Raw genomic sequence first — 94,809 nt, forward strand, 5'->3', positions numbered from 1 at the left:
ACGGCGTCGCGCTTGAACTCATCGGTGTAGACATTCTTAGGCATTGGGTCTTCCTTCGTTTGAGCACCACCTTATCGAGGTGATGCGGTCGAAGTGTCAACCAAACCTTCAGCAGACCCAAACGCGACATAGAACAATGGGCCGGTACTCACCGAAAGGTGAGTACCGACCCATTTCTTTTTCCGTGGATACGCCCCATAGCCTCCTGCCCACCTGTGCACAGCAAAAGCCCTCCCGCTCCGCTGCTTTTCCTGCACACACGTGGACAACAGGAACCAACCGACCACCCGCACACAACCCAAAACCTGCGGTACCTGAGTTACCAACCGTCATGCGATCTTGGGCCATGCACGGCCTCAAATTACGGACTACTCACTTCGCAACAAAAAAGGATCTACTCGCCATTTTCATGGTCTCTATCATTGCCCGAAGTTTTAGGCTCTAACCCAGATGAAGGTTTTCAATAAGTTGCGGGAAGGGTCTTTCTCGATGTAGCAATATTTCGAGAGACCAGTACCCCATTGATTTTTTCCTGGTCAATCTCTGGTGCCAGCTGGCCGCGCCGAAACTGCATGAAACGCCGCATTCCACCCGCCATGCTCGACTAACCACTGTGCTGAGTGTTGCGTCCTCGAGGGATCACTCGCCGCGGTCGCATGGTGGCCTTTAGAGAGTTCGAACTAATCCACCGTCGACACGTAACGCCACACCGGTAATATATGAGGCGGAATCACTGCAGAGAAAAGTCGCCGTGGCACCAAACTCTTCCAGTTTGCCATATCTACCTGTGGGAATAGCCTGCTCGGAAAGTCGCTTCGTCTCGGCCACGGTAGTACCTTGGCGTTCAGCTTGGCTTGCATCAAGCTGCGCCACTCGATCAGTGGCGATGCGTCCTGGTAACACCAGATTTACGGTGACACCGTCGCTGGCAACCTCGTTGGAGAGCGTTTTGAGGTAGCCTGCGAGGGCTGCCCGCCCGAGGTTTGAGGATGCCAGATTTGGTAATGGCGAGACTATTCCGCTCGATCCGATGGCTATGATGCGACCCCACCCGTGGGCGCGCATCGTGGGAAGCACACGCGAGACCAGATCATGCCCAGGGGCTACGAGGCGGCTATAGGAATCGGTGACATCTTCTGCGGTGAGAGCCGTGGCGGCGGTTGCCCGTGGCCCGGGCCCGTTTAATACCAGAATATCGATGGTACCGAAGTGCGCTGTTGCCGCCTTCAATGCTGCGGCTCGTGAATCGGCGTCGGTCACGTCAAGTTCAATGCCTATTGCTGACGGGAAAGTCGCGGCAACTTGTTTAGCTATGTCCCCTTCGCGGCCTGTGACAATGACGTTCACGCCCTCAGCTGCCAAAGCCGTGGCGATTGCTTTGCCAAGGCCGGCCGTTGAAGCTGCAATGAACGCGGTTTTTCCTTGAATGTTTAGATCCATCAGTGGACCTCCGTAGCGTCAACTTCGGTCAGATGATCAGCCGCGATCACGTCGAGCTCCTTCGGAAAATGTTTTGCGGGCGTACGGACCCTGGCCGAGGTGAACAGGCCACGACGGAAAAACAATTCTTTGCGAATCGCGAGAGCAATTCCAGGCTGTTGCTCGAAGTTGATAAGTGGCAGATACGGTAAGAGCTCAACACGGGCTGTTTCCGGGTCTGCAGAGAGCCACGCATTTACACAGCGAACGAGAGCCTCCGGATACGAGAACCCGGTCATCGCCCCCGCAGACCCTGCAGCGAGTTCGTCGAGTAAACCTTGGCCACCAAGCCCACCAAACACCGATAATTCAACCTGAGCTGTAATACGTGCAATCGCCACGGACGTAGGCGGAGCTTCCGCCTTAACCGCCGAAATGAACGGGCATGACCGGAGAACTGCAATCAGGTCCTCGGTGGTGATGGAGACACCACTTGATTTGGGGTAGTCCTGTAGGACAATGGCCGCTCCGGTCACCTGGTGAATGCGCTGCAGGTGCTCAATCACGGCAACGGGGCTGCCCGAGTTCACCTGCACCATGACAGCTTGTAATCGATCTCCAAGCGACGCTTGCGCGTTCTCAACCTCCATGATTGCCGGCGCTGTCGCGAGAGACGTAATGCCGGCCACGATCGACAAACGGCTGTGTTCGGCTACAACCTTGAGCACGTGTCTCTTCTCGGTTGTCGTGAGCGCATCGGCCTCACCAAAAACGCCGAGAACTGTTAACCCCGCGGCTCCTACCGATTCATAGAACTCCACGAGGCGCGCAAGGCTTGCCTCATCGATATCACCACAATCAGTAAATGGTGTCGCGACAACCCCCCACACGCCCCGGGACAGTGCTTTGATTCGCGTGTCTGGCATCAGATCACTTCCCCGACCAGACTGGCTTCCGCTTCTGCTGGAACGCAGCGACACCTTCGATGGCATCCTCACTATCGAGAGCGGTCATGAGTGCGGGCAAACGCATCGCTCTTGCCTCATGAGCACTGAGGTGTGAAGTGCGCGTGACCATCTGTTTAACAGCTCTCACCGAGGTGGGAGCGCACGCAAGAATCTGCTCAACCCAGCGCTCGACCGCGGCATCAAGCTCTTCCTCCGCTACCACCTCGTTGACAAGACCCATTCGGTGAAGCTCTTCTGCTTTGGCCTTGCGGCCAGTGACGAGAAGACTCATAGCCTGCGTGTACGGGATACGACGCACAATCTGAGTGATACCGCCGTCCAAGGCCAGCCGGCCGACACGCGGTTCGGATAATCCGAACTGGGCGCGGTCGGAGGCCACAACGATATCTGCACCGAGCACGATCTCCATGCCACCACCGAGTGCGTAGCCGTTGACTTTGGCAATCACTGGAACATCGAGTGTTTGGCGCAAACTGAGCCCCCCGAACCCGTTGGGATCGAGCTCCGCCCAATATTCCAGTCCTGTTTTGTCGACGGCATCTGCCGACATATCTGCACCTACACAGAACGCTTTCCTGCCGCCGCCGGTGATTACAACAAGTCGTACTTGATCGTTGTTCTCGATCGAGGTCCAGATCTCGTTAAGGCGATCGTGGGTCACTCGGTCCACAGCGTTAAGGAGGTTGGGTCTGTTGATCATGACAGTTGCGACACCACGAGCATCGACATCGAAATTGACTTCATCGATCATTGAATCTTCGCTCATTTCAGCACCCCCAGGTCATGTAGTCGGCTAATCGCCTCTTCATCGAAACCATTTTCTTTGAGGATCTCATCATTGTGTTCCCCGAGGCGGGGGGCAACGCGGCGCACCGTGGCGGGTGTGTTCGAGAGTCGTATAGGCGCATTGAGCATGCGGAACGCACCAGCAGTCGGATGCTTGGCCTCAATGATCATCTGGTTGACAGCGGTTTGCTCGTCTTCGAGCGTTTCCGCGAGTGTGCGAACAGGAGCACTGAGGACACCTTGTTGTTCCAGGCGCGTGGTCCAATGCTCGGTGGTGTTCGTCGCTAATCGCTCAGCGAAGATGCTCTGTAGTGCTGCCCGATTTTCTACCTGCTTTTCTTGCGTTGCGAACTCTGGACGTAGTGTGAGATCTTCATCGAGTCCGAGTGCACTCGAAATGCGTTTGAGGGGATCTGTAGCCAACCCGCCGACAAAACACACTGCTGAGTCAGTTGTGGAAAAAACGCCGGTCAACGGCATTCGTCCCCAGTTCACCTCGAACCCACGGTTGAGCTGCATGGAGGCTTCCTGCATTTGCATATGCAGCATAGAGTCGTACATCGTGACTTCAACCTTCTGCCCCTCCCCGGTTTCATCCCGCGAGCGAAGTGCGAGCAGGATGCCTTGAAAAAGGTGCATGCCAGTCGTGTAGTCACAAAGAGTGGTCGGGTAAACGGTCAGTGGGTCATCGTCGGAGCTGCGGCGCCACATCACACCGGAATAGGCTTGGTTGATCACGTCTTGTCCACCGAGTGTGGAGTATGGACCGCTTGTGCCAAAACCTGTACCAGAAGCCCAAATGAGACGCGGGTTCAGAGCTTTCATTTCTTCATATCCGAACCCCATGCGCTCCATGACCCCGGCACGAAAATTGCTGACGACCACATCGGCACCCGAGATGATACTACGTAGGACCTCGCGGCCTTCCTCGGATTTCGTATCAATCGACATGCCTCGCTTGTTGCGATTGATGGAAAGGAAAATCGGGTTATCTTGACCGTCTCTATCGGGAAGCGAATTGCGTGAGGTGTCTCCACTGACGGGACGCTCCACTTTGATAACGTCAGCCCCAAAGTCACCTAGTAGCTGCGTACAGCTTGGACCCATGAACACCTGCGTGAAGTCGACAACAGTGACACCGTCGAGTGGCAGCGTTTGGGGCACTGCTGCCGCGTTGTCTGCTGTATCCAGTACTGTCTCCGAGGTCATGATTTCACCGCTTCTTCATCACGGGTGCTTGCATTTCCTGACGGGATGTCTCCCGGATCGGCGTTGTGCTGTCGCATGCGCTGCTGAATGTCGACCGCGGAAACATCACGTACGAGCAGCTTCTGTTCCAGAGCGAGGGTGGCAGCTGATGCCACGGCCTGGCCCATGGCCATGCACGGCGGAATCTCACGCGACGCTTTCTGCGCTTCGGAGGTTGCCGAGTAGTGACGTCCGGCGACGAGCAACTGATCAACGCGCTTCGGCAGGAGAGAGCGGTAGGGGTAGTAGTAGTCACGACCACGAGCAACCGTGTCGTGGAAATGGCGGCGGTCCATCACATCGTCCTTGGTCATGACGTACTCGCCCTGCAGAAGACGGGTCTGTCGTACGCCCATTTGCGGTGCGGTATCTACGACAAAGCAGTGCTCGAACCCGGGCAGGTTTTCCTTGACATACTGAACGGCCTCGGTGATGCGATCGCGAGCAGCAAAATCTGCGCGTGTGAGAGAGGCTGGATCGGTACCGTCATAACCTGTCATGTGGGGGGCATTGCACCACACAATGCCTGGGAGCGGCGTCTTGAGCCACCACAATTCCCAAGCACCACCAAGGATGCGCTTAACCTTGCGGTTGATCGCACGTGCAGCCTTCGGGTCGCTCTGCTCGAACTCCTCAGCGCGATCGGTGTCCACGCCGCCGAGGCGGAAGACAAGCGTTGAGATGTAGCTGTCTTGAATGAATTCGGCTCCAGCCCTCGATGCGACATCGATGTCGCCGGTTGTATCAATAACGATGTCGGCAAGATGTGCCTGCGGGCCTTGCTTCGTTTCGGCTATCACTCCCTTCATAACACCACCATCGACGATAGGACGTGAGAACCAGGAATGCAGCAGCAGGTTTACCCCGGACTCACGAACTAGATCGTTCGAAACTGTCTTCCAGCCGTCTGGATCGAAAGCCGCAGCGTAGCAAACAGGCTTGGGGTTTCCTTGGGAATGGAAGTCGAAAGTCCCGTATCTGCCCCACTTGTCGAACAGTTCCTGCGAAGTTTTACGGTCCTCCGCTGGTGGCACAATCGCGAGTCCGAGCTTTTGCAGTCGTTCAATGTACTCGGAGACGATGCCGGTGACCGTGATTTCTTGGCCATTGATCATGTCGTCGAGTACAAGCACCATTCCACCGGAGGCGAGACCACCGAGTGAGGAATAGCGTTCAAGCAAGGTGACGGAGGCCCCGGAACGAGCGGCGGTAACTGCTGCCGCGACCCCAGCGGGGCCCCCTCCAACAACTAATACGTCTGATCGAGAGGCGATTGGTGCTCGCTGGTCATCACTGGTGATGCGAAGATCAAGGGTTGTCATGGTGTTCTCACTTTCCGAGGTGGATGCCGTTGAGGCGGCTTGCTATTAGGTAAAAGATGACGCTGAGTGCGGAAAGCACCGCGACGTATATAGGGAAGGCCCAGTCGAGGCCGATGGAATGGAACCAAACGAGCAGGAACGAGGCGGTCCCGCCAAAGATGGCGACGCCGAGACCGTAGCCGAGCGAAGTTCCCGTACCGCGGTAGCTCTTGGGCATCAGTGACGCCGATACAACGTTGTAGAGAGTCATGTTGAGCACGAGGATGACAGAGCCGCCAAGTAGTACCAGAGCGAAGCCTCCAATGCCTGGCTGAACGTAGAGCAGCATTAAGAAGACGGAAGGAATCGCGAGGAGGCGAGCGACGATGAACCACTTCGAGATCGCACGTCCATCAACGAGGCGTCCGACAACAAGGCTTCCCACCACAAGGATGAGGCCAAGAATGGTTGTCAACGCGAACACTGCTGTCGGATCCTCTTTCATGGTGGATCGAGCGGTATTGGGAAGACCGACGTTCCATGCGTAGTTGTAGGCCTGGACTGCGCCGACCACAAATACGATGGCAAGTACGCTGACCCAGCTCTTACGTACGCCCTTCCAAACACTGCCGGTCGTTGCTTCGGCGAGTTCTTCTTCTTTCATGCTCTCAGGCAGTGTCCGACGCAGGTAAAGAATGACAAGTCCGAAGGAAGCGCCGACGATGAACGGGATACGCCACCCCCAGTCGCTCATTGCTCCGTCGCCGAGGCTGGCAGAGACGATGAAGCTGACAAGTGGTGCCAGCAAGATGCCTACGTTGACGAAGAACGACATGATGCCGGCGACGAAACCTTCGCGGCCCTCCGGTACAAGTTCAACGGCGTGTGCCACCGAAAGTGGAGCCTCGACGCCGGTCGAAATACCCTGCACCACCCGGCAGAGTAAGAGAATGATAGGTGCCCATACACCGATCGCGGCGTAAGTGGGCGTTATAGCGATGACGAGTGTGCTGAGTGCCATCATCGTGATCGACAGCATCATGATCTTCCGGCGGCCGATCCTGTCTGCAAAGGTTCCAAGGACTACTCCGCCCAAAGGGCGGAAGAGGAAGCCGACAGCAAAGATGGCCAGGGTGTCCAGGGTAGCGGTTACGGGATCTTGACTTGGAAAGAAATGAGGTCCTATGTACGAGGAAAGGAGTCCAAAAATCATCCAGTCGTACCATTCAAGGGTGTTACCTAGACCGAGGCCGAGAATGCCGCGCCGTACAACCGGCGAGAGCTTTTCGTGCTTGCGGTTCTTTTTGATGACGCCAGTGTCTATCATGATGTTCCTTCAATCACGCATCATTGTTGCTCGTACAGAGGGCAGACTTCATAAACACCCGTCCCATTGAAGGATGGTGCTGGAGTCGATGGGTAGAGTGCGGTTGATGCCGCAGGGTGTGGATTTACCAGGTTGGAGGGGAGACAACCCAGAGTGCTACGCAGGGTTCGTCGTAACCATTTTTATACCAGTGCGGTATTGACGAGTCGTAAGTGATGGAATCGCCTGCTTCAAGGACGTACTTTTTATCTCCGAGATAGACATCCTTCTTGCCGGAGAGAATGATCCCAAATTCTTCTCCACCATGGGTGAATGGTCCGTCAATAGAAGCACTCCCAGGTGGTGTGACGATCCAGAGGGCTTCGATGCTACCGTTCAAGTCCGGAGTCAGTAGCTCGTAGATGGCATCACCGCTTGCCTCGCGCACGGCTCCCCTAAGGTCACGACGATCGGCCTTGCGGACGACTGGTTCTCGAGATTCTGCATGGGTCGGGAAGAGTTTTCCAACTGGGATCTCCAGTCCGTGTGCGAGTTGAGCCAACGTGGTAAACGACGGGTTGGCCAAGCCCCGTTCAATCTGACTCACAATCGCAGGGCTGAGGCCTGTCGCCTCTGATAGCTCTGCAAGGGTGAGCTTCTTTTCCTTTCGCATAGCTCGCACCATGCTGCCGACGTCAGCAAGAATTCCATCCACCGCTATTTTTGGCGATGTATCGGTGGTTGGTATAGCCATGAATAGAACTCCTTGGATCGTTTGAATTTACTATATTGACGATTTTTTACTATGTCAACAGTTTTTCATGAACTAGCTCACACCCCTCGGTGGGTAACTGCTTGGTTATCTCGGAGTGCGGCGGTGCCACGGAACATTAGGTGCTCAGTGTTCGATCAGCGGTAAATCTGGTGCCGGCTTGTGGTTGAATCGGTGAAGATCATCAATATACTAACTAGATAGCTCAAGGGTTTACATCAGGGGTTACGACCCGCGCACTGTAGATCCCGGTGATGTAAAAAGAGATTCTCCTGCGATTCCCGCTTGTGGAAAAGTCCTATTAACTGGGTGGAAGTTATATAGACTTTGTGCTCACAGCTACGAATCCAGCATCGAATATGCAAAGGAGATGCAGCAGCTCGAGCGTGATTGTGCCCGCCCAGACCTTGGGGATGCCCCAGCGTCATAAAGGTCTTCACTAGATAGCTGGACTGTGTATCCGTGTGTTTCCGGTGACTGGACCTCTAAGGATCAGCCACGTACTCGACCTTCTGAAGAATCTTGAAGCGCCTGGATCATGCACATTGGCGCTCCACCAACTTAATTCGATTTACGAGGAGCAAAAAATGTCTCGACCGTTGGATGGCGTCACCGTCATTGACTTCACGCAGGTAATGCTCGGTCCGTCTTGTACCCAGACACTCGGGGATTTCGGTGCGGACGTTACTAAAATTGAGCGCCCGGGCGGTGGAGATCTTTCCCGAAAGGGAGTGTTGGCGCATACAGGACAAGACAACCCCGTATTTCTTAGCCTCAATCGCAATAAGCGCAGTATTGCGATTGATCTTTCAACGGAGGCTGGTCGCGCGCTGATATTCGACATGTTGCATGACGCCGATGTGGTGGTCAGCAATTTTCGTCCCGGCGTTATGGAGCGACTCGGATTCGACTATGACACGGTGTCTGCTCTCAATCCGAGAATCATTTGGGCGGCAGGTTCTGGCTTTGGTCCTACGGGTCCTTACTCGCACAAAGGAGGCCAGGATATTCTCGGTCAAGCTTACTCGGGTGTGATGAAACGGTTGGCAGACCCCGAGGATTCGATTTCGATCTATGCGACGCCGCTGGCTGACTACACCGCCGGGCAGCACTTGGTTCAGGGTATCCTGCTGGCTTTGCTTCACCGCCATAAGACAGGTAAGGGGCAGAAAATCGAGGTGAGCCTCTACAACTCGATGCTCGCGATGCAAATGCAAGAAGCGACGACGAGGCTCATGTATGACCAGGAGCTGAACTGGGCCCTGATGCCGCTAAGCGGATGCTTCCCAACGGCGGACTCCGAAATTGTTATTGTCGGGGCTTTCAAGCCGAACCCGCTTCGCGACATTTGTGCAGCACTCCAGCTCTGCGACCTATCCCTCGAAGAACGATTTGCCACCCCCGAAAATCTTAAACAGAATCGTCGTGAAATCAGACAGATTATCGCTGATCGTCTCCGCGAAGGCAGCACCCAAAAATGGCTCAATGAACTTGAGAGAAACGATGTGCTGTGTGGTCCGGTACGAAGCCTCGCCGAAGCACTGGCCGATCCCCAAACTACTCATAACAACATGATTCTTGAGTTTGATGGAAGCAACGGACAAATAATTAAGACGATTGCGCCTGCGATCGCCATGTCAAAAGTTGCGCCCCAAATCCGCCATGCCCCTCCGAAACTTGGTGAACATAGCCGGGTGCTGTTGGCCGAACTCGGGTACGACCAGGTTCGAATTGACGAACTGATTTCCAGCGGAGCCGTGCAGTAGTGAACATCCCAATGAATCATGCATCGCACATCGATCAAGTCAACGAGGAATCACTCGAGCACTATTGAAGTTAAATTCGCGTGAACATCGGCTGAGCAAGAGCCAGGAAAGAGCGCGAAAATCAGCTTCATCCAGATGCCTCTCATTCTCATATCTTCCGCTAGGTCACGTGGTTGTTCCCTTCTCCTGCTGGTCGGAACCGGTCCTCATGGCACAACGGTTACGCACGTACCACTTCAGACGGGGCAATCTCCTCTACTGCGCGGGAATCAGGGAGTGTCTTGGTCCGTCACCACTAAGGCCAAGAGCGTATAGCGGAACAAGAAAAGCATTTCCGAGCCACAAGCTGCAGGAAAATACCTGTTAGATCCAATCCGGCGAACATCCGGACTCCGACCCTTACCTTATTCGGTAATTGAGTTACGCGTACGTAGATAACCATTCGAATTGTAAGGAGCTTCAGTGTTGAACTCAGATCTAAGCAGAGAAAAAAATCTCCTTAAACGTGGCAATAATTGGCGCGGAGCCCGGGGACATCTATGCCGAAGATCTGTTGGTACATGCAGAGTGTGACTTTGCGGTGTGCGTTGATATCTTCGACCAGTATCCCGCACCATACGGCTTGGTGCGATACGGAGTGGCTCCAGATCACCCACGTATTAGGGGAGTTGTTGTTGCGCTCGCTAAAGTGCTGTACCGCCGCGGGATCCGGTTCTTCGGCAACGTGAAATATGGCCTGGACTTGTCATTGGCCGGCTTGCGCCAACGCTATGACGCCGTAATTTCCGCCACGGGTGCCATCAAAGAAGCCAACTTACATATTCCTGGCGTCAATCTCAAAGGCCCCTACGGAGCCGTAGATTTCTTCTCCTGGCATGACGGTCATCCCGATGTGCCGCGTGAGTGGCCCTTGGATGCGAAGAAAGTAGCAGTCCTTGGTAATGGCAACGTCACTCTCAATGTGGCACGTACTTCTCTCCAAAATTGCCGAAGACTTACTTACCACCGAAATCCCAGAGAATGTCTACCAGGAACAGTCAGCCCCGTCAGGCACAAATGCGCACGTCTTCGGCAGTCGAGGCCCTGCTCAGGTGAAGTTCGACCCTCTTGAGCTTCGAGAACTGTCACATTCTCAGGTGACGTCATCTTGTATCTAGAAGACTTCGAGTATGACGAAGGCTCCGATCACGCCATAAATACCAGCCCGCAGATCAAGACATTGACCGGCACTCTGACCAACTGGCTCGTTGAGGAACAGAATACTGACGCACCTCGCCGTCTGCATATGCATTTCTTGCATGATCCCGTAGAGATCGTGGGTGGAACCAATGAAGAAGACAACAACAAGGTAGTTGGTATCAAATTCGAACGTAATGAACTCGATGGAACCGGAAACGTCCGCGGTACCGGCGATATCATCGAATATCCTGTCCAGGCCGTCGGATACACAGGTACAGAACTCCCAGATGTTGGATTCGACCTAAAGCGCGGCGTGATTCCCAACGAGCGCGGCCGGGTTCTCAATACTGAGGGAAACCCCATCTAAGATCTCGACACCACCGGCTGGATAAAGCGTGGTCCGGTCGGATTGATCGGACATACCAAAGGTGATGAAAAGAAACCGTAGAACTTCTTCTCGAGGATTGCCTGGAACTCGTGCAGGCCAGAAGTGCTGAGACCTCTGCGGTCATAGACCTTTTTGGAAGATCGGGGCGTGGAATACACCACCTGGAAAGGATGGCAAGGACTGGACGAGCATGAGCGAAAGCTCGGAATCAACTACGGTAACGGTGTCGGTCGTCTCTCCTCCATCCAACGACTCCGAGTAAAAGTGATATCTCGTCAAGAAATGGTGAGCATCTCCCGCAACTTCACCCGGTAGCCGACATCAAGCGCGCACGCTTGCCCATTGCTGTTCCGATAACGCTCCAAGGGGTCATTCAGTACTCAGGAACGGCTCGGAGAGTGAGCCCTATATTTGACAAACGGCACCAGCGGATCGAACTCGGGCATCTGAACAGATCAGCCTCGAAGGTGTAGTGATACATGGAAAATATTCCTAGGTCTGTAAATGAAAGCAGCTGGGCTCACCCTGGCCTGGGTTCGGCCTTGTAAAGAGCAGCTAGGAACGTACCGAACCATGGCGAGGCAGTAACTCACGGAAATTACACTATGAAAATCCTTGTTTAAGTAAAAATCTTCATTATCGTAGAGGGTATGGCTCATCCTATGCACAACCGCTTAGACATCTTGCAAGCCATCACTGATCGTAGGGAATCACGTCTTTCGCATAGTCCCATTACAAATAATCTCTACTCGATTGCTTCATGTATGAGAGAACAATGGGGGCAGTTCTTCAGCTTGAGTACTACAACCTACAGAGGAGTTCAAGGATGACATACGTTATTGCCCAGCCCTGCGTAGATGTCAAGGATAAAGCGTGCATCGAGGCATGCCCTGTTGACTGCATATATGAAGGCGAAAGAACCCTTTATATCCACCCTGAGGAGTGCGTTGACTGTGGCGCCTGCGATCCGGTTTGTCCGGTGGAAGCTATTTACTTCTTAGATGATGTGCCCGATGAATGGAGTAACTATATACGAGCTAACGAAGAATTCTTCGAAGAAATCGGATCGCCCGGTGGTGCTGAACCCTTTGGCAATACCGGACGAGACCACCCATTTGTCGCTAGCCTCGAGCTCAGTACCTCCAAGAGCTCGTAGTAGATACGCACCGTTACATCGGCACACTTCGGGGTCTTGAGTTAGATCACCAACCAGATATTTGATGTTGACGATTGCTAGCAGATCCCACCCTCGACAAACCACCCACATCACCTACATAACAATGACTCCAGAGGAGAACCATGACTATCATCGCCAGTTCAATCATCGCCGGTGAACACCGCACGGGTACCGCCGGGCAGGTGCAAGGCATTAATCCCGTTACCGGAAAAGCCCTAGAACCTGTCTTTACTTTCGTTGACAAAGATACCGTGGACCAAGCTGCCGAGGCAGCGTGGTCTGCCTTTGACGTCTACCGCGCAACGACGCCTGAAGTGCGAGCGGTGTTCCTGGAGACCATTGCGCGGAACCTCGAACTGGATGGTGAACGGATTGTCGACAGGGCAGTGCAAGAATCAGGCCTTCCTCTCGGTCGCTTGACTGGCGAATTGGGCCGTACCGCCAGCCAGTTGCGACTCTTTGCCGGTGAGCTGCGGATTGGTGCTCACCAAGAAGTGCGGATCAACTCAGCCCAGCCGGACCGGGCTCCTGCGCCTGCCCCGGATCTGCGTCAGCGGCAGATCCCTCTAGGTCCTGTGGTGGTGTTCGGCGCCAGCAACTTCCCGCTCGCATTCTCTACGGCCGGCGGAGACACCGCTTCGGCACTGGCTGCAGGCTGCCCTGTTGTTGTCAAAGCACACAACGCTCACCCTGGAACCGCGGCACTTGTCGGCCAGGCTGTGAACGCAGCTGTCAAGGAAGCCGGGCTGCCGGCTGGAGTGTTCTCGCAGATATTTGGTGCTGGTTCCGCCGTGGGACAGCAATTGGTGTCCCATCCGCGCATCAAAGCCGTGGGTTTCACCGGGTCGCAGGGGGGCGGTCTAGCACTCATGCGTACTGCTGCGTCGCGGCCGGAGCCGATTCCGGTCTACGCTGAAATGTCCAGCATTAACCCGGTGGTCATTTTTCCTAGTTCATTGAACGGTAAAGCGAAGGATCTGGCGTCTGCGTTCGTGGGATCACTGACCATGGGTTCCGGACAGTTCTGCACCAATCCTGGGATGATCTTCGTTCCTGCCGACGACCAAGGCTTTGCTGCTGCAGCAGGCGAGGCGCTGCGCGAGCTCAGCGGCCAGACCATGCTAACTTCTGGAATCTGCGACTCCTACCGTGAAGGGGTAAGCCGACTGGCGAACATCGAGGGCGTCTCCGCGGTATCACAAGGACAGGAGGTCTCAGGACAGAACGCACCAGCACCGGTCCTCTTTCAAACCAATAGCGAGATTCTCCGAAATACACCGGAACTGCAGGAAGAAATATTCGGATCAGCTGCACTGTTGGTCCGGTACAAAGATGAGTCTGATCTGGTCTCCACGCTGGAAAGCCTCCACGGCCAGCTCACTGCCACCGTGCACGCAACCGATGCGGATTCTGAATCGGTCAAAAAAGTCCTGCCGGTCCTAGAACGCAAGGTCGGACGAATCCTCTTTAACGGCTGGCCCACCGGTGTCGAAGTCAATGACTCAATGGTGCATGGCGGGCCTTTCCCGGCAACATCTGATTCCCGAACTACTTCGGTGGGATCACTGGCGATCTATCGCTTCCAGCGACCTGTGAGCTACCAAAACATCCCATCGAACCTGTTGCCGGAAGCGCTACAGGACGAAAATCCGTGGAGCTTGCCCCGTCGTATTGACGGTGTGCTGAACAGCTAAGATCCCTCTCCATGAGTGATATCTCCTTGCGCGGGCTACGCCACGCAAGGAGATATCTTGACTGGCAGGAGATCTCGATTCGCGTGAGCGTTCGAACCCATCACGAACCTCATGCGTTGAAGCAGAATGCGGCGGCCCCCAGATTGCCCGATTTTGAGTGCCAGTGCATTCAGCTCCGGACCGGCTGACACTTCTGCTCACGATACTGCGGACATATCAGCCCTGATAGTGCCATCACTACACTTATGGGAAGCTCCGCTCTGACATCTATCCTCATGCCCATCCGACTGCACCATGTACTGGCGGCTCAGCGAAAGCTTCCATGCCTACGTAGAATCGCCCCGTGAGCGGGCTACCCGGCCATTCACTACTATCAAAAGTTGAAGCGAGACGCCCCGTGGAACCTCTGCATGCCCACAGTGAACCAGCGGTTCATGTCAACTGCATCGACGCGTGCTACCTTGATTCGCAAATCATTGGAGGACGGATCAAAGTAACAATTGCCGCAGGCGTGCGCTCCGTCATTCCTCCAGCAACCGAGTGAACCGAGCTCACCGCTACTGCACAACACTTCATAGAACCAACTGCCCAGTTACGGAAGGATTCCTACTGTGAGTTTGTCTTACTTTGATGCCTCTGAAGTCCGTTCTTCGCTCCCCTTTGATCGCGCCATCAGCGCCATCGAAGAAGCACTGCGATCCGACATTGATCCTGAGGAAGACGGACCTCGGCTTTTTGCCCCCGCGCCAAAGGGCGAATTTCTGATGATGCCAACTGCTGGACCAAAATATTCGGGGTTCAAAGTTGTGACCATTGCTCCGCTGAACCCAGCGAACGGCGAGAAGAAAATCCAAGGTGTGTACCTGCTTTTCGACTCATCCAACCTCACTCCAATCGCCGCAATGGACGGTGCTGAACTCACATCTATCCGCACCCCAGCCACTACCTTGGCTGCAGTGAAGAACATTGCAGAATCTCCGTCTGTCACACCCTTCACCGATACTCCGAACGTCTTAGTGTTTGGAGCGGGGGTCCAAGGACTCAACCATATTCGCGCTGCGCACGCTGTATTTCCACGCGCAAAATTTTCAATTGTAGGGCGACGTGTGGAACGGGTTCATACGCTGACTAACCAATTGAGAACCGAAGGTATTATCGCGAGAGTCGGACAAGTCGGAGATGTGCCGAACGCAGATGTCATCTTATGCGTGACATCCTCCACGACCCCACTCTTTGACGGGTCGTTACCAGCAAATCACGCAATTATTGCTTCAGTAGGTCAGCACGGGCTTGACGCGAGGGAAATTGATGAAACGCTCGTCAGGCGAGCAGACATTGTCGTTGAAGGACGGGGGTCTTCATGGCGAGAGAGCGGGAACCTAATTCCAGCACGCAGCGTTGAAGAATGGAAAGAAATCCATCCGGCCAACCTCAAGGACCTCATCAACGGTCAATTCAAGCGCAGTCACGGCAAACCAACCCTCTATACCGGTGTGGGCATGGCATGGGAGGACTTGGTTTCTGCTGCAGTGGTATACGAAGATCACAGGGGCTAGCTACATTAACCACGGACGTTAGTGACACGCGGCGTGGCTAGGTGACAAAAAGAAGACCTCCGAGTGAAGTGGAAATTATCAAGATAACCATGACTTAACCGGAGGTCTTCGTCTCCCTTTCAGCACTGGAAGACGATTGGAGCTGAGGAAGGTTTCTGCTGAATCTTCGTCGCTTATGGGTCTCAGCTGTTGTGTCTAATATCCATCAAGAAAATTCAAGACTTGTACTCCCAGAATCTGTCATCGTTTCATTAAACGATCGTTAGGTAAGAAGCCCCACGGGTCGCCGTGGAGTTCTTTCATAATCGCGGAATCTCGGGCCTAATGTTTCCGAAGAAACGCATCTCAACCAACCAACCCAAAGGAAAGGTCTTCGAGCAGGATTGTTGAGAATTTGATAAACATTGATTGCGAGCGTTCTCGCAACCCATAGGTTGCAAGACGTCTCAACGAGCCCCGATCCCCCGGCAATAAATCCGCGGAAACTCAATGGCCCAAAATTCTCGCAACTATGTGTCGCAACCAATGCCGTAGAATCATGTCGACACCATTAGTTGCGAGACACTTTCGAAGGACCAATGCCCAAACTGATCGGCTACGCCCGCGTATCAACCAAAGCCCAGGACGCCGACCGGCAAATCCAAGACCTCCTCGCCGCCGGCATCCGACGCGACGACCTTTACATCGACCACGGCCAATCCGGCGCACTGGCCAAACGCCCAGCGCTCGATAAAGCTCTCAACGCGTTGCATCCAGATGACACCCTCGTGATCACCACCCTGGACCGGCTCGGGCGCTCCACCCAGAAAATGCTCGACCTCGCGCAAGAACTTCGTGAGCGCCATGTCGGGTTACGGGTGCTGAACCTCGGAGGCGGCGACGTGGACACCAAAACACCCATGGGCGCCATGGTTTTCACCGTCATGGCTGCCCTTGCGCAGATGGAGCTCGAGATCAAACGCGAACGCATCAACGACTCCGTCACCAAACGCCGCACCACCGGCGGCGACCTCGGTGGCCGGCGGCCGACCTTCACCGAATCCCAGATCCGCACCGCAGCAAAACTCATCCAGGCCGGTGAACCCGCCACCCAGGTTGCCCAAGATCTTGGAATGTCGAGGGCGACTCTCTACCGACGGATAAAGGAACTTAGCACTTAATCGGGCAACCTGCGAATGCACCAACGGTCGGTTCCTCGAGTCCTAAGCAGGGCTGGTTGCTTCATACGGCCCTGGCACCAGCCATGATGTCGGGTATTCAACTTATGATGAGGTCAACACTGGGAGAACCTCGCGAAAGAAGAACAGTCCATGCAGGTATGGGGTATACATAACGACACGCTTACCACTGAACTCATCGATGAAAAATTTGTCAGCCTGGCGTGGGACAGCATGGGCGACCTCTCGCAAATTCCCGGTGGTCGCGAAGAGCTCAAAACGGAACTCGCCCGGCAAACTCCCGAGGATTCCCACAAAGCCATCCCTATTTGGGCCGGGATCCTTTTGAGGTTCCGTGATGAGATTCGCATCGGCGATGTCATTGTCGCTCCCTACAAGCCAGACAGCACGATCAATATTGGCATCATCCGCGGAAACTATGAATACGTCCCCGGAGCGCAGACGCACCGGCACCGACGCCGCGTCGAGTGGAAGAAGATCGGTTTGTCCCGCACGGTCTTCACCCAGCCCGCCCTCTATGAGATCGGGTCAGCGATTACCCTGTTCAAGGTCAGTAAGCACTCTCACGAGTTCCTCGCAGCGCTCAACACCCGCACCGAAGATGTTGAGAAAGTAACTGCGGTTGTTGAACGAGCTGCAGCCACCAACGTACCCGAAGACGATGCTCCCGATGAGCCCCGTGCTTCACGCATCGAACGCCACACGCGAGACTTCGTGCTCGAAGTGCTTCAAGAACGTATTGGACACCGCCAGTTCGAAGAATTCTCCGCCGACCTCCTGCGGGCCCTGGGATACCAAGCGCGCGTCACCGCGTACTCCCAAGACGGCGGCGTCGATGTCATCGCCCACAAAGATCCCTTGGGCGTCGAACCACCGCTGATCAAGGTCCAGTGCAAGCACAAAACCGCCACCATCGGCGCCCCTGAAGTGCAACAACTCATCGGTGTCCAAGGCGCTGGCGAACTCGTCGTGTTCATGACACTCGGAGCTTACAGCCGCGACGCCCTCGCGCTCGAACGCCAACGGCCCGGTCTCCGTCTAGTCACTGGTGCGAAAAATGTCAAGCTGCGTGGAGTCACTAAGCAGTCTGCAATAGATCCCCTGCCTTTGCAGAAGGTAGGTTGATCCCGACAATTCCTGCAGGTGACGGCGTTACCGGACGGGCACGAAACCGTGCCGGGTGCTTCCGGTAGTACTCCTGCAACGCTTGTTCCCGCCCGACCCAAGCCTGTTCCCACGACCCGTCATGGACCTGGGCCGGGGAGAACAACGCAATCCCCGAATGCTTATGCTGCCGGTTGTACCACGGCACATACTCCTCCAGGTAGGCCTGCGCATCCGCGAGCGTGGCGAAGACCTTCGGGTACCCCGGACGATACTTCATGGTGCGGAACCCCGACTCGCTGAATGGGTTGTCATTCGACACATAGGGCCTGTTACGGCTCAACTCAACACCTTCTGCTTCCAACGCGTTTTTCACCGCGTTGGACTTCATCGCCGGCCCCGAATCAGCATGCACCACCTTCGGCACGCCGTAGGCCTGGAAAGATTGCTGAAACATGTCCACGGCCAGATGGTCTGCTTCCCGTTCCTCCACCCGATACCCGACGATCTGCCGGGAGAAAATATCCATGATCGAATAGGCCTTGAACACCCGGTTCCTATACGGCGAATACAAGTCGGTAATATCCCACGTGCTATGCCGATATCGGCATAGGTCGTGTTATGCCGAGGTTGTGGTTATGCCGATATCGTCGTCAGTGGCCCGGGTTACGGCGGTGACCGGGGCCTGCCTATCTGCATAATCAAAGCGCCTCGAGGAACGCGATGACGGTGTCCGTGGGTTGGTAGCGGTCCTGGGCGGCAGCCTTGGGCGGTGCGACCTTCGCGATGGCGTTCTCTTTGAGGGTCATGTCCGCATGGATGTAGATATTCGTCGTGGAAATTTGCTCGTGGCCTAGCCAGAGTGCAATGACCGTGGTGTCGACGCCGGATTGGAGCAGCCTCATCGCTGCCGTGTGCCGCATTGTGTGGGCGGTGACCCGCTTGCCGTTCAACGACGGGCATGAGGCCGCAGCGGTGGCTACCGTGACGCGCAGACGCTGTTCGATCGCGTCCCGGCTGAGCCGGCGACCGGTCGTGGTCGCGAACAGTGCGGCGTCTGCGGTGGCGTTGCGTTCCTGGATCCAGTGACCCATGATTGCCACCACGGCCGGGAGCAGTGGTGTCCGGCGTTCTTTGCGTCCCTTGCCTAGGCAATGGACGTGTGGTCCGGCTCCGGTATGGATGTCTGCGATGTTCAACCCGATCAGCTCGCTGACGCGCAGCCCCGTCTGGATCGCGAGGCTGAAGAGCGCATAGTCGCGTCGGCCGGTCCTGGTGTCTTGGTTGCAGGCAGCCAGCAATGCATCGGCTTCATCCTGGTCGAGCCAGGAGACGATGTTACGTTGGATTCTTGCCGTGGGGATTGCCAGGACCCGTTGGATCACCGCCGCGTGTTCGGGGTGGCGCAGTGCGGCGTAGGTGAACAACGAATGGATGGCCGCCAGGCGGGTGTTGCGGGTCCGGATGCTGTTTCCCCGCACCGTCTCCAAATAGGTGAGGAACCCGGTGATGGCGCCCGCGTCCAGGTCGCTGATTGTCAGTGCCGAGGGCGCTTTACCCGCCTGCTCCTGCACGTGGCCAAGCAGCAGCTTAAAGGTGTCCCGGTAGGAAGCGATCGTGTTCGGGCTGGCTTGGCGCTGGGTCATCAGCCGATCGGTAAAGAAAGACTGCAGCAACGGGGCGAAACTGGTCATGGCTTGTCCTGCCCTTCCGCGGTGGTGGCCCCGGCAGCCAGCCGGGCCGAGGCGTGGGCCAATAGTTCGGGGACCGCGCTGAGATACCAATAGGTGTTGGCCGGGTCGCTGTGCCCCAAATACGTTGAGAGGGCGGGCATCATAGCCGCGACGTCGGCTCCCTCGCGGTACCAACCCAGCAAGGTGTTCACCGCGAACGTATGTCTCAGGTCATGCATCCGGGGATGCAATCGGTGGGTCTGTATCCCGGCAGCGCCAGCTGCCTGGCGAAACGCCTTCAGGACGTTGTGATAGGGAAGCCGGTCGCCGTCACTGTTGATGAAAAACGGTGCACTGCCGGCGTACTTCTGCTGCTCATGCCCATCGCGCCACGACGAGTACCGCCCTAAAACCGCGGTGGTGCTCTCATGCAGTGGCGCCAGTCGCTGGTGGCGGGACTTGCCGCTGCTGACCACCAGTATTCCGGTATCAAGGTCAACATCGTCGCGGTTCAGGCCCAACGCCTCACCGACCCTGAGCCCGGTGGCAGCGAGCAGCCCAAACAACGTGGGATAGGTGCGTGCCCGGGTCCCGTGGCCCAGATGCCCTGCAGCCTCAATCAGTGCGGCGGTTTCGGCGCTGGTATAGATGTGCGGAGCCGAACGGTGCACCGGGTGGGCGAAAATCCCCTGGGGCAGGATCTCGTGGGAGGGATCCACCGCGTGCATATAAGTGGCAAATCCCCGCACGGCCATCAGCCGCCTGGCCGCGCGGGCCACGGGGTTACCCGGTCCGTCGAAAGGTGCTTGCGCCCAAGAGACCGCATTGGCGGTCGTGATCCTCAGGCTGCCGGCAGCAGCCAGGTAGGTCGTGTACTGACCCAACAGGTGTTCATCCCATGCAAGGAAGGCACCGAGTTGGCGACGTAGCCGCAAATAGTCGGCCACGTGCTCTTCCCACTGGTTCACGACAGGCTCCTCTCGGCGGGCCACGGCTGAGCCAAGGTGCGCAGCCTGGTAACATCAACGCGAGCATAATTCGCGGTGGTGACCGGGTCATCATGACGCAGCACCTGCCCGATCGCGGCCAAAGGCACCTCGGCACCGACCATGGCCTCACCCAGGGAATGGCGCAGCCGGTGCGCTCCGAAAGGCTGCAGACCAGCACGCTTGCAGGCCCGGTACTGCCGGGCGGGCATTGAGCAGATAATCCGCCATTGCCGCCCCGACCTCCTCAGACAGCGGTAGCCGTTCGTCTTTGGACCCCTTGCCGCGGACCATAAATTCACCATGATGCCAGTCGATATCCTCCAAGCGCAGCCCCGCGACTTCACCGGCGCGTAATCCCAGCCGTGCAAGCAGGATGATCATCGCGTAATCACGTTTCCCCACCAAAGTGTTCCGATCGCAGGCATCCAGCAGGGCCTGGATCTGGCCCGGGCCCACGCCCACCGGCAGCAGCGAGGGCTGTGGCAACCGAACCACCAGAGTCGCGCCGGTCAGGTCGCGATCCAGTTCTCCGACCAGGAAACAGAACCGCAGAAACGAACGCAACACATAGCCGAACTTCTTCACCGAAACGGGCTTCCTGCCCTCGCCCTCGTCCAGCAACGCTCGTACGACATCGGCCGCGCCCAGTTCGCGCAGGCCTCCCGACGGAGTGTAGTCGTTGAGGAATCGGCGTGCCCGGGACACCTGCGCCTGGACGGAAATCTCCTTCAGTCGCCGCTCAACACGCAAGTATTCCTCGAAGCGAACCAGCTCGGGCGGATCCTGGACCTGCCGCGGCAAAGCTACCTCCACGGCGATCGCCCCCGAGGCAGCCAGCCACTTCAGCAGCGGTCTCAGGGCCCTGTGGCTGAAGAGCACGGCATGTGATGCCCTCCGATCACGCAGAAAGAGCTCGATGACTTCCACCGTCAGGTCTTCCACCAGCAGGCCCTTTGACTGGAGCCAGCGGCTCAGGTGTCTCATGAGGCTAAGCTGGCCCCGCGCCGAGAAGGGGGTGAATCCCAGCCGGACCAGCTCAGCCTCGAATCCCTCGATGTACGCTTCCAGCGGGGTAGCAGCATGCTCCCGGCCAGACGTTCCAACAAGCTCCATGTCGTCGTTTCCTTGTCTCCTGGATTGATGGGAAACAAGTCGAACACACGCCGATGATTATGCCGATAGGCAGGCCCCGGTCACCGCCGTAACCCGGGCCACTGACGACGATATCGGCATAACCACAACCTCGGCATAACACGACCTATGCCGATATCGGCATAGGTCGTGGGACATCACGAAACTCGCTGGGCCGGCCAAGGGGACCTACTTTGATGCGTACGTGATGATCGATATCTATTCGCGCTACATCGTCGGTTGCCAGGTCCATGCCCGTGAATCCGGGGAATTGGCGCGTGAGTTCATCGCGCAGGTATTCGCCACCGACCAGATCCCCAAGGTGGTGCATGCTGACCGTGGCACGTCGATGACCTCGAAGCCGGTGGCGGCGTTGCTGGCAGATTTGGATGTGCTCAAATCGCATTCGCGGCCGAAGGTCAGCAACGACAATCCCTACTCAGAGGCCTGGTTTAAGACCTTGAAGTATCTTCCGGTGTTCCCCGAGCGTTTCGGTTCGCTGGCTGATGCCAGGGATTTCATGGACCGGTTCGTTCAGGCGTACAACGGTCATCACCGGCATTCGGGGATCGGGTTCCATACGCCTGCGGACGTGCATTTCGGGATGACCGGGCATGTTGAGGACCAGCGGCTGGTGGCGTTGCAGAAGGCATGGGACGCGCATCCCGAACGGTTCGGTCAGCGTCGCATGCCGAAGAAATTACAGATGCCTGAGGCCGCGTGGATCAACGAACCGGTGAAGCAGGAGGAAGGTGAAGAGATGCTCGCTGCTTAGCACCCTTTGGTCTCACTTGACTTGAAAATTTCCGAGCGATTACCCGCTACTACCAAACAGTGACCCGCGCACTTTTCACTGCGGTGTTGGACTGAGAGACTGCGCTAACTGGTCCGGTGGCGATGAGCTGCTGGATGAATCTGGGTGCGATGGACGGAAAAGCCACTTGTCCGAAGACCGGATGGATACCCGTCTTGGCGCGTTGCAAGTCGGTACCCTGCCGGGAATCCCCACCGACGGAGATCAGGGTGGCTTTTTCAGCGGGTGTGCCGTCCAGCGCTGAGTCTGATCAGATCCATGGTCTCAGTTACTGCGCAGCCCGGGCATGGATGGCTGGGGTCGTGAAGTCTGCACCGAACGGAATCGGTTGTAATTGTTGGTAGCGCGGTTTAACTAGAAGACGCTCCCGACCATTGGACAGTGTTTAACGAATTCATAACCGCGGTTCGGAAGCGTCTTCTGGTTCGTGAATAAGGTGGTTCAGGAGATTTCTTCAACCTACCGAGGCTAACCGCCGATCATGATGTCCATGCCGGGACCGGTTCCGGTCCCGGTAAAGAAGAAGATACTCAGCGTCGCGACCCACAAGACCCAGAAGACCAGGCTGAAGGGGATCATCCTGGCCAGGATGGTGCCCAGTCCTGCATCCGGTTCGTACTTGCGCAGGAATCCGAGGATAACCACCAAATACGGGTTCAGCGGCGTCAGGACCTGGGTCGCCGAATCCCCGACCCGGAAGGCAGCCTGCACGAAGCCCGGCTCGTAGCCAATGAGTGCGAACATCGGAATGAACACCGCTGCGATCAGGGTCCACAGGGAGGACCCCGAGGAAATCAGCAGGTTTAGGATCGACACCACCACAATGAAGGCCAGGATCGCGCCGTAGCCGGTGAAGTTCACGTTCTGCAACCATTCAGCACCGCCGACGGCGATCAACGAGGCAAGGCCGCTCCAAGTGAACAGGGCAAGGAACTGGGCCAGGATGAACGCGACCACGATGAAGGACACGGTATCCTTCAGCGCCTGTCCCATCATGTCCACCACGGATTGCACGGAGGTGATCTGGCGCAGCCGGGCGCCGTAGACGATGGAGGGCACCAGCAGGATGACGAAGACCAGGAAGATCACCGAGCTGAGCAACGGCGACTTGGGAAGGAACCCGCCCTCTTCGTTGCGGAACGGCGCGCCCTCCGGCAGGATCAAGGCCAGCAGCAGCGCTGCCACGACGAGCAGCGACAGACCGGCGAAGCGCAGCGCCGAAGCTTCAGCGGGGCTCACCCGGGTTTGGGTGGCAGTATCCGTGCCGGCTTCATGGACGGAGACCGCCCCAGTGCCAACGCCCTGCCGGTTCAGCCGGGGCTCCAGGACCTTGCCGATGAGCAGGCCGCCGGCGACAGTCAACACCACCGAAAGGACCAGGTTCAGCAGCAGATTGGACACCGGGGTCACCGTCAGCACCTGGTCCGCGACCGGTGCCGCGGCGGCATTGGAAATGCCGGCCAGCAACGCGTCGGTGGAGGTGACGAACGGAGTGCAGCTGAAAGCCGCGATCCCCACCGCGTAGGAACCCAGAAGTCCGGCCACCGGATTGCGCCCGGCCGCCTTGAAAACCATGGCGGCAATCGGGGGTATCACCAGAATCGATGCATCGGACATGATGTGCGCGCAGAGGGCCACGAACGCCATGACATAAGGCAGCGCCCACGCCGGGGCACGACCCAGCGAAACCTTGACCAGAGCCATCAGCAGCCCGGTCCGTTCGGCAACACCCACCGCCAGCAGCAGGGTGATCACCACCCCCAGCGGAGGGAAGGAAATGAAGTTACTGACCGCGGTGGTGAACAGCCACGCCACTCCCTCGCCGGTGAACAGTCCCTTGACCTGCTGGACTTCCTCGGTACCCGGGATCCCCGTCTGCACGTTGAACCAGGCGACGACAGTCGATAGCACCCCGACGATCAGGAACAGATACAGGAACAGCGCGAAGGGTTCGGGCAGCTTATTGCCCACCCGTTCGATGCCATCAATCAGGCGCCCACCCGCGCCGCGCTTGGCTGGGACTCCCATCCCGGTGCCTGCATCCTTGAGTTTCAGCTTGGAGTTCACGAGGCCACCCCCGCAAGGACCTTCGTACGCAGGTCCTTCACACACCGGCCCTTGGCCACGACAACCTCGATGGTCTGCGGGAATTCCAAGAGCTTGATGTCGATCAGCGGATTGATCGCGGTGAGCACCAGGTCGGCATCCTTGCCGACCTCCACGGTGCCCAGCCTGTCCGAGCATCCGAGCAGTTCGGCGGCGTTGCTGGTCCCGGCCTTCAGCGCCTGCATCGGGCTCATTCCGAAATCCACCAAATGGCCGAGCTCGCGCAGGTTGGTACCATGCGGGGTGATGCCGGCATCGGTGCCCATGGCGACCTTGACCCCCGCGGCAATGGCCTTGCCGACACACTCATGGATCTTTTCCTGCAGGCGCAACTTCTTGGCCACCGCGTAGGAGGCCGCCGTGTGCGGATTCGGCGGGGTCAACCCGGTGGTCAGGGTGGGAACCATGAACGCTTGGTTCTCAAGCATCAGTTCGATCGCCGGATCATCGATTTCATAGGCGTGCTCGATGCTGCGCACCCCTGCGGTGAGGGCGTTGTGGATGCTGCGCGCCGACTGGGCATGCGCGGCCACGTGGACATCGTGGGTCGCCGCTTCCTGGACCACGGCGCGCATCTCTGCGATGTTCAGCCCGTCGTGCCATGGAGTATCGCGCGGGGACCAGACACCCCCGGAAGCCATGACCTTGATGACCTTGGCTCCCTGGCGCATGGCTTCCCTGGTGTTCCGCAGCGCCTGGTCCACGCCGTCGGTCAGCATGCCGATGTCCCCATTGGGCGAGAGCGCCGAACCGAAATTGAATCCGCAGCAAGTACGGAAGTCGGCATGGCCGCCGGTCGGTCCCAGCGCCCGATAGGCGTAGAAGAGCTCGGGACCCTCGATCAGTCCTTCGGTGATGGCCTTGTCCGTGGCCATATCCAATCCGCCCAAGTCCCGTGCGGTGGTAATCCCGGCGTCCAGGGTCCGGCGCAGCAGGGGGATCGCCTGGTAGTAGGGGTAGCCTGGCGGGTTGTCCAGCAAATGCATGCCCATGCCGCCATCGGGCATGGTCAAATGCACGTGCGTATCGATGAATCCGGGCATGAGGTACATTCCCGTGCAGTCCTGCTCTTCGAGCTCTCCGGCGCCCCATGGCAACTGGTCATCGGGCCCGGTCCAGAGGATTTTGCGGCCTTCCACGACGACAGCCATGTTGTGTTGGGGGTCCCGGCCTGTTCCATCGATCAGGGTGACCGCGCGATAGGCGGTGCGGTTCTGGGTTTGTTCCGTCATTACTTCCCTACATTCAAGGTCAAGTGAGTCATCCCACAGATCGTAGTATTATCAATAGATACTCCTTCCAGAACGCAGGAAAATTCTTTGATTGACGAATTAGTGCAGGAAAATGCCACACTATCGTTGGCGGATCTTGAATTGCTCAATGCGCTGCAGATTGCACCACGGGCCAGCTGGGCGGCGCTCTCCCCCGTGCTCGGCGTGCATGCCACCACCCTGGCGCGCCGCTGGGACAGGATTACCGAGCGCGGTCTGGCCCGGGTGGCCATCACTCCGGGCACTGAGCTGTTCCGTGAGTCAGACCTGGCATTCGTTGAACTGACTTGTGAAAACAAGGAAGTTCTCGGAGTTGCGCAACGTCTGATCACGGATCCGCGACTCATGACCATCCAGTTCATTGCCGGGTCCGCGCACCTGCTACTGACCGCATCCGCCGCCAACCACGGCCTGGCGGATTTTCTGCTGCACACCTTGGGACAAACGCCGGGGATCATGCATTACGCAGCTCGCACGGTGACGGATCAGCTCTACTCAGCGGCAAATTGGCGTTTCCGTGCGTTGGAACCCGGGGTGGTAGCGGCCCTCGAAGCACTGCACCGGCAGACCCTCCACACCCACGGACCCCTGCCGCAGCTCGACGCCGCGAATCGCAGCATCCTGCAGCACCTGAGCGTTGACGGCCGCGCCGGATTCCGTGAAATCGCCGAGCGTACGCAGCTAAGCCCGGCATCGGTCAAGCGGCGCATCTCCCGGCTACTGGGCTCACGCATTGCCGATGTCCGCTGCGATGTCATGCGCAGCGATTCAGGACACAGCTACAGCGCGATACTGTGGGGCGTGATGTCCTCCCGGGATGTCGCCCGATTGGCTTCGAAGCCCAGTGCGGACATCCCGGCGCTTCGCATGATGTCGCTCGTGACCGGCAGTGCCAACATCCACATGGTCGTTTGGCTGAATAATCCGACCGACCTGCCGACTGTTGAACGCCAGCTATTGGAGGGCTACCCGGGGCTGGACATCGTGGATCGGCGCATAGTGCTACGCACCTTCAAGTACAACGGGGCTCGTCTGGAATCCAACGGGAGAATCTCCCAGGTGCTTCCCCTGGCGTACTAGAGGAATAATCAAGGGAAACAATCTCGGCGTATCGGCGCACAATCGACGACGTGCACGTCATCACGGACACCGACCCGGGCTTCCTTGCCGCTGCATTTCCCATCGTGAGTGACGACATTATGGCGGCCCTGTCCGAACTCCATCTGACCCCGTTCACCTACCTGACTTATCGGTGCGGCGATAACCGGCAAGTTCACCGCTAGTCCGGTGCCTGACCTGGCAATGGCTAGTGGGCGCGCTGACCTACTCCACTGAGGTATGGGGCGATGCCGTGTAGCTGGTAGATTCCATTCCGGCGGGCGGACCCAGTACGGGTACGGCGCCTGGCCTGCACACCGGTTCCGGGGTTTGCGGTGGTTAAGTGGCTGCGACCGGAGGCATGTGGGAAGATTTGGCCATGACTGAACCTGCCAGCATGCCCTGTGGATCTTGGCGTCAGGACCGCACCTTAAGATCCCGAAGAGCTTGCTGGCGAGCACCATGACAATGGATTTGATCATTTCGTCTTCGCTCACGATCCCGGAATCCGAACTGCGTTGGCGTTTCTCACGTTCCTCTGGTCCCGGGGGCCAGCACGTGAACACCTCGGACAGTCGTGTTGAGCTGTCGTGGTCGATCGCCGACTCGGGTGTACTGACCGAACAACAACGCGAACGGCTCTTGCAACGCCTGGGCCCGCGTTTGGTTCGCGGCGTTCTTACCGTGAGTTCCTCCGAACAACGCTCCCAGGTACGCAACCGCCAGGTAGCACTCGGGAAGCTCGGTGATTCCGTGGCCGCAGCGCTGCAGCCCGATGGCCCTAAACGGCGTGCCACGAAACCGACCAAGGGCTCGCAACGCCGGCGGCTCGAAGCCAAATCCCGGCGCTCGGCAACAAAACAGCACCGGCAGCGACCAACCGCCGACTAGAGCGGTTTTTCGACAGCCCGGCACGCACAGTCCACGACCCACCCACTGTGACTCACACATTGTCTTATTCATCGGACTAGTTGTCGACTTTTCCTCTGGCTGTGCAACAATCCATCCGGAGACACATGCGCCGCATTGTGGAACCCGCATGCAGGAGGAAGACGTGGGAGTTCAAAGCATGGAACAGCAGGTGGAACAACGTTCGAACGCCGCATGGATCCTTGTTGTTGCCTCGGGTGTGGTGGCCGCCCTGCACATCTGGAAGCTGCCTTCCGCCTTGCCGGTGATCCAGGAACAGCTCGGCTTCTCGCTGCTGGTTTCCGGTGTCCTGCTCGGCGTGGTGCAGGTGGCCGGGATGCTGGGCGGGTTGGCTTTCTCCCTGCTGGCGGAGATCATCTCCCCCCGCTGGACCTTCATCACGGGCCTGTTGCTGATTATCGCCGGTTCAACGATTGGATCCCTTTCCCAGGATGCGTCACTGTTGGTGGCTACCCGCATCGTGGAAGGCATGGGAGTAGTGATGGCCGCGGTCATGGGGCCCGGGCTCATCCGCAGCCACGCCCCCTTGCCCCGCCTGAACCAAGCGGTAGGTTGGTGGGCCGGCTACATGGGTCTGGCCACCTTCATTGGCCTGCTCGCCACCGCGTGGACTCTGCAGTATTTTTCCTGGCAATCCTGGTGGCGCTTCCTTGCACTACTGACCGTCCTACCCATCCCCCTGCTCCTGAAGATCATTCCCCCGCAGGCCACTGCGGGAACCGCGGGGGTTAAAGCCGCGACACGGCGCATCCTCGCTACGGCATCCTCGGGGCGGGTGTGGCTCAGCGGCTTGATCTTCGGCTGCTACACCGTCCAGTGGATGGCGGTGGTCGGCTTCCTGCCGAGCATCTACCAGGAGACCGGAATGAGCCAGCTCACCGGCGGCTTCCTTTCGGCCGTGGTCGGCGGGCTCAACGCGGTCGGGGCCATCATCACCGGATTGCTACTGCAACGGGGTGCCTCGGGCAAGGCCATGCTGATCGCGGCTTTTGCCATTATGATCGGCACCTCGATTGCCACCTTCGCCGTTGATTTCCCCGCCGATCTGATCCTGTTGCAGGTTGTGTTCCTCGGCCTGTTCTCCCTGTGCGGTGCCATGATCCCGGCGACGATGACCAGGGTTGCGGTGGATCTTGCCCCGGAGGGTGGATCCGCGCCGGCGGCCGTGGGCCTGATGCAGCAGATCTTCAACGTCGGCAACTTCACCGGACCGATGATCGTTGCCTGGCTGGTAGTGCAGACCGGAGGCTGGAACACCACTTGGTGGATGACCAGCTTCTTCGGGCTAGTGGGCATTACCCTCACGTTGGTTTTGGCGCGAGGCGATTCGCCGTTGAAGAAGATCCACAGCTGATCTTCACCCGGGCACGCCACCGCTACGGCTATGACTCGATGGCACCAGCCACCGCGTGGAACGTTGTTGTTTGTGCGGTTGGGCCTTGCCTCCGGTTTGACTGCAGCTCCTCCTACGACAGCCCTACCGCATTGCCCTTGTCATCTACATCCATGTGCATGGCGGCCGGCACCTTGGGCAAACCCGGCATGGTCGTGATCGCCCCGGTGATGGCCACAATGAACCCGGCACCTGTCTTGGGGATCAGCTCGCGAACCTGCAACATGAATCCCCCGGGGTCGCCCAACAGCTTGGGATCATCAGAGAATGAATACTGGGTCTTGGCGATGCACACCGGCAGATTATCCCACCCGTTGGCGTGGATCTGCTCCAGCGTCCGTTTGGCGCCGGTGGAGTACTCGACACCCGCTGCGCCATACATCTCACGCGCCACGGTCAAGATCTTTTCCTCGATGGGCCGTTCCAGGTCATACAGCGGGGAGTAATCGACTGATTCTTCAATCGCCCGCAAGACCGCGGCAGCCAGTTCACCGGCCCCGGCTCCTCCGTGCCCCCAGACATCAGCCACCGCGCACGCAATGCCCTGCGTTTCGGCCCACTCGGTGACCACCGACAGTTCCGCCTCGGTATCCGTGACGAAACGGTTAATGCCGATCACCGGTTGGATGCCGAACTTTGAGATGTTCGCGGCATGGCGTGCGAGATTCGACAAGCCGGTGTGGACCGCCGCGACGTTCTCGATCTGCAGCTTCTCCTTGGACACTCCCCCGTGCATTTTCAAAGCACGTACGGTTGCCACGATCACCACCGCGGAGGGGATACATCCGGCATAGCGGGCCTTGATGTCCATGAACTTCTCGGCACCCAGGTCGGTACCGAAACCGGCCTCGGTCACCACGATATCTGCGAGTGCCCGGGCGGTGTTGGTGGCTATGGCCGAGTTGCAGCCGTGCGCAATGTTGGCGAAAGGCCCGCCGTGGATGAATGCGGGCGTGCCGCCGATGGTCTGTACCAGGTTGGGTTTGATGGCGTCCTTGAGCAGCATGGCTAGCGCACCGGCAGCTCCCAGGTCATCCACGGTGACCGGAGTCTTGTCGTAGGTGTATCCAATAGTCATGCGGCCCAGCCGGGCGCGCAAATCCTCCAGCCCGGTGGCCAGGCAGAAGACCGCCATCACTTCGGATGCTGCGGTGATCTCGAAACCGGTTTCCCGCGGGATCCCGTCAGCCGGTGAGCCAAGACCGATGACCACGTGCCGCAACGCTCGGTCGTTCATGTCCAGAACGCGCTTGAACGTGATGCGGTGCGGATCAAGGCCCAGGGAATTCCCCTGGTGCAGGTGGTTGTCAATCAACGCCATCAACAGGTTGTTGGCACTGGTGATGGCATGGAAATCACCGGTGAAATGCAAGTTGATCTCATCCATCGGCAGCACCTGCGACTGGCCGCCGCCAGTGGCTCCGCCCTTCATCCCGAAACTCGGTCCCACAGACGGTTCACGCAGGGCGATCATGGTTTTGGCTCCGGCGGCGGCCAGGGCATCACCCAGGCCCACCACCATGGTCGATTTCCCTTCCCCTGCCGGTGTCGGAGACACTGCGCTGACCAGGACCACTTTTCCCAGACCGGCATCACGCGACGGCACCAATGCCGGGTCGATTTTGGCCTTGTACTTGCCATAGGGTTCGACCGCGTCATCCGGGATTCCCGCTGATTCGGCGATCTGCGCGATCGGCTTGAGCACCGCACGCGAGGCAATCGCAAGATCACTCATATCGTTTTCCGTCGACTCGGTCATCGGGTGTCCCCTATCTGGTTTCCAGTAGTCCGGGAGATGAGGAAGCCCGAAACGTCGGGATTTCCTCGATTATCCTTCAAGCTACCACTCGTCCACCGGGCTTCCCGGCATGAGTGCAGGTTTCCGAAAAGGCGCGGCGTACCGCCAGCCATCTTCCAACGCAACATGCAGGTCAATGAGGGGCATGATCCCCGGCTTGAGACCACTGGAAACGAGGATTCGCTGGGCAAAGGCATCGCCGAGTTGCAGCGGCTGGTTGCCCATAGTCCGGATACGGTTGTGGGCTGCTTCGGCCTTACCGTGCCGAGGCGCTACCGGTTGGTCATCTCCCCCCGTGGCCAAACATCTTTTCACCGATATCACCCGCACCATGTCCTGAGGTTTCATCGCAGTGGAAAGCGCCAGAGTCCTCGACCAGCGACGGGCACAGCTGAGGGGGAAACATTCTGATGCTTGATTGCCGCCCAGAACCTATCGGCCACGAACGATACTCAGCGCCTCACCTATTCCCTTTCCTTTTGATCCCGGGGTGCCTTTATCTCCGTGAGAACATGCTCACCAGGCACGAAGGGATGAACACATGGCCGGAGGCAGTTCGCGGCCCGGACGCAGCGTCACGTCCAATGCCCCGGTCAGCCCTTCCGCCGTCGACACCACCCGGCGCACACTGAACCTGGCCGAGATCTCCACATCCGCCGACCTGCCACTGTCCACCATCGACCGGCAGGTCCGGTAGGCGGTGTGTCCCTGGGCAAGCCCCACCCCGGCAACTACAACTCCGCCACGGTGTCGGCGAGAAGTTCTCCATAGGTTTCGCTGCCATGCGGGCCGGGGTGGATCCGGTCGGGCGCAAAGTCCGCGACCTCCGACGCGCTCCCGGCCCAATCCACCAAATGCGTTCTGCGGTCACTGCTGGCTGCGGCGCGCAGTTTCGCATTGACGCTGTCGATCCATTTCCGTGGGGCGTAGGCAGTAACCAGCAGCAGCTCCCTCCGGGGCCCGATGATCTCCCGGATATCCTCCAAGGTTCCTGCAGGCACATCCCCATTGGTTCCGAGCCCCAGCACGATTACCTTGCGCAGCTTGCCTGCGTTCTCCAGTTGCCTCAGCCTCGCCGGCGCATCCCAGATCTGGGCACCTACCGAGGCCTCGATGGTAATTCCCGGTAGCTGCTTGAGTAATTGTTGCGACGAGGCAAGCATGACCGAATCCCCCAGCGCCGTGACATCACTGCCGGTGAAGTTCCGGGTTCCGCGTTCGGCCTGCGGCGCCGCCTTTGTCTGTTTGCCAGGTTCTGTTATGGACGGCGCAGCGCTTTCCTGCCCGGCCTCCGGTAAGGACGGTTCCTGCTTCGCCAAGGCGTCCTGGGCCCGGGCCAGCTGCTGCTCCAACTGGCTTTGCCCCGGCGACGCCAGCAGCACCGACATTGCGCAGGCCGGCACCAGCAACACGAGCAAGAGCACAAGCGCCGAGGCGACGCTTCCGGCCGCGCCTTGCCGCACCAGTCCGATCCGGCTGGTCATCCACCTGGCCCAACCCGCGCAGGTGTTCTTGAACCCGTGGCGCAGAATCGGCTCTTCGACAAAGCGCCATGACACGGCAGCCGCCGAAACCACCAGCGGGATGGTGCACAGGACAGCAGCGGTTGCAGCCTGCGGCGGAAAGACCGCGGTGGCCAGCATCAGTAACGGCCAGTGCCATAGGTACAACCCATAGCTGCGGCAGCCCAGCCATCGCAGGTATTTCAGGCTCAGCAGCGAGTAGACGAGCGTCCCCGGAGCCTTCAACGTCAAGATCAAGACGGTGCCCAGGACGCAGAAGATCGCCATCCCTCCCTGGTAGGCCGCGGCAGAGGTGTCGGAGAGGACGCAGAATGCCGCCAGCAGGGCGAGCAACATCGGGACCTGGGACAACCGAGCGGGCAGTCCGGCCCGAGGCGGCGCACTATCGGCAGTATGTCCCGAACGCGCGCCATGGACGGCGCCGGCGGCGCCGAGGAACAGCCCGAAGCCGTGCGTCCACGTTCCGTAATACAGGGCACTGGGATCGGTTGAAGGATCAAAACCCCAGGCCATGCTCGCTGCCGACGCCGCTGCCAGAACCAGGATTCCCCACAGCAGCTTCCGGCGGGTGCGCAGCAGCCAGGACAGCCCCGCCAACACCACCGGCCACAGCAGGTAGAACTGTTCCTCGACCGCAAGGGACCAGAGATGCTGGAAATACGGAGGTTCCATCGAACTGAAGTAGCTGTTGCCGTGGGCGATTTGCATCCAGTTGCTGGTATAGGTCAACGCGCCGGCCCACTGCCAGCGCAGGCCTGCCGGAAGATGTCCGGCGGCCAGGAGGGCCAAAGCGGTTGAGACCACCAGGACCAGCAGCATCCCCGGTAGCAGGCGTCGGCATCTGCGCACCCAGAACCCGCGCAGGTCGGGGATCCGGCCGGCGGCTGTCTGCCGTAGTAATCCGCCGGTGATGAGGAACCCGCTGAGCACGAAGAACAGGTCCACCCCGAGGAACCCGCCGGGCAGGAAGCCGGGCCAGAAGTGATAGACCAGTACGGCGAGCACCGCGATGCCACGTAGCCCATCAAGTGCAGGGTTACGGGAGGCCAGTGCGGGATTGTGCTGGATTGCGTTCGGCGCTGGGGGCGCGACGGAAACTGGACGATTCACACCAGCCATGGTTCCAAGCCGCGCCGACGGGCAACGACCAACCGGATAACGCAATTCCATCGATTTTGTTACACAATCGACAGACGCCCAGGCGGCGTCTTCGGGCGTTTAGCTCCGCGATCACGGGCATAATTGGCAGTACCGGCCCGTAGGCTGCGGGATGTCGGCATGCGATCGGAAGGAAATCCTGTGGCTTTACGGCGTGCACTTGGCATGCTTTGCATCCTGCTCCTGTGTCTGGGAACGAGCGCCTGCGGCACCGGAGAGGCGCTGCGGATCGAGTCACCTGCCACCCGGATTGCCCCCGGCACTCCACCTGCCGGCCAGACAAGCAGTGATGGCCATTCCTGGGAAGAACCGTTTGCGCCGTCACAGGTGCGTGAGATCCTGCTAGAAACGGACCTGGGTGCCGTAAGTACCCCGGACAACTCCGCCGAGGATATCCGCGAGTACCTGATCGACTGCGACAAGTGCCTGATCGCCCTGCCCGGCTACGAAACGGCGGACGAGAAATTCCAGATCTACTCGATCAGCACGGCTGCGGATTCCTACAGTTTCGCTTCGTTCGTCATCAGGAACGCCCGGGGAAAACCGGAAGTTGCCCTGGCGGTCGGTGGTTCCGACGTGTACTTGAGCGCAGGGAAGGAAGGAAGCGTGGTTGCCCAGGAAGCGCTCTACAAACGGGATGACCCCATGTGCTGCCCTTCCGGCTGGTCCGTGCGCATGTTCCGCTACCAGGACGGACAGTTCGTACAGGGAGATTCATTCTCCAGCCCGATCGACCCTCTCCAGGAAGAAGGAGCATCGCCATGAGGCCCACCGGCATCCGCGTGCTGATGATTGAAGACGATGCGGTCATCCGTGAGGCAACCAGTATCGGCCTGGAACGACTGGGGTACCACGTCCTTGGAGCCGATGACGGCTTGGAAGGACTGGACCTGTTCCGGCAGTTGCAGCGGGAAGCACCGGTGGACGCGGTGCTTCTCGATGTCATGCTGCCAACCATGAACGGGACACAGATCTGCCGGGAGTTGCGCAGCTTCAGCAATGTCCCGGTCATCATGCTCTCCGCCCGCAGCGAGGGCCTGGACATGGTCACCGGGCTGGATGCAGGTGCGGATGACTACCTTGCCAAGCCGTTCGACCTGCAGGTACTTGATGCCAGGCTGCGGGCGGTACTGCGGCGGACGGACAGGCAGCCGTCCAACCCCGGGGCCGCTGATCACCGGCAACCGCAGCCGAAACCCCTGGACATCGATCCATACCGGCTCGTGGTCAGGCTCGATGGACACGAGGTCCACCTGACTCCCACGGAAATGAAGATCCTGCTGATCCTCGGCGAAGATCCCGGCGTCGTCGTTTCGCGCAGCGATATCCTCGCCGAGGTCTGGGGCTACAGCTGGGATGCCGACCATCGCGTCATCGACGTCCATGTCCAGCGCCTGCGGCGAAAGATCGGTGCATCCCGTATCGAGACGGTCCGCGGTTTCGGTTACCGGCTGCAGGTTCGGGTCATATGAGCCTGCGCTGGAAAATCACCGGAATGACGATCCTGTCGGTGCTTCTGACCTTGGTCCTCTCGGCCCTGCTGGTGCGTCAGATGATCACGATCACCGAGGAACAGCGGTTACGTGAGGAAGCGACCGCCTCGCTGGAGCAGGCGGCCCGAATCCTGGACGAAACCGGTCTCAGTATCCTGGGGGCCAAGGTCAACGACCCCCGGCTGCCGGCCGAGGCGCTGGAGGCCGCCCAGACCGGTCACGTCGTCACCTTTCGTTCCACGATCGATGAGCAGGAAGTCATCTATGCCGCAACCCCGGTCAATCTGGGCACGCAACCGGCGGTCCTGTCCCTGTCGGTGTCCTGGGCCAGCAGCCTCCGGATGCGGCAAAGCGTTGACACCGCCCTGCTGTGGGCCGGTATCACCACCCTGGTTCTCGTTTCCGCAGTCGCCGCTCTCATCGCATCCCGGCTTGTCAAACGCTTGTCAAGGGGTTCCCAGGCCGCACGGGACATCGCTTCGGGTGAACGCCAGGTGGTGGTGGAAGATTCGATCGGCAAACCCTTCGTCGGGGCGGATGAAGTTGACCGGTTCGCGGAAGCCGTAGATGCCATGGCACGGGAGTTGAACGCCAAGATCATTGCAGAGCAGCGCTTTTCCGCGGATCTGGCCCACGAACTGCGCACGCCGTTGACCGGGTTGGTCACCGCCGCGAGCCTGCTTCCCGATTCCCGCCCCACGGAGCTTGTGCAAGACCGGGTCGCCAAGCTGCGCAGCCTCGTTGAAGACCTGCTGGAAGTCTCGCGCCTGGAGTCCAGATCCGAGTCGGCGGCACTCGTTGAGCTGACACTGGATCCCTGCGTCGCCGACATCCTTGGACGCATCCGCGGACGATACCCGGAGCGATGCGCGAGCCTGGAGTTGCGGCCTAATGCCGGTGACAGCACGGTGCTTGTCGAGCCGCGACGGCTTGAACGCATCCTGGAAAACCTGATCAGCAATGCCGCGGCTCATGGAGCTGGGCCAATCCGCGTAGACACCCGCAGCGGGTACGTCAGCGTGCTGGATCACGGCCCCGGTTTCCCGCAGAGCATCCTCGATACCGGTCCGGAGCGATTCGTGTCCAAGGGCGGCGGCATTGGTCTGGGACTGACCATCGCAAGCGGCCAGGCGCAGGCCATGGGGGCCACGCTGGAACTCTCGAACCAGGGTGGTGCCTTGGTGGAACTCGGCTTCCAGACACCCGTCCCGCGCCAGGATGCTTCCGGCTCGCCCAAGGCATATCCAGGGGTTCCGGACCGGTGACCAGGCGTGGGCCCCCGGAATCGACACCGGCGGCACCCCCTCGACCTAACCGAGTAACCAGGATACCGTTTACGACCTCTTTACATCTGTTAAAGCATTTGCGTCTGACTCCGAAGGTGGGCAAGCTACTGTGGAAAAGGACTACGGCACCACACGGATCGGTACATGCTACTCACCCGCCTGCTGGCCACGAATGAGGGCAGCGCACAACGGCTGATCGGCGGGGATCACGGCCACTGGGAAATGGGGACCCTGTTCAAGGAACTGAAGTCCACCCTGTTCACCGGCCGGGTGCTGCGCTCACGCACCCTGGATCTGGTCGAGCAGGAATTCTATGCCCTGCTGCTCACCGAACAGCTACTGCGCATCGTGATGAGCGAAGCGACGAATACCGACCCGTTCCTGGACCCGGATCGGGCCAGTTTCACCATCGCGCTGACCACGGCCAGGGACACACTCATCCTTAACCCGGCCCCGGGCCACCGGGCAGGGAACGGATGGGCACCGCTCGCTGGCAGGATCTGTCACCACCTCATCGCCGGGCTACTGCCAGCACGCAGGCTGCGCTACGGGCCGCGAAAAACGAAACGAGCGACCTGCCGGTACCAAGCCCGTTCCGGCAAGCCCCACGGGCCAACCCTGCCAGCCCGGCTAACCATTCAACTGACACCGGCCACCATGTTGACAAAACCGTCAGTCACCCAGCGGAACAGCATTGGGACGAGGAGCATGCCCTGCAGGTGGCCGAACGCATGGATACCGGCAGCGTCGTGGTGAACTTCTTCGCCTCCAACCATGCCGCACCCTTCGGCGGACGCTACGATTCCGGTCTGGGCACCGGGTACAGTCCGGAAGGGCTGGCCGCCTACCTGAGCTGCAAATCGGTCCACCGGCAGGTGCGGTAGGCGGGTAGCCGATTGCGGGGATTTCTGGTGGTCGGTCATTCGTTGGTCGCCCGAGGCGCCCAAGCCGACTACGCGTTGGGTCGTGTTCTACAAGCCCTCGGGCAACGGATAAAAAGGGGCACGGTCAGCAAGGAATTCGGGGAGTCGCACGCGGGCATGCCAATGCCCTCGTGAACGACAGCGGTATCGGAGTTCACCAGCGTTGCTGTCACAACCAATCAAGACTAGGCGTTGGCTAGGCCGTTTTCTTCTTCGCCATGTCTTTGATGATCTGCGGGGTAGGTTGGCCCAGCTCCTCATCGATCTTCACAATCAATGCGGCACGACGTTGCTGGATCAGCTGTGACTTGCGAGTGGATTTACTGGTCGACATACGGCGGTATTTCTGCTGTTCCGAGGCATCCTCCGAATAGTCGGAATCAGTCTCAGCGCGCCAGGTATCCTGTGGCTTCGCCTTCTTCCGGGTTACCATCGTCTTCACCTCCGCTCTCTTCTTCAACCGTATCAGGCACATCTGAACTCATGAAGAGCAAATCAGTCACGGCTTGGCGGATCATTGTCAGGTCCTGCTCATAGGGTTTACGACGAAGCAGCTTCTTGCCGTCTTCTTCGCCTACCAAGTTCTCCAACATCGTAGTGCCCACAAGTTGCCCATCTTGGCTATCGCCAAGCGACAGGTCAAGTGCGTATTGAACCCGTTTCCACCATTCCTCGGCATAGTCGATCCGTGATCTGAGCTTGAAGGTCCGCAACGCCGCCCACGCAGCCAAACCGGCAATGAGCGGTGTGGCAATCGGCGCTGCGGACGCCAACGCTTCAACACCGGGTGTCATCCATTCCCAGAGCTCATTCATAGCCGTGGAGCGATCCTACCGTCCACCAACGCACCATAGCCGTCAGCGTGCTGACGGCTCCAGAGGTGGCCACCGGATCCGGGGCATGGACGCGCAGCTGGGCCGAGGCAACTACGTCGTGGGCAGCAAAGTCACGTACCGTGCGCGCCACCGTGGCGCGGATGAACGCCGGCAGCAGCACACTTCCCGTCGGCCTGTTGTCGTTACAGCAAACCAGACGATGGTCCGCTCAGGGCATTCCCACCAGGCGAGTTCAGGCCAGCACTTGCCACTCCATACTGCGCTCATCCCCCGCGTCGAGCATCCAGCCCTCCGGATCCCGACACAGGTTGCGGGCCAACGGAAGCTGGTGCGAGCCGCTTTCGATAATGTGCATCAGATACCCTCCGGTATTGGGAAAGGCCACCAGGTCCCCGGCGGCCACACCGTGGGGGAATTCGAAACGCCGGCGCAGGATCAGTTCCTCCTCGATACAATAGGCCCCCACCAGGAACGCGCTGAGCCCGCTCCGCTCGCGTCGAGGTGTGGCCGTGTGGATGAGCAGCGGATCTACCAGGAAATCCGCCGAGGTCGAACGGCACTGGGTCCTATTCATATGCAGGCCCACCAGCGGCAGCCCATCACTGCGGGTCTTGACGAAAGCCACCTGCGCCAGGGTCATCCCGCACCCGTCCAGCAGTGTCCGCCCGGGTTCGCACCGCAACTGGATACCACGCTGCCCGAGCATCCGCGCCACGGAATCAGAGCCCTGACCGGGATGACTTGCAAGAATCCTATCCAGCCACTGCCCGCGGATCAGCTCCTGGTGGTACGGATAGACCGCGGTGCTCGCCTCCGCTGCCGTAGCGCCCAAACGATCCGATTTCCAAGTCAGCGATTCATCCCCCTCCGGTAGCACGGCGAGCGCCTCCCAGAACCCGTTCCACTGCTGCGCATCATCCAGATAGGACATCGGGATCCCCCCACCCATATCCACGAAATCCGGGGCATGTCCCAGGTCCCGCAGCGCATCGATCAGCCGCAGTGACTCCTCCAGAACCGCTGCCCGCTGCGTGCCGCTGTAGCCGTTGAGGTGGAAGTGGACGCCGCGGATTTCCAGCGATTCCAGACGTCCTGTAGCCTCCAGGAATTCGAGCCACTGGGCGGCACGCAATCCGAAACGGGTGGGGGCAATCAGGGGGTTGTCCGAGGCCAGGCGCAAGGCCACCCGTGCGGTACGTCCCCGTTCGTCGGCCATGTGCAGCAGCTCCAGGGCTTCGTCGATATTGTCCAGGCTCAGCACGACCTCGTTCTCCACCGCCAGCCGAAGCAAAGCCTGGGACTTCACCGCAGCGGTGACAATCAGTCGTTCGGCCGGAACACCGCGTTTCAGGCACTGGTCCAGTTCATGGAAGCTCGCCACGTCCACCCCGCACCCTTCCGCTACGGCCTGGTCGATGGCCCCAATGGTCTTATTGGCCTTGCGTGCCAGATAAATCTGGAAATCAACCTGGTGATCCGCAGCGGCCCGGCGCAGTTCGCCAATATTGCGGCTCATGGATGAGAACTCGTGCAGGTTCACCGGCGAACCGTGCTCCCGGATCACTTCCCGGCAGGCCTGCGCATCGCCCAGCAACTGCTCCATCCAGGGTTCCAGACGGGCGGTCAGCGGGGCAGTTCCGTACATCAAGGGTTGCATCATCGGGCTACTTTCTGGCTGGCGGAGGAAATTTCAAGGGCTACACGTTTTGCCCACCGGCGGTATTCGGGGTGCAGGGAACGATTCAGGGTGTCATGGCCGAGGGTGGGATCTTCGGTCGGCCTGCCCAGGGCCACCAATCCCTCGTTGCGTTCACCCCGGGCGTTGAGGCAGGTGCCGTCGGTATCGGTCAGCAGTCCGCGTTCGGCGCGGCGGACAAGGATTTCCCCATCCTCCAGCAATCCGTGGATCAAGGGGCTTGCCGCCTCCCCGTCAGGTGCCGGGGCGCGGAGCACTCCGGCCGGTGCGGTCACCGCATCAATGGTTATCGCCTGTGCCTCGTTGGCCTCTGTGGTCACCGCCTGCTGCAGTATCCCCGCCTCGAAGAGCGCCAGGAGCTTGTGTGCGGTGGGTTCGGGTGGCCCAAAGGCCATGCGCTCAAGGTGCGCCGCCCGGTGGCGGAACCGCTCTCGGTCCGCATCGCTCCACGTGATTCTCGATAACGCCGGGACCAACTGTGCATAGAGTCCCGACCAGACAATTCCCCAAACCCATTCCGGGGTGGCGGCCTCCCGCGACCAGTTGGCTTGCAGGGCCGCACGCAGTCTTTCGGCAGGGGATGTCATGGCAGCCATGGCCACGGACTCACCGTTCTGCACAGTGCTCCACAACTCGCTTGGCGAAGCCTTGATTCCGCAGGTTCCTGTACAGCTCACGGCACAGTCCAGCAGGATCTTCCACAGCCCCTGAAGATCGGCTGTGGGCGTGGCAGTGTGTGCCGGGTTGGGCACCTGGTTCGCGGCGCCCCAGCTGCATACTCGCAGCCGGTATTCATCCAACACCTCATCGAGACCGGAGGGCACGGCGTGGGGTTTGGGGTTCATCGGGATGCCGGTGCGCGACACCATGGTGATCCGCGCCGGTTCACGCCCGCCGGGTAGGTAGCGCAGGGCCGCGGTTCCTTCCTCCGACAGCTGTTCCCAGGTTCCCCCACGCCCCTCGGTCAGCCGCAGGATTACGTCGTAGGCGGTCAGGGCCGCACCCCGGATCAGGACGCTGCTTCCCGGCGGTACTTCGTCCATGCCGCACCCGTTGTATTCAACCGTCAGCTGCGCCGCGGTGAGCGACCTCTGGGGTGCCGACGGGGAACGGTACCCGGCCAGGCCATGGCCGGTGGCGATCACCACTTCATCATGGACCCGGGTGCCCTGTGCGGTGAGCACTTCCCACTGCCTCCCGCGGCGGACCACCCCGGTCACGACCTCGGCTCGATGCTGCACATCCAACCTCCCGAGGCCTGTCAGGTTCTCGAATTGCCGGCTGAGATATTCTCCGACCAACGCCCTGGATGGATAGGGATCCTTATCCCAACCGTTTGCCCGTGCGGCCCGCCATTGGTCGAAGGTCTGGGCGCACAGTGACGAGGAGGCATCAATAATGCGGGAGTTGACGTTCAGCCGCAATTCCGGCGGCTGGTCGACATTCCATACCCTGCCGGCTCCCGGTGGATAGGGGTCGTAGACCTCGACATGGACCCTCCCGGCATCCGCGGCCTGCAAGGCGTCATTGAGTTCAAGCAGCGCGAACAGGCACTTGGGTCCACCTCCGATCATGGCAATGCGGGTCATCGGATGGACAGGCCTTCCATGACCTGGCCCGAATCGGTTCCGGGCTCCTCCCCCAGGTTCTCGCGCACCCAGTCATCGTTGTACACGGTGTTCAAGTACGGCACCCCGGAATCATGGACCAGAAAGGCAATCCGGGCACCTTCCGGAATGTCCGGCAGCGCCCGGCCCATGGCGGCAACAATCGCCCCGGTCGAGGCTCCCGCGAGGATGCCTTCACGCCGGGCCAGCAGCCGGCAGCCGCGGACCATCTGGATCTCGGGAATCCGGTACACGCGGTCCGGCTCGGCCTGCAGGGCCAGCTCGGGCATGGCGCCAGCGCCCAGCCCGGGCAGCCGCCGGTTTCCGGACTTGCCGTCGAACAGTACCGACCCCTGTGCGTCCACCGCGACCAGTCCGGTCGCCAGCCCCTGCTCGCGGATGTAGTGCTGGCATCCCAGCAGGGTCCCGGTGGTGCTGGTCGCGACGAAGAGCATATCCAGCCTCCCGTCCAGTGCTTCCATGATCTCCGGCATGGTGGACGAGTAATGTGCCTGGGGGTTATGCGGCGAACCGTATTGATTGGTGGTCACCGCCCCCGGGTTCCCGGCAAGCAGCTGCTGCACCCGTTGGCGGCGCGCGGCGAGCTTGTTTCCGTCCGGTGGATTGCGCACCAGATCGACCTCGGCCCCGTAGGCCCGCATGATCTGCAGCGCCGACTGGTTGGCGTTCTCATCCACGACCGCAACAAACCTGATACCGCGCACCACGCACTGCCGGGAGAGGGCGATTCCCAGGTTTCCGGACGTCGATTCGACAATCATGCCACCGGGTTGGAGCGCACCGGATTCCATGAAGGCCTCCACCAGGCTTCCGGCGGTGCGTTCCTTGGTGCTCCCGGAGAGCTGCAGCAGGTCAAGCTTGGCAAAAACCTCGATGCCTGGCGCGTCGAAGAGCCGGTCCAGTTTAACGGTGGGTGACTTGAAGGGGCTGAGGGTTCCGGCACTATTCATATCAATGACTCGCATTCGGGTGGTGGCGAATTCTGCTGGTAGAGGCTCTGCGCACTGGATGCGGTGTGGTCTCCACCGCATCCGGTTGGGCAAGTGTAGACCCGGAGCCGCGGAACTAGCTAGTGCCCTGCTTCAGCTTTGATCAACCACCCAGTCAACCACCGCCGCGCGGCCGCGACCTTCGCACTCCGCGACGTGCTCCATGGCCGGTTCACCGTCTGCCGTCTCTCCGGGGCTGAGCCAGTACACTGACAGCACCGCAACACGTTCCTTGAGAAAAATGATCCATGGCTGATGGTGACGCAACGTCAGGTGGTTCCACCGCCGAAAACAGTCCGCGCCGTTGGGCAACAGGCCATCTCCGGCTTTCCGCATGAGGCCTGTCCGGGGGCACCCTCGGTGGTGTGCTGGCCGCAGCCTTTGTCATCGCAGTGACGGCGATGATCAAGGAAGTCCTTGGCTGGCTCATGAACCAGGAACCCTGGCTGATGTTCGCTGCCCCGTTCGCCGGCATCCTCTGTGCGGTGGTCCTGCTGCACCTGGTGGCCCAGGGCAAGGCGGTACAACGGGTTTCCGGCAGCAAGGCCCCACCGCGTCGGTTCACCGCCTGGCTACGCTTCCCCGCCAGCGCCGTGCGTGCCGACCTCACCGCGGATGTGGTTCGCCATGCCGGGCGTGAGGAATCCTTTCCGTGGAGGCTCGCCCCCATCCGCGCCGCCGCGATCGTGTGCACCGTGGGTCTTGGCGCGCCCATGGGCACCGAGTCCCCGGCAGCCCATCTGGGCGTGGCCGCCGGATCGGCCATCGGCGGGCGCCCGGGGTGGCTGCGCTCCCTGGCCCGCCCGGCAGGTTTGGGTGGCGGTGCAGCCGGTGTCGCGGCGCTCATGGGCCTGCCACTGGTGGGCCTGGTGTTCATGTTGGAGCTGGGCCGCCGCAAGCAGGCCGCGCTGTCGCTGCCCCGGATCCTCGCTGCCGGCAGTGGCGCCCTGGTGGGGTGGGGGTTCAGTGTGGCATTCGACCTGGACTTCATCCGCCTGGTCGTTCCGGCCATCGCCCCCGGCGATCTGGTCAAGGCCTTGGCCACCGCGGCATTGGTCGGGGCGCTATCCGGGGCGGTGGGCTCGGTAACGGGTACCGCGATCTACCAGGCACGCAGCTGGTCCGCCGGACCTCGAACAAAACTCATTGCCGGATCCGCCGTGCTGCTGGGCAGCTTCCTGGCCATCAGCATGCTCGCAACTCCGGCCGCGGCCATCGGACCCGGGGGAGGCACGATCAGCTGGGCCGAGGCCACCACCGCGTCGGTGTGGGTCATTCTGGTTGTCGCCTTGCTGCGCTGTGTGGCCACCACCGCGGCGGTCGCCGCTGGGGGCGTCGGTGGCCTGTTTGTCCCGCTGTTGGCCATTGGCGACCTTTGCGGCCGGTCACTCGCCCCCATGCTGGGCGTCTCCGGCGATCTCGGGGCGGCAGCCGGGGCCGCTGGCGCCATTGCCGGAGGCTACCGTCAGCCGTTGACCGCGATTACCATGGTGCTGACGGTGGGAGGACCGGCACCTTCACGGCTCACCTGTGTGGTCGCGGCGCTCGTCGCCACCGGGACCGGGGTGCTGACCGCGTACCGGTTGGACCGCTACGTCTTGCACCGTAAGGCGGGCACGCCCACTGCCCATTGAGTCCTGCAGCAAGGCAGGTGTCTTCCGGTTGAGAAGCCAGAGCAACCCGGGTTAGCCACGGATTCAGGCAGGAATCCGCCTAGGCGCAGCGCATCGGCACGAGTCCGATGCGGCACCGTCGCTCCAGGACCCCCTTCTTCTCCCACCACGAAGTTGGCAAGATGGCTACTGCGCGCAGGGGTCGGCGTTGCCGTCCGGTTGCACCACAGAAAACTCCCAAGTCAGTGCGCTTGAAGTCCTCGCAAGCGCTTGGCGCTGGGTGAATCTACCGGTTCGGATTGCTGTGTTTGGTGATGAGCGCTGCGAGACGAAGTTTGCCCACGGTCTTGGGCAGGATAAAACAACCATGATTATGGTAGTTGCGCCAATCTTGTTGTTGAACGGCACCGTTTGATCCATTCGGCCACGCAACGTGCGGATCCTCGCACCACCGTCTTCATTCATCCCGTCCGTAGCCAGCCCTGGCGTGAAGGTCCCAACGTAGATTCCCAAGAAGCTCAACAGACCGGGAAATCACCCACTGGCGGCAAGGTTAGCGCTCACCAGGTGACACAACCCGGCTTCCAGCGGGGACTCCCGTAAGTTATCCATCAATCCGCGGCCGATTCCGCCGCCGCTCGTGTGGAAGCCGATGCTGCCCTGGTCTCGCGCAGGCACGCAAGAAAGATCCTGGCCGCCGCATTGTCCGTACCGGCCCCGGCGTAGAGCGCGGTCTGCGGACCGTTTGCCAGCGGCTTGAATACCACTTCGGGCATTGCGAAGCGGGAGACCGACGCCGGTAGGATCGAGACCCCCAGTCCAGCTGCGACCAGTCCCAGAATGGTCTCCTGATGGATGGCGCGTTCCACGATGCGCGGTGCAGGGTGGCCATCAAAGAGCGAATGCACCAGCGAGTAGAAACCGCTCATGTACTTGTAGGGGAAGAGGATGAAATCCTCGTCGGCTAGCTCCGGGATATCCGCTTCCTCCCGTACGGCGAGCTTGTGCCCGGCCGGCAGGGCCAGCACCAGCGGTTCGGCATGGACCTGCTCGAGTTCCACCCCGGGCAACCGTACCGGATCACGCAGCACCCCGACATCAAGCCGCCCTTCAAGCAGCGATTCGATCTGCTCATCGGTGGTCAACGGCTGTAGCGACAGCTCCACATTCGGACGCCGCTCGCGGAAGAGCCTGACGGCTGAGGGAATGACCGCGTAGCTGGCCGAGCTGACGAATCCCACGCTGAGCTTTCCGCGTAGCCCGGAGCCCACTTCAGCCAGCTCCTGGCCCGCCTGCTCCAGATCGGCCAGCAACGGCGTGATCCGGTCCCGGAAGAGTTCACCGGCTACCGTTAGCCGGACACTGCGGGTGGTCCGGTCAAGAAGCTGTACCCCAAGATCATGCTCCAGTTTCTTGATCGCCACTGTCAGCGGCGGCTGGGACATCAGCAGTTCCTGCGCCGCACGGCCAAAATGCAGGTGCTCGGCTACTACCAGGAAGTACTGGAGCTGGCGCAGTTCCATGAAGGCATTCTTTCTCTAGAGCTAATAATAGGATTATAAATGATATTGGACGCGCTAATGATCCACGTGGGTTACTTAAAGCAGGAAGTCACGCAGCTTCCCAATCCGCCAGTACCTCCAGGAGCATTCCATGAGTTCGCCAGTTCATTCGCCCTCCGCTCAATACATAGTCATCGGCGCCGGTCTGACTGGATCGGCGGCCGCCTGGAAACTGGCGCAACGCGGATACGAGGTCGCCCTGCTCGAACGCAAGGTCCCGGCCGCAGCCGATGCCAGCTCCCATGGCTCGGCACGGATCTTCCGCTACGCCTACCCGGATCCGTTTTACGCGGACCTGGTGGTGCAGGCCCGCTCAGCCTGGGACGAGCTGGAGTTGCTCTCCGGTCAGCAACTGATCACGCCGCACGGCGCCGTGGACTACGGTGCACTGCGCAACCCACGGCAGCTGGCTTCGGTACTTGAACAGGTCGGGGTCGAGCATGAACTGCTCAGCGCCACCGAGGCCCGGAACCGCTTCCCCGGGATCGAATTCGATACCGAGGTGCTCTGGCAGCCAGGTGCCGGCGTGCTGGATGCCCAACGCTCGGTACTCGCCATGGTCAACCAGGCCAAGGCCAACGGCGCGCAGGTGGAAACCGAGTGGCAGGTCGCCTCCGTCACGGAGCAGGGCAACGGCTACAAACTCACCTCCACCGATGGCCGCGTGTACTTCGGCGCAAAGATCATCGTGGCGGCCGGTGGCTGGTTACCCGAACTGCTGGGCAACCTCCCCTTGCCCGAGGGGTTCCTGCGCAGTGTGCCGTCATTGGATATCTACCAGGAGAACGCGTACCACTTCCCCTACCGGGGCCAGGACCCCGAGGCCATGATGGCCTGGCCCACCTACATCCACAAGGATCCGGCCTTCAAGTCATACGGCCTGCCCGGAGGACGGGATGCCGGCTTCCGCGGCCAGAAGGTAGCCGAGTACATGGCCGGACGCCGCATGGGCTCCGCCTCGGAACAGGACGGACAGATCGACCCGACCAACCGCGAACGGGTCATCGACTACGTCAAGAAGTACCTGCCCGGGCTGGAACCGGCCCCGTATGCGGAAACCACCTGCATCTTTTCCAGCACCCCGACCGAGGACTTCATCATGGACCAGGTCGAGGGAATCACGATCATCTCCCCCTGCTCGGGCCACGGCGCGAAATTCGGTCCCCTGCTCGGAACCCTGGCCGCGGATCTGTCCACCGGAACCGGCACCGTCCCGCAGGCCTTCCGGCTCACCTCCCACAACCGCGCGCTCAGCGTGTAGCCATCACACCCGACAATCCTCATGCCACAGGAAGAGCCCATGCCCCACACCCCGCTTGATACCCAGAACACCACCGTGACCGAACTGATGGCGCAGATCTCCGGCACCGGCCAGGACCGGACCAGGGGCGGCTACACCCGGCCCGTCTATTCCACCGCCGAACTCGACCTGCGCGCCTGGTTCATCGAGCAGGCCACACGCCGCGGACTGGGAGTGGAAGAGGACGGCAATGGCGCGCTGTGGGCCTGGTGGGATCTGACCTCCGGCGAGCGCTCCAATGCGGTGGTGACCGGAAGTCACCTGGACTCGGTGCCCGGCGGCGGACCCTTCGACGGCCCGCTGGGGGTAGCCAGTGCGCTGGTCGCGTTCGACGAGCTGCGGCTTCGTCCGCTGAACCGCACCCGCGCCCTGGCCATGGTGGTGTTCCCCGAGGAGGAGGGCTCCCGTTTCGGGGTCGCCTGCCTGGGCTCCAGGCTGATGACCGGCGCCATCGACCGCACCAAGGCGTTGAACCTGCGCGACCAGGACGGGAACACCTTCGCCGACATCGCCTCGAAAAACGGCCTGGATGTGCGGCGGATCGGTCCGGACCCGGCTTTGCTCAGCCGGATCGGCGCCTTCGTCGAGTTGCATGTGGAGCAGGGCCTGGGGCTGGGTCAGCTGGATCATCCGGTGGCGATTGGCGGCTCCATCCTCGGGCACGGACGCTGGAAACTGAGCATCTCCGGGCAGGGAAACCACGCCGGAACCACCCTGATGCGGGACCGCAGGGACCCCATGGTGGCCGCGGCCCGCACCATCACGGCCATCCGGCAGATTGCCCTGGCCCAGCCCGAGGCCCGGGCCACCGTCGGCCGGGTGCAGCCGGTACCCGGCGGCACCAATGTCATCGCTTCCCGGGTGGACTTCTGGTTGGACGTGCGCCACCCTGATGACGCGGTCACCGCAGCGGTGGTGCAGCGGATCCACGATTCCGCGCAGCTGCTTGCCGCCGAGGAGGGATGCACCCTGGAACTGGGCCAGGAGTCGCTGAGCCCCACGGTGGCTTTTGACGCCCCGCTGACCGCCCGGCTCGGGCGGGCCCTGCCCGGGGCCCCGGTGCTGGATACCGGGGCGGGTCATGACGCCGGGGTGCTGGCCGGCCACGTACCGAGCGCCATGGTGTTCGTCCGCAATCCCAGCGGGATCTCGCACTCCCCCGAGGAACACGTCGAGGATGCGGATGCCGAACTCGGTGCCGCGGCCCTGGCTGACGCGCTGGGGTTCCTGCTGGTCTGATGGCCAAGCGCATGCACCTGTTCCCACGGAAGGCGTTCACATCCCGAGGTGCCAAGTGATAGCAGGACTTCTTCTTACTATCATTTAGCATGTAAGTGATAGTAAAGTGGCGGGAAGCTGCCGCTTGAAGGAACCCGACATGGGTCCTGGGCCAAGTAGCGATTCCGTCGTAGTTCCCCATGTGACGCTCGAAACACACTCCTGGCGACCACGGAATCCCCAGATCTTTCCCCACGCCCAGGTGAAACGGCAAAGCGGAGACTATGATCCGGCGGTCGTCCCGCCGACTGCCCAATGGACTCCGCTCCTGTCTCCCGACCTGCCGCTGAACGTGACGAAGCCACCGATGCCTCGCGGGCATTTGATGCCTGCGCAATCTTGCATCTCGGCATCCAAAACCCTGAGCTCGGTCCGATGTCCAGCATCTTGTTGCGGGCGGAAAGTGCCTCAAGCAGCCAGATCGAACAGCTGTCCACTTCCGCCCGGCAACTGGCGCTATGGGAAATACCGGAGAGCCACACGTCCGATGCGCGAACCGGCATAGGCACTGTCCGCGCCATGGAAGCAGCCTGGCGCCTATCGGACCAGCTGGATGTCACAAGCGTCCTGGCGATGCACCACGAACTGCTCAACCATTAAGTGGATATGGAGGATGAGGCAGGAAAATTCCGGGATGAGCTGGTCTGGATTGGTGGGACGGATTCGGCAGGTCCCCGGGGCGCGTCCTGTCATTGCACGCCAACCCCAGCTTGTCCTACCGGATATCCAGGGCCTCATTGACTTCATGCAACGCCGTGAGATCCCGGCGCCTCTCCATGTCGCCGTGGCACACGCCCAGTTCGAAACAATCCATCCCTTCGTTGATGGCAACGGAAGAACCGGGGGGGCTTTTGCCCATGCCATGCTGCGCCAGCGGAATCTGACCACACGCACCACGGCCCCGATCTCCGCCGGAATCCTACGTAATACCGGAGGATATTTCCGGGCGCTCACCGCCTTTCGTCACGGTCATGCCGCCCCGATCATCAGGACCTTCATTGATGCCTCCACCTATGCCGTCGCTACAGGAGAACAGCTGGTGAAGTCGTTGGCTGCTGCCCTCGACCAATCGCGATCGCAGCTGGCGGGTGTCCGTTCCGATTCCACCTCGTTCACACTGCTTCCTCTGCTGATCGCCCAGCCGGTCATCGAGATCGGCGGAACCAGCTATCCTGAAGACGACATGGCTGACGAACCTCGCGGCGTACCCTTCGGCGGTGTCGGCGGCTACGTCCCCAGGTCCACGGTGGTTTCTTCAGGATCAATCGGGGGTAGCCGACTACTTCGATGAGGGAAATCCAACTGCGTCGACACCGGACACGGATGATCCCCCGGACAACGGCCACATTTCCGTTCCCCGGGGGATCCACAACGAGCTGGTGGCTCTCAGGCAAGCACCGGCGACTGCCACAGGTTCAGCACCTGTCCGATATTCTTTTCTTCCGCCGAATGGTAGAGGTCGGTCGCCCAGGCGACATCCTCCACCGGCATGCCGCCGACCGAGTACAGGATGATCTCCTCGTCGTTGCGTCGGGCCGGTATCGCGCCGGTGGCGATATCGGCGATTTCCTCCAGTTTGGCTTCGGGCAGCTGCCCGGCACGCATCAGGTCATGGAAGTGGGTCCCCGGGATACCCAGCAGCTGGTAGGCCTGGGTATCGTACTCCTCGGCCCATGCGTCATAGAGTCCCCGGGCGTCGAGCACCAGCCGGGCATCGTTGATGATGAAGTCGTCATCGAAACGGGCCGCGGCCGGCAACAGCAGCAGGGCACCGGGTTTGATGTCTTGTTTGCGGAAGTACGGGAAGGCCTCGGAGCCGGCGATGTCGGTGGTGGTGGTCGCCATGACCACGTCCGCGTCCTTGATCGCCTCGGCGATGCTCTCGGCGGCCACGATGTTCGTCACCTGCGGGAAGTTCTCCCGGATATAGCTTGCGAAGGATTCCACCCCGGCGGCCGAGCGCCCCTTGATGGTGACGGTGTCGATCCCCGGGCGCAGGGTCAGCGTCGCATCAATCACCGACTTGGCGATCACCCCCGGACCGACCACCGCGGCGACCTTGGCGTCCTGGCGGGCCAGGTGCTTCACCCCAACGCCCGGCACGGCTCCGGTGCGGTAGGCGCTGAGCAGGTTCGCGCTCATCACCGCCATCGGGGCCCCGGTGTCGGTGTCGTTCAGGGTGAACAGGTGGATGGAGCGGGGCAGGCCCTTGGTGCGGTTGGCGGCATTGGATCCGTACCATTTCACTCCGGTGGTGCCGAAGCGGCCACCGAGGTAGGCGGGCATCGCCATGAAGCGGCGGTCCGGGCCGTCGGCCGGCATCCCGGCATGGACCGGGACCTGCGGGAAGGTGATCATGGCCCCGTGGGAATTGCCGTTCTCCCCGGCCATCATGTAGTCGCCGTTGCGCAACAGGATCAGCGTTTCCTCCATGACATCGGTGCAGCGCGCGATATCGGTGACACCCGCGGCGATCATGTCCTGTTCGCCCAGGTAACGGAAGTTGATGGTGGTCATCTCATGTGGCCTTTCGTTGTTTTTCTCTGTCGGTGGGAGGCCGGGATCGGCCGGTGCCTAGATGGCCGCTTCGCCCTGTTCGCCGGTGCGGACCCTGATGATGCTGTCCAGGGAGGAGACCCACACCTTTCCGTCTCCGATCTCGCCGTCCTGACCGGTGCGGGCCGCGCTGAGAATGATCTCCAGCGCCTTGTCGACCTCGGATTGCGCCACCAGCAGCTCGATGCGGATCTTGGTGCGGAACAGGACCTTGTGTTCCTGTCCCCTGTAGTATTCGGTGCGCCCACCCTGGGCGCCGCGTCCCTGCACCTCGGTGGCGGTCAGGCCGGAGAAGCCCGCCTTTTCCAGCTCGGAGCACACGGTTTCCAGCCGGATCGGCTTGATCACTGCGGTAATGAGTTTCATGGTCTCTTCCTTTCGATGCCCGGCTGCCTAGAAGGTGCGGTTGTCGTAAGCGGTTTCGGCGTGGATGGCCCGGTCCAGTCCGGCTTCCTCGTCCTCTTCGCTGACCCGGATCGGGCGGATCTTGTTCATCACCCAGGCAATCGCGAAGGTCATCGCAAAGCTGTAGACCAGGGTGACCGTGATCGCCAGGACTTCCCGTCCGAGCAGGTCGAACCCGCCACCGAAGACGATTCCCGCCAGTTCGCCGGGAGCCTGCGGATTGGCGAAGAAAACCGCGAACAGCGAGCCGGTGATCCCGGCGATACCGTGCACCGCGAAGACATCCAGCGAGTCATCGATCTGGTGGCGGCGCTTCCAGGTGATGGCCCACGCTGCGGCGGCCGCGGCCAGGAACCCGACCAGGATCGCCCCGACCGGCCCCACCGCATCGGCCACCGGGGTGATGCCGACCATGCCGGAGATGGCTCCGGTCCCCATGCCCAGCAGGGTGGCGTGCCCGTCACGGATCCGTTCAATCGCAATGAATCCCAGCATGCCGCCGCACAGGGCCAGCAAGGTGGTGAGGATGACGTACTGGGCGGTGAAGTTCGCCCCGCCAGCGGTGCCGCCGTTGAAGCCCATCCAGCCGGTGGCCAGCAGGCCCACACCGACCAACATCAGCGGCAGGTTATGCGGACGGTTCTTCATGCTCTTGCGCTTGCCCAGGACAACGGCCAGGGCCAGGCCTGCGGCACCGGCATTCATGTGCACCGCGGTGCCACCGGCGAAGTCGTGCAGCACCAGCTGGTTGCGCATCCAGCCGCCTATGGTCCCGGCCTCCGGGTTGTCGAAGGCGAAAACCCAGTGACCCAGCGGGCAGTAGACCAGCAGGACCCACAGGGCCACAAAGACCATCCATGATCCGAACCTCATGCGCCCTGCGGCACCCGAGGCGACCAGGGCCACGGAGATCGCCGCGAACAGGACATAGAAGGCGGCCCACAGGGTGCCGCCAGCGGCGTCATCTTCCAGGAAATCCGAGAAGAAGGAGAACTCGAAGGGGTTTCCGATGAGGCCGGCGCCGCCCACGGAGTCACCCAGGACCAGTCCGTGACCGACCACCACGTACACGACCCCGGTGACGGCCAATGAGCTGAGGACCATGAGCATCATATTCAGGACATTGCGTCCATTGAGCATGCCACCGTAGAGCATTGCCAGTCCCGGGAACATCAGCAGGACCATGGCGAAGGCCGCCAGGATCCATGCGATATCTGCTGGTTCCATGTGCGCTCCCCTTTCAGAGTATTTTTGTGCGAGTCCCTTCAAGCTATCGAGACGACGTTCCGGGTTGCTTTCGGTTCTGTTTCCGCTTCGAAACGCTTTGTTTCCGGTCAGCGGCCAGATGTCCCGATCGTGAAAACCATGTAAATTCCATGTCGGTGCCGGTCACATGCTTGGCCCATTGGGGCCGAAGGACGTATTTTCGAACAACCCAAGCGCAGGCCAGCTACCGGGTGCCAGCCAGCGAACGCTAGGGTGACTGGGGAAATCCCGGCGAAACAGATTCGATGCATTCCCGAAATCGCCACCGCATACTCTGGGTACAACATGAACGTCGACTTCACCCCCGGCATGGGAATACGTGAAGCATGAAGCCCTGGAGAACGATGTGGAACCACTAGAAATCGCGGTGCTGCATATCCGTACGGAGCGCGCGAACAACCCGACCTTCCAGCGGGAACTTGATGAACTCAATGCCACGACCCTGCAAGAGATCAGGACCCTGGGGCACCGGCCGGTCCTGGTGCCGGCCGGTGCCCTCGCCCCGGACGTAATCCGCTCCGTTGTCGACCGGTCCGACGCAATTCTCATCATGGGCGGCGAGGATGTGGACCCGGTGCTCTATGCCGGTCACACCATCTATCCCGGTTCCGGGAACCACGAACCGGCGGCGGACCGGATACAGATCACCGCGATCCACCATGCCCTGGCCACACGGACACCGGTACTGGGAATCTGCCGCGGCCTGCAGCTGGTGAATGTCGCGTTGGGCGGAACGCTGATCCAGCATATGGAAAACAGCGACGCACACCGCGCGGTGGCCGCCGATCCGTTCGTCCGAACCCGTTTGGCGTTCGTCTCCGTGGACCTTATGGACGCGGTGGACCGGAACCAGGTCAACCGGTGCACCCATCACCAGGCGATCGATACGCTCGGGGAGGGATTGCGGATCGCGGCGGTCTCCACCGACGAGGTGATCGAGGCCGTGGTGCACGAGGAGGCACCGCTGACCGCCGTGCAGTGGCACCCCGAACATCCGGACACCGCCGGCTCGCAGCTTCGCTCGCTGCTATCCCGCCTGGCCGGGCAGTGTGCAGACGGGTCGCGGTCGCCACGTCGCCAAGCGACTTCGACTCCAGCCGACCCCCTGCCGGAACCACTCCAGGTGGGCTGACCACCACCGGTTTCCTGCCAAGGACCTCGGTGTCCAATGTCGACACTGGCTAGGGGATCTCAGACCCACTTCACCGCTTCCGCGGTGCGATTCCGGTCGGCTCCGTACGCGAGTCTGTTCCAACACGTGGCTTACTGGGGGTCAGGCCTGCCAATCCCAGCCCTCTTCAGGAGAATGGGTGGGCATGCACGGAAGTTTTCCAACGGCAGGTGCCGGCAGGCATAATGGCGTGGGAGCTAGCGCCTCCGGACGCTGACCGCGCAAACTCGTTCGGGATGGATCCGCGCTTTCCTGTAGCGCCACAATAATGGCCGTCCTGTTCATCCCGGTGACGCACTACAGCCCAATCCATAGCAGGTCATGTCTGTTCGATCCGCTATCTGAAGTGCTCCGGGCGGCTCGGTCGCTCCTGCGCCACCGGCCACAGAACACGGCACAATAATTTCCGGTGTTTCGGTAACCGTCGGACCAAATGGTGCATTACATGACGCGGCACCAGTACGCTGAGGTGAAAGGCACCTTATCCCGGCTCACGGATCGAAAGAACCAGCATGCCGGTTATCGGGACCGATGAGCCGTTCCTTCAACCGCAACCGCTGGGACGGGAACACGCGCCACGTCACCCTGGGACAAACTCCTCGACGGCGGGGCAACGAAATACCACGCCTACCGACTGGGGATCCGGGCAGCACCGTGAGGACTGCAACGTAGAGTGCCTCCGCAGGCGCCCTACGGGCCCCATCACGGTAATGGTTCCGTTACGGATGCAGGCCCAGCCCTTCGATGCTCAGGTGTGCTCTGGCGAACTTCCGTTCGCCGGTTCACCGAATCGCGTGGTGGGCAAAGCCGGATCCCCATCCAGAACGTACGTGCCAACTATTCCAATACCCTGCAAGGACAACGAAATGCCTACGATGAAGTCATCACACGAGACAAAGAACGTGCCTGATCTTGCGCAGGTGGCCCTCTTGCGTGGCCTGGCCAGCACAGTCGCACGACAAGCCGGCCAACTGGCCGCGCAGATGCGTAACGGCACGCTGCAGGTCGCCGAAACGAAGAGTACGCAGTTCGATGTCGCCACCGATGCGGATCTGGCCTGCGAGACGTTGCTCCGTCACGAGATTCTCCGTGCCCGCCCCGACGACGGGATCCTGGGCGAAGAAGGTGACAGTATCGCTGGTAGCAGTGGGCTGACCTGGGTTATCGATCCCATCGACGGCACAACCAATTTCCTCTACGGATTGGCGGATTGGGCGGTAAGCGTGGCCGTGGTCGCAGGGCCACCTGCCGACCCGATACGATGGCGTCCGATTGCCGGCTCGGTCTACATGCCTGATCTCGATACGCAATATGATGCCGGGCTCGGACTGGGCACCCAGCGTAACGGACTCGAACTGCAAACCCCCGCCCCGGGCACTCCAGGACGGGCATCCGAGCTGGAGGCGGCGCTGCTGGCTGTGGGATTCAGCTATGATCCGACCGTTCGACGGGAGCAGGGGCTAACTGTTGGATATCTGGCTGAAAGGGCCCGTGATCTGCGCAATCATGGAGCGACGGCTGTCGAGCTGTGCAATGTCGCTGCCGGCACGGTGGACGGATACTGGGAAGAACGACTTTCTCCGTGGGACGTGGCCGCGGGTCTGCTCATCGCCGAAGAAGCCGGATGCACGGTTCGCTGGCAGGAACGTCACAGCGCGACCGGAACCGAGTTGGCGTTGATCGCCTGCGGCGAGGAGTCACTGGCCCGCGAGGTCTCCCAAACCGTCGCAAGGTCCTTGGCGACCTAGACCGGGCCGCATGTTGCCCCGGGGACCGACAAGCGCCGTGGTGGAGGATCGCTCCCTCCCCCACAGCGCGTGTTCCCCTGCCCTTGAACGCTAGCCGCGCAACCGGCTCTTGAGGTCCTCGCGGTCCTCCCAGAAGGTCGCGCCGCGGATACCCAGGGCCGTGGGATCGAAGACCGGATCCAGCCCCAACGTGCGTTGCCGATCATAGTCACGGCAGACCTTGATGATCACCGGAGCCAGGAGCACCAGGGTGACCATGTTCGCCCAAGCCAGCAAACCGAAGCCCAGATCCCCTGCAGCCCACACCGCCTTGGCATTGGCTACCGATCCGAAGAAGGAGATACCCAATGCGCCCACCTTGAGGACCACTTCAAGCAGACGGCGCATGGATTCGTTCTCGGTGAGAAACAGCAGGTTCGTGCTGGCGACATAGAAATAGAAGATCTGCGAGGTGAACGCGAACAGGAATACCGCAATGGCCACAAACGCGGGACCGGCCCCCGGGAGAACGGAATCGATGGCCTGCTGGACGAAATTCGGTCCGGCCACCAGGCCCGGGACATGCTCCACAACAAAGCCGCCCTGACCGTCATCGACATTGTAGGTCCCGGCCAGCAGGATCATCATGCCGGTAGCGGTGCAGATCAACAACACAGTCACGTAGATGCTGAACGCCTGGACCAGGCCTTGCTTGCCCGGATGGGTGTTCTGGGCAGCGCCCGCAGCGTAGGTCCCCTCACCGTCCCCCGCGGCCGAGGCAAAGACGGCACGGCGCACACCCCATTGCACCGCGTACCCGATGAGCCCGCCGAACACGGCATGGGTGCCGAACGCGGAGCTGAAGATCAAGACCGCTACTTCCGGAACCTTGACGATGTTGGCGGCAATGATGATCACCGCGCAGAGCAGGAAACCAAATGACATCACGGGAACCACTGCCTGCGAGACCCGGACGATGCGCTTGGTGCCTCCGATGATCACGATACCCAGCAACGTGGTGACCAGGAGCCCTGTCACCCAGGTTTCCATACCAAACGCGAGCTCCGCGCTGGACGCGATGTTGTTGACCTGGATTCCCGGGAAGATGAAACCGTAGCCGACCATGCTGATCAGTGCGACAACCATGGCGAACCGCGGCGCCTTCAGCCCATACTTGATGTAGAACGGCATGCCGCCGCGCTGTTCGCCGCGTACCCGCTGTTTGAAAACCTGGGCCAGTACCGCTTCGGCGTAGGCCACTGTGGAGGCCAGGAGGGCGGTGATCACCATCCACATCATGGCTCCCGGACCGCCCGCGGCTATGGCTGTGGCCACTCCCGCGATGGCACCGACGCCGACCCGTGCGGAAAGTGTCAGGGCTAGGGCCTGGAACGAGGAGAGCCCTCCTTCGCCCGAGCCGCCCTTGGCGATCTGACGCAGCATGTCCGGGAATCTGCGGAACTGCACCCCGAGCAGCGCAACGGTGAACACCGCGCCCAGCCCCAGGATGACATAGGCCAACGGCGCCCAGACGGCGCTGCTGACGTTGCTGAGTATTGCTTCCATTATTTCTGTTTCCCCTGGTTCCTCGACGTTCCGCCCGGCAGGGCGGCAGGCATGGGATAGTGCCCCGGCACGCTGCCGGGGCACTATCCCATCGGTGGTCCTAGTGCCGTAACGCCACTTCCGCGCGCAGCATGTCCTCCAGGGCCTTCTTCAGCGGGGTCAGGGTCTCGCTGGGCAGCTCCAGCAGCGGTTCGCGCGGTTGTCCCACGTCGAATCCCTGCAGCCGCATGCCGGCCTTGACCGCCTGCGCGAACGGCAGGGCCAGCAGCGCGTCCACCACCGGGAAGACCTGGCTCCACAGCTGGCGAGCCCGGTCGATCCGGCCGTCCCGGATGGCCTCGGCCACGGCGGCGAATTGGGTGGGAACCACATTCGCGGCACCGGCCATGACCCCGGCCGCGCCTTCCACCAGGGCGCTGATCACGAAGCTGTCCCAGCCGACGATCAGGCCGATGTCCTGCTTGTAGTGCTGGATCAGACGCAGACCCTGTTCCCAGTCCTTGCTGGAGTCCTTCACGTACTTGATGTTCGGGAACTTGCGTCCGAACCACGCCAGGGTATCGGCATCCAGGTTGACCCCGGTGACCGAGGGGTTGTTGTAGAGCATGATCGGCAGCTCGACCGAGGAGGCCACGTCCTTGATGTACTTCGCCGTTTCCGCGTGCGTCAGCTGCTCGTAGTACGGAGTGATGAGCATGAGCACATCCGCCCCGGCGCGCTGCGCCTCGTGCGAGAGCTTGATCGACTCCTTGGAGGTCAACGCACCGACATTGGCCACTACCGGCACCTTGCCGGAGGTGTGGTCGGCCACCACCTGGAACAGGTGGACGCGCTCACCGAAGCTGAGGGCGGACACCTCGCCGGTGCCGCCGCCGACCACGACGGCGTCCAGTCCGGCATCCACCGAGCGGTCAACGACCTTGGTCAACAGGTTGTCATCGATTTCCCCGTTCTGATCGAACGGGGTGGCCAGGGCGGTCAGGATGCCGCTGAGTTCTTTGGACATGGGAGCAACTCCCCTTTCTGGGATGAAGTGTGTCGAAGGGTGGTGCGGGATGCTAGATCAGTACGGAGTGCCCCACATCCCGCCCGGAGGACGGGGCCGGCGAGGTCTGGCGGTCGGTGGCCAGCACGCTGGCCGCTTCGGAGGCCGCGGTGATCCCGGAGCTGATCGCGGTCTCGGTATACAGGGTGCCCAGGTAGTCACCGGCCAGGAAGACGCGTCCTTCGGGGCGTGTGAGGATCGGCTGGAGCCTGGCGCGTCCGGGGAAGGCGTAGGGCGAGCCGAACTCGAACTTCTCGATCCGGGCATCCTCCACGATGTCCTCGAAGCCCGGGAAGATGTCGTTCAGGTCCCGGATATAGGTCTGGGCGATGGTTTCCTTGTCCACGTCCCACAACTTGCGTCCCATGCTGGCCGGGGAGAAGGTCATCATGCTGCCGCCGGACTGGCGGGTGGATTCCCGTCCACGGGTCAGGTTCCCCTGGTTCAGCGCCACGGTGAAGGACTTGTTCGCCGTAGCGATCCCGTAGGTCCCGTCGTAGGGCATGGGCTTGGTCTCGTTGGTCAGAAAGGCGCCAGCCACATGCGGACCGTACTTGATCTTGCCCAGCGCCTCGTGCAGCTCGCTGGAAAGGTTCACCGCGACCTTGTGGGTAATCGAGGCCGGCGTGGCCATGACGGCGGTGCGGGCCTTGGTCTCCCGCGTCTGCCCGTCACGGGTGTAGCGCACCACGACATGGTCCGGGTGCTGGATAACCTCCTCCACGACCGCGCCGAGCTGAATCCGGTCGCGGATGGTCTGGGCGATGTGTTCGGTGAGGGTGGCGGCACCGCCGACGATGCTGCGTCCCAGGCCCTGGCCGATGTTCCAGATCAGGCTGAAATAACCGATACCGGCGCCGGCGGCGATCTCGTGCGGGTCGGCCGCGGAGCGCATCACCACGGGGATGAAGAACTTCTTCGCGTCCTCGGACAGGTCACCGATGTAGTCGGCGAAGGTACGGTCGTTTTCGAACTCGTAGATGCGCTGCTGGCGGGCCTCGGGGGTCTCGCCCGGGCGCGCGGCCACGGCGCGGGTGTACCGCAGCACGTCCAGGGCCAGCTTGCTGCCCGGCATCATGATCGACATGCGCCCGGCGGTGCTCATCGGGAAACGGAAGGGGTAGGTCATGACCGGGCCGGTGGTCAGGAACTTGCCGTTCATGGCCATGCCCTGCAGGGAGCCGGGGATCCGGGCGGAATGGATGCCGGTTTCGGCCAGCAGCTCCATGCTCGAGCTGTTGCCTCCCGCGAACATGTGTCCGCCCCAGTTCATGACATAGGGGCCGCGCTTCTCGGACATGATGCGTCCGCCGATGCGGTCCGGGTCCGATTCCAGGACCTCGATGTCCCACTGGCGCAATTTCCAAGCTGCTGACAACCCGGCAAGGCCACCACCGATAATAACTGCGTCTTTCATGGTACTGCTCCTTTGGAGTGTGGTTGGTGCCGGCCGGCTTGCACCGGCCGGGCCGGGCCGATTGGGGTTAGACCAGAGCCTGTTCGGCTTCGGCATGGGTTTCGCGCAGCAGGGGGTCCAGCGACTCCTGCAGGCGGTTGAAGCGGTGGTACAGGCGGTTGTAGGTTTCCGCCAGGTCCGCGTTGGGCTCGTAGCTGTGCTCGAACTCGACACCGTGGTTGGAGATCGCCGCGGCGGAGTCCCACAATCCCAGTTCGACACCGGCGATGATCGCCGCACCGCGGCAGGCCGCGGCACCGCCACCCGAGAGGGTGTGCACCGGTAGCTGCGTGGTATCGGACTTGATCTGGCACCAGGCCGCGCTCTTCGACCCCCCGCTCAGCGAGATGATCTGCTTGATCTCCACCCCGAGCTCGAGCGTGGATTCGATCATGCGGCGCAATACGATGGAAACTCCCTCCATGATCCCCCGCGACAGATGCTGCTTCTTGTGCGAGAGGGTCAGCCCGAAGAACACGCCGCGGGCATAGGTGTCCAGGTCCGGTGGTCCGGAACCCTGCAGGTGCGGGATCACGATCAGCCCGTCGCTGCCGGGCGGAACCTGGCGCACCTCCTCGTCGATCAGGTAGTAGGCGTTGATCCCGCACAGTTGCTCGATCTCGCGTTCGATGGCGCAGAACTCGTCACGGAACCAGCGCATGACCATGCCACCGGTGGAGAAGGTGTGCAGCATGTACTGCCCCGGAATGGCCGAGGCGAAGCACGGCACCCGTCCGGCCTCGTCCAGTTTCAGCTCGTCGACGACGGTGACCGTGGTCAGTGCCGAACCGGTGCTCTCCGAGAAGATGCCGGGTACCGCGTTGCCCATGCCCAATGCCCCGCAGGCCTGGTCCAGGGCACCGGCGGATACCGGTAGTCCCTGGGGTAGGCCGAAACGCGCGGCAGCCATCTGATCGATGGAGCCCACCAGCTCGCCCTGCTTGGCGATCCGGGGCAGGCGCTGCTGGTCGATCCCCAGGTAATCGAGCATCTCACCCCAATACTCGCGGGTGTTCAGATTCCACAGGATGGTGGAGCACAGCAGCGAGTCCTCGCTGACCAACTCGCCGGTCAGCTGCTCGATGATGTAGTCCTTGAGCAGGACGAACTTGGCGGTCCGCGCGAAGATCTCCGGCTCGTTGCGCCGCAGCCACAGGATCTTGGCCGCCGGCCAGATCGGATCCATGGCCACCTGGCCGGTGGTCCTGTGGATCAGCTGGCGCCCGAAGTGGGCTTCGATTTCCTCGGACTCCGCCACGGCACGGTTGTCCAACCAGACAATGGCCGGGCGCAGCGGCTTGCCTTCGGCATCCAGGCACAACATGGTTTCGCCCTGGGTCGAGAGCCCCAGCACCGCCAGGCCCTGGAGGGAAACACCGGGATGCTGCAGGACCCCTGCCACCGCATCGCGAAACGTCGAGATGTAGGTTTGCGCTTCCAGCTCGACATATCCGGGCCGGGGGGTCTGCAACGTGTATTCCACGGTATGCTCGCAGACCTGGTCGCTGCGGGCGTCGAAGACCGCCGCCTTGATCGCGGTGGTGCCGATGTCGACACCAAGTACCTGGGCTGTCATCGGGCCACGACCTCGAAGCTGTCCTTCAGTTCCACGACGCGCTCGAGGTTTTCGTGGAAGGACCCGCCCTCCACGAACTTGCCGTCGAACAACGCCCCGCCCATGGTGTAACCGAACGGGCCGACCTCGGCCATGATCTGCATGCGCTCACAGGAGTTGATGCTGCCGGCAATGATGAGGTTCTCGGCGCCCACCCCCTCGATGGCGGCCTTGGCCAGCTCCACCGGATCCCCGTCCTTGTAGCGGTAGGCCACCAGGTCCACGCCGTCCACGCCCAACTCGATCAGGCGGCGGGCATTGTCGATGACGGACTGGTGGCTGCCACGCAGCTCGATGACGCTGCCGCCCACGTTGCCGCAGAACGGGTAGTACTTCATGCCCGCACCCTTTGCCTGCTCCAGGGCCTTGTCTGAGAAGATGCCACCGGTGAAGTACTCGACACCGCAGTCCACGGCCAGCTCGATGGACTTCAGCAGGCCGGCCTCGTCGAAATTGACTACTTCGAGTACCGGCGACTTGCCCGCTTCGCGCATGTCGGTCACCAGGTTGCCCAGTTCCGGGAAGCTCAAGCCGTTGTCCTTGAAGCCCCAGTACTTGATCGGCAGGTCGGCCGATTCCCGGAACAGTTCACGGGCGTTGGCAACCGTCACGTCGTGGTGGGTCAGCATGACGATGATTTCAGGGTTCATTGTGTACTCCTAAGGTTGTGGGACTGGAGCAGAGTGCCAGTGCCTTGGTGCGGTTAGCGGATAGATCGTAGGTGTGGAACAAACCATTTCCGCCGGTCGGAGCACCTTGCAAAACAGATAAACGAGCAAAGTTGTTTTAAGGATTCTCCAGTTGTCCTACATCTAAGGAATACCGTAATGGGGACCACAGGCGACTGTCAAGGGGTGTACGGCACGACGGTTAGCGGTGACGGACTCCGACGGAACTCATCTTCTTCAGCCCCGGAATAACTTGTTATTCCGGGGCCAACGACCGAAACAGTGCCCCTTGCGTCCGTCGCGCCCCATCCTGCCCTCGAAATATGGCTCCCGTCGGAGGGGTGCAGGACAAACACGGCGAGCAGCCACACTTCTTGTCTGGGTTTTCATCGATAGATGTTTGACATTTACGCACGATGTCCCACAACGCGGTTTTTGCCGCAATGTAGTATGTCTGTATGACGGACAACACGGACTCACCGAAACCTCGAAGCGCCACGAAATTTGCCGAGAAACCCGACGGTGTCAGTGCCTCCGAGCATGCGATTTCCGAGATCAGGAACCGCTTGGCCGGTGGCGTGCTGCGCGCCGGGGACAAGTTGCAGTCGGAACCGCAATTGGCGCTTGAGCTGGGTGTCAGCCGAGTCAGCATCCGCACGGCCCTGGCGCAGCTGGAATCCGAGGGGTTGATCAACCGGCGCAAGGGCGCCGGCACATACGTCAACTCGCTCAGGCCACTGGTCCACAGTTTCCATCACAATGTCAGCGCCGACCAGCTGATCAGCCAGATCGGCTACACACCAGGGATCTACGAGCTGTCGTGGAAGCATTCCACCGCCGATGAGGAGATCGCCGAGAAGCTCAAGCTCGAGGTCGGCGACCCGATCATCGACATTTACCGCGTACGGACCTCCGATGGCCGGCCGGTGACTATTGAGCACGACTACTTCTCCACCGAGATCCTGCCGCAGAAGGACTTCCGGGTCGGTGCTTCGCTGTTCGCGTTCCTCTCCGAGGAGTGCGGGATCGACATCGCTTTCGGCGTGGCCGAGCTGGAACCCGGCCTGGTCGGCGAGGAGTATGCCAAGGTCCTGGAAACCTCGGCCGATAGCCTGTGCCTGATTGTCAGCCAGGTCGACTTCGATGTCTCCGAGCGTCCGATCAGCTACTCGATCGAATACCACCTGGCCGATGCATTCAACTTCCGGCTGGTGCGCCAGGGACCGGGGAACGTGTCGACAGGCAATACCGCCAAGTAGCCGCCAAGGGCCCCAGGGTGCAGGCCGGTGCCTGCATCCTGGGGCCCTTGGCCGTACCCGGGTCCGCGGGTTCTAGACGCGGCCCAACGAACTGATGTCCTCGAGGAACTGCCGGTGGGCTTCCTCGCTGACCGTCATCCGGGTTTCGGCGATGGCCTCCAGGTAGTCCGCGGTGACCGGCCCCTTCCGCACGCCGCTGTCCGCTGGCGCTCCGGCTCCGGCGTACACGGCTTGTTCCAGGGCCCGCTGCGATGCGCTGCGGGCCGCGAATTCGATGTCCGCGGGCGAAAACCCCTTGGTGCGCTCCACCAGCAGCCCGACCTCCACGTCCGCGACCACGGCCGACGGGATGAATCGCTGCCACATGGCTTCCCGGGCCTCGTCATCCGGCAGGCCGATGGGGATGACGTAGTCGAAACGCCCGTGGCGCAAGAAGGCGCTGTCCAGCGACCTGATGAAGTTGGTAGCACAGACCAGGAGCCGTCCGGGCTGTTCGCGGAACGCCGGGATGATCTTTAACAGTTCGTTGGTGACTCCCTGCAACGGGGAGGGCGGTTCACCCGAGCGCTGGGAGGCGATCTCCTCGACCTCGTCGATGAAGACCACCGCGTGTTCGAGTTCAGAGATCTCCAGGAAGGTCTGGCGAAGTGCCCCCGCGAGCCCTTGCGGATCCGAGGCCAGACGCGAGGGGAACACCTCAACGAAGGGCCATTCCAGCCGCGAGGCGATTGCCTTGGCGAAGGTGGTCTTGCCTGTTCCGGGAGGGCCGAAGAGCACTACTGAACGTGGTGGGACGACACCAAATTTGTCCGCCATCTCCGCTTTAGCCAGGGGCAGGACCAGTCGCCGTTCGAGCAGGTCCTTCTCCCGGCGCATGCCCGCCACGTTTTCCCACAGGTCACGGGCGAGGATCCGTCCACCCAGCATGCCCAGTGGCTCGATTTCCTGGCGTTGCACCGGAATCTGCCGGTGGAAGTAGCGCATATTCCGCTTCAGCGTGAAACCCCTGCTCGTGTACGCGTCAATGCAGGAGTCGGCGGCGGGCATGAGCGCCGAAAGCTGGTTCAATCCGTGTGGCACCATCCGGTTCTCCAGGGCGGACAGCAGCGAGGTGCCGATGCCCCGCCCGCGATGCTCCGGAAGGGTGGCCAGGAAGACGATCCACCCCTGGTCATGGGATGCCCTGCCTATCGCTGCTCCCACGATCTGCTCGCCGTGCACCGCCACCATCGCATGGTCTTTTTCGCAGGAGGCCAGGACCTCGGATAGCGCGTAGACCGGTTCCACGCCGGTGTTCTTGATGGCATCCCACAGGTGCAGTATCCCGTCCAGGTCCGCGGAGTGGAATTCCCTGATTCTCCAGGCTGTCATGTCATTCGTCCTTCCCCTGGCCGCGACGGGCCGTACGATTCCGGGCATGGGCAGCCCCGTCCGGTTGATGCCGGTGCAGAGCCGTCCCATGCGCATTAAACGATGTGGCCACGCGATGCCCGGGTACCGGGTGGGCACTGGTTGGCGGTGGCGGGATCGATGATGAACCGGGAGCGGACCTGTGAGGCCAACACCCGCTCATGGGCCTCGTTGACCTGCTCGGCGTCAAGGAGCTCCCGCTGCGGCAGGATGCCGTTCGTGGCACAGGCTTCCAGCACTTCCCGGGTTTCACGGATGCCGCCGTCGCCTGATCCGGGACTGCGGAAAGATGCAGAACGTAGTTCTCATCGAGGACCACATGGATAGAGCCGCCGCCCCGAGAAATCGTGCCGTCGCGGTAGAAGCTGTCGTAGGCCTTGGCATTACCTGCCAGGCACGTCTGCTCCCCACCGTCAAGGCACTGCACCCGTGCGCCAGGAGTCCGCATGCCAACCGACACCGACAGCTTGTCCCACCACCGCGTGGCGCGGAGTCAGCAGGTACGGGAACTCGCCCCAGTCGCCGCGTGCGGCTTGGATGCTCTCGTGGCCGATACCGGAGTAGCGATCTCGATCCGGGCATGCTTCGGCCCGATCTCCCGGCGTTCGAGCTGTGCGGGGACCAGCGGTTCCGCTGCGGAATGGTTCGATCCTTCGGTACGGTTCTGGTGAATCCGGCCAGCCTGGGGTGGCGGTGGTGTGTGGACGTCCGTCCGGGCATCCATCGGATGCACGCTTTCCGAATCGTCCAGGCTTTCACCGACCCAACAGGTCGGCAAATGCCGCCGCGACAGAGTCTGACCAGGAGTGCAGCTGGTGGTCCGTGATTCCCGCCGGCACGTCCTGGGCCCCTTCCGCGCTCATTCCCGGGTGAAACAGGCGCGGGACGATCCCAGATGAGCGGCCGTGCGTCTATTTGGCCGGCGAAGCAGGGGCATCGCCCGGACCTCCGGCCCACACCATGAAGACAGGTTCGGTGCCACGGTTGTGGATGCGGTGGGGGACGCTGGGTGGAACCGCCAGCGCATCCCCCTTCTTCAGGAGGTATTCATTCTCGCCATCATCGATGAATCCCTCGCCGCTAACGCAGTAGAACACCTCCCAGGCGCCTTCGTGCCCTGGATCCACGGCCCCGGTATCACCGGGGTTCACCAGGGAGGTCCCGAACCACATGGCCTCATTGCGCAGGAACTCACGGCAGATTTCGGGGCCTTCGTAAAAAAGGGTTGCGTCTTCTTCGCGAACCACATAAGGAAGGGTCTGGGTCGAGGTCATGGCTTTCTCCTTTTGACAGAACGGGGATCCGAGGTGCAGCTCGTCCGGATGGGCGGGACGCCCTGACGCTGAGGCTGCGTGACAGGTATCCCCGGTACCGTCCATCGCAGCAGACCTACCAGCGTCCACCGACAACATGTAAAGTTGTCCTACATCTTGATCCAAAGCCTAGATTGGCGCCGGTCACCATGTCAAGGCCCAGGGGCGGAATCCGATCCGTTGGCGTTCGCGTCCGGCCCGGTCGACTTGCCGCCCCGCCCCGCTTGCCGCTCCGCCGAGTACCGGCCCTTTCATCTAAAGTGGTATTGACCTGGGATTTTTATCTGGGAGAACGAAGGCACCCCACAGCCCATCCGCGAAGGGTTCGGACACCCGGAGACCGCTCGGTCGCGAGCTCCAGCAGGCACTCCGCCGCATCCAATGCTGTAGGACATTTTGAAGCTATCGTGAAAACGTCCTTGACAGCATGACCTGTGTCACGTAGGTTTTCACTACGAGATTAGCTGTATGACAGGTACCGGGTACTATGCGAAGGTACCGGTCAGCCAATCGACCTAAGAAGCGCGGTTACCCCGGCTAGTCGACGATTTTCTCCGGTGCCGTTCAGAGGATACGGCCAAGACCCTGGACATCGACCTTGCTGGGCATCGCTGGCTGAAATCCCCGGAGCAAGGATCCCCACGTGTCACGACTATCAAACCAACGAACCAACGTCGGCGGCGAACCCGCGATGACCTATAAAAGGCGATTCCTCATCCGGCTCACCGCAGTGCTCATTGGTGGCATGTTCCTTGACGGATACATCCTTGGCATCATCGGCACGGTCATCGGGGTCATCTCCATTGAGCTGCAATTCAGTGCGCTCTGGGAAGGCCTGATTGTCGCCTCGGTGCTCGCCGGCATCCTGATCGGCTCCCCTATCGGCGGGTGGCTCAGCGACCGTTTCGGACGCAAGCCGCTGTTCATGATCGACATGCTGATCTTCGTCGTCGCCTCCGCGATGCAGTTCTTCATCCACGAGCCGTGGCAATTGTTCGTGGTGCGCCTGCTGATGGGAGTGGCTATCGGCATCGAATACTCCGTCGGATGGCCCTTGATGTCCGAGTTCGCTCCGGCACGCATGCGCGGACGCCTGCTGGGACTGACCCTGATTGCCTTCTACGCCGGATTCATGGCGGCCTTCGTCATCGGCTACCTGCTCACCACCTTCACCACCGTGGATTGGCGCGTCATCCTGGGATCCAGCACGATCATCGCGTTGAGCCTTTTTGTGGCCCGCTTCGGACTACCCGAATCACCCCACTGGCTCTGGTCGAAGAAACGCTATGCGGAGGCGCGCGAAACCGCGGACAAGTACCTGGAGGAAGAGTTCGTCTGGGATGCCCCGGCCGATCCCTCGGCCCACCCCACCGGCAGGTTCTCCATGCTGTTCTCGCGCAAGTACTGGCGTGCGACCCTGTTCTGCTCGGTATTCTGGCTGTGCGCCGTCACCCCGTATTTCGCCATCGCCACTTTCGCGGATAGCGTCCTGGCCATGTTCGGTCTCAATGAAGGGCTCCTGGGCGGTATCGCGATGTCCGGACTGGCGGTTCTGGGCGTTGGGTTCACCGTCCTGCTGATCGACCGCCGCGGCCGCCGGTCGCTGACCGTGCCTCCCCAGTGGGTCTGCTTCGTGCTGCTGCTCGGATTGGGTCTCTGGGTCGGGGCGCCGATGTGGTTCGTGCTCGGTTGCCTGCTGGCCTTTTCCTTCCTCAATGCGGGCTACACGACGCTAACCGGTGTTTATCCTGGTGAGGTCTTCCCCACCGAGATCCGCGGGCTGGGCACCGGCTTCGCAACAGCAGTCAGCCGTGTAGGTGCCGGATTCGGCACGTTCGTCCTGCCCTCTTTGATCAACAACTTCGGTGTGGAACGGACCATGCTCATGGCGGCCGGCGTGGTGCTGATCGGCGCCTTGATATCCCAATGGCTGGCTCCCGAGACCAAGGGCAAGAGCCTGACGGAGACCTCCGCGGGCTACGTCCACTAGTCGCTGCCACCCCGCGGCGGGGTCGGTGCATCGTGGCCATTGGTGCGCGAAATGCGTGAACGACTGATTGGTCAGGGGATCCGGTGCAACCCCGAGGCGGCACGTACCGCGATCGCCCCGAGCACGCGGCGCGCCGCTTAGGCCTCGGAGACATCCCCGATACCCGGGCTCCTGACGACGATCGAGTTCGACCGCACCGCCCTGCGGACCATTATCACCGGCCTCCCCAGGGAGCGCCCCCGAGGAGCCCACGGAAATCTCCCTCTGCCCTGCACATTGTCCGTCCAACATCCCGCGCCGCAGCGCAGCTAGGATCTCCTCTTCGATCTTGCCCGCCCGCTCCGGGTGACCGGCCAGGACCGTGGTCCAACCGCGCACCGGCGCCGTCGGGCTCTCCCGGCGTTCGGCCATCCAGATGAAGGGGGCAGAGCCGGAGCGGTGCCAACGGCGGCCAGCCGTCCCGTAGTTTCCAGGACAGCACGCGCCCCGGGCACGGAGGCCGCAGCAGGTCGGCGGCCGGTACGGTTCGTCTCCTGCCTCTGTTGTCCAAGGACAATCCGATGCTCAACACCAGGCAGGAACCCCGCGAATCGACCGCGAAGCCGGAGATCACCATGTGTCGTTCGGCCAGCGTGTAGCGGATCCTTTCGGTGGAGTCATTGCCGTGCGAGAATTCCCGCCACGTAAGCGAAACCAGTGACTGGCTGACCCTCACGGCATCGGCAACGAACCTGTTGGAGCCCCTTGAATGCTTGCATCCACAACGGGGCGGTCAGGATCGTCCCCTGCGGCTCGGACCGTTGCCCGGCGACATCCGGCGTCACTTGGGAATGCATGGGAAAGTCCAGGACGGGTCCCCGGGTGACTCATTCTCGGTCCGACTTCCCGCCACGACATTCCACGTCCCGGTGCCGTGCCGGTTCCGGGCAAGGACCGGGGCAGACAGGCGCCCAGACGGAGCGAAGATGTTCGATATCGCCGTTGGGCGGGCTGGCCGCGGGCTACCGCCTGGAACGTGAAGGGCGGCAGGTGCTGCTCCTGGAGGAAACAGAACGGCTCGGCGGGCGGTCCATGACCGTTCGCATCGCCGGCGAGGCAGTCAACCTCGGGGCCATGTTCGTCTATGCGGGTACCGCATCCCATGACCTGGAGGTCGAGCCGGGGCGACCCTGCAGCCGTTCGAACCGGCTATGTTCGGGATCCATGCCAATGTCCGCACGGTGATTGCCGACAACATCGCGGATCTGGTCAGCGGGCTCCGGCTGCTGGAAGAATCCCGGGCGGCACAGAGGACGTTCTTCACACGCCTGGCCGAGGGGTACCGCGCCAATACCCTGCATGGACGGCTGCGCCTCGGGCACAGGGATGGAATGGTCCAGTTCGTGTGCCACGGGAACATTTCAGGCTACTTGGAAAGGGCCACGGATCCTGGTTCAGGGCTGCTGGAGCAATGGGTCGGGGAACTCCTCGAGGTCGCTCCGCGCTTGCGCGGGCGCATCCTCGGCTCCGGGATCCAGTCCTGGGGACATTGTTTCTCTCTGTTGACCCCCACCAGCTACGCGGCGCTGGCATCGCTCCAGCCGCCGATCGGCGACGGCCTGCATTTCGCGGGGGACTACTCCTCCGGAACCGCTGGAACACACGGTGCCTACACGGAAGCCCAGCGCGTCACCCGGGACATCCTGCGGACATGATCCACGGTTTCCCGGCACTGATCCCCGCTGTAGCGATCCACCCGCCGGGGCGAAGCCTGCCCGGGGGCCAATGCCGAAAAAGCCCGCCAGGCACGCGCCCCAAAGCACTTGCCTGACGGACCGGCACCTGCTGCGCGGAAACGGGCCCGATGCCGTTGCCCCGATCGGAGACTGCGGGCATGGGTCGGACGCCCCATGCCGGCCGAGGTAAATGAAGTATGGCCGAAAAGGGGCGCCCGGTTTGGAGCGGAGCCGTGGTGTCGGCGCAATGGTCGGCACCACGGTCCCTCAGCAGGTGGCTCGGTTAGCCGTTGTTTTCCAGGCCCTTTTCGGCGCCCTTCAGGTGCGGGTACACGTCAACGAAGCGGCTGTACTTGTATTGTCCGCAGGTGTACGGGGCGGTTTGCGCCGGGTTCTCGTCGGTGACACACGTTGGCACAGTTTCCACAGGAGCGTGGAAGTCCAGGTCGATAAAGAAAGGGATGGAGTAACGCTCCTTTCCACTGGTATTCACTACACGGTGCACCGTCGAGGAGTAACGGCCATGGGTCATCGCCTGGACCAGGTCACCGATGTTGATGACGAACGCCCCCTCGATCGGCGGTGCGCTAATCCACTCGCCTTCACTGTTGCGCACCTGCAGGCCACCGACCGCATCCTGGTTCAGGATGGTCAGGAAACCGTAGTCGGTATGCGCACCGATACCGACTTCGTCCTTCGACGCGGACAGTTCCTGTGGTGGGTAGTGCAGCAGCCGTTGGATGGTGATCGGGTGACGTTGGATGTCCTCGAAGTAGTTCGCTGGCAAGTCCAGGCTGATAGCGAAAGCGCTGACCAGTTTGCGAGCCAGGCCCATCATCGCATCGTGGTAAGCGTCGCAGGTCTCGCGAAATTCAGGTAGTTCTTCCGGCATGAGGTTCGGGCCGAAGAACGGTGAGACTTCCTTCTCGTCCACGCCGTAATCGAAGGCTTCCTTGAAGTCGCGGGTGTTCTTCGGGTCGGCATTTTCGGCGAATGGCGGGATGTAGCCACGCAGCGTCAATCCCGAGTTGGCTACGTTCAGACGCTGCTTGACTTCCAACGGAAGGTTGAAGAAGTCCTTGGTCACCCGGTACATCTGGTCGATCAGTTCCTGGTCAATCCCGTGGTTCTTCACGTAGAAGAAACCGACTTCTTCACAGGCCTTGCCGATGGTCCGTGCAACGCCTTCGGCATCGCTACCGTCAACCAAAGCTGAAATGTCGATCAGCGGAATTTCCTCGAATGCGGTCTGCTTGGTCGCAAGGCGGCTGTCTACTGCGGTCATGGTGATCGTCTCCCTTGAACGAATGAATTCGGTAAATAGCAACTTCGAGCTGTTCTCGCTTTTGCCGGTAAGAAAAGTGTTGCCCAGGTCACCCGTGAAGGACAAGCAAATGATTTTTTGCTAAATCGTGCAAAAATTTTGCATGGTTCGTGGGCTGTAATCCCACGTCCCTCGAACCGTTCACTGACCCGGAATTACAGAGCAATACCGGGATTCCCGCAAGCCCATCGGTCCTGCGGGAAGCAAGCGGTGGACGGGATCCGAGGGGCGCGAGGGGCGCGAGGGGCGCGAGGGGCGCGAGCAGCCGACCTGCGGCCCCACGGAAACAGACAACTTCACCGTGGTGTGTGACAGCTTTGCCAATGAGCCGTACCCTAGGCTCTATGGAAACTGTAGTTTCCGTCGCAAACACCTGGACCATTGAAAAACAACCACGGAAACAGCATCGTGGTGCATGGGGAGTCCTTGAAGGGCCAGTACCCTGCACATCCACAATCGGCATTATTCAGCGAGATGGCTCATGATTGACAACAAGATAAAAGTTCTGCAGATGGTGGAGCACTACGGGAGTGTCACCGCTGCGGCTACCGCCTTGAGCTATACCCCGTCGGCGGTCTCCTACCAGCTGCGGCAACTCGCGGAGCAGGTGGGGGCGAAACTGCTCGAACCTTCTGGCCGGGGTATCTCGCTGACACCGGCGGCGCGCACCCTGCTGCGGCATGCCGTGATCATGCAGCAGCAGTGGGAAACGGCGCGCAGCGAAATCGCCGCGACCTACCAGCACCTGTCCGGCACGTTCACACTCTGCGGTTTCTCCACTGCTGCATCCCATCTGCTGCCATATGCCCTGGCCACCTTGAGCAAACGGCACCCCGATCTCAAGGTCCGGCTGGTCGAGGCCGAACCGGTGCGCTGTTTCGATCTGCTCCTGGCGGAGACCATCGACCTTGCACTCGTCCTGGTGACCGCAGAGACCCCACCGCTGAGCGACGAACGGTTCGATCAGCAGCTATTGCTGGATGACCCCCTGGATCTCGTGGTGCCAACCACCCATCCGTTGGCCGCCTATGACGAGGTTCCGTTGTCTTCCGCCGCCCTGGAACCCTGGGTCATCGCCACCCCGGGAAGCGCATACCACAAGCTCACCGTCTCGGCGTGTGTTGCCGCCGGATTCACACCGGATATCGCGCATCAGGCCGATGAGTGGGAGACCGGGGCGGCACTGGTGGCCCAGGGGCTGTGCGTGATGCTTGTCCCCCGGCTCGGCGGCGTCAACCCGGTGTGGCCGGTCAAGCGGATCCGGCTGACCGGTGAACCGGCTCCCACCCGCCGCATCATGGCGGCAACCCGCAAGGGCGGTGCGTCCCATCCGCTGGTCGCGCAAACCCTCGAACTGGTGAAGACCGCCTCGGCCAACATGTCGACCCATGGGGTGCCACCAAGCGCCGTGGGGCCCACGGCGGACGAGTCGGGGGCCGGACGGGCCGCGCATGAAACAACACCGACAGCGGACTAGGACAGGGACAACGGTTTCGAAAGCCCGGTACCCACCGGCCCCCCTGGCGTATCGGCCATCACCGATGGCTGCCAGCCCAACCGTAATTAGTGCGAGATCCGAGGAGCAATAAATGGACCACCGGTCACAAGACATTCTGGAGCTGTGCGCAAAGGCGGCAGTCGCCGCCGGTGCAAGCAGGGAACTGGGTCTGGCCCTCGGCCGGGCGACAGTGGCTGCGCAGGAAGCAGGCAAGGACGCGCTGGGAATCCAGCACTTCTTCGACTACCTGGATGCGGTCCAGGCCCACCGGATCGATGGAATGGCCGATCCGGTCATCAGCACCCCAACGCCCGCGGTCTATCTCGCCGATGCCAGACAGGGAATCCCGCACGTGGCCTTCGACCGGGTGCTCGGCGATCTGGTGAGATCCGCCCACGAGCTTGGTCTCGTGGTGCTGAGCATCAATAACAGCTACACCGGTGGTGCGCTGGGATACTTCTCCGAACGCATCGCGGAGGAAGGACTCGTGGGTCTCGTTGTCGGGAACTCCTCGGCGCACATGGCCGCCGGGGGAACCAAAAACGCCGTACTGGGAACGAACCCCCTGTCATTCGCCGTCCCCCAAGGCCCGGACCGGCCGCCCCTGGTCTTCGACCAGGCCTCAAGCCAAACGGCGATGGTCAATGTCCGCGAGGCTGCGCGTAGCGGCCGCCCTATCCCCGACGATTGGGCCGTGGACGAGTACGGCATCCAGACCACTGACGCGGACAAAGCCCTCCTGGGAGCCCTACTTCCGTTCGGCGGTTACAAGGGTACTAACATCGCCCTGATGGTCGAGATGCTCGCGACCCTGTCGGGTGGCAGCTGGTCGCTGGATGCGGGCTCATTCAACTCGGGTGAGCGCAGCCCGGCGATAGGGATGTTCCTGGTTGCCATCGATCCGACGGTCTTCGACCCGCAGTACCCACAGCGGGTTATCCAGCACGTGGACCGTTTGCGCAGCCAGCACGGGATGCGGTTCCCGGGAGATGCCCGCAGCCAACGGACCCATGGGACGTGCATGGTCGACGAGCAGGACTACAACCAGCTGCTCGCACGGGCTGGGGAACTGGCCCGGTAGAAACTCGGCCGGCCCGGCGCCGAGCCCTTTCCTTTGTCCGTCATCTCCGGGGAAAATGGCTGCTCGCCACTGAACTGATGGGCCGTGACCTTCCGCTTCGGTCACGGCACGGTGCTGAGCCAAGTACATCCCCCAACCATTGGCGTATACCCCCGGACCCCACGGTCTACCGAACGTACACGGAGCAGGGTCCCTTTCCGTCACAGCGGCTTCGGCAACCCCACGTGCTGGAAGCCCACAGCCGCCTTGCGCCCGGGACGGCTGTCGCTGGGACGGCACGGCAGCACCGACCCACGAGGCGCCGCCGGTTCCCCGGACCCTTCATCGAGCAGATGTCGAGACCCCGAGTTGTCATGCTCAAAATATCCAGTTGTCACACGCAACTCTCTTTTAGCAACGGCAGTTCAGCAAGGATATTCTCGATCTACTTCACCTTGGACTTTCCGCTTGACCGGCCTCGGCTGAGCTGCAGTTCGAATTCCCCAAAACATCAGACAACTTTAAAATGTGATCTAGACAACTTTGGTTAAGTTGGGTTAGAGTTTCGTCACAGCAAACCCGCGAAATGCGGGACGTTATTGCGCCCGGGAACTCGCAGCCCGGTGTGGCCAACACTCGGACGGTAAGAATGGGATTACCAATGAATCAGATGAATACAACGCACTTGCACCGTCTTCCATCATTTATCCGTGAATTACCTGGCTGCCGGTCCGGGCTTCACCGGCCATGAGCAACACGGCAAGTCAAGACAACAACTTCCCCTTGAAAACCAGACAGGTTTTCGATTCAGGGACCGTGGTAGTTGGCACAGCTCGACGCTCGAAAAATAGCAATGCTGGGTGTATCGCGTGTTGAACGCGAAACCCGTAATTCGCACGAAGGGTAGCAAAATGGCACTAAACCTGGGAACAAGAACATCCCCGATTCCGATTTCTGGCGGAGTCCATGTCTCGCATCTGGGCAAGAGCTACGGTTCGAACAAGGTCCTGTCCGACGTGAACCTGAAAATGCAGGAAGGAGAGGTCGTCTCGATTATCGGTCCCTCGGGCGCAGGCAAGAGCACGTTCCTCCGTTGCCTGAATTACCTGGAGGTCCCTACGGAAGGAACCATAACCATCGGCGGGGCCAGAGTCTGCGCTGACGACTCGAGACCCGATAAGGCAAGTCTCGACCACTTGCGCAAGGTCACGGGTATGGTCTTCCAAAGCTTCAACCTCTTCCCGCACCTCACCGTCATGGAAAACATCACCTTGCCGCAACGCAAGGTCCTGCGGGCGAGCAAGGACCGGGCGGAGGAAGTCGCCCAGTCGCTGCTCAAACGCGTCGGGCTTCCGGAAAAGGCAAAGGAATACCCTGCCCGGCTCTCCGGTGGGCAGCAGCAACGCATCGCGATTGCCCGGGCGCTTGCCTTGTCCCCCAGTGTCATGCTGTTCGACGAGCCGACCTCAGCGTTGGACCCGGAAATCGGCCTCGAAGTCCTCGCCGTCATGAGGGATCTCGCCGACGAGGGGATGACCATGCTCGTCGTCACCCACGAGATGCATTTCGCGCGGGATGTCTCGGACCGCATCATGGTCATGGGCAACGGCGGGGTGCTGGAAACCGGCCCCAGCGAACAGGTCATGTCGGATCCTTCGCATGAGCGCACCCGGCAGTTTCTCAAAGCCGTCCTGGATCGGTAGTGGGACGATGATACTGGACATCTTCCTGACCGTTTCCAAGGGCATCGGTCTCACGCTCTACATCACTGCGGCATCGCTGTTCTTCGGAGGAATCGTCGGTCTCTTCCTTGCCGCCGGCGCACAATCACGGTTCGCATTGCTACGTTTGGCGGTTGCCGCCTACGTCAATGTGGTCAGGGTTATCCCCCCGATCACGTGGCTGTTCCTGATCTATTTCGGACTGCCCCAGTTCGCGCTGAAGCTCTCGACACTGGAGGCGGCGATCGTCGGGTTCTCGGTCATCGCCTCGGCCTTCATGGCGGAGATCTACCGATCAGGATTGCTGAGCATTCCCGTCGGACAGCGCGAAGCCGCCCACGCACTGGGGATGGGCCAGCTAACCACTGCACGCTGGGTGATCACGCCCCAGGCCTTCAGGGTCGCGCTGCCGGCGATTGCCACCTATGCGATCGGTCTGCTCAAGGACTCCGCGTTGGCCTCGACCATCGGTGTCCACGAGATCACCTACTTCGCCCAGCAAAGCGCCAAGCAACTCCATCAGGGTCTGCTGTCCTTTGCGCTGGCCGGGGCCCTGTACATCATCCTCAGCCTGGTGATCGCCGTGATCTCCCGGCGGATCCACGTGAGGCTTCGGCAGAAAACGGGGGTGGCATAATGTCTTTCCTCAACGATTGGATAGCCTGGCTACCGCAACTCGGCCCGGGCGTGGCCATCAGCCTGCAGCTGACGGGAATGGCCCTGTTCTTCGGATTCCCCTTCGGCCTGCTGCTGGCGGCCATGGCCGAAAGTCGGCTGGCCACACTTCGCTGGATCTCGTTCCTCATCGTGGAGGTGGGCCGGGGCCTTCCGGCGCTGGTCCTGCTCTACTTGCTGTACTTCAGCCTTCCGGACATGGGCGTCATCCTGACGTCGATGACCACAGCCGTGATCGCACTGTCGTGGAATGCGGGCGCCTACGCCTCGGAGTACTTCCGCGCCGGGCTGTCAGCCGTCCCCCGTGGACAAAAGGAAGCAGCGCTCACCTCCGGCTTCTCGCGATGGACCGGGTTCCGCCTGGTTATCCTGCCGCAGGCCCTACGCATCTCCACGCCGCCGCTGGCTGGTCTGGCCGTGCTGGTTTTCCAGGGAAGCGCGTTGGCCTTCGTCATCGCGGTTCCGGAGCTCATGTCCAAGGCCTATGAGATCAGCTCCATGACTTTCCGCTACCTCAGTGTTTTCTCTCTTACCGCCATCGTCTACGGGCTGATCACCTGGCTCTTCCTTGCCCTGGTGAAGCTTCTCGAAGTCCGGCTGAGCCGGCATCTGGTTTAGCCATAGCCACCAGCCATCCCCGGCGGATCCGGCTCCATCCCACATTTTCCATCTAGCCCGAAAGGCAAACAACATGACTCGCAATGCCAAAAACCTCGGTCGCGGACTGCTGCTTACCGTGATTGCCGCGACCTCGCTGAGCGCTTGTGGTGCCAGCGGCAGCAGCACGGTACCCGAAGACTGCACTCCCGTGTACGAGGAATTTCCCACTGTGGCCGAAGGCACCCTGACGGTCGCCACCTACGATTTCTCGCCCTTGACCATTATCGACGGCAATGAACTGTCCGGGGTCGAGGGGGACATCCTCAACGAGATCTCCAAGCGGCAGTGTGTCACCCTCACCGTGGATTCGGCCGGTGGCGCCAATGCCGCGATTCCCTCGGTACAGACCGGACGCGCGGACATTCCGGCGGGCAGCTGGCTTCGCACCCAGGAACGCGAAAAGATCATGCGCCTGGGAGCGCCCGCCTACCTGAGCCCGAATGGCGTGGTGTCAACCAAGGGCCTGACGGCCGAGGAGCTGCCGGGCCACAAGGTGGGCTCGGTGGCCGGAAACCTGTTCAACGCCAGCCTTGCCGAATGGCTGGGCAACGACTTCGTCATCTACCAGGACGACGAGTCGATCTACGGGGACCTGGCCAATGGCCGTATTGATGCGCTGGTCGCCGCGAGTATCTCCGCAACCGCCCGGTTGGAGGACAATCCCGTCGAAGGTGCGCAGGTCATCGACGTGACCCCGATCGAGCAGGTGCCGGAGTTCGCCAAGTCGGGCCAGGTAAATTTCCCGGTCAGCAAGGACAACGAAGCCCTGGGGCAAACGCTGGACAAGTTGATCATCGACATGCAGGAAGACGGGACGATCGAGCAGATCGTGACCAAGTGGAACCTGGATGCCTCCACGGCGGACGTCGGTGAACCCAACGCCCTGTGATCCATGCCGGCGGGACGGCGAGCGCATTTATCCCCGACGGGGGCCGGATCCCGGAACTTGGCTTCTCGGCTGGCCGCTGTTTATCCACCGGATACAACAGCGGCCACACTCGAACTCGCACGACGTCGTACTCCAGTGGTAGACGGGCCGTTCGATGCGGGTGCCGTCATGGGCTCCGGTTTCCGCCGGATCACCCCGTGCCATTGCTAGTCCGGGGATTCATGAGGCGCTACGTTGGAAATACCGGGACTTTCATCCGGTTCACCGCCGACGACGAGGATGCGCTCCATGCAAACCCCGATTCCCGATTACCTCGATGAACTGCTCGATTCGCTTCGCGGGGATACGAGCGGGGCCAGAGCCGGTTACATCCCGGAACTGGCCAACGCCAACCCGGATCTGTTCGCCATGGCCGTCACCACGGCCACCGGAAGCACCTACGCGGCCGGGGATGCGCAAGCCGAGTTCTCCATCCAGTCCATCTCAAAGCCCTTCGCCTATGCCGCGGCCATCATGGACCGCGGACTGCCCACCGTGCTGGCCTCCATCGGGGTGGAGCCCTCCGGGGAGGCCTTCAACGAGCTGTCCCTCGAACCGGGTACCAACCGGCCACGGAACCCGATGATCAACGCCGGGGCCATCACTGCCCACGGCTTGCTCGTGGGCCCGGATGCGGACCCCGAGGCCCGGGTGGACCGGGCGCTCCGGTTGTTTTCGCAACTGGCCGGCCGCCAGCTGCGGGTCGATGAGAACGTCTGTGTCTCCGAGCTGGAGACGGCGGATCACAACCTGGCCATGGCGCACATGTTGCGCAGCTACGGGATCCTCGCCGATGATCCGCACGAGGTGGTCACCGGCTACACCCGCCAGTGCTCGATCCTGGTGACCGTCACCGACTTGTCGATGATGGCCGCGACCCTTGCCAACGGCGGCGTGCAGCCGCGCACCCGCGAAAGGATCATGGATCCGGCCACCGCCCGCCAGGTCATGTCGGTGATGGCCGTGGCCGGAATGTATGACGGCGCCGGCGACTGGCTGACCCGGGTCGGTATCCCCGCCAAGAGCGGGGTGGCCGGCGGATTGGTCGGGGTGCTGCCCGACCAGGTGGGCATCGGGGCGTTCTCCCCGCGGCTTGATGAACACGGCAACAGCCAGCGCGCCAAGCGTGCCTTTGAACGCCTGTCCTCCGATATGGGGATGCACCTGTTCGCCCCGAGCCACGGGCGGCTGGATGTGGTCGGGGTGCAGCGCGAGGGAACCCGGGAGGTTTTCTCCCTGCAGGGCAACGTGCAGTTCACGGCAGCGGCCGAACTGCTGGATCTGATGGCCGAATCCACGGCGACCGGACAAGTCCATGTCGATATTTCCCGGGTCTACTCGTTCACCGATGTCGCCCGCCGGATGACGCTCGAAGGCCTTCGCCGGCTGCGGCTGGACGGCCGCCGGGTTTTCCTCGACGACCCATTGCAGGCCCTGGCGGATCCCGATCTGGGTGATGGCACCTACCCGGAGACCCCGTAATCCGAGCAACCAAACGGCTGGCTTCCCTGGTATTGACTTCATCCTTGGCCGGGTATGATCACGCACCAGGCCAGACACGTCGGTAGTCCGATCGTGGCCGCACTTTCACAGATTCGTTGCGGTACCGTGTGCTTCGTTCCCGAGCGCCTTAACGAAATCCGAAATCTGTCCATCCGGAACTTCCGTCAAACGACCCTTGTCGAAATCCTTCAACCCCGCGTCGATGGCCCTGCGTAACGCCTCGATTTTAAGCGCTTGTTCCTGATCGCGTTGTTCGACGAGGCGAAGACCCTCGCGCAGTACCTCGCTGGCGTTCTGGTACCTTCCGGAGTCCACCAGCAAAGTGATCAGATCATGTTGATGGTCAGTTGGAACGACATATCGAGTAGGCACTACTCCTCCAAGATACTTTCACCCATGATGAATCGGGATGGCTGGATATGCCATCATCCTGATTAGGTTCTGTCAGTTCCCCGCTTGGAGGGCTCGCATTCCACCAGCAAGCCCGGAACCAGCATTAGTCATCGAATGCCGGGGTGTTCGCCTGGCATTCCACCGTTTCGCCCGGTCCTGCGGTTGCGGTGGCAATCTCGCGTTCCCCGTCCAACAGGATCCGGCAGGTCAGCCGAGCGCCCTCGCGCGGGGTTGCGCTGATGGCGGCGTCCCTTTCCGCGGTCACGATACTCTTAATGCTCCAGTGTGCGGTGTCCTGGGCATCGGCATCATTGGTCGTGGCGACGGCACCCTCGGTGATCAATTCCGAGTCTTCCCCGCGCCCGGCAGCCTCCAGGTAGCCGACATTATCGATCCCGTTGATTGTGTCCCCGGTGCCGGTCAGCTCGTAGGTGACCGACCAGGCATCCGCCGTGGATTTCTGGACGGATTCAACCATCGAGCACCCGGTGGTTCCCAGCGCCAGAACCGTTGCTGCCGATGCGGCCATGACTACCTTGGTGGCTGAAGTGATGCGCATGTGTTTCCTTTGGGTGGTGTGGGTCCGCAGCTTCCACTGTATCCACGCCCATAGGCCCAGAACCTCAACCGCACGAGCGATCCCGGGGAAGATCACTCAACCCGTGGTCGGCGATCGGTCCCGTCCCCTTGGCCCGTTTCCGCCCAGATGCTGCACCCGGTGGGCGGTCGCTTCCATGAACCTCCAGTCGTGGCAGGTGAACAGGACGGCACCGCCGACCTCCAGGATCCCGTCAATGACCTGCAGCAGACGTATGATGCCTTCCTGGTCCAGGGCCTCGGTCGGCTCGTCCAGCAACAGCACCTTCGGCTCACGCACCAGCACCGTGGCCAGTGCCACTAACCGGCGGGCGGAGGCCGGCAGCTCGTACGGGTGGCTTTCCGCCACATCGGCCAGTCCCAGCTGCTCGAGCACCTGCGGTACCTGCTGCCGCAGCTGCCCGCGTTTGGTCAGACCGAAGGACACCTCCCGCAACACTGTACGTTCGAAGAGCTGGTCGGTGGGGTTCTGCAGGAGTAGTCCGGTATCCGTGGCCCGCAGGCTTCCGGACCGGCAGTCCAGCAGCCCGGCCGCGGCCTTGAGCACGGTGCTTTTTCCCGCACCATTGGGCCCGGACAGCCCCACGCATTCGCCGGCCCTCACCGACAGCTCGAAATCCTTCAGGACTGAGGTACCGCTGCTGTACCCCAGATCCGCATCCCGGAACTCCAGCAGCACCGGCGCGTCCGGGGTAACGGATCCACGCTTTGTGACCGGGTACGGAGCGTCCCCGCCTGGGGATGCATGAAGTGTCCCGTCTTCCAGATCCAGCACCAGATCGGGATCCAGCACTCCCGTGGTACACGCCAGCACCAGCAGCGTGCACCCCCTCCGACGCAACCGATCCATGAAGTCGAGAACCAACGCCGTGGCCCGGGCATCCAATCCGGCCAGCGGCTCGTCCAGCACCAGGACCTTCGACTCGTTCACGGCGAGCGCGGCCAGGGCCACCAGCCGCTGTTGGCCACCGGAAAGCCGGGCCGGATCACGCTGCAGCAGGTGTTCCAAATCGAAGTCCCGGGCGATCCGCTCGACCCGGTGGGCCATATCCGGTGCCGGGACCCCGGCGTTCTCCAGGGTGAAGGCCAGTTCCTCGGCCACGGTTTCACGGATCCCCGACAGGTAGTGCCCCGCCTCCTGGGGCAGCAGGCCGACCTGTGTAGCCCAGCCGGCCGGGTCGATGCGCGGGGTGTGTTCCGGCGTGTAGCCAATCCGTGTTCCGGCCAGCTCCAGGTGCCCGGTCATCGTGTCCATTCCAGGGCGCGGGAGCATTCCGGCCAGGATCATCCCCAGGGTGGTTTTCCCTGCCCCGGAGGCCCCACGGACCACGGTCAGCGAGCCGGGAGGCAACTGCAGGCTGATCCCGTGCAGGGCATCGGCGGGTGCCGAACCGTAACGGAAGCCCTCCAGTTCCAGGGATACGGCTGCCGTGGTTTGTCTCCTGCCCATCAGGCTCCCATCCAGACCGGGGCGAGTATGGCCAGCGGACCGAGCAGTGTGCAGGCCACTGCGGCGTAGCGGATCCGGCGTTGGCATGGTGAATCCGGGACCGTTCGCCACCGGGTGCGACTCCCTGTGGCGGGGAAGCCGCGGGCGGCCAGGTGCGGGGCACGGATGGCGGCATCCTGCAAGGAACCGAGGACCAGGGGCACGCTCCGCAGCCGCAGACGTTGGAACCACCCGGCATCCACACCGCGCAGTTGCTGCGCCTGGCCGATGGCGTGCTGTTTCCCGGCCAATTGGGGCAGCAGGAACAGGGTGGCCGCCACCAGGTAGCCCAGCTGCGGTGGCGCCTTGGACAGGTCGATGGCCGCCACCAGCTGGTGCCGGTCGATCAGCAGGGTACAGAGGATCCCGGCCACCACCAGCACCGCGGTGCGCAGCCCCAACGCAGCGGCCAGTCCCAGTCCTTCAGCGGTGATCGTGACCGGGCCGGCGGCCAGCAGGATCCGGGTTCCATGGGTTGCGGCCACCGCATGGATCAGCAGCTGGGAGGTGAAGGCCGGCAGGATGATGGCGCAGGAGAGCAGCACCAGTTTCCGGGCACAGTGTGCCCGGATCGCCAGGACCAGGCACCCGGTGATCACCGCAGCGCTGATCCACCAGATACCCGCCGCCGTGGTGGTGGCCACGACGGCGGCGGCCACGGCCAGGATGGTGAACGGGTGCAGGCTGCTGCCGGCCATTCGGTGGGTCCTACCTGGTTCCGCGCTGGCCCAGGACACGGTAGCGGCGCACGAAGTCGAAACCACCGCTCAACCGCCCCGGCAGCGCGTAGACCAGCAGGGCGGCCAGCAGAAAGACCAGGGCCTTGTCCCCCGGATCCGACAGCAGCGCCTGTTTGGTGACGGCCGAAAGCAGCGAATCCCCCATGGAGCGGAAGGCCGCCACCACGGCACCGGTCCCCACCCCGGAGGTGCCGCCGAAGACGAAGGCCGCCACCGGGGCGGAGATCACCCCGACCACTACCCCGGAGAACAGGCCGGCCACCGGAGCCAGGTAGACCCGGCGCAGCGCACCGAAGCGGGCAGCCGTCCCGGCCAGGAACCCGACCAGCGCGGCCCCGGCAGCAAAGGGCAGCACGGTGGGGGAAAACAGCGACCAGATCAGGGTGCCAAGCACGCCGGTAGCCGCCCCGGCCCGGCGTCCGGCCAGGAAACCGACCATGACCGTGCCGATCGAGTCCAGGTAGAGCGGGATCATCACCGAGCCGACGAGCTGGCCCAGCAGGATATTCAGTGCCAGCGCCACGGGGATCAGGGTCAGGGTCGAGACCGGCAGATCCGGCAGCACCGCAGCCAGCAGCAGGATGGCGGCGGCCAGGTAGGCGGCGAAGGTGGCCAGGGCCACCCCCTGGCCCAGCCCGTCGACCAGCCCGTCGGGCTGGGTGGTGACCAGCATCAGGTAGGTGCCGATCAGCAGTACGGTTCCGATGGTGGTCAGCAGGCGTCCGCGCTGCCGGTGACGGTCGCTTGTTTCGACCAGGATCAGGTGTGGTGACATGCTCAGGAAGTCCTCGAGTGTGGGTGTTACGCAGGTCCGCCCACATGGTTCGCGGGCGCACGGGGATCCGGGTCTATGTCACCTCGACCCGGTAGACGATTATAGCCCACTGGTGGTGGCGGTCAGGAGTTTGTGTCCACCGCCCTGGCCAGGGCGGCCAGCCGGGTTCCCAGCTCGGCGAACCCTGCGATTGGGTCGTTGCCGGTGACCACTAGGGCGTTGGCGGGTTTGCCCCACAGGCCGCGGAAGTCGGCCACGGTGGTGCCGAAGAGCAGCCGGGAGCCGGTTTCCACATCCACGTTCGCGGCCCGGGCCTGGTAGTCCAGGGTTCCGGCGGCAATGCCGGCGGCGAAGTAGTCGTGCACGTGGGCAATGTAGCCTTGGTCGTAGTCGCGGTGGAACTCGAAATAGAAACGCAAGGCGTCACTGAGATAGCGCAGCAACCGGTTTTCCGCGGTGCTGCGGGTTCCCGGTTCATCCTCGGCACGCACCTGCTCGGGTTCACCTCCGGCGGCGAGAGACAGCTGGTGGACGAAGTCGGGCTGCATTTCGAAGCGCTCGGTGGTATCCAGGGAGCACACGATCGGCAGCTTCGCCTCCTCCAACCCGGCGGCTGCGGCCGCCGTATAGGCGGCATAGACCTCGGCGGCCGCATGCGGATCCACGTGGGTGTTCCATTCGGCGGTTGGCGTGGTGTTGCCCTGGTAGTAGAAGGCCCCGCCCATGATCACCACCCGGCGCAGCAACCACGGGAGTCGCGGTTCACGGCGCAGGGCGAGGGCGAAGTTGGTCAGCGGGGCACTAAGCAGGGCCGTCAGTTGGCCGGGTTCGGCCCGGGCAGCTTCGATCCAGTAGTCAATGGCATCCAAATCCGCGTCCGGTCCCGGGCCCGGATCCGGAAGCGTCGCGTAACCCACCCCCTGCGGGCCATGGGTTTCCTCGGTGGTCACCAGCGGTACCTGCAAGGGCGCCCTGGCACCGATCAGCACCGGCACCCCGGGCCGCCCGCACAGTGCAAGCAGGGCGCGGTTGTTGGCGGCCACCGCCTCGGCATCCACGTTGCCCGGCGTGCTGGTCACCGCCACGATCTGCACGTGTTCGCAGGCACAGAGGTAGGCCAGGGCCAGCGCGTCATCGATCCCGGTATCGTTGTCGATCAGCAGGCGGACCGGTTCGGAGCCCGGGGTGTGCCCGGTACTGTCGCTAGCAGTCATAGATGTCCCTTCGGGAATCGCTACGTGAATCGGGGAGCACGCCGCGCGCTGCTCCGCCGGCAGGCCGGCACCCATCATCGTAGCCGAAGCCGTGCTCCACCTCGGCGAACTCAACTAGACTGAAACCTTGTGATGACTACGCAAGAACCAAGCGATCAATCCCTCTCCTCCAACCCGGCCAGCACCCTGTTGGCTTGGGTCGTGCGAATCGTTTCCGTCCTGGGAGTGCTCGTCTGCCTAGCAGCAGGCTTTGCTTCCGGTGGCGCACTGCTGCACGGCCATCCGATGTACCTGGTGCTGCTGGCCGTGGTGTTTCTCGCCAGTTCATTGGTCGCCATCCGGGCTTGGCGTACCGAAGTCTCCTCGCCCCGAAGACACCTCGTGTTGCGCACCGCCGGGGCCCTGGGCTCCGTACTCGTGTTCGCGTCGGTGTGGTGGTTGGCACCCTACTCCGCTCTCGAGCCCGCGCATTCGGCCATGGTCTCCGATCATCAGGTGACGGTGACCGAAACGGCGACCCGGATCGTCTTGGAGCCGGTGGAACCCGGCAGCCACTTGGGGGTATTTTTCCAGCCCGGCGCCAGGGTTGATGCCCGCGCCTATACTGCGGTTCTGCGGCCGCTGGCCGAGAACGGGCATACCGTGGTCATCCCGAAACAGCCGCTGGGCATCGGCTTTCTGGCCACCAACGCTTTCGCTGCGGTGCGCTCATCATTCGACCAGGTGGAAAGCTGGGTGGTTGGCGGGCATTCCCTGGGTGGGGTCGTGGCTTCCAATGACGCGGAGGCCTTCCACGTCTCACCTGGCCATCCGGTGCGCGGGTTGCTGTTGTTCGCGTCCTATCCGGTCACGGATTTGAGCGGGCTCAGTCTCCCGGTGCTCTCCATCTCCGGTTCCGGGGACGGGCTGGCTACCCCGCAGAAGATCGAGGCCTCCACGTCGTCGCTTCCGGTGGATACCGGGTACCTCGAAATCACCGGTGGCATCCATTCCTTCTTTGGTGACTACGGAATGCAGAACGGGGACGGCAGCCCGGAAATCAGCCGAGATCAGGCCCGTCAGGAGATCTCCCGGGCCAGCGTGGACTTCGCGGAGACGCTCGGCCGGTAAGACCGGGATTCCGTTACAGCGATTGCGGTAATTCCACACCCAATTCCTGTGCAATCCGGCGAAGGTCACTTACGGTGGTGGAATTCAGGCTCAGCGTGGTGTCCTCGGCCAGCTGCTCGGCAGTCGGCGCATTCTCCCCCGGTGCCCGCACAGGCCGGGCTCCGGGTTCCAGCTCTGTGTCCTTCACGTGGGCAATGAACTCCTCCACCTGCGCGGTGTAATCGTCCAGATCGCGCAGCTGCGCCACGTCCAAGGCAATGATCAAGGTGCCCTGCGCCTGTTCGCTCTCCCGGGCCGAGACCGTCTGAGAGCCGGAGAGCGCACCGCCCAGAGCCTCTACCAGCAAGGCGAGCCCGAATCCCTTGAATCCTCCGAATGGCTTGAGATGCCCGCCGGCTCCCGTCCATTCCCCGGGCACCTCGGAGCCGGCATCCTTCTCGAAGTGCAGGCGCCCCGAGGCCACGGCGCTGGTGGCAAAATCGATGACCATATGCGGTGCCTGGGCCCGCGGGATCCCGGCGGCAATTGGGTTGGTGGACAGCCGTGGCTGGGTACCGCCCGGCGGTAGCACCGACTGCAGCGACCCGTTGTTGTTGCCGAACACCAGGGTGATGACCCCGGCCTCTGCGGCCTCCTCGCAGAAGGGTGCGAAACGTCCGGCAAAGTCGCTGTTGCGTACCGTGACGGCGCTGATCCCGTGGTCCTTGGCCCGTTGCACGGCCAGCACCGTGGCATCACGCAGCGCGAAGTGCCCGTGGGTGCGGTTCCCGTTCAGGGTCACCAGTGCCCCGGTGTCCTTCTCGATGGTGGCCCGGGCCGCGGCGTTGGTGGTCCCGTCGGCGGCACGATCCACATATTCCGGCAGCCTGCGCAACCCGTGCGAGGGGTGGCCGGCCAGTTCCGAGGCCAGCAGGTGGTGGGCCATGTACTCCGCATCCGTCTGGCTGGCACCCACGGCGCGCATGCTGCGCACCGTGAAATCGCGCAAGTCAAGGGAGGAGAAGCTCGTCTCGTTTACCTGCTGGGTTACGTTGGTCACTGCCGCTCCTCGTGTCCGGTTCGTCGATCGCTGGTTTCTACGGATACTGCCCCACCGGGCGCCGGGATTCAACTTGGCGCCCGGACGGCCACAGCACGGGGTAACCTCCCGTGCCACCGGCATCCTTGGCGTACGGAGGTCGCCCCGGGGTGTCGTCCACGGTGGTCCGTCATCGCCAAGCACATGGTTCTGCTGCACCATGAGGGAACAGTTCCTGAACGCTACTTGTTGTTAAGAACGGAATGCGACACTTGCGATGCGACCCAACGAGAAGAAGTGCCACATAGCCGCACCATCGGGCAGGACGGCTAGAAAAGTCCGCTGAAGCGCCTGACGGATACCGGGGTCGAGGTGACTGTGGTCGCGCCCGATTCAGACGATTTCCTCGCCCTGGTCGACGATTGAGACTGAGGAGACACCACGGTGGATTTGACGCTGGACTAGGCTATTGCCGCATCATTGACGGGATAGCGAACAACAAGATGGTGCCCGCAGCAGCGATCTCCGGGCACCGTCCTGGTTAGAGTTCTACGATCTCGAATTCCATCAGATCCGCGCTGCTCGCCACAGGCTTCCTCGCATCTCCTCCGGCATGAGCCGCATCCGAACGCTGCGCCCGCCAGTTCTCGAAATCCTCACGGCTGGCCCACTGGGTGAAAACGAAGTAACGGTCCTCGCCCGCCACCGGGCGCAAGAGCTTGAAGCCCTCGAAGCCCGGGGAACCATCCACCGAGTGCTTGCGTGCGGCAAAACGCTTCTCCAGCTCCGGGCCAGCCTCACCGGGAACCTTCAGTGCATTGATGACGACAATCGACATGCTGGTTTCTTCCTTTCCGCGCCCGGCTGGTTCCGGGATATTTGACGCTTCGGCACCAGCCTACGCCCCATGGCGTGAAGAAGCCGTGCATCGCGTCATCGTCTGCCGTAGGCCCGGAACAGGTAGCCGCCAGACCCATTGGACGTTGATGTATCTATTCGTATGGATTACTGCGCCAGCCGGTACGCACGGTGTTTACTGGTGGCTGGAGCTGTGGGCGCAATGAGGCCATTGTCCACCATTCGACGCAATACCGGTCGCAGATGGCTCACCGAACGCCTCGTTTCAACGCTGATCTGGCGAACATTCAGCTCCGAGCGCTTCTCGAGCAAATCCACGACAGCCCGTTCCAGCTCACTGAGGTTGGTTTGAGCGTGAACTTGCAGGAAGTATCGCCCCTCGCTGGGAGAGTAGCCGACCAACCCGAGTCGTTCCATCCGCTGCAGCGCTACCTGCTGCTCCGACGTGTCAACACCCAACTGCAGCCGGAGTTCATCCAGGCTGGCCGAATCCAAATGGTGCAACAAGGCCAATGTCTGATCCTCCAGATTGCTTCGTTCCCCTCCCGGAAGGTCGGCCAGCCATCGGAGCATATCCGGATTCAGCAGGCCATAGCGACTAAGGGTTACCACGAACTGGGCAATGGAACTTCGGAACCCTGGCGCAGGGAGCCCACTTTGCTGCATTACCCCGCGCATACGCGGGATTCCGGAACCTTGGTTCTCACAGACTGATTCCGAACGGTCTCGAAATTCCACATCGGTCAACAGCTTGGACAGTACTTGGTTCCGGGAGCGAGACATGCCATTGTCTATGCTTTCGATCCGGCGTCCCCAGATGCCGCCTGGGCTATATACCTCCAAACGATCCGAATACAGTTCCACCCGCACCTGATCTCCTTGAGCGTACGAGCTGTAGTCGCGGTGGGTTACCGCATTCACCACTGCTTCTCGCAACGCTTCGACGGGGATTTCCGGAACCTCCTCGGCTCCTGCACCTCGCATCACACGTCGATGCCGCAGATTGCGCAAGACGACTTTGACCGTGTCATCAACCATGTCGGGTATAGCGCCCTCCAAGACTGCACTGTCAACGAGCCCCGTCCCCTGTGTCATATCCTCCTTGGATTTACCTGGATAGGCTGCGAAACTAATCATCAGCTGCCCGAAGAACTGCTGCGGGTATTTACCCACGGAGAGCAACCCGGCAAGCGTAGGATGCTCAGTATCGGTAGCGAGGACTTGAAGCCTGCGCAGGATTTCTGTTTGCCCCGAGGTTCCCACTACCGCACGCGGCCTTCGAGAGGACACCCTGTCAATGAGTTTTCGAACAAGTACTGGATCAAGATCGTCCATTTTCGCGTTCTCAACCGGAGCGTAATCTTCTCGACTGACATTCTCGATATTGGAAAGCAGGTAAACCTCATGCGTTCCGAGCTTGTGGTCCCCGTCTCCCATCCTCCCGAAGCTGCCGTTTTCCTTGCCTCGCGAAACGACAAAACACGGTTTCTGCGCAGCAGGTAACTCCGCGATTTCCAATACCACCACCTGATTGCCCTCGAAGACGAACTGGTCCAGGGTTGCGCTTGGTTGCGGAAGAACTTTGGCCGAAGGGCCCCTTAACCCCGCTTTCAACTGATCGATAATCTGCGAAGCATCGAAATCTGGCGAGGTCGAGAACCCATTGGCCTCATCCAGCCCCAGGATGATGATCCCCCCGGCAGTATTACTGAAAGCACTGACTGTCGCCCAGATACTGTCGCCGATTTTCCGGATCGTACGTTTCGCCTCCACACGCGCAGTATCACTGCCTAGCTGCCGGAGTTCACCCACGATCGACTGCAACGACTCGCCATCCATCGCATACCTTCCATAGATCACCGACGATTCAATTGTACCCACTGATCATCGAATAATCATCAGTGATGCCATCACTTTCCATAGTGACGCCATCACTGATGAAAGCCGCCAACGGGACCAGGCCCTCACTGCCAACCCGCGCGGCATGAGCTTTACTTGTCAATAAATAACCATGTCAGAAATCATTTATGCGTCAGTTTCAACGCGGTTCCTGCCCACCAATCCGTCATTTCTAGCCGCATCACCTCGCCATCACTTTGTTCACTGATAGCATCACTCTTAACACTGATGAACACAGTGGCAAAGTGACTGTGAAGTGACGGGAACAAACCCTCGGTTGCCCTGGTGTTCGGCATACGTCAAACCATGCCGCCTGTCGTGTATCGGCACCAATAGCGTCTTTCGAGGTCTACAGGTTTTCACCTGGCTGCGCCAACAACGGCCACAGGTTCAACGAGAACATCGAAAGCCTGTGCGACCTGCCCTGATTGCCAACCACGTCGCTCATTGTTCCTTGGGACTGCCGGCTTCACCGAAGGCAAGGACGAAGCAGGCTGCCGCCCCGGGCTCCCGATGGCCCAGGTTCCACGCCCAGGGTCACGGCAGACCCGTGCGCCGGAAAGTCCACAGCACCGTCCACCTTGGCGGCAGTGGGACAGGTGAATGCCGCCCGGTGGGTGGGGCTGACCTCCACCCCGTACCGCGCCGATGAGCTCAACGGGCTGATCACCATGCAGTGCGGTCCGATCCGCTACGACCTGGACTCGCCCTTGGCCGCCACCCGTGAACTGCGTATCCACCACACCGACTTCGAGCCCGAATCCCATGAGACGGACGGCGCGGGGATGCAGGAGCTGTGCAACGAGATCGCGCACGATGAGCAGCGGAACCGACAGATCGTGGAGTTGATCATGGCCGAACTGAGCGACGGGCGCCACTGCCTGGTGCTCTCGAACCGGACGCAACACATTCACAGCCTCACCGAGCTGGTCCAGGAAGCGGGGATCGAGGCACCGGTGATTGGATTACACGGAAAGCTGGGCAAGAAGGAACGGCAGGAGGTCACCGGCACACTGCAGCTGGTTGATGCTGCCGGCTTCGCCTACGTGGTCATCGCCTCGGACAAAATCGCCGACGAGGGGTTCAACCTGCCAGGGCTCGATACCCTGTTCCTGGTTTCACCGGTCAGCTTCAAGGGAAAGATCGAGCAATTGATCGGACGGATTCAGCGCACCGATGATGCGGAACGAGTCATCCAGATCCATGACTTCGTAGACTCGAACGTCGGCGTTTTCGAGGCCATGGCCCGTCGCCGCCATCATGTCATCCGAAAGCGTGGCTTCAACCTGTCTATGGCCAACCAAACGGCACTGTTGGCCGGCGACTGACTGCCGTCGGCACAAGTGTCACTGGCATGGGGATTGGGGCTATCAACCCGGTTCATGGCTACCATCCACATCGATTCGGCCGGTCTTCAACATCCAGCGTTCGAAAGGCCAAGTCAGGAACGGCAGGGTCGAGGAAACCCAACCGATGAGCAAGACCCAGACCTTCCACCGGAAGGTCACGGCGGCAAACAATGCGGCTGCGAGGTAGCACAGCCAGGTAATACCGTGTGCCCAGCCGAAGATCGTCACGCCAATGCCGTTGCCGTTGATCAGGTACTTGAAGGCCATCCCGGTGAGCATGCCCACCCACGTGAAGCACTCGACAAACGATACGACCCGGAAGATCGAGCGGGCACCACTTTGCCATCTCAATGAGCCCCTGTTCGCCATCGACTCTCTGCCTTTGACATCAACGACAGATTCAACGGCGGTCATTTTGGGCTCCTTGGATGGCTTCGTGACTGGTCAGTGACTCCAGCTAAGCATAGCCTTACTTCAGAGGCGAAAGGGTTCCTTGGTAACGCACGACACACCATTCTGCATGTCCGCGATTGATCTTCTCGACTCCCGTTGCTCGACTCCTCCGCAAGTTCCAAAGCAGGATGGCAGACGGGTTCCGGGGTTCCACTCAACTACCGGGGAATGACGATTTCGAAGATCGGATCTTCGCTTCCCGGTTGCAAGAAGGAAACCGTCAATTCATCCAGGAAGTTCAGCACCGTCAACGTGACCAGGGCTTCGGCATCAGGATCAGCCGTGCATTGAATCCGAGCATCACGCCAGTTCGACGACATTGTCGAGCACTGCTGGCTGACCTGCAGCCAGCCCCACAGGGCGCCGTCAGTCTTGACTTGCAGTTCGTACGTATCACCAGCGGTCATGCCGCTGGTGTCGATGGCGAACTCGTACTTCGGTGTCAGACCTCCGGTGACACGGGAAAGGCTGATTTCGGGTACGGTTATCTGCTGCTCCCCACCGTCCTCGGACGGCTCTTCGGTAGGTTTGTCCGTAGGTTCAGCGGTTGGCACAACCGTCGGCTCTTCCGTCGGTTCAACTGTTGGCTCAACCGTCGGCTCTTCCGTCGGATCAACTGATGGTTCGCTTGTCGGCTCTTGAGTCGGCTCCGCAGTCGGTGCGAACGTGGGTTCAGGCGAAGGCTCAACCGTCGGCTCCAACGAAGGCTCTTCGGTCGGCTCAACCGTCGGTTCTTCGGTCGGGTCAACTGATGGTTCGCTTGTCGGCTCTTCGGTCGGCTCCAACGAAGGCTCTTCGGTCGGCTCAACCGTCGGTTCTTCGGTCGGGTCAACTGATGGTTCGCTTGTCGGCTCTTGAGTCGGCTCCGCAGTCGGTTCAAACGTGGGTTCAGGCGAAGGCTCAACCGTCGGCTCCAACGAAGGCTCTTCGGTCGGGTCAACTGGTGGTTCGCTTGTCGGCTTTTGAGTCGGCTCAGCCGAAGGCTCAATCGTCGGCTCAACCGTCGGTTCTTGGGTCGGGTCAACTGTTGGGCTGATTGTCGGCTCCGCAGTAGGGCCAACAGTCGGTCCGCTCGATGGCTCCAGAGTTGGCTCCGCGGTAGGTGCAACCGTTGGATCCACAGGAGGCTCTTCTGACGGCTCCACCGTTGGTTCACCCGTTGGCTCATGCGAAGGCTCCAACCCGGGCCCTGCAGACGGTTCCACTTGAGGTTGCTCCGACGGGGACGGGGACGGCCTCCGGGAGGGACTGATGGAAGGAATCCGGGTGGGTTCTGGAGTGGCTTCATCTGCAGCCTCGTGCGCAGATCCTTCTCCAGCGTCACCTGGCTGCGCAGGATTGGCCAAAGGGGTTTGCGAATAATCTGGCTCGGCGACCAGAGGCGCCAGATCCTCCGTACCCGTTGTGGGCGCAGACGCATGGTCCTGAGAGTCAGTAGGTGCAGCCGAATTCGATTGTGCACTGCGTTCCAGTTCCCACATCAGGTGGTGCCCGGTGTCCGAATGATTGGAAGTATCAGGCTGTCCGCTGGCCCGGGCGTCAGAGCTGTCCATTGGCTGAACGGGCGAAGTCCCCGTCGGGCCTGCTGGCTCGATTGCTGCTGCGACTGGATTGTCAGCATCGGACTTGCCCCGCAGGTGAGACGTGATGCCAATAGCGGAAGCCACCACCGCTACCACGGTCAAGGCCACTGTGGCGGTCACCGCCACGGCACTACTTCCTGCTCCTCCCAGGACACCACCTGAGGTCGAGGCCGCAGAGGAGGAAGATCCCATACTGGATGCACCTGAGGCTGCTCCTGCCCCGGCCAGCACACCGGCCGCGGGCAGTCCCGTGGCCGTTGTTCCCCCAAGGACGAGGGGAACGATGATACCGCGAACCATGTTGCCTACCTGATCCAGCTCCAGGTACACCAGGCTGCACGAAGGGCAGGATTTCAGATGGGTCTTGACCGAACGCCTTTCGCGGGTGTTGGCCTTGCCCCTGACGTATCGCGGCAATTGTTCGCGAATTCCTGCGCAATCCGTCGGAATGTCCGCGGAGTCGTTGAGATGTGCGGCCAGGTAGGCCTCGCGCAACCCTTCACGGGCACGTACCGCCAGGGCAGAGACTGCATTGGCCGTCATACCAAGAATCGGGGCAACCTGTCGGGGCGGGAGCTCATCGACCTCGGTATGCCACAACACAGCCTTCCATCGCTCCGGGAGGGATTCGAACGCCTTGACGACTATTGCCGATTCGGCGCGTTTGAGCACATCATCCGAGTTGGAGTCTTCGGGGTAGAACTGCGCAATGTCATCGGTAACGATGCTTTTCGATGCGGCCTTGTTCCGGGAGAAAGCTTCCCGGGAGACCGCGGTCAATAGGTAGGCACGGAAGAACTCCGCCGGTCCCCTGCCCTGCGAGACAAGGTTGAATACCCGAAGGAATGCCTCGGACACGATATCCTCGGCTTCCGCGACATTGTCGGTATGCCGATGGGCGACAGACAGGGCAACCTGCTGGTGACGTTTGAAGAGGTTGGCTTGCGATTCGAGGCTCCCTTTTCGGACGCCCTGGATCAACTCGGCATCACTGGGTCCAGCTGATCCGATATCAGATTCTATTGCCACATACGTTCCCAAATGATGTCGAGGTCCGATGCAGTCACCTGACGCACTTGCCCGTTCCGCGCTTTAACGGAAACCAGCAGATGAGCTACGTCAGAAACTATACCGAGGCGGATGAGAATACGAAAGATCTGTTTCATCTTCGGCTTCCTGATGCGAACGTTCACGCACCTTATCACCCGTCAGCCATCGATTTGGTTCGCTAACTTGGCGATCGAATGCGTTGAACCCCCCATGAATCCAACCCATACGATCGCCAAGTAATCGCGTCCCGCTCGCAGCGGCAACAGCGACTACCGTCTAAACGTGATATCGAGTGAACAACAGGTTTTCACGATGTTCCGTATTTCGCTGTCATCAGTTAAGAGTCGTGAGCTAGTGGATCGTGACGCGGTTTCTGAAGAAATGTTGGAAAGTTTTTCAAGCCCCTGCCTCCAGTGACTCTGCACACAGATTTATGAGTGCGAAAAACGAGGCCAGAGCCCCACTGGTTTCGGAAGCTCCCGATACACACGAAAAAACTGAGCGCCCGGTTCTCCCCACAAGGGGGAGCCGGGCGCTCAGTTTTCAGTTGCTATCGATGGCTGTTAGCCATGGCGACGGCGGTTGCGGCGAGTGATCGACACACCTGCTGCTGCCAGGAGCGAACCCAGGAGCAGAATCGAGAGTGCTGCGAAACCGGTATTAACCAACTCTCCTTCTTCCTTCTGCTCTGGTGCCTTGGTTGGATCTTCCGAGCTAGTCGGCTCAGGAGTCGATTCGGACGGCTCAGGCTCAACCGGATCAGTCGATTCCGAAGGAGCCGGATCGGTCGATTCGGATGGCTCAGGCTCAACCGGATCAGTTGGCTCAGGTTCTGGCTCCTCATCTGGCAGCACGAAACCGAAGTCCAGCGTGCCATCATGGTCACCATCGTCGGTCAGATTCTCAGACTTGGCTTCCCAAGTCGATGAATCCTTCTCCCGGTTACCCTCGGTTTCCTTGGTCGGCACATAACCTTCCAAAGCTTCCTGAGAGCCCTCCTTATCGATCACGACTGTGTAGAACTCACCCTCGCCTAGCGGAGGAAGATTCTCGAAGACATAGTAGCCGTCCTTGTCGGTCGTAGTCGGACCAACTGGATTGCCGTAAATGTCCAGGACTTCCTTGCCATCAGGACCGATGAGCTTCAGAACGACACCTTCGATGCCCTCTTCGTCATCATCCTGCAAACCGTCCTTGTTCTTGTCGAACCAGACGTAATCGCCCAGGGAAACCTTCGGCTTCGATGGGTCAGTTGGATCTGTTGGATCGACGGACGGCTCAGTCGGCTCCGTCGGATCAACGGACGGCTCAGTCGGCTCCGTCGGATCAACGGACGGCTCAGTCGGCTCCGTCGGATCAACGGACGGCTCAGTCGGCTCCGTCGGATCAACGGACGGCTCAGTCGGCTCCGTCGGATCAA

The 94,809-nt window shown here is 61.3% G+C and carries 82 protein-coding genes and 4 pseudogenes; 39 read left to right on the forward strand and 47 right to left on the reverse strand.

Annotated features, from left to right (window positions below; all coding sequences use genetic code 11):
* Positions 1–666 precede the first annotated feature (666 nt).
* The 7 genes from OK351_RS14670 to OK351_RS14700 form a co-directional block, all read right to left on the reverse strand.
* A complete protein-coding gene (locus OK351_RS14670; RefSeq protein ID WP_265160410.1) occupies positions 667–1,440 on the reverse strand; it encodes an SDR family oxidoreductase in 774 nt (257 codons plus the stop codon).
* Entirely contained in the window at positions 1,440–2,345 is a 906-nt protein-coding gene (locus tag OK351_RS14675; RefSeq protein WP_265160413.1) for a dihydrodipicolinate synthase family protein, read from the reverse strand. Before OK351_RS14675 ends, OK351_RS14670 begins: the two co-directional genes overlap by 1 nt.
* Before the next feature lie 4 nt (positions 2,346–2,349).
* Complete coding sequence (locus OK351_RS14680) at positions 2,350–3,153, reverse strand: enoyl-CoA hydratase-related protein (protein WP_265160415.1); 804 nt, start codon at positions 3,151–3,153, stop codon at positions 2,350–2,352.
* Positions 3,150–4,382, reverse strand: coding sequence for a CaiB/BaiF CoA transferase family protein (locus OK351_RS14685; protein ID WP_265160418.1), 1,233 nt, complete (start codon positions 4,380–4,382; stop codon positions 3,150–3,152). Before OK351_RS14685 ends, OK351_RS14680 begins: the two co-directional genes overlap by 4 nt.
* Positions 4,379–5,743: an FAD-dependent oxidoreductase gene (locus tag OK351_RS14690; RefSeq protein WP_265160421.1), complete on the reverse strand. Its 1,365-nt coding sequence runs from the start codon at positions 5,741–5,743 to the stop codon at positions 4,379–4,381. Before OK351_RS14690 ends, OK351_RS14685 begins: the two co-directional genes overlap by 4 nt.
* A gap of 7 nt (positions 5,744–5,750) precedes the next feature.
* Complete coding sequence (locus OK351_RS14695; RefSeq protein WP_265160424.1) at positions 5,751–7,049, reverse strand: MFS transporter; 1,299 nt, start codon at positions 7,047–7,049, stop codon at positions 5,751–5,753.
* 124 nt (positions 7,050–7,173) lie between these two features.
* Positions 7,174–7,782 carry a helix-turn-helix domain-containing protein gene (locus OK351_RS14700; protein ID WP_265160427.1) on the reverse strand — a complete coding sequence of 203 codons (609 nt, stop codon included), beginning with the start codon at positions 7,780–7,782 and terminating at the stop codon, positions 7,174–7,176.
* Between the two features lie 605 nt (positions 7,783–8,387).
* Between OK351_RS14700 and OK351_RS14705 the strand changes: the two genes are divergently transcribed.
* From OK351_RS14705 to OK351_RS14735, 7 genes and pseudogenes are all read left to right on the forward strand, one after another.
* Entirely contained in the window at positions 8,388–9,566 is a 1,179-nt protein-coding gene (locus tag OK351_RS14705) for a CaiB/BaiF CoA transferase family protein (RefSeq protein ID WP_265160429.1), read from the forward strand.
* Positions 9,567–10,059: 493 nt separating this feature from the next.
* Positions 10,060–11,448 (forward strand): annotated as a pseudogene (locus OK351_RS14710) (pyridine nucleotide-disulfide oxidoreductase).
* Between the two features lie 511 nt (positions 11,449–11,959).
* Complete coding sequence (gene fdxA, locus OK351_RS14715; protein ID WP_265160431.1) at positions 11,960–12,289, forward strand: ferredoxin; 330 nt, start codon at positions 11,960–11,962, stop codon at positions 12,287–12,289.
* 143 nt (positions 12,290–12,432) lie between these two features.
* Entirely contained in the window at positions 12,433–14,004 is a 1,572-nt protein-coding gene (locus OK351_RS14720; protein WP_265160433.1) for an aldehyde dehydrogenase (NADP(+)), read from the forward strand.
* A gap of 611 nt (positions 14,005–14,615) precedes the next feature.
* Complete coding sequence (locus OK351_RS14725) at positions 14,616–15,560, forward strand: ornithine cyclodeaminase family protein (RefSeq protein ID WP_265160435.1); 945 nt, start codon at positions 14,616–14,618, stop codon at positions 15,558–15,560.
* 578 nt (positions 15,561–16,138) lie between these two features.
* The gene (locus OK351_RS14730; protein ID WP_265160438.1) at positions 16,139–16,720 is read left to right on the forward strand and encodes a recombinase family protein; all 582 of its coding nucleotides are present in this window, start codon (positions 16,139–16,141) and stop codon (positions 16,718–16,720) included.
* A 150-nt stretch (positions 16,721–16,870) separates the two neighbouring features.
* Positions 16,871–17,863: a restriction endonuclease gene (locus OK351_RS14735; RefSeq protein WP_265160440.1), complete on the forward strand. Its 993-nt coding sequence runs from the start codon at positions 16,871–16,873 to the stop codon at positions 17,861–17,863.
* On the opposite strand, the pseudogene OK351_RS14740 reads toward OK351_RS14735, so the two are convergent.
* The 5 genes and pseudogenes from OK351_RS14740 to OK351_RS14755 all read right to left on the reverse strand — a co-directional run.
* A pseudogene (locus tag OK351_RS14740) lies at positions 17,817–18,431 on the reverse strand (transposase); the annotation flags it as partial. The gene OK351_RS14735 and the pseudogene OK351_RS14740 overlap by 47 nt on opposite strands.
* A 112-nt stretch (positions 18,432–18,543) precedes the next feature.
* Entirely contained in the window at positions 18,544–19,536 is a 993-nt protein-coding gene (locus OK351_RS14745; protein ID WP_265160443.1) for a tyrosine-type recombinase/integrase, read from the reverse strand.
* Positions 19,533–20,483 carry a tyrosine-type recombinase/integrase gene (locus OK351_RS14750; protein ID WP_265160445.1) on the reverse strand — a complete coding sequence of 317 codons (951 nt, stop codon included), beginning with the start codon at positions 20,481–20,483 and terminating at the stop codon, positions 19,533–19,535. The genes OK351_RS14745 and OK351_RS14750 overlap by 4 nt, the downstream gene beginning before the upstream one ends.
* On the reverse strand, positions 20,480–20,713 hold the full coding sequence (locus OK351_RS17965) for a tyrosine-type recombinase/integrase (RefSeq protein ID WP_371931462.1): 234 nt from the start codon (positions 20,711–20,713) through the stop codon (positions 20,480–20,482). Before OK351_RS17965 ends, OK351_RS14750 begins: the two co-directional genes overlap by 4 nt.
* A complete protein-coding gene (locus tag OK351_RS14755; protein WP_265160447.1) occupies positions 20,631–21,617 on the reverse strand; it encodes a site-specific integrase in 987 nt (328 codons plus the stop codon). The genes OK351_RS17965 and OK351_RS14755 overlap by 83 nt, the downstream gene beginning before the upstream one ends.
* A gap of 166 nt (positions 21,618–21,783) precedes the next feature.
* Here OK351_RS14755 and OK351_RS14760 point away from each other — a divergent pair.
* A pseudogene (locus OK351_RS14760) lies at positions 21,784–22,410 on the forward strand (transposase); the annotation flags it as partial.
* A 507-nt stretch (positions 22,411–22,917) separates the two neighbouring features.
* Here the strand turns inward: OK351_RS14760 and OK351_RS14765 are convergent.
* Both OK351_RS14765 and OK351_RS14770 read right to left on the reverse strand, forming a co-directional pair.
* A complete protein-coding gene (locus OK351_RS14765) occupies positions 22,918–24,516 on the reverse strand; it encodes an AbgT family transporter (protein WP_306349491.1) in 1,599 nt (532 codons plus the stop codon).
* Positions 24,513–25,787, reverse strand: a complete 1,275-nt coding sequence (locus tag OK351_RS14770; RefSeq protein ID WP_265160451.1) for a metal-dependent hydrolase family protein — start codon at positions 25,785–25,787, stop codon at positions 24,513–24,515. Before OK351_RS14770 ends, OK351_RS14765 begins: the two co-directional genes overlap by 4 nt.
* Positions 25,788–25,874: 87 nt before the next feature.
* On the opposite strand from OK351_RS14770, the gene OK351_RS14775 reads away from it, so the two are divergent.
* The 4 genes from OK351_RS14775 (at position 25,875) to OK351_RS14790 (ending at position 29,208) form a co-directional block, all read left to right on the forward strand.
* Positions 25,875–26,906 carry an Lrp/AsnC family transcriptional regulator gene (locus tag OK351_RS14775; protein ID WP_265160454.1) on the forward strand — a complete coding sequence of 344 codons (1,032 nt, stop codon included), beginning with the start codon at positions 25,875–25,877 and terminating at the stop codon, positions 26,904–26,906.
* A gap of 50 nt (positions 26,907–26,956) precedes the next feature.
* Complete coding sequence (locus OK351_RS14780) at positions 26,957–27,109, forward strand: hypothetical protein (protein WP_265160456.1); 153 nt, start codon at positions 26,957–26,959, stop codon at positions 27,107–27,109.
* A 283-nt stretch (positions 27,110–27,392) separates the two neighbouring features.
* Positions 27,393–27,815, forward strand: coding sequence for an alternative ribosome rescue aminoacyl-tRNA hydrolase ArfB (arfB, locus tag OK351_RS14785; RefSeq protein ID WP_265160458.1), 423 nt, complete (start codon positions 27,393–27,395; stop codon positions 27,813–27,815).
* Positions 27,816–27,993: 178 nt separating this feature from the next.
* Positions 27,994–29,208 (forward strand): MFS transporter, encoded by a 1,215-nt coding sequence (locus OK351_RS14790; protein WP_265160461.1) that lies wholly within the window; start codon positions 27,994–27,996, stop codon positions 29,206–29,208.
* 112 nt (positions 29,209–29,320) lie between these two features.
* Here the strand turns inward: OK351_RS14790 and OK351_RS14795 are convergent, their stop codons facing one another.
* The gene (locus OK351_RS14795; protein ID WP_371931463.1) at positions 29,321–30,982 is read right to left on the reverse strand and encodes a formate--tetrahydrofolate ligase; all 1,662 of its coding nucleotides are present in this window, start codon (positions 30,980–30,982) and stop codon (positions 29,321–29,323) included.
* 105 nt (positions 30,983–31,087) lie between these two features.
* Positions 31,088–31,270 (reverse strand): hypothetical protein, encoded by a 183-nt coding sequence (locus OK351_RS14800; protein WP_265160468.1) that lies wholly within the window; start codon positions 31,268–31,270, stop codon positions 31,088–31,090.
* A gap of 316 nt (positions 31,271–31,586) precedes the next feature.
* On the opposite strand from OK351_RS14800, the gene OK351_RS14805 reads away from it, so the two are divergent.
* The gene (locus OK351_RS14805; protein WP_265160471.1) at positions 31,587–31,742 is read left to right on the forward strand and encodes a hypothetical protein; all 156 of its coding nucleotides are present in this window, start codon (positions 31,587–31,589) and stop codon (positions 31,740–31,742) included.
* A gap of 34 nt (positions 31,743–31,776) precedes the next feature.
* On the opposite strand, the gene OK351_RS14810 is transcribed toward OK351_RS14805, so the two are convergent.
* Entirely contained in the window at positions 31,777–33,678 is a 1,902-nt protein-coding gene (locus OK351_RS14810; protein WP_265160474.1) for an acyltransferase family protein, read from the reverse strand.
* Between the two features lie 189 nt (positions 33,679–33,867).
* Here OK351_RS14810 and OK351_RS14815 point away from each other — a divergent pair, with 189 nt between their 5' ends.
* The 5 genes from OK351_RS14815 to OK351_RS14835 all read left to right on the forward strand — a co-directional run bounded on the left by OK351_RS14815 (position 33,868) and on the right by OK351_RS14835 (position 37,389).
* On the forward strand, positions 33,868–34,491 hold the full coding sequence (locus tag OK351_RS14815; RefSeq protein WP_265160477.1) for a hypothetical protein: 624 nt from the start codon (positions 33,868–33,870) through the stop codon (positions 34,489–34,491).
* Positions 34,488–35,198 carry a response regulator transcription factor gene (locus OK351_RS14820; protein WP_265160479.1) on the forward strand — a complete coding sequence of 237 codons (711 nt, stop codon included), beginning with the start codon at positions 34,488–34,490 and terminating at the stop codon, positions 35,196–35,198. Before OK351_RS14815 ends, OK351_RS14820 begins: the two co-directional genes overlap by 4 nt.
* On the forward strand, positions 35,195–36,484 hold the full coding sequence (locus OK351_RS14825) for a sensor histidine kinase (protein WP_265160482.1): 1,290 nt from the start codon (positions 35,195–35,197) through the stop codon (positions 36,482–36,484). The genes OK351_RS14820 and OK351_RS14825 overlap by 4 nt, the downstream gene beginning before the upstream one ends.
* A 165-nt stretch (positions 36,485–36,649) precedes the next feature.
* Entirely contained in the window at positions 36,650–37,261 is a 612-nt protein-coding gene (locus OK351_RS14830; RefSeq protein ID WP_265160485.1) for a hypothetical protein, read from the forward strand.
* Positions 37,237–37,389, forward strand: coding sequence for an aldehyde dehydrogenase family protein (locus tag OK351_RS14835; protein ID WP_265160488.1), 153 nt, complete (start codon positions 37,237–37,239; stop codon positions 37,387–37,389). The genes OK351_RS14830 and OK351_RS14835 overlap by 25 nt, the downstream gene beginning before the upstream one ends.
* Positions 37,390–37,624: 235 nt before the next feature.
* On the opposite strand, the gene OK351_RS14840 is transcribed toward OK351_RS14835, so the two are convergent.
* The 5 genes from OK351_RS14840 to OK351_RS14860 form a co-directional block, all read right to left on the reverse strand.
* On the reverse strand, positions 37,625–37,762 hold the full coding sequence (locus tag OK351_RS14840) for a hypothetical protein (RefSeq protein ID WP_265160490.1): 138 nt from the start codon (positions 37,760–37,762) through the stop codon (positions 37,625–37,627).
* Positions 37,763–37,814: 52 nt separating this feature from the next.
* Entirely contained in the window at positions 37,815–38,243 is a 429-nt protein-coding gene (locus OK351_RS14845) for a hypothetical protein (protein ID WP_265160493.1), read from the reverse strand.
* A 253-nt stretch (positions 38,244–38,496) separates the two neighbouring features.
* Complete coding sequence (locus tag OK351_RS14850; protein ID WP_265160628.1) at positions 38,497–39,909, reverse strand: alanine racemase; 1,413 nt, start codon at positions 39,907–39,909, stop codon at positions 38,497–38,499.
* 11 nt (positions 39,910–39,920) lie between these two features.
* On the reverse strand, positions 39,921–41,549 hold the full coding sequence (locus OK351_RS14855; protein WP_265160495.1) for an FAD/NAD(P)-binding protein: 1,629 nt from the start codon (positions 41,547–41,549) through the stop codon (positions 39,921–39,923).
* Positions 41,546–42,538 (reverse strand): pyridoxal-phosphate dependent enzyme, encoded by a 993-nt coding sequence (locus tag OK351_RS14860; RefSeq protein ID WP_265160498.1) that lies wholly within the window; start codon positions 42,536–42,538, stop codon positions 41,546–41,548. Before OK351_RS14860 ends, OK351_RS14855 begins: the two co-directional genes overlap by 4 nt.
* A 404-nt stretch (positions 42,539–42,942) precedes the next feature.
* Between OK351_RS14860 and OK351_RS14865 the strand changes: the two genes are divergently transcribed.
* Positions 42,943–44,211 carry a chloride channel protein gene (locus OK351_RS14865; protein ID WP_265160502.1) on the forward strand — a complete coding sequence of 423 codons (1,269 nt, stop codon included), beginning with the start codon at positions 42,943–42,945 and terminating at the stop codon, positions 44,209–44,211.
* 590 nt (positions 44,212–44,801) lie between these two features.
* On the opposite strand, the gene OK351_RS14870 is transcribed toward OK351_RS14865, so the two are convergent.
* The gene (locus OK351_RS14870; protein ID WP_265160506.1) at positions 44,802–45,713 is read right to left on the reverse strand and encodes a LysR family transcriptional regulator; all 912 of its coding nucleotides are present in this window, start codon (positions 45,711–45,713) and stop codon (positions 44,802–44,804) included.
* A 130-nt stretch (positions 45,714–45,843) separates the two neighbouring features.
* On the opposite strand from OK351_RS14870, the gene OK351_RS14875 reads away from it, so the two are divergent.
* The 4 genes from OK351_RS14875 (at position 45,844) to OK351_RS14890 (ending at position 49,621) form a co-directional block, all read left to right on the forward strand.
* The gene (locus tag OK351_RS14875; RefSeq protein WP_265160508.1) at positions 45,844–47,013 is read left to right on the forward strand and encodes an FAD-dependent oxidoreductase; all 1,170 of its coding nucleotides are present in this window, start codon (positions 45,844–45,846) and stop codon (positions 47,011–47,013) included.
* A 39-nt stretch (positions 47,014–47,052) separates the two neighbouring features.
* Positions 47,053–48,291 (forward strand): allantoate amidohydrolase, encoded by a 1,239-nt coding sequence (locus OK351_RS14880; protein WP_265160511.1) that lies wholly within the window; start codon positions 47,053–47,055, stop codon positions 48,289–48,291.
* Positions 48,292–48,585: 294 nt separating this feature from the next.
* Positions 48,586–48,930, forward strand: a complete 345-nt coding sequence (locus tag OK351_RS14885) for a hypothetical protein (RefSeq protein ID WP_265160514.1) — start codon at positions 48,586–48,588, stop codon at positions 48,928–48,930.
* 13 nt (positions 48,931–48,943) lie between these two features.
* Positions 48,944–49,621: a Fic family protein gene (locus OK351_RS14890; RefSeq protein WP_265160519.1), complete on the forward strand. Its 678-nt coding sequence runs from the start codon at positions 48,944–48,946 to the stop codon at positions 49,619–49,621.
* 95 nt (positions 49,622–49,716) lie between these two features.
* On the opposite strand, the gene OK351_RS14895 is transcribed toward OK351_RS14890, so the two are convergent.
* Genes OK351_RS14895 through OK351_RS14905 form a run of 3 tightly spaced genes read right to left on the reverse strand, consistent with a single transcriptional unit; the run spans position 49,717 to position 52,518 of the window.
* On the reverse strand, positions 49,717–50,847 hold the full coding sequence (locus OK351_RS14895; RefSeq protein WP_265160523.1) for a tyramine oxidase subunit B: 1,131 nt from the start codon (positions 50,845–50,847) through the stop codon (positions 49,717–49,719).
* A gap of 57 nt (positions 50,848–50,904) precedes the next feature.
* Positions 50,905–51,252: a P-II family nitrogen regulator gene (locus OK351_RS14900; protein ID WP_265160526.1), complete on the reverse strand. Its 348-nt coding sequence runs from the start codon at positions 51,250–51,252 to the stop codon at positions 50,905–50,907.
* A 27-nt stretch (positions 51,253–51,279) separates the two neighbouring features.
* Positions 51,280–52,518 (reverse strand): ammonium transporter, encoded by a 1,239-nt coding sequence (locus OK351_RS14905; protein WP_265160529.1) that lies wholly within the window; start codon positions 52,516–52,518, stop codon positions 51,280–51,282.
* Positions 52,519–52,876: 358 nt separating this feature from the next.
* Here OK351_RS14905 and OK351_RS14910 point away from each other — a divergent pair, with 358 nt between their 5' ends.
* Together OK351_RS14910 and OK351_RS14915 are read left to right on the forward strand one after the other, a co-directional pair.
* Positions 52,877–53,689: a gamma-glutamyl-gamma-aminobutyrate hydrolase family protein gene (locus tag OK351_RS14910; protein WP_265160531.1), complete on the forward strand. Its 813-nt coding sequence runs from the start codon at positions 52,877–52,879 to the stop codon at positions 53,687–53,689.
* Positions 53,690–54,594: 905 nt separating this feature from the next.
* Positions 54,595–55,476: an inositol monophosphatase family protein gene (locus tag OK351_RS14915; RefSeq protein WP_265160534.1), complete on the forward strand. Its 882-nt coding sequence runs from the start codon at positions 54,595–54,597 to the stop codon at positions 55,474–55,476.
* Positions 55,477–55,566: 90 nt separating this feature from the next.
* Here OK351_RS14915 and OK351_RS14920 read toward each other — a convergent pair whose 3' ends face one another.
* From OK351_RS14920 to OK351_RS14940, 5 genes are all read right to left on the reverse strand, one after another.
* Complete coding sequence (locus OK351_RS14920; protein WP_265160536.1) at positions 55,567–57,021, reverse strand: alanine/glycine:cation symporter family protein; 1,455 nt, start codon at positions 57,019–57,021, stop codon at positions 55,567–55,569.
* 100 nt (positions 57,022–57,121) lie between these two features.
* Positions 57,122–58,027, reverse strand: coding sequence for a dihydrodipicolinate synthase family protein (locus tag OK351_RS14925; RefSeq protein WP_265160539.1), 906 nt, complete (start codon positions 58,025–58,027; stop codon positions 57,122–57,124).
* A 52-nt stretch (positions 58,028–58,079) separates the two neighbouring features.
* Positions 58,080–59,483 (reverse strand): flavin monoamine oxidase family protein, encoded by a 1,404-nt coding sequence (locus OK351_RS14930; protein ID WP_265160542.1) that lies wholly within the window; start codon positions 59,481–59,483, stop codon positions 58,080–58,082.
* A gap of 67 nt (positions 59,484–59,550) precedes the next feature.
* Positions 59,551–61,098 carry a xylulokinase gene (locus OK351_RS14935; protein ID WP_265160544.1) on the reverse strand — a complete coding sequence of 516 codons (1,548 nt, stop codon included), beginning with the start codon at positions 61,096–61,098 and terminating at the stop codon, positions 59,551–59,553.
* The gene (locus OK351_RS14940; RefSeq protein WP_265160546.1) at positions 61,095–61,787 is read right to left on the reverse strand and encodes a hypothetical protein; all 693 of its coding nucleotides are present in this window, start codon (positions 61,785–61,787) and stop codon (positions 61,095–61,097) included. Before OK351_RS14940 ends, OK351_RS14935 begins: the two co-directional genes overlap by 4 nt.
* Before the next feature lie 476 nt (positions 61,788–62,263).
* On the opposite strand from OK351_RS14940, the gene OK351_RS14945 reads away from it, so the two are divergent.
* On the forward strand, positions 62,264–63,064 hold the full coding sequence (locus OK351_RS14945; protein ID WP_265160549.1) for a GntR family transcriptional regulator: 801 nt from the start codon (positions 62,264–62,266) through the stop codon (positions 63,062–63,064).
* 72 nt (positions 63,065–63,136) lie between these two features.
* Here the strand turns inward: OK351_RS14945 and OK351_RS14950 are convergent, their stop codons facing one another.
* The 3 genes from OK351_RS14950 to OK351_RS14960 form a co-directional block, all read right to left on the reverse strand.
* Complete coding sequence (locus OK351_RS14950; protein WP_265160552.1) at positions 63,137–64,435, reverse strand: ATP-binding protein; 1,299 nt, start codon at positions 64,433–64,435, stop codon at positions 63,137–63,139.
* A 95-nt stretch (positions 64,436–64,530) separates the two neighbouring features.
* Positions 64,531–64,713 (reverse strand): hypothetical protein, encoded by a 183-nt coding sequence (locus tag OK351_RS14955; protein WP_265160555.1) that lies wholly within the window; start codon positions 64,711–64,713, stop codon positions 64,531–64,533.
* A 672-nt stretch (positions 64,714–65,385) separates the two neighbouring features.
* Positions 65,386–65,748 carry a cupin domain-containing protein gene (locus OK351_RS14960; protein ID WP_265160558.1) on the reverse strand — a complete coding sequence of 121 codons (363 nt, stop codon included), beginning with the start codon at positions 65,746–65,748 and terminating at the stop codon, positions 65,386–65,388.
* Between the two features lie 682 nt (positions 65,749–66,430).
* Here OK351_RS14960 and OK351_RS14965 point away from each other — a divergent pair.
* The 3 genes from OK351_RS14965 to OK351_RS14975 all read left to right on the forward strand — a co-directional run bounded on the left by OK351_RS14965 (position 66,431) and on the right by OK351_RS14975 (position 69,471).
* Complete coding sequence (locus tag OK351_RS14965; protein WP_265160561.1) at positions 66,431–67,777, forward strand: MFS transporter; 1,347 nt, start codon at positions 66,431–66,433, stop codon at positions 67,775–67,777.
* 981 nt (positions 67,778–68,758) lie between these two features.
* Positions 68,759–69,001 (forward strand): FAD-dependent oxidoreductase, encoded by a 243-nt coding sequence (locus OK351_RS14970; protein WP_265160563.1) that lies wholly within the window; start codon positions 68,759–68,761, stop codon positions 68,999–69,001.
* On the forward strand, positions 68,968–69,471 hold the full coding sequence (locus OK351_RS14975; protein ID WP_265160566.1) for an FAD-dependent oxidoreductase: 504 nt from the start codon (positions 68,968–68,970) through the stop codon (positions 69,469–69,471). Before OK351_RS14970 ends, OK351_RS14975 begins: the two co-directional genes overlap by 34 nt.
* A 304-nt stretch (positions 69,472–69,775) precedes the next feature.
* Here the strand turns inward: OK351_RS14975 and OK351_RS14980 are convergent, their stop codons facing one another.
* Entirely contained in the window at positions 69,776–70,777 is a 1,002-nt protein-coding gene (locus OK351_RS14980) for an isopenicillin N synthase family dioxygenase (protein WP_265160569.1), read from the reverse strand.
* A gap of 520 nt (positions 70,778–71,297) precedes the next feature.
* On the opposite strand from OK351_RS14980, the gene OK351_RS14985 reads away from it, so the two are divergent.
* The 7 genes from OK351_RS14985 to OK351_RS15015 all read left to right on the forward strand — a co-directional run bounded on the left by OK351_RS14985 (position 71,298) and on the right by OK351_RS15015 (position 78,840).
* A complete protein-coding gene (locus tag OK351_RS14985) occupies positions 71,298–72,293 on the forward strand; it encodes a LysR family transcriptional regulator (RefSeq protein WP_265160572.1) in 996 nt (331 codons plus the stop codon).
* 112 nt (positions 72,294–72,405) lie between these two features.
* On the forward strand, positions 72,406–73,395 hold the full coding sequence (locus OK351_RS14990; RefSeq protein WP_265160575.1) for an Ldh family oxidoreductase: 990 nt from the start codon (positions 72,406–72,408) through the stop codon (positions 73,393–73,395).
* Between the two features lie 890 nt (positions 73,396–74,285).
* Positions 74,286–75,077, forward strand: a complete 792-nt coding sequence (locus OK351_RS14995; protein WP_265160578.1) for an amino acid ABC transporter ATP-binding protein — start codon at positions 74,286–74,288, stop codon at positions 75,075–75,077.
* 7 nt (positions 75,078–75,084) lie between these two features.
* Positions 75,085–75,732, forward strand: a complete 648-nt coding sequence (locus OK351_RS15000) for an amino acid ABC transporter permease (RefSeq protein WP_265160581.1) — start codon at positions 75,085–75,087, stop codon at positions 75,730–75,732.
* Complete coding sequence (locus tag OK351_RS15005) at positions 75,732–76,388, forward strand: amino acid ABC transporter permease (RefSeq protein ID WP_265160583.1); 657 nt, start codon at positions 75,732–75,734, stop codon at positions 76,386–76,388. The genes OK351_RS15000 and OK351_RS15005 overlap by 1 nt, the downstream gene beginning before the upstream one ends.
* Positions 76,389–76,461: 73 nt before the next feature.
* The gene (locus tag OK351_RS15010) at positions 76,462–77,319 is read left to right on the forward strand and encodes a substrate-binding periplasmic protein (protein ID WP_265160586.1); all 858 of its coding nucleotides are present in this window, start codon (positions 76,462–76,464) and stop codon (positions 77,317–77,319) included.
* 288 nt (positions 77,320–77,607) lie between these two features.
* Positions 77,608–78,840 (forward strand): glutaminase, encoded by a 1,233-nt coding sequence (locus OK351_RS15015; protein WP_265160589.1) that lies wholly within the window; start codon positions 77,608–77,610, stop codon positions 78,838–78,840.
* Between the two features lie 105 nt (positions 78,841–78,945).
* Here OK351_RS15015 and OK351_RS15020 read toward each other — a convergent pair whose 3' ends face one another.
* The 6 genes from OK351_RS15020 to OK351_RS15045 form a co-directional block, all read right to left on the reverse strand.
* Positions 78,946–79,233, reverse strand: coding sequence for a type II toxin-antitoxin system ParD family antitoxin (locus tag OK351_RS15020; protein ID WP_265160591.1), 288 nt, complete (start codon positions 79,231–79,233; stop codon positions 78,946–78,948).
* A gap of 124 nt (positions 79,234–79,357) precedes the next feature.
* Complete coding sequence (locus OK351_RS15025; protein WP_265160594.1) at positions 79,358–79,813, reverse strand: hypothetical protein; 456 nt, start codon at positions 79,811–79,813, stop codon at positions 79,358–79,360.
* 96 nt (positions 79,814–79,909) lie between these two features.
* Positions 79,910–81,301, reverse strand: a complete 1,392-nt coding sequence (locus OK351_RS15030) for an ABC transporter ATP-binding protein (protein WP_265160598.1) — start codon at positions 81,299–81,301, stop codon at positions 79,910–79,912.
* Positions 81,301–82,038: an energy-coupling factor transporter transmembrane component T family protein gene (locus tag OK351_RS15035; RefSeq protein WP_265160600.1), complete on the reverse strand. Its 738-nt coding sequence runs from the start codon at positions 82,036–82,038 to the stop codon at positions 81,301–81,303. The genes OK351_RS15030 and OK351_RS15035 overlap by 1 nt, the downstream gene beginning before the upstream one ends.
* Positions 82,039–82,048: 10 nt before the next feature.
* Positions 82,049–82,855, reverse strand: a complete 807-nt coding sequence (locus tag OK351_RS15040) for an ECF transporter S component (protein ID WP_265160602.1) — start codon at positions 82,853–82,855, stop codon at positions 82,049–82,051.
* A gap of 122 nt (positions 82,856–82,977) precedes the next feature.
* Positions 82,978–84,069 carry a nucleoside hydrolase gene (locus OK351_RS15045; RefSeq protein ID WP_265160604.1) on the reverse strand — a complete coding sequence of 364 codons (1,092 nt, stop codon included), beginning with the start codon at positions 84,067–84,069 and terminating at the stop codon, positions 82,978–82,980.
* Between the two features lie 132 nt (positions 84,070–84,201).
* On the opposite strand from OK351_RS15045, the gene OK351_RS15050 reads away from it, so the two are divergent.
* A complete protein-coding gene (locus tag OK351_RS15050; protein WP_265160606.1) occupies positions 84,202–85,179 on the forward strand; it encodes an alpha/beta hydrolase in 978 nt (325 codons plus the stop codon).
* Between the two features lie 13 nt (positions 85,180–85,192).
* Here the strand turns inward: OK351_RS15050 and OK351_RS15055 are convergent, their stop codons facing one another.
* The 3 genes from OK351_RS15055 to OK351_RS15065 all read right to left on the reverse strand — a co-directional run bounded on the left by OK351_RS15055 (position 85,193) and on the right by OK351_RS15065 (position 88,936).
* Entirely contained in the window at positions 85,193–86,218 is a 1,026-nt protein-coding gene (locus tag OK351_RS15055; RefSeq protein ID WP_265160609.1) for an Ldh family oxidoreductase, read from the reverse strand.
* Between the two features lie 520 nt (positions 86,219–86,738).
* A complete protein-coding gene (locus tag OK351_RS15060; protein WP_265160612.1) occupies positions 86,739–87,035 on the reverse strand; it encodes an antibiotic biosynthesis monooxygenase family protein in 297 nt (98 codons plus the stop codon).
* A gap of 167 nt (positions 87,036–87,202) precedes the next feature.
* On the reverse strand, positions 87,203–88,936 hold the full coding sequence (locus OK351_RS15065; protein WP_265160614.1) for an ATP-binding protein: 1,734 nt from the start codon (positions 88,934–88,936) through the stop codon (positions 87,203–87,205).
* A gap of 608 nt (positions 88,937–89,544) precedes the next feature.
* Here OK351_RS15065 and OK351_RS15070 point away from each other — a divergent pair.
* Complete coding sequence (locus OK351_RS15070) at positions 89,545–90,282, forward strand: DEAD/DEAH box helicase (protein ID WP_265160617.1); 738 nt, start codon at positions 89,545–89,547, stop codon at positions 90,280–90,282.
* A gap of 42 nt (positions 90,283–90,324) precedes the next feature.
* Here the strand turns inward: OK351_RS15070 and OK351_RS15075 are convergent, their stop codons facing one another.
* Positions 90,325–90,717: a DUF3817 domain-containing protein gene (locus OK351_RS15075; RefSeq protein WP_265160619.1), complete on the reverse strand. Its 393-nt coding sequence runs from the start codon at positions 90,715–90,717 to the stop codon at positions 90,325–90,327.
* A gap of 1,074 nt (positions 90,718–91,791) precedes the next feature.
* Between OK351_RS15075 and OK351_RS17970 the strand changes: the two genes are divergently transcribed.
* The gene (locus OK351_RS17970) at positions 91,792–91,965 is read left to right on the forward strand and encodes a hypothetical protein (RefSeq protein ID WP_371931464.1); all 174 of its coding nucleotides are present in this window, start codon (positions 91,792–91,794) and stop codon (positions 91,963–91,965) included.
* A gap of 722 nt (positions 91,966–92,687) precedes the next feature.
* Here the strand turns inward: OK351_RS17970 and OK351_RS17975 are convergent.
* Together OK351_RS17975 and OK351_RS15085 are read right to left on the reverse strand one after the other, a co-directional pair.
* A pseudogene (locus OK351_RS17975) lies at positions 92,688–93,368 on the reverse strand (RNA polymerase sigma factor); the annotation flags it as partial.
* A 584-nt stretch (positions 93,369–93,952) separates the two neighbouring features.
* Positions 93,953–94,809, reverse strand: an 857-nt coding sequence (locus OK351_RS15085; RefSeq protein ID WP_306349492.1) for an SdrD B-like domain-containing protein, incomplete at its 5' end; no start/stop codon positions are given.

Origin of the sequence: Glutamicibacter sp. MNS18 (genome assembly GCF_026107515.2) — a bacterium.
Taxonomy (GTDB): Bacteria; Actinomycetota; Actinomycetes; order Actinomycetales; family Micrococcaceae; genus Glutamicibacter.

Bases quoted from the DNA above. Each gene is read 5' to 3' on its own strand.
- OK351_RS14670 (WP_265160410.1), bottom strand. From the start codon at position 1,440: ATGGATCTAAACATTCAAGGAAAAACCGCGTTCATTGCAGCTTCAACG.
- OK351_RS14675 (WP_265160413.1), bottom strand. From the start codon at position 2,345: ATGCCAGACACGCGAATCAAAGCACTGTCCCGGGGCGTGTGGGGGGTT.
- OK351_RS14680 (WP_265160415.1), bottom strand. From the start codon at position 3,153: ATGAGCGAAGATTCAATGATCGATGAAGTCAATTTCGATGTCGATGCT.
- OK351_RS14685 (WP_265160418.1), bottom strand. From the start codon at position 4,382: ATGACCTCGGAGACAGTACTGGATACAGCAGACAACGCGGCAGCAGTG.
- OK351_RS14690 (WP_265160421.1), bottom strand. From the start codon at position 5,743: ATGACAACCCTTGATCTTCGCATCACCAGTGATGACCAGCGAGCACCA.
- OK351_RS14695 (WP_265160424.1), bottom strand. From the start codon at position 7,049: ATGATAGACACTGGCGTCATCAAAAAGAACCGCAAGCACGAAAAGCTC.
- OK351_RS14700 (WP_265160427.1), bottom strand. From the start codon at position 7,782: ATGGCTATACCAACCACCGATACATCGCCAAAAATAGCGGTGGATGGA.
- OK351_RS14705 (WP_265160429.1), top strand. From the start codon at position 8,388: ATGTCTCGACCGTTGGATGGCGTCACCGTCATTGACTTCACGCAGGTA.
- fdxA (WP_265160431.1), top strand. From the start codon at position 11,960: ATGACATACGTTATTGCCCAGCCCTGCGTAGATGTCAAGGATAAAGCG.
- OK351_RS14720 (WP_265160433.1), top strand. From the start codon at position 12,433: ATGACTATCATCGCCAGTTCAATCATCGCCGGTGAACACCGCACGGGT.
- OK351_RS14730 (WP_265160438.1), top strand. From the start codon at position 16,139: ATGCCCAAACTGATCGGCTACGCCCGCGTATCAACCAAAGCCCAGGAC.
- OK351_RS14735 (WP_265160440.1), top strand. From the start codon at position 16,871: ATGCAGGTATGGGGTATACATAACGACACGCTTACCACTGAACTCATC.
- OK351_RS14745 (WP_265160443.1), bottom strand. From the start codon at position 19,536: ATGACCAGTTTCGCCCCGTTGCTGCAGTCTTTCTTTACCGATCGGCTG.
- OK351_RS17965 (WP_371931462.1), bottom strand. From the start codon at position 20,713: ATGCCCGCCCGGCAGTACCGGGCCTGCAAGCGTGCTGGTCTGCAGCCT.
- OK351_RS14755 (WP_265160447.1), bottom strand. From the start codon at position 21,617: ATGGAGCTTGTTGGAACGTCTGGCCGGGAGCATGCTGCTACCCCGCTG.
- OK351_RS14770 (WP_265160451.1), bottom strand. From the start codon at position 25,787: ATGACGGAACAAACCCAGAACCGCACCGCCTATCGCGCGGTCACCCTG.
- arfB (WP_265160458.1), top strand. From the start codon at position 27,393: ATGGATTTGATCATTTCGTCTTCGCTCACGATCCCGGAATCCGAACTG.
- OK351_RS14790 (WP_265160461.1), top strand. From the start codon at position 27,994: ATGGAACAGCAGGTGGAACAACGTTCGAACGCCGCATGGATCCTTGTT.
- OK351_RS14795 (WP_371931463.1), bottom strand. From the start codon at position 30,982: ATGAGTGATCTTGCGATTGCCTCGCGTGCGGTGCTCAAGCCGATCGCG.
- OK351_RS14800 (WP_265160468.1), bottom strand. From the start codon at position 31,270: ATGGGCAACCAGCCGCTGCAACTCGGCGATGCCTTTGCCCAGCGAATC.
- OK351_RS14805 (WP_265160471.1), top strand. From the start codon at position 31,587: ATGGCCGGAGGCAGTTCGCGGCCCGGACGCAGCGTCACGTCCAATGCC.
- OK351_RS14820 (WP_265160479.1), top strand. From the start codon at position 34,488: ATGAGGCCCACCGGCATCCGCGTGCTGATGATTGAAGACGATGCGGTC.
- OK351_RS14825 (WP_265160482.1), top strand. From the start codon at position 35,195: ATGAGCCTGCGCTGGAAAATCACCGGAATGACGATCCTGTCGGTGCTT.
- OK351_RS14830 (WP_265160485.1), top strand. From the start codon at position 36,650: ATGCTACTCACCCGCCTGCTGGCCACGAATGAGGGCAGCGCACAACGG.
- OK351_RS14835 (WP_265160488.1), top strand. From the start codon at position 37,237: ATGGATACCGGCAGCGTCGTGGTGAACTTCTTCGCCTCCAACCATGCC.
- OK351_RS14840 (WP_265160490.1), bottom strand. From the start codon at position 37,762: ATGTCGACCAGTAAATCCACTCGCAAGTCACAGCTGATCCAGCAACGT.
- OK351_RS14845 (WP_265160493.1), bottom strand. From the start codon at position 38,243: ATGAATGAGCTCTGGGAATGGATGACACCCGGTGTTGAAGCGTTGGCG.
- OK351_RS14850 (WP_265160628.1), bottom strand. From the start codon at position 39,909: ATGTACGGAACTGCCCCGCTGACCGCCCGTCTGGAACCCTGGATGGAG.
- OK351_RS14855 (WP_265160495.1), bottom strand. From the start codon at position 41,549: ATGACCCGCATTGCCATGATCGGAGGTGGACCCAAGTGCCTGTTCGCG.
- OK351_RS14860 (WP_265160498.1), bottom strand. From the start codon at position 42,538: ATGAATAGTGCCGGAACCCTCAGCCCCTTCAAGTCACCCACCGTTAAA.
- OK351_RS14870 (WP_265160506.1), bottom strand. From the start codon at position 45,713: ATGGAACTGCGCCAGCTCCAGTACTTCCTGGTAGTAGCCGAGCACCTG.
- OK351_RS14875 (WP_265160508.1), top strand. From the start codon at position 45,844: ATGAGTTCGCCAGTTCATTCGCCCTCCGCTCAATACATAGTCATCGGC.
- OK351_RS14880 (WP_265160511.1), top strand. From the start codon at position 47,053: ATGCCCCACACCCCGCTTGATACCCAGAACACCACCGTGACCGAACTG.
- OK351_RS14885 (WP_265160514.1), top strand. From the start codon at position 48,586: ATGGACTCCGCTCCTGTCTCCCGACCTGCCGCTGAACGTGACGAAGCC.
- OK351_RS14890 (WP_265160519.1), top strand. From the start codon at position 48,944: ATGAGGCAGGAAAATTCCGGGATGAGCTGGTCTGGATTGGTGGGACGG.
- OK351_RS14895 (WP_265160523.1), bottom strand. From the start codon at position 50,847: ATGACCACCATCAACTTCCGTTACCTGGGCGAACAGGACATGATCGCC.
- OK351_RS14900 (WP_265160526.1), bottom strand. From the start codon at position 51,252: ATGAAACTCATTACCGCAGTGATCAAGCCGATCCGGCTGGAAACCGTG.
- OK351_RS14905 (WP_265160529.1), bottom strand. From the start codon at position 52,518: ATGGAACCAGCAGATATCGCATGGATCCTGGCGGCCTTCGCCATGGTC.
- OK351_RS14915 (WP_265160534.1), top strand. From the start codon at position 54,595: ATGCCTACGATGAAGTCATCACACGAGACAAAGAACGTGCCTGATCTT.
- OK351_RS14920 (WP_265160536.1), bottom strand. From the start codon at position 57,021: ATGGAAGCAATACTCAGCAACGTCAGCAGCGCCGTCTGGGCGCCGTTG.
- OK351_RS14925 (WP_265160539.1), bottom strand. From the start codon at position 58,027: ATGTCCAAAGAACTCAGCGGCATCCTGACCGCCCTGGCCACCCCGTTC.
- OK351_RS14930 (WP_265160542.1), bottom strand. From the start codon at position 59,483: ATGAAAGACGCAGTTATTATCGGTGGTGGCCTTGCCGGGTTGTCAGCA.
- OK351_RS14935 (WP_265160544.1), bottom strand. From the start codon at position 61,098: ATGACAGCCCAGGTACTTGGTGTCGACATCGGCACCACCGCGATCAAG.
- OK351_RS14940 (WP_265160546.1), bottom strand. From the start codon at position 61,787: ATGAACCCTGAAATCATCGTCATGCTGACCCACCACGACGTGACGGTT.
- OK351_RS14945 (WP_265160549.1), top strand. From the start codon at position 62,264: ATGACGGACAACACGGACTCACCGAAACCTCGAAGCGCCACGAAATTT.
- OK351_RS14950 (WP_265160552.1), bottom strand. From the start codon at position 64,435: ATGACAGCCTGGAGAATCAGGGAATTCCACTCCGCGGACCTGGACGGG.
- OK351_RS14960 (WP_265160558.1), bottom strand. From the start codon at position 65,748: ATGACCTCGACCCAGACCCTTCCTTATGTGGTTCGCGAAGAAGACGCA.
- OK351_RS14975 (WP_265160566.1), top strand. From the start codon at position 68,968: ATGTTCGGGATCCATGCCAATGTCCGCACGGTGATTGCCGACAACATC.
- OK351_RS14980 (WP_265160569.1), bottom strand. From the start codon at position 70,777: ATGACCGCAGTAGACAGCCGCCTTGCGACCAAGCAGACCGCATTCGAG.
- OK351_RS14985 (WP_265160572.1), top strand. From the start codon at position 71,298: ATGATTGACAACAAGATAAAAGTTCTGCAGATGGTGGAGCACTACGGG.
- OK351_RS14990 (WP_265160575.1), top strand. From the start codon at position 72,406: ATGGACCACCGGTCACAAGACATTCTGGAGCTGTGCGCAAAGGCGGCA.
- OK351_RS14995 (WP_265160578.1), top strand. From the start codon at position 74,286: ATGGCACTAAACCTGGGAACAAGAACATCCCCGATTCCGATTTCTGGC.
- OK351_RS15000 (WP_265160581.1), top strand. From the start codon at position 75,085: ATGATACTGGACATCTTCCTGACCGTTTCCAAGGGCATCGGTCTCACG.
- OK351_RS15005 (WP_265160583.1), top strand. From the start codon at position 75,732: ATGTCTTTCCTCAACGATTGGATAGCCTGGCTACCGCAACTCGGCCCG.
- OK351_RS15010 (WP_265160586.1), top strand. From the start codon at position 76,462: ATGACTCGCAATGCCAAAAACCTCGGTCGCGGACTGCTGCTTACCGTG.
- OK351_RS15015 (WP_265160589.1), top strand. From the start codon at position 77,608: ATGCAAACCCCGATTCCCGATTACCTCGATGAACTGCTCGATTCGCTT.
- OK351_RS15025 (WP_265160594.1), bottom strand. From the start codon at position 79,813: ATGCGCATCACTTCAGCCACCAAGGTAGTCATGGCCGCATCGGCAGCA.
- OK351_RS15030 (WP_265160598.1), bottom strand. From the start codon at position 81,301: ATGGGCAGGAGACAAACCACGGCAGCCGTATCCCTGGAACTGGAGGGC.
- OK351_RS15035 (WP_265160600.1), bottom strand. From the start codon at position 82,038: ATGGCCGGCAGCAGCCTGCACCCGTTCACCATCCTGGCCGTGGCCGCC.
- OK351_RS15040 (WP_265160602.1), bottom strand. From the start codon at position 82,855: ATGTCACCACACCTGATCCTGGTCGAAACAAGCGACCGTCACCGGCAG.
- OK351_RS15045 (WP_265160604.1), bottom strand. From the start codon at position 84,069: ATGACTGCTAGCGACAGTACCGGGCACACCCCGGGCTCCGAACCGGTC.
- OK351_RS15050 (WP_265160606.1), top strand. From the start codon at position 84,202: ATGACTACGCAAGAACCAAGCGATCAATCCCTCTCCTCCAACCCGGCC.
- OK351_RS15060 (WP_265160612.1), bottom strand. From the start codon at position 87,035: ATGTCGATTGTCGTCATCAATGCACTGAAGGTTCCCGGTGAGGCTGGC.
- OK351_RS15075 (WP_265160619.1), bottom strand. From the start codon at position 90,717: ATGACCGCCGTTGAATCTGTCGTTGATGTCAAAGGCAGAGAGTCGATG.